Raw genomic sequence first — 115343 nt, forward strand, 5'->3', positions numbered from 1 at the left:
CTTCAGGAAGACAGGGAGCTCACGCTCCCCGCTCGCCTGGGAGGCGAGCATGCGCTGGCCTGGTGGCTGGTTTCGCTTGTGCGAAAGGCAAGTGGGGAGCGTGAGCTCCCTGTCCCTCCCCCAGCAAAGCCGAAAGCTCGTGCCCACTGGGGCCGCAGGTCCCCCGCCCGCCCCACAGGGTCGTGTGAAACGCTCTGAGGGGGAGTTCCCCGGGTTGCCGGCTTGCCGTTGCTCGGATCGCCCCCCCCCACAGCAAACGGAGTGCCGAACACTATTGGCATCCTGCATTCCCTTTTTTTCCATCGCGGCCACGCGGACGCACGCAACGGCAATGGCCACTCTAATCGCCCGCCCCCCAGCGGACAACGGATGGACCCCGGCCCACCCAACCGTCAACCTCACGTCAATCGTCAACGTGTACCTTGCCGAAGCATTCACCAAGCCTTCTAATAGGGGTGGCCGTTCTCGGGAAGTTTGCCGGCCCCGATTGGGCCGCGAAAACGCAAAAACCAAGACAAAGATTCCATAAAAGCCGAAGGATAAGGGGGCGTTCGAGACGCTTGGCCAGGCGACCCTCACGAGAGTGCGACTCGTAAGCATGCGGCACCTTGACAAGCTGGTTCTCCGCCCCCGAGTCCTCACCCAATTCAAGAATGCTTGAGGCGGCCTGCGTCAAGCTCGCCCCCGAATACCGGAGCGACCGGCCCCTCTCCTCTCCAGACCTGACTGACCGGGCTCACAAACGGCGGTCCGCCTCGAAGGAATTGCGAGTTCATGAACCCGATCGTCTTCGCCATGAGGCGGCCCTTGACCGTGATGGTGGCGGTCGTCGCCGTCGCCTTGGGGAGCGGGCTCGCCGTCATGCGGATGCCCATCGACATCTTCCCGAACCTGAATCTGCCCGTGGTCTACGTCTGCCAGCCCTATGGCGGTATGGACCCCGCCCAGATGGAGGGGCTCCTCACCAACTATTACGAATATCATTTTCTCTATATCGGCGGCATCCACCACGTCGAGTCGAAGAACATCCAGGGCATGGCCCTGATGAAACTCTATTTCCACCCGGGCACAAACATGGCCCAGGCGATGGCCGAGACAATCGGCTACGTGACGCGGTCGCGGGCGTTCATGCCCCCCGGCACCGTCTCCCCGTTCATCACCCGGTTCGACGCGGGGAGCGTGCCCGTCGGCTACCTCGTGCTCTCCAGCGCGACGAAGAGTATCGGCGAAATTCAGGACCAGGCCTTGTTCAAGGTCCGGCCGATGTTCGCCAGTCTTCCCGGCGTCTCGGCCCCGCCACCGTTCGGCGGCAGCCAGCGGACCGTCGTCGTCCGGGTCGACCCCGACCGGCTCCGCTCGTACAAGATGTCGCCCGACGAGGTGATCAAGGCACTCACGGCCGGGAACGCGATCAGCCCGTCGGGGAACCTCCGGATCGGCGACGAAATGCCCATCGTCCCGGTCAACTCGCTCGTCAAGCAGGTGGATGACCTCAAAACGATCCCGATCCGCCCCGGCGTGTCCCCGACCGTCTACCTCCGCGACGTGGCGACCGTGCAGGACTCGTCCGATATCCCGACCGGCTATGCACTCGTCAACGGCCGCCGCGCTGTTTATATTCTCGTAACGAAACGCGCTGATGCCTCAACAATTTCGGTTGTGAACAACGTCAAGGCCGCGATCCCGGCGATGCAGGCGGTCCTCCCCGACGACATCAAGGTCAGCTTCGAGTTCGACCAGTCGCCGACCGTCACGAACGCGATGACGAGCCTGGCCACCGAGGGGGGGCTCGGGGCGATTTTGACGGGCCTCATGGTGCTCGTCTTCCTGCGCGACTGGCGGAGCGTCATCGTCGTCGTCCTGAATATCCCGTTTGCACTCTGCGGAGCGATTGTCGCGCTCTGGCTGACCGGCCAGACCGTGAACTTGATGACGCTCGGCGGGCTCGCCCTGGCGATCGGGATCCTGGTCGACGAGGCAACCGTCGAGATCGAGAATATCCACGCCAAGATGGAGCAGACCGAGAACATCGCGCGGGCGGTCCGTCAGGGCAACCTCGACACGGCCGTCCCGCGGCTGCTCGCGATGCTCTGCATCCTCGCCGTCTTCATTCCGTCGTTCTTCATGCAAGGCGCGGCCCAGGCCCTGTTCGTCCCGCTCTCGCTGGCCGTCGGCTTCGCGATGGTCGCGTCGTACTTGCTCTCGAGCACCTTCGTTCCCGTGCTCTCGGTCTGGCTGCTCAAGCACCAACGGCGGCCCGAGGGACAAGCCTCAAGGCGTTCGTTCTTCGACCGGTTCCGCGATGGCTACGGCCGAGCCCTCAGGCCACTCGTGCGAATTCGTTGGCTTGTGGTTCCGGGCTATCTCGCGGCGGCCGGGCTAATCACCTACGGGGTCGGCCGGCAACTCGGCCTGGAGATTTTCCCGAGAGTCGACGCCGGCCGGTTCCAACTCCGAATCAAGGCGCCTGCCGGGACGCGGATCGAGAAGACCGAGACGATCGCCAAAGCGGCGCTGGAAGCGGTGCGAACCGACGTCGGCGACAAGGGGGTGGCGATCTCCGTCGGCTACGTCGGCCTCATCCCGTCGAGCTACCCGATCAACGCCATCTACCAGTGGACCGCCGGGCCCGAGGAGGCCCTGTTGAGGGTCGCCCTGCACCACGAGGCCGGCGTTGACGTCGAGGCCCTCAAGCGGCGGCTCCGCGATCGGTTGACACGCGAGATGCCGACCGTGCAGTTCTCGTTCGAGCCGGCCGACATCGTGAGCGACGTCATGAGCTTCGGCTCACCGACCCCCATCGAGGTTGCGATCAACGGCCCTAACTATGCGGATGACCGGGCGTTTGCGGCGAAGGTCCGAGACGAGCTCGCCAAGGTCCCCTCGCTCCGCGACCTCCAGTATGTCCAGGCCCTCGACTACCCGACCGTGAGTGTGGAGATCGACCGTGAGCGTGCCGGGCTGAGCGGGGTCACGGCCGAGGAGATCTCGCGCTCGCTCGTCACCGCCACCTCGTCGAGCCGCTTCCTCGTGCCCAACTACTGGCCCGACCCGAAGACCGGCATCGGCTATCAGGTGCAGGTGGAAATCCCGATCGCCATCATGGACTCCATGAAGCAAGTGGAGACCATCCCGATCCCGCGCCCGGGCGGGCCCTCGCTCCTGCTCCGCGACGTGGCCAAGGTCCAACGCGGGTCGATGCCGGGCGAATATGATCGCTACAACATGAAACGATCGATCAGCCTTACCGCGAACATCGTCGGCGAAGACCTCGGCAGGGCCGCGCGACGCGTTGCCGAAGCCATCGAACGGGCGGGGACTCCGCCCAAGGGGGTGAACGTCGAGATCCGCGGCCAGGTGGTTCCGATGCGTGAGATGCTCACCGGACTCTCGGTCGGACTCGCCATGTCCATCGTGGTGATCCTGCTGCTGCTGACCGCGAACTTCCAGTCGGTCCGGCTCGCCCTGGTCACCGTCTCGACGGCCCCCGCCGTGGTCGCCGGCGTCGTCGTCGCGTTGTGGCTCACGGGGACCACCATCAACATCGAGTCGTTCATGGGCGCGATCATGGCCATGGGCGTGGCGGTCGCGAACGCGATCCTCCTCGTCACGTTCGCCGAGCGGCACCGCCGTGAGGACGCCACAAAGGCGACCGACGCGGCCGTCCTCGGCGCCCAAGGGCGGCTGCGGCCGATCCTCATGACAAGCTGTGCGATGACCGCCGGAATGTTGCCCATGGCCCTCGGCTGGGGCGAAGGGGGCGAGCAGACCGCCCCCTTGGGCCGAGCCGTGATCGGCGGCCTCGTCGCCGCAACCATCGCCACCCTCCTCTTTCTCCCGGCTGTCTTCGCGCTCGTGCAAGCCTGGACCGGCCGCAACTCCGCGTCGTTGGATCCGGACGACCCGGAAAGCCCTTATTTTGACGAGCCGGAGGAACGCACTCTCACGGCCGCGGCCAATGGGAACGCCCGCGAATCTCACGAGGCCGAGTTTCACTCATGAGCAAAAAATCTTCACTAATTTCAAAACATATTCGCACATTGACCAAGCCGTCGCGATCTAGCCTCGCGACGCTCAGCTTGCTCGCGTTATTCCTTGCAGGTTGCGGCGAGTCGACCGCCAAGGCACCCGCGCACGCGGTGTCGGCCGCTGCTCCACCCATCGCCCGAGTCACGACGGTCACTCCCGAGCGGATGACCATCCGGCGGATCAGCGAGCAACCGGGCCAGATCGAGGCGGCCGAAGTCACGGCCATGTACGCGAAGCTCGCCGGTTATCTGGAGACCGTCTCGGCGGACATCGGGGACCGGGTCAAGAAGGGGCAGGTGATGGCCGAGCTCCGGGTGCCCGAAGTCGAGGCAGACCTCAAGCAGAAACGCGCACTGATTGATCAGGCCCAGGCCGAAAAGAGGCAGGCCGAGGCCACCGTCAGCGTCGCGCTGGCGCGGGTCCTCAGCGCCGAGGCGAAGGTCAGCGAGACCAAGGCAGGGATCCGAAGAGCCGAGGCCGACGTGGCCCGCTGGCAGGCGGAGTTTACGCGCGTGCAGCAGCTCGCCCACGAGCGGGCGCTTACGGGGAGCCTCGTGGACGAGACCCGGAGCAAGGTTGGCGCCGCCGAGGCGAGCCGCGACGAGGTCCAGGCCCAGGTCAAATCCAATGAGGCCCTCGTCGCCGAGGCGAAGGCCGAGCTCGACAAGACCCGCTCGGATGTCCTGGCGGCCGCCGCGCACGTCGAGGTCGCTCGCTTTGAGGCTGAGCGTGCCGCGGCCATGGCGAGTTATCAAAAGATCGAAGCCCCCTACGACGGCATTGTCACCCGCCAGAATGCCGATACCGGCCAGTTGACCACGCCGGGAACCACGGGCGAGCCACTGTTCGTCGTGGCCCGATCCGGCGTCGTCACCGTCTCCGTCGGGGTTCCCGAGACCGACGCCCCGTTCGTGAATGTCGGGGACCCCGCTCACGTTCGCCTCCTCGCACTCAACGACCGGACGTTCGACGGCAAGGTCACGCGAACCGCCTGGGCCCTCGAGCCGGCGACGCGCACCCTGCTCACCGAGATCGACCTTCCGGCCTCTGACGATGCGCTTCGACCCGGACTCTACGCCTATGTGACGGTGGTCGCGGAGGAGCACGAGAACGCCCTGACCCTGCCGGCGACCGCGATCGTCAAGGACGGCGGCAAAACCTTCTGCGTCACGGTCGCGGACGGGAGGGCGAAGCGGACCGAGATCAAGCTCGGGCTCACCGAAGGGAAGCGAACGGAAGTCGTCTCGGGCCTCCGCGAAGGCGAGCGAGTCGTCGAGGCCAACGCCGGCTCGCTGACCGACGGACAAGCCGTCGAGGCGAACGAGCCGCAAGCCGACACCGCGAAACCGAAGACCTGATCACGAAGCTCGGTTCAAGAAGGTCGTTCAAGACGAGCTCGAGCCCATTTCTTAACAACGGCCCGATCCAGGGCTAGGAAGCCTCTCGCGACTCGTTCCCACGGTCCCCCGTGGGAATGAAGTCTGGGACGCTGAGCGTCCTCGGCTTTCGCGGGCCAGACGACGCGGAGCGTCGGGGACGGCATTCCCACGGAGGACCGTGGGAACGAGGGGGATTCCTCGCTCTCTGGCGGGTCGTTGCTTCTTAAACCGTGCCTAACCCGCAAATTCAGACCCGCCTCTCTCCTCCTCGACGCAATCCGCTGATGCGGAACAACCCGCAAACACGAATAGAGGAGTAAGCATCGGTATCGCACGGCCAAGGAGGGCCCGATGAACCGCACGATCTCGACCAGGAAAATCAGGCTCATCGGATCGGCGGTTGTGTTGCTCATGCTCGGAGCAGCCGAGGCAAGGGCCGACGCCCCGAGCCGGCCGGCTGCCGATTCCCTTCCCCAGGCGCTACCCGACGCGCGTCGGCCCGAGCACACGGCGATCGCGATGCCCCCCGGGTCCGCGCTCGGGTCTCCGCTCGTGCCCGGGCAGGTGATCCAGCCGATCGACCTCCCGAGTGCGCTCCGGCTCGCGGGGGCCAATGACCTCGACATCGCCATCGCCCGCGAACGGGTCGCGCTCGCCATCGCCGAGTTACAGCAGGCGCAAGTCCAGTGGCTCCCGAGTCTCTACATCGGCCCGAACTGGATTCGGCACGACGGTCAGGCCCAGGTCGTCGAGGGGCAGGTCCGCACCATCAGCAAGAGCTCGCTCTTCCTCGGCGCGACCGCCGCGGCCGGTTCGAGTGTCAGCGGCCCGGTCCCCGCCGGCGGCCCCGCGCAGGTTTCCGGCCTGACCTCGATCCTCCGGTTCTCGGACGCCCTGTTCGAACCGCTCGCCGCCAAGCAAGTCGTCGGCGCCCGCCGCGCGGGGATTCAGGCGGCCACCAACGACGCCCTGCTCGGCGTCGCCGAAGCCTACATGGACGCACAACTCGCGGCCGGCCGGCTCGCGATCGCACGCGAGGCCGCAACCAACGCCGAGACCCTGTCGAACCTCACCGCGTCGTACGCGCGAACCGGGGCCGGGCTCGACGCCGACTATCGCCGGAGCCTCGCCGAGCGGAACCGTCAGCGCAAGAACGTCGAAGTCGCCGTGGGCGAAATCGAGCTGGCGTCGACCGAGCTCATCCGCCGCACCCGGCTCGATCCCAGGCTCGTCGTCGCCCCCGTCGAACCGCCGGAAACGATTCTCCGCCTCGTGCCCGAAAGCTGTTCGATTGATGACTTGATCACCACCGCACTCCGCAGCCGCCCCGAGCTGGCCGAGGTTCAGGCCCTCGTCCAGGCGACCTTGATCCGGCTCAAGCAGGCGAAGCTCAGGCCGTTCATCCCGAGCCTCGCCTTCCGCTATTCCGGCGGCGGGTTCGGCGGCGGAGCCAACAGTTTCTTCGGCGACTTCAACAGCCGTAGTGATGCCGACGTGAACCTCTATTGGGAACTCCAGAACCTGGGCTTTGCCGACCGGGCCATCGCCAAGCAAAGGGCCGCGCAGCAACGGACGGCGAACCTCGAGCTCCTGAAACTCCAGGACCGGATCGCCGCCGAGGTTGTCCGGGCCGAGAAGGAGCGGATCGCCTCCTCCCGGCAGATGGAAGAAGCCGGTCGAGCGCTCCCCGAGGCCCAGGAGTCGCTGGCGCTGAACCTTACCAATATCCGCCGCGGGGCCGGTCTCCCAGGCGCCTCCCGGCCAATTGAAGTGCTTCAGCCTGTCCAGGCCCTTGCCCAGGCCCGGGCCGACTACCTCGACGCCATCCTCGCCCAGAACCGGGCCCAGTTCCGGCTCTACCGAGCCCTGGGCCGCCCGCCGAGCTTTGACTCGGTCCCGCCCGCCTCTGTCCCTCGCTCCCCAACGGCTTCACGTCACGAACCGGGCTAAGAAATGGTCCTGGGCCACGACCCAGCGCCCGGTTGCGGGGGTTCACCGCAAGCCGGCATCTGATGCACAGCCTGTTCCTCAAGGAATGAGTCATCCCAATCGGAGAGTTTCGTCGGCAAATGACCACGAACGACATTCCCTGATTTGTGCTCAGGTGTCAATCAAGTTGCAAATTTGACACTTCAAAGGCTCATTCGCAAAATTTTACAGACGCCAATTCGGTGCGATCTACGAAGGAACTCACAGGATGACAAATGATGCAGTCATCCATAAAGTCGCGGAATGATTCCCGGTGAGGAGCTTCACAAGCATGGCACCTATGTCGATCGCTGTCAGGAAATTCGGCTCGCGTCACGCGAACCGGTCCCAAAAACCGGTTCGCCGCCAACGGACGATCGGGATCCTTGAACAGTGCGAGAATCGAACCCTCTTGACAACCGCGTTCGGCGTGACCACAGCCTCAGTGCTCATCCAGTTCGACCCGGCCACGGCCTCCGTCGTCAGCGCAAAGCAAATCACCAACATCGGTGCCGGCGAAACGATCCAGGGGATCGATTTCCGGCCGGCGACCCGTCAGCTCTACGCGCTCACCACGGATGCGAACCAGACGGGTCGGCTCTACACCATTAATACGACCTCGGCGATCGCCGGGCTCGAATCGACGATTAATGTACCCGTGACGGGAACCCACTTCGGCCTCGACTTTAATCCGGTCTCCGACCGCCTCCGGGTGGTCAGCGACTCCGATCTCAACCTGCGGATCGACGTCGCCACGGGTAATGCAACCACCGATGGCACACTCGCTTACAACGCAGGTGACCCGTCGGCCGGCCAGGACCCGAATGTGGTCGGATCGGCTTATACCAATAACTTCACGGGCACCACCGTGACGACGCTCTACCAGATCGATTTGAACCTCGACATCGTCGCGATCCAGAGTCCGCCGAACGACGGCACGCTGGCGACCGTGGGCGGGCTCGGCGTGGACGCGACGTCAGTGGTCGGCTTCGACGTTCTGACCACGGGAGAGAAGGCGAGTCCCACCAACCAGGCGATCGCCGCGTTGCAGGTCGGCGGAACCACCGGGTTGTACACGGTGAACCTGACAACGGGCGCGGCCACTCTCATCGGCCCGTACAGCGATGTAATGGTGGGCGAGCTCATCGGATTCGCCATCGAGCCCGCCAATCAGGCCATGGTGAATTCGCCCAACGCGTTCGGTATCGACGCCACCAACAACAATCTGATCCGGTTCAACACGCAAACGCCCGGAACGTTCTTGAGCAGCAAGCCGATCCTGGGGCTTCAACCGGGAGAGACGATCCTCGGGCTGGATGTCCAGCCGACGACCGGCGTGCTCTTCGGCCTGGGAAGCAAGAGCCGACTCTACACGATTGACCCGGGAACCGGGGTTGCCACCGCGGTCCAAGATCGCTTCGTGGTTTTTCCCCTGAGCCTGGGCGCCTCAACCATCCCCAATGGCATGCCATTCTCGCCAGCCCTGGATGGAACCGCGTTCGCGTTCAACTTCGATCCGACCGGCGGCAGCATCCGGGTCCTCAGCAACACGGGCCAGAATCTCGTGATCAGCCCGTTTTTCGGGTCTGCAACCGCGGTGGACGGACCACTCGCTTACGGGCCGGGTGACCCGAATTTCGGACAGATTCCCGGCGTCGGCGGCGCAGCGTACGTCAACAGCATCGGTGCCAACGCGTCCACAACCCTATACGTCATTGATTCTACGCACGACGTTCTTGCAATCCAGAACTCGGCGAATGGCGGCGGGCTGGCGACCGTCGGGCCGCTCGGCATTGATGTTTCGGCGGTCGTCGGGTTCGATATCCGCTCGATCAGCGGCCAGAACTTCGGTTATGCGACGCTTGCCGTCGGAGGCACCACCAGCCTCTACCGGATCAATTTGACCACGGGGGCCGCGACCTTGATCGCGCCGGTCGGCGTGCCGGTCAGCGCGTTGGCGATCGCCCCTGAAGGCTTCAGCTCGACGATCGTGATGTCGGTCGAAGGTCCGGTTGCAACCCTCACCAGCAGCGATTCCAACGACACCCTGGTGATCGACCAGACGGGTGGCCTGCTCCGGCACAACCAGTATGACCTCGGCGTGGCTGGATACAACAGCCCGTTCGACTTCGACACGAGCCTCCCCGGCGATCAGACTCTGAGCTCCACCGACCGCTCCGTCTCGGTGATCATCAACGGGGGTGGCGGCAATGACAAAATCAATCTCGGGAGTCTCTCCACCCCGCTCAGCAGCCTGGCCACGTCGTTCACGATCAACCTTGAAGACGGAGTCAGCAATCAACTGACACTCGACGACCGGGCCGACAATTTCGGTCGAAACATCGGCATCGGCCCCGTGCTCGCCTCGGGATCCGGGACCACGTCGCTGATCACGGGACTTGGCGCCCCCTTGAGGTTCATCAAAAAAGGCTATACTCCAACGACTCTGCACATCAACGGAGGATTGGGTAACGATCTGTTTCAGATCGCCGAGTCCTACGGTCTCTCCGCATTCCGAACGGTCCTCGACGGGGGAGGCGGTTTCGATACGCTGGCCGCCGACGCCCAGGGGGCATCGGTGCAGACAAGGCTGACCGGCCTCACCTTCCTTCCCTTCCAGACCTACAGCGTGCTCTTGGACTACGCGAACATCGAGCAGGTTAACGTGGTGAACGCGCGGGGCCGTGGCATCTACTCGCTGTCCCCTCCCCAGGTTGCGGTATCCGCCCTGGCGGGAACCGAGTTCACGAACCAGATCGTCGCTCAATTCAAGGATTTCATTCTCGGGGCCAAGGCCGCCGACTACCAGGTGACGATCCAGTGGGGCGATGGAACGTCCTCCCCCGGACTCGTTGTCCAAGACACGACCGACCCCACCCATTTCTCCGTCTACGGGAGCCATCGCTATTCGGCCTCAGGCCGATTCACCGTCACCTCGACAATCGTCGACACCGGCGGAAGCTCCACAATCAGCGGACAGCCGCGTGGGATCTTTTATGACGACATGCCTCGGCCGGTCTTCGACGCCGCCAGCACGAGTGTCGCCTGGCCTCCCGTCACGGTCACGACGACCTACCTGCCGGAAGATCCCGTCAGCACGACAACCCAGATCCTGGTGCTCGACCCGCCGATCGCGGTGGCCGGTCGACTCGACTCCGCCAGCGACACCGGCGCTTCCAATCAGGACGGCATCACCAACGACAACACGCCCACGTTCACCGGGACTTCGTCACCCGGGGCCCTGATCCAGATCTTCAACGGCACCGATCCGGCCACCCGCCAACCGATCGCCTCGGCCGTCGCCGACGCCCATGGTAACTGGCAGGCGACCGTCCTCAATCCGCTCGCGGACGGGCTCTATCAGAGCCTCGTGGTCGAAGCGGTCTCCGCCAATGGCCGGTCACATGCGACCAGTTCATTGGCCAGTCTCACGATCGACACGGTGGCCCCCACCGTGACGAATCTCGAGTTCCGCCGGATCAACGGACAGATCAACATCACGTTCCAGGACGACCGGAGCGGGCTCAATCAAGCCGGGATCACCAACCAGGCCAACTACGTCCTTGCCGGGATCGGCCCGGTGGCGGTCCGCAACCAACGGCTCCCGATCACACGAGCCACGACGACGCCACAGGGAAACCCAACCCATGCTCAAGTCGTGAATCTGGCGATCAATAACGGCCGACGACTCCGCGCCGGACGGTACACCTTCACCGCAAACGCCAGCGGAATCACCGACCTGGCCGGCAACGCGCTCAATGGCGAGTTCACCGGACGATTCCCGTCGGGCAACGCCCAGCCCGGCGGCAACTTCGTGGCCGGCCTTCGACCAATCCGAAGGATCGTCGCCGTCTCCGACGGAACCGGCGCAGCGACTCAAGCTGGCCACCGCCAGGCAGCCCTCAAGAAAAACGCCGGTAACGCCCATCCGGCCGGCCCGAACCAGCAGGTGGCCCACCTCGAAAATCGCCCGCACACCGCCGCCTCGTTCAAGGCCCAGGGGCGAAAAGTCGGACGATAACTGAGCGGAACCTCACGCTCGACGCCCCACGCGGATTTTACGCCGCTGAAGTCAGCATACCCTACGACGTAAGCCTTCGTTTCCAACCTGGGATTGCCACCCGCGATCAGCGCGGGCGGCAATCCCATTCTGACTCCCGCAAACATGAATCCTCGCCCGGCGCACAAGACCGTCACCTCCCTTGCGATCCAGACCCCAAGATTTCCCGCAAATGAAGTCCGAGTCTCTCGACACACGAATCCGGCGGGTGCGAATGCTCCAAGTGCAACGTGACTGATTCAGTTCGGATGTACAAGTCGCTGCCATTTCAATCACGAAATTTCCGAATTTTAAAGACACGATACGACTTTCCAATTAAGCTCATCATAAATAAGACTGTAGCAAGGATACCGGGATCTCATTCCCACGCTCTGCGTGGGAATGCCGTCCGCGACGCTCCGCGTCGTCTTCCCCGGCGGGTGGGGCCGCCAAGCGGCCAGAAGGGCATTCCCATGCCGAGCGTGGGAACGAGTTTCTCCCGCGAATTTCGGCCTCCGGGGCAGACAGACGGACCGGTTTCCTTGCGACAGGCTCTCATAAATGATTGGTCTACAAAAATTCCGCAATCGAGCCAAATCCCAAGGGAGGTTCACAACATGTCCCCCCTGTTGTGCGCGGGGCGAAAGTTCGTCCCACGAAACGCTCGCCAGCCCCGGAAGTCAGTGCGTCATCCTTGGCCGATCGACAGCCTGGAACTGTGCGAGACTCGAACCCTCCTCACGACCCTGTTCGGCGTGCCTACTGTCTCGGCGCTCATCGTCCCCCTCGACTCGTCCACTCCCGTGACGTCAAATGGACCGGGACCGGGACCGGGATCGGGGTCCGACTCCAGCTCAACCGTGGTCGGTTCGACCGCGACGTTGACGGCAAGCGTCCAGGGCGGCCCACTCGTGATCGACCAGGCCGGGGGCCTGCTTCGCCATAACCAGTTTGACCTGGGGGCGCCCGGCTACCACAGCGCGTTCGACTTTGACTCGACCCGCCTGGGCGATCAGACGTTGAGTTCCACGGATGGCGCTGTCTCGGTGATTATCAACGCAAGTTCAGGCGATGATCAAATCATTCTCGGCAGTGCATCGGCACCGCTCAGCAAGCTCGCCGCCGCGTTCACAATCCATGGCCGCGGGGGGAGCGATCACCTGATCCTCGATGATCGTGTCGACACGAGCGCCCGAACCATCACGGTCTCACCGCACCAAGTCACCGGCCTGGGCGGCACCGTTTCGTTCAGCCATGCTTACGACAGCGGCTTGGACCTTCAAGTGTTTGCCGGCATGGCTGACGACACCTTATTTTTAGTCCAGTCCTTCGATTTCAACGACGTCCCCACAAGTCTCGACGGCGGTGGTGGTGTCGACACGCTGAATGCCGACGCCCAGGGGACCGAGACCTCCGTGTCCGCGACGCAAATCAAGTTTGAACTCATACCGACCCCTGAACTTCAAGCGTTCATTAACCTGAATCACTTCGAGCAGGTCAACGTCGCGAATAATCGGGGCTATCCCATCGTTCCGACGACCCCGCTTCCGCCGCTCAACGCCTTCGCGGGCCACCCGTTCGTTGACGCGGTCGTGGCCCGATTCGAGGAGCGCGATCCAGGAGCCAAGGCAGCCGACTATCGGGTGACGATCCAATGGGGCGACGGAACATCGGCCGCCGGAGTCGTCCTCCAGGATGCGAACACCCCAAGGCTCTTTTCCGTGCTCGGGAGCCATCGCTACTCGGCCGCGGGCCAATTCACCGTCGCGACGACGATCGTCGACACGGGCGGTCACTCCGCTTCCACCTTCAGTGCCTGAGGTTTCACCGTCACGAATCACGGCCTGGCCGAGGCGACAAGCGCCCTCGCCCCCCTCATGGTAGACACGGTGGGCCCCACCGTGACCAATCTCGAGTTCCGTCGACTCCGCAGACAGATCAACATTTCCTTCCAGGACGACCGGAGCGGACTCGATCCCGCGCGTGTCATCGACCGAGCGAGCTACAGCTTCACCGGCCGCAACCGACTCTTCCCGATCACAGGCATCACGACGACACCTCAATTCCCATCAACGCACGCTCAAGTTTCAATTTCCATCACCAACAACGGCCGACGACTTCGAGCCGGTCGGTTCAGGTTCACCGCACGCTCGGGCGGAATCGAGGATCTCGCCGGCAACGCGCTCGATGGTGAGTTCACCGGACGATTCCCGTCGGGCAACGCCCAGCCCGGCGGCCACTTTGTGGCGGGACTTCAACCTCCTCGGAGGATTGTCGCAGTCTCTCTCCACTCGCCGCGGCTCCTTCGGGCGTCACTCTTTGGGGTTGAGCATCAGCCGATCATCCGTTGAAATCGATCCGGTCAGAACGCTGATTCCGAGATCGATGCTCCCGAAGTAGGTGCCCAGGATGACGTCTTCCCGTACGGACACACCGCTTTACGATGAGATTGGCGCCGCCTATGCGGCCATCGTAGATACCGCGCCCTACAACGCACTCTACGAGCGGCCGGCGATGCTCGCTCTGCTGCCTCCGGTTCAAGGGCGTGACGTGCTCGATGCCGGCTGTGGGTCGGGTTGGTACAGCGAGCAACTCCTCGCCCGCGGCGCTCGCGTGACCGCGATGGATGCGAGTTCCACCATCGCGGCCTACACCCAGGCGCGGGTGAAAGACCGGGCGGCCGTTCATGTGGCCGACCTCGCGGATCCGTTGGTATTCGCGGCCGATTCCCAGTTCGACCTGATCGTGGCGCCGCTGGTGCTGCACTACCTGCGCACCTGGGCGCCCACGTTCCGGGAGTTCCATCGCGTGCTCCGCCCCGGCGGGCACCTCGTCTTCTCGACGCATCACCCGAGCTCCGAGGCCGAGCGGCTCGGGATCACAACGTCCTACTTCGAGACCGAGCCGGTCGAGGAAACGTGGGATGACGTGGGCCAGGTCCGGTTCTACCGGCGGCCGCTCTCCGCCATTTTTGAAGCCCTCGCCGCCGCCAACTTTCTCACCGAGCAAGTCGTCGAGCCCCGCCCCTCGGCCGCCTTGCGCACCGCGAACCCCGCAGCCTACGAGCGGTTGCTCAAACGCGCGGCCTTCCTGCTCGTGCGTGCGCGGTCGGGCCCTGCTTGAGAAAAGAGGTCGAGGTCAACCTGATCGATCCACAGACAAGACTGCAAGACCATCATTTCTCAAACCGAGCTTTCTTGAACCGAGCTTCTCAAGCCGCAGAGGCCAGGCACTTCAACGGGGGAGGTTTAGAGGGGCCACAGTGACTAGGAACTTCAGCGAAAGAGTTTTGTTTGGCGTAAGGGTCGATGAGGATAGGCTTGTCGTTGCCCAAGGCCCTGTTCTGAGAACAGACCCTCCCCCTCGTTCGACTCGATGCCGGTGGGAGCGACACGCGCGGCTCGGGCTTCTGGAATCGGAAACGAAGGGGCGGCGAGAGTCGCCGGCGTTCAAGCGTGGTCCTCAAGAGACGGTCGCCGGGGCGGGCGGGACGATCGAGGGGGGGGCATCACCGGGGTCAGCGCGTGGCTGTATGGATCGCCGGGCGCGGCGGGGGTGCGAACCAGAGCGTGGGGAATCGGCGCGATGGCGTGGGACGGCCGCGGAGACGGCCCAGACGCGAGGCGGGGCGAGGTCGGTGAAGCACTTCGAGGGTCTCAAGCCAGCCCGAGCCGTCCAGGCCGATCCGGGCGAAGATCGATGCAGCATCGGCCGCGAGGCTCGCCTTGCCGTCGCGGGCAACTCGACTGGCGGCGTCGACGAGTCGCAGATAGCACGACAGCGTGAGGCCGGACATCAGGCCCACGCGTCCCGGCTCGGACTCGCGCCGGTCGTTCACCGGAGCCAGCCAGAGTCCCTCCTCCTGGGCCGGGTCGTCCGTCCGGGTCGACAGATCGTCGCGGAGCGTCGCCGATCTGTCCTGACTTCGGGCATGGTCAAGCCGCTCACGGAGCGAGGTGTGTTCCGAATCCTCGGGCGTCTCGGCGGCGCCGGCGGCGACCGGGTTCAGATCGATGTAGGCGGCAACAGCCAACAGCGCCTCATCGTCGTGGACGGCGACGCTGCGAAACCGGCCCTCCCAGAACGCACCGGTGCAACCGTCCTCACGATTGGCGAGCCGGGCCAGCGGCTCTTTCAGGCATTTCATGAACCAGCCCAGGTCTCCCAGCCGAGCTCGAGCCTGGTCGATCCAGGATGCATCGGCGGCAAACCGACGGACGCGTTCCTCGGCCACGGCTAACGCCTGCCCCTCGATGTCACGGAGTGGGAACAAGGTCAACCACCGCCGTGCGACCTCCTGGTCGGACCACGATCGGACCCGCGCCGAGTCAAGACGCAAGAGCAAGTGGAGGTGATTGTCCATTACCGCAAACCCACCGCAGTGGATCGCGAAGATCTCGACCAACTCGCGCAGTCGCGTGACGATCCAGGCTTTGCGATGGGCATGGTCGCCCCCGCAGAGCCGCGCCCGGCGGACACACCGCGAGATGCAATGATACCATGGCGTGACGGCTTCGTCGACGAGCTGCGAGCGTGGCGTGGACATGATTGCGGCCTCCTCATTTCAGGGGAATCTACGAGGCCAGTCGTCTTTTGTCCACCATGTTAATGAAAATCAACACCAAATGATCCAATGGATATTCCAGGTTCCCTGCTCTACCCTCTTTAGGTGCCTGGCCAACGATTCCCAATGGATATTCCAGGTTCCCTGCTCTACCCTCTTTAGGTGCCTGGCCAACGATTCCGTCCTAACATGCCAATAGATTAATGACTTCCATGAGGAACTTCTCACTCCAGCCGCTTGGATCGGCGATCCTCAATATTTCCGAAGCCTCTCCTGGGCCGCAACCAGCGACGTTTGGCTATGGGTTCAACGACCGCCGAAGCTCGTGGACGGTGGCGATGATCTGCTCCTCGATGCGTTCGCTCCATCGCGTGGGGTGGGTTCCCCACTTCATGGCTTCGCCCGCTTCATAGCCCCCTTCCTTCCAGACGCGCAGGCTCGGGATGTAGGTCATGACGTCGTTCGAGTAGCCGGAGACCCAGACGATCGGATCCTTGATCTCCTGTTTCAGCCGCAACGCGTAGTCGACCACCACCTCGCCGCCCAAGGTGACCCAGGTGAGCTGATCGCCAAGGCGCGTGACCTGCACGGGGTACGGGTAGTCGGTCGGGAGCGACCCGGTTTCGTTCAGACGGCTCAGGACCCGAGTGGCGTGGTCCGCGTCCAGCTTGGTGCCCGACTTGGTTTGCGCCTCGAGCTGCTCACGGGTGGGGAGCGTGTCATAGGCGAGCGGAATCTCGCGATAGGCCGCGCGGATCTTGCCGCTCAGCGGCTTGAACGAGGTTGTCAGGGCCGCTTCGACGGCGGTGGCGAGCGAACGGCCGTGGGCCTGGGCCAGTTCCATCGTGTTCCTGGGATACGGATTCTGATCGCCGCCGCACCCGTTCATGAACATAGAAATGACCCCAGGATGCGCCTCCTGGAGATACTGCTGGGCGTAGCCCGCATAGTCACCGCTGAACCTCTGGTGTCCCAGGGTGGTGCAGTGGCAACTGTATCCAAAAATGAAGGCGAGTTCTTTGCCCCCGGCATTATTGGCCGTTGCCACGCGGAGCACGGGGACGGAGAGATCGACCGGGCCTTCGGGATTGGGGGCGTTGTTATATCCCCCTTTGCCGTTGGGCCTCCGCCGGTTCATGGCAAAGCCGCAACGGGCATGGCAATAGTCGAGTTTCGCGGGCTCTAGCTTGGCCTTGGCTTCGCCGATCAGGCGGACGAGCGTGCTCTGAAGCTTGTTCGTATAAGCGGCGGCCGCGTCGTAGTACTTGGCGGGATCGGCCGTGGCGAAGCTGCGCTCGGTCCGCAATTCCGGGCCGCTGTGCGTGTGGGACGCATTCAGCACGAGGCGTTCGGGCGCGATGCCATGCTGCTTCTCCACTTGCTCGGCGACGAACAGCCGGACGTTGCGCGGGATACCGATGAGGTCCAAGGTGACGAGCGCCCACGGCGTACCGGCCTGGTCCTCAATAACCAACGCCTTCGCATACAAGTCGAGCTCCACCCCTTCCGCGGGCTTGGTCCGCGCCGCATAGCCCGCCATCCACATCTCGGTGTCCGGCGTGATCTTGGCACTCGCAGCGCCGGCTTTCCAGGAGGGAGGAGCCGCCCCTTGGGCCTGGACCGACGAACCCACGGGCATCGCGGCCAGGGTGGCCGCGAGAAGCGGAAGCCAGAGGCGGGGATGACTCAATGGCACAGGTAGCTCACAGTCTTGAGCAAGTGACGATTCAACGGGTTGAAATACGGGCGGGACCTTGGGGGTGGACGGCAAGCGGGGAGTGCGAGTTCTCTGAGCTCGGGTCCGCTCGCTTGCGAGACCTCGGAAGACAGGGAACGGACACTCCCCGCTCGCCTTTGGGAGGCGAGCGGGATTCCTCAGGCGGACTACTTTTTCAGGAGCCAGAGTTCCGAGAGCCGCGACCGGTAGCGCCAATTCAGGTTCTCGACCGGCCGCTCGAACGTCAGGCTGAGCTCGCCGTCCGCAAGGTGGCGTTTCGGAACGACGAACTCCTTGAACTCGCCGATCCCCTTGTTGTCGAGACAAGGCGCAACCCGCTCGCCGTCGATCGAAAGCAGGCACGTTCCCAGGCCGGTCGTACGAATCACGTAGTCGGCCTCGGGGTCGAGGTTGCGATAGCGCATCGCGAGCGGCCAGTTCATCACATCGATCCAGGCCGGCCGCTGGCGGCTGACCCCCTCGTCCCACCAGAGGACTTCCGGGATCGACGGTCGCCCCAGGCTCAACCCGAGCGTCGTCAAGTCGCCTTTCACGACATGAGGAGACTTGGCAACATTGCCGACATCATCATAAAAACTTCCAGGGCCAGGATGTTCCCAGGTCCGCAGTAATTCCAGGCGCGCGAGCTTCTCCGGTTCCGAGGGGAGATTGCGGATCGAGGCAAACTCATCCTCCAGCCACCAGCGGCTATTGAGCGGATGGTCGGCGAAGTCGAGGATGCAACCGCGCTCCGCGCCGCTCGCCTGGTGTTTCGACTCGCTCGTCTGGAGACCGATCGAGCGAAACAAGGCCTCGCACAACTCGTCGATCCGCTTGCGGAGCCGCGGCGCCACGGGATCGGTCTTCGTCCGCTGGAGGATCGTCAGCGCCCGGTCCATCGCCGCGTGCGCGCCCCGCGCGGGGGCGTCCGCCAGGGCGAGGTTCGCCTCCTCCTCCAGGGCCGACTCGTCAATCAAACGCTGGCGGATATAAGAATCGTAGACGGCGCGAACCAGGCACATCTGCCAGCGCCAGTTCTTCTCGAGCTGCGGCGACCGCTTCTCAAGCCCCTCCCAGAGCGTCCGCGTGCCCTCGACGCCACCATTGTCGCGGAGCGAGCCGATCCAATTCTGCTCCAGGGCGAGGATGCCGTCCGCGGCCAATTCCGCAATCTCAGGCGCGAAGAAGAACCGCGCGTACTCGATGAGGATCGCGCGCACCGGCGTTTCGGGGTCCCAGGCGAGCGTGCTCCAGATAATCTTATTCACGTCATCATGCACGCCGTCCGAGTACGAGAGGAATCCCACCGTGAGGGGCGCCATGGCATTGTGAATTTCCGCGAACTGGAGCGGCCGCGGGTTGATCGACTCCCGTCCGAGGGTGTGGGCCAAGGCGGGGTCCCACCAGGGGATCGGGTATTGGGCGCGGACGTTGTGGGTGAGGTCGGGATAGTGGCGGATCGGGTAGCGCGGATCGAGCCGCTTGCGGGTCGACGCGATGGAAGGGCTGCTCGGCCCGCAAACCATGCCGCCGAACCAGTCGGGCTTTTCCTTGTCGAGGTAGCGATAGACGTAGTCGACCCACTCGCCCTTGAAGCCTTGGAGCGACAGCCAAACCTTGGCTTTCGGGTGTGACCGGGCGAGTCGCACGGAAAGGTCTTTCATGAACGGGATCACGAGCTCCGGGTGGTTTTCCCCGGGGTCGCCACCGGGAACGAACACGGCGTCGAGGCGGGGACAGGCCTGATAGAGCGCCTCGTTTTCCTCGAGCGCTTTCGCCCGTTGCTCGGAGTCGGTCAGGTCGAACTCGGCCGGCACCCAGAGCCAGTAATCCTGGTCATAGCGCTGGCAGATCTCGCTCATTTGGACATTCATGACCTTGCGCGGGACCGTCATGAGCGAAGTCGAGGTCTCGTCCTGAAACGGGATGTTCTCGACGCAATTGGAGCCGAAGATCGCCAGTTCGCGAATGTAGCGTTCGAACTGCCGCACGTCCCAGGCATCCCACGAATTGGCGCGATTGCGGTAGCCGAGCTGGTGGCCGCGGATCGGGTAGGCGGGCGACGTGACGACCTTGGTTTTCGGGTCGAGCGACAAAGCGCCCTGGGTCATCTTCATCGTCCGCAGCAGCTTGCCCACCCCGAAGAGCACGCCACGCGCGTCGGCCCCCACGACCCAAACGATCGGTCGGCCGGCGTTTGCGCCGGCCTCGACTCCTTGACTGACGCCAAGGACGAAGCCTTCCGGCTTCAGGCCCGCCACGCTCTGGCGAATCTCAGCGGGGGCGTCCCGGCCCTCGGCCACCTCATCCAACCTCGAGGTGGCAACGATGACCGCTCCCGATTCCGTGGTCGTGGTCGGCCCGTCCGTCCGGACGGTCAAGTGGACACCGGTCCGGTTCTCTGCTTCTTCGACCAGCACGGTAACGGCCGTCTTCTCCGCCTCGGCCACCGCGCCTCGGCGCGTCACGATGGTGGCCTTGGAGAGGTCGAGCGGGCCGGCGTCCGGCATTGCGGATAGCGTCGCCAAGAGCAACGTGGCGTAAACAGCACTCATGGTAGGGGCCCAACTCCGGAAGGAAGGACGCGTCGGCTCGCAGGTGTTGCCAACGCCAAAGATACCGGTCCCCAGTCGCAAGCGATAGCAATCAGATTCGAACGTCGGGGCCATTGGGGCAAGACCTGGGGTTGCCTTTTGCGGTAGAATACGGCTTAACGTTTTTTTGGGAACAGTCCGTACCAGCCTGGATCTTGACCTTCGTCGAGTCGGTCCGCGGATCGGCGCAGCGGGTTCCCCGCGAGTTCAGACGCAGCCGGCAAAGGTTGTGGAGTCGGAAAGGCACCTCATGACGCCCCCTCAGAATCACGCCCTCCTGATCGGCGTCGAGACGTATTGCGACAACGAACTTCTTCCCGACGTCGCCTACGCCGAGGCCGACATCGCGGCGATGCGCAAGGCCCTGGTCCGGCTCGGTTACAAGGAAGAGAACGTCACCCTTTTGGTGGGCGAAGACGCGACCAAGATCGCCATCGAGGAACACGTTCGCGGCCTGGTCGAGACGCGGCTCCAGGCCGATGACACGCTCCTCTTCTTCTTCGTCGGGCACGGCCTCGCGGTCAAGCGGGCGAACTATCTCGCCTGCTGGGACACCCGCTACCAAGACCTTCGAGGCACCGGGATCGACCTGGCCGCCTTGATCCGCGAGTTTCGGCGGTCGCCCGGCACGCACATCCAAGCCTATCTGGATTGCACCCGCGGCGAGTTCGCGAATGCCCCTTCGATGTCCGCGCCCAGCTTGGAAAAAGCCCTCGAAACCGCGGAGCACTGGGCCTGCTTCACCGCGAGCGAGTTCGACCAGACGTCGCATGCCAGCGGCCGCCTCAAACACGGCATCTGGGCCCACCACCTGGTCCAGGCCCTATCCGGCGCGGCCCCGGAGATCCTGGTCGACAACCGGTTTCTCACCGCCGGCCATCTCCAAGATTACCTCACCAACAAGATCCCCCTGACGATCCGGGACACGCTCAAGACGCGTCAGATCCAGACGCCCTGGTACGCCGGAAGCCATGGCCGGGACTTCCTGATCGCCGACCTGTCGCCGGTCGTCAAACGAAAAGGGGCGGCGACCCCCGCGAAGACGAACCCGGCCAAGGAGTTCGTCCTGCGGAGCGAGGATCGAGTCACCGTCCGCAGCCTGAGCGGCTTCAAGTCAGGCGTGCATCGGATCCCCAAAGTGCTCGACCGCAGGGCCGAGGATTGGGGCTATGACGTCGCTCACGCCGACCTCGAAAACGACCTTGCCGAGACGCACAAAAGCATCCGCGCCAACATGAATTACACCCGGAAACAGATCGAGGTCTTCCCCCCCAAGGGGGGCTTCGGCTCGATCCGGACCCCCGACTTCCAGTACACGATCTCGGTCGCCCTCGACGGTGACCCGATCGAGGCGGTCTTCACCCGGGAAGTGTCCGACATCCGCCACCCCGACATCCTCCTCGATGAAGGGTTCACCGCGATCTTCGACGCCACCTTCAAATCCATCCGGCTCTCGTTCGAGGAACGCATCAAGGTCGAAGACTTGATCGATAAAGCCGAAGCGCAGCAACTTCCGATCGACTACCCTCACGACTGTTCCAGTTGCAGCTTCAAAGTCCCGGACCGCGGTCAGATCCACGTCAACGAAGACCACCTCTCCCTGACCTACCCGTCCGGAATGCCCCTCGAGCAGTTGACCACGGCGCTCGGCCAGGCCCTCCGAATGCTGCCCAGGGGCGACGACGCCAAGTCCTTGCCTCCCCCCGCACAAGGTCAGTTCGAATAGACAGGCCCAAGGAAAATGTCAGCCCCGGGTTCGCGGACGCCCTGCCCGTAATTCAACTCAACGATCGATTTCAATGTCTTTTCGAATGATGTCCGCAAACCGGGGCTGACACGCTTTACCTGCGCCCGAGCCCCGGTCGGCAGGACGTTGTTCGCCGACCGTTGAAAAGGCCAGTTTTACGAGGGAAAGGCGCAGGCCCTCAGCACAAGATCTTGCTGACTTCAGCCTCGTCAGATAACCCGGTTCAAAACTCCCGAGCCAGGCAAACCACCTGAGCCACGCCTCAATCCTACTCCGCGAAGCTGGCCAGGCCACCTCTGAACAGCGGTTTCCACCTGGGGTGGGCACGCGAAGGTGTCGACGGAGCGGGTGCGGTCGGTCATCGGCTCAAAGGCCTAAAAAGATTGTAAGCGAATGACCTCTGCCGGGAAGTTAACCTTTAGGAAGATCGCCCAGGATCATTTCGCCGACGATGTGAAGAGGCGAGACCATGACGAACGCACTGACACGTTTCCCGCTCCCCCCAAGTCCGATTCCAGCGAATTCCCTGACCAGCACTCGCGGTTCGGACCGGCAACTGGTGGATCGCTTCGTTGCTCGAAATGGCCATGCCGCGGAGTTGGCCTTTGGGGAGTTGGTCCGGCGTCATGGTCCGCTCGTCTTCGGCGTCTGCCGCAACATCCTCCAGAACCCGCAGGACGCGGAAGATGCGTTTCAGGCCACTTTCGTCATTCTGGCCCGCAAGGCGAGTTCGCTCCAGCGCCCGGATCGCCTTTCCTTCTGGCTCCACGGCGTGGCCACCCGCGTCGCGAAGAAGGCGAAATCACAGATCATTCGGCGGACTCGGCGCGAGCTCCAAGTGCCGACGATGAACGAGGTCGAGCCGATCGGCGATTGGGGCCGACACGACCTGCAGCTCAGCGAGCGTGAGGAGATCGCGACGCTCCACGAGGAAATCGCCCGACTGCCCGAGAAGTACCGACTCCCCGTGCTGCTCTGCGACCTCGAAGGCCTGACCCACGTCGCGGCGTCGCGGTATCTCCAGTGGCCCTCGGGGAGCCTCAGCGTCCGGCTAATGCGGGCGCGGAAACTGCTCCATGACCGCCTGACCCAGCGCGGGCTCGCCCCGTCGTCGCTGATTCTCGCCGCTTCGGCCCAGGTCGAGTTGGCCTCGTCGGCCGTCCGCCCGGCCCTGGCCGAGCAAACGGCCCGGGCGGTTCTTCGGGACTTGGACTTGCGCCGCCCTGGCTCGACCCTGGGAATGGGAGGGGGCTCGGCCTCCGTCGGTTCGTTCACGGGGCGCCTCCTGTCGGCCGTGGCGCAGACCAAGCTCATCTTGGTGCTGTCGATGGCCATGAGCCTCGGAGTCATCGCCATCGCGCTGAGGCCAAGCGACCACGGTGAACACTCCGCGGGGCGCCCGCCGCTTCAAACGGCCGGAACCCAGCCGGGGGAGTCGACTCGCAATCAGCCTGCTCCTCCCGCTGGAGCGACCATCGGCGCGGATACAGACCGCCAGAAAAACAAAATCAGTGTCAATATTAGCAATACTCTCATTGATATCACCAGAGAGGCGACCAGCCCGGTAGCCCCCCACAAAGTGTTGCCCGGCGAAGCGCTGGTGAACTATGCGGTTCTGGTCAAACAGACGAACCGCGACGCCCGTTCCCAGGTTCGCCTGGCCCTCTGGTGTGAGGCGAACGGTCTGGTTGCTGAGCGACTCAAACATCTGGTGCAGGCCGTCTTGACCGACCCCGATCAACCCGCGGCCCGCGGCCTTCTCGGCCAGATCTCGTTTCGAGGGCGTTGGCGTCGTCCGGAGGATCTTGGCCCACTGCTTGCCGAGGATACACGCCTCACAGTGGCCCGGGCAGCCTATGAGGACCGTCGGGCCGGGACAAGCCAGACCGCCGATGCGCAGTGGAGCTTGGCTCTCTGGTGCGAACAGAACGGCCTGTCCCTCGAGGCCAGGGCCCATCTCACGGCGGTCACGCGGTTGGACCCGACCCGGGAGGCAGCCTGGCGTCGGCTCGGATACCAGAAGTCGCGGGGCCGCTGGATGAGTCCCGCGCGGATCGCTTCGGAAACGAGCTTGCTCAAGGCCCGGAAATCGGCCGATCAGTCCTGGAAACCACGACTTGCCAAATGGAAGTCGGCACTCCAGGAGGACGCAAAACGCCCCGGGGCCGAGGCGGAATTGCTCCAAATCACCGATCCGTTCGCAGCGCGGTCGGTTTGGGCGACGTTTGCCGGGGAAGGATCGGACGGCCAGATCCTCACCGCCCGACTGCTCGGTCAGCTCGAGGGGAGTGAGGCCTCGCGTGGGCTGGCGGTTCTGGCGGTCTTTGGGGAATCGCCCGAGGTCCGCCGGATTGCCACCGAGGTCCTCGCGCGACGCGACCCGCGTGACGTTGTCAGCTTGCTGATTCATTTACTCATTGATCCTGTAAAGTACGAGACCCGCCCGGTCCAGTGGCAAGGCACGCCAGGAATCCTGTTTGTCGAGGGAGAACAATTCAACCTCCGACGACTCTATACGGCTCCCCCCCTCCCCGAGAATACAATCCGCCGATTGCTCGACCCGACAACACCCCCCGATTTCACCCTCCCCATCGCCGCCGTCCTCGGGGAAGACGCAGCTCGTCTGGCCTCGTTGCCGAGCTCGAGCCAGGTGTTCCGCAACAACGTCAGGTTTGTCCGCAATAGTGTTCGGCACTCCGTTTGCTGTGGGGGGGGGCGATCCGAGCAACGGCAAGCCGGCAACCCGGGGAACTCCCCCTCAGAGCGTTTCACACGACCCTGTGGGGCGGGCGGGGGACCTGCGGCCCCAGTGGGCACGAGCTTTCGGCTTTGCTGGGGGAGGGACAGGGAGCTCACGCTCCCCACTTGCCTTTCGCACAAGCGAAACCAGCCACCAGGCCAGCGCATGCTCGCCTCCCAGGCGAGCGGGGAGCGTGAGCTCCCTGTCTTCCTGAAGCGAGGAAGCCTGGCCGACACGGCCGCCCCGCAGAGGCGTGCGGGACGTTCTCGGTGACCTGGGGCGAGCCGACGACTCGGGTGAACTACAAACCACCGCGCAGCAGCGAACACCGCGGACTTGGGAGTCGAGCCGCGGGCACTACGTCTCTTCAGATTTTAATTTACTAATATGGTCCAAGAGTTCCTCAAGGCTCGCCCAGCCTGCGAAGTACAGACAGATCATCTCGTAAGACCGGAGCGTCGGCTTGCGGCCCGTCCACAGGCTGATCAGCAGACACGCGATGATCGCGCAGTACGCCTGGATCTCGATCCCCTTGGGATGCGTACTCAGCAGGTGGCGACAGCCGAGCACGTGCTTGAAAAATCTAAAGAAGAGTTCAATTGTCCACCTGTGTCGGTAGATGTCAGCGATCACCTCGGCGGGAACATCCAGGAGGTTCGTGGCGATCCGCAGCACGCCGTCGCTGGGAGGACCGGCCGTGCCCCCTTTGCGGCCCCCACGCTTGGTGTGGGGCGTCGTTTTCACCAGAATCACCCGCACCCGATGGGCCGGCCGCTCGTCGGGCTTCTTGGCGGCGCCGAGGTCCACGATGAAGTCGCGGAGGACGTCGGCAGCCGCGGCTGTCGCCGAGACCGGGCGCTCTTCGATGACCGCATTGAGGTTGCTGTTGTCGCGGATGCGGCAAACATAGCTGCTCCCCGCGGCCACGATGTCGTTCCAGAGGGTGAACTGGGCATACCAACGGTCCAGGACGTAGCAGTGGTCGGACTGCAAGGCGGCGCGGAGTCGGTTCTTCTCGTCGTTATGGCCACTGTTGGCAGCGGCGCTGACCTCGATCCGGGTGGGGACGTGGCGGTCGATGGCGAAGTGGGTGTGGAGTCGCCAGCCGCTGTGAGAGCCGCCGTTCTTGTCGTTCATGAAGGCGGCCTCGGCGATGGTCTTGAGCGTCTTGACCACGCTGCCATCGACGGCCGTCAGGGCATGGGCGAGGTGGCCGCCGCGCACGTCGCGGACGGGCTTCACTTCGGCGGCGAGGGACTCGATGATGCCGCGCAGCCGCTCGGGTTCGAAGACCTCGACGGCCTCGGAGAGCGACCCCAACGAGGCCCGGGCGCAGCCGAGCTTGCGCTGCACGTTGTTGAGTGTGCTCGCCTGTTGCAAGGAGCGCAAGGAACGGAGGACTGGGTTGAAGAGGAAGAGTAAGACGAGCATGCAATACTGATCGTAATGCAGGCTGCGATTACCGGACCTGTCGCGTTGGCAGCCGACATCGTGGAGTTGGTCGAGCAGCGGCAGTAACCGCTCGACGTACTTCAACCCCTGGATATCTCGGGGTTTCAGAGGTTTTGCTGAGCGTTTTGCCATTCCCAAGGCCCTGCCAAAATGACGGCAAGATGCACTTGAGTGGAGAAGGCGCAAATTCTGTGCCGAAAGTCCTTGCGAAATCCCCGTTTTCGGCCCTTGAGGGCAAGATTGGCCTGGGTGGAGATGTCGCAAATTTCGTGCCGAACACTATTGGTTTGTCCGCTTTAATCTCGCCGTTTCGGCCCAGGCGACACTCACCGCCCAGCAGCAACTGGCAAACGACATTCAGTCCATTGAAGATCACAACTCGACCATTCAGGCAAGTAACCAGCGAATCGAGACTCCTCTCCGCGTCTTGACCGGCCAGGATTTTGGAGACGACCGCGAATCCTGGCTGGCTTGGTGGACCAACGCGCAAGGCTACGCCTACATCCCGCCCCGTCCCTCCGCCCATCCCAAGCCGACGGTCGACCAGGAGATCCTGCTCCCTTACGTACCCCGATATCTACGGATCACGGGATGTAGTTGCTTTGGATCGGGGACGCCGGTGTGGACCCGCCAAGGGCAACGAGCGATCGATACGATCCGGGTGGGCGACGTCGTCCTCACGCAAGAGAGCGAAACCGGCACTCTGCGCTTTGATCCGGTCCTTGCCGTCTTCCACAACAAGCCGGCGCCCACACTTCAGATCCAGCTTGATGACGGGTGCGAGCCGCTCGTCGTGACCGGCATCCACCGGTTCTGGCTTGCCGGTAAAGGTTGGGTCATGGGCCGCGACCTGAGCCCTGGGGATCGAATCCGAACCCTCGGCGGCCAAGCCCGAGTGACGGCGGTCTCGCCTGGTTCGGTTCAGCCGGTCTTCAACCTCGAAGTCGGCGAACACCAGAACTTCTTCGCGGGCCAGGCCGGAGCGTTGGTGCATGATAATAGCCTGGTCGAACCGGTGTCCCACCCGTTCGACCAGCAAGAGGAAGGGTTGGCCGCCAGGCGAATTCGACCTTGACGTCACACCCTTCCCGCTTGAGGAATCGGCCATCGGCGGCCGCTCCGCGGTCACTGCCCGGTCGGGAAACCTCGGTCTTCATTCCGAGCGGAAGGCTGCTCAGAGGATTTCCGCGAGACTCCAGACCGTGCGAGCGGCACAGGATCGACAGGGAGGAAGAGCCTCCCCTTGAGCGAGCGCAATGCTCTGCTCTTCGGCCTTCGGTTCACAGTGACTGTCCGGGTTGCCGTGCCTCACGAATTCAAAACGGCCCGACACCGGGGCCTTCTCGCCCGTGTGATAAACGCTGCCGACCGCGACTGCCGTTGTCATCGTCGCCTCCTGATGGATTGACCACGGAACAACCTCGTCCCAAGCCTGCCTCGGTTCCTTCGATCGATTGTACGCAACGGCGATCCCAGACAACATCGGGCCATCCCTCACCAAGAATACTCGATGCGACGGGCGTGTCGCTCGCACTTCGTTCTCGCTTCAGGAAGCCAGAGCGCGATCAGCCGGCCGACCCGACGATCAACACTTTGTTAAGCAGCGTGACTAGGCCAACCAAGCCGAGTCGACGGCCGGCCCTCCCCCCGGAGAGGGCCGGGCGCACGGGCGACCCGGATCATCGATTTCCGCTCCAGAAAACCTGGCGACGAAATAATCAAAGAAAGGGAGGATTTCCCTGGGTTGACGCAGGCCAGGCACCGTGAAATTGACTCTGCCATCGGTTTTTTAATTAGGCTGTTGACAACCTCAAAAACGTGACCTACGCTCAGGGTGTCGGGATTCTGGACAGAGATTGCCGGCCGGCCTCTCCTCATTCTTGCAGATGAGGTCCCTGGAGATCATCTCGAACGCGGCGCAGCCTCACCGGTTTCGACGACGCACCAAGGAGCGACCTCAGCGATGACTCCCCGCGCTTTTCGGCGTGAATTGGGATCCCATTCTCCTCTCCAGATCTATCTGCACGACATCAACAACACGCCCCTGTTGTCGGCTGCGGAGGAGCGTGAGTTAGCCGAACGTGTTGCCCTGGGCGACCCTTATGCCCGCGACCACATGGTCAAGGCAAATCTTCGGCTCGTGGTGAACATCTCGCGGGGCTACCTGGGCAAGGGTCTCTGCCTGGAAGACCTGATCGAGGAAGGTAATCTTGGTCTGATGCGCGCCGTCGAGGGCTTCAACGGCGCGATGGACACCCGATTCAGCACTTACGCCAGCTACTGGATCAAGCAGTCGATCCGCCGCGCCGTGATGAACCACGGCAAACCGATTCGGCTCCCCGCCTACATGGTCAGCCTCTTGGCCAAGTGGAAACGCGTGTCGAACGTCCTGACCGAACGGTTGGGCCGGGTGCCGACGCCCGAGGAGATCGGCAAGGTCTTGCGGCTCTCGAAGAAGAAGGTGAACATCGTCGCCAAGGCGATTCGGATCAACAACCTGACACCCCACACGGAAACGACCGAAGAAGACGGCATCTCGCTCGACGACATGCTCACCGACGAGCGAAGCAAGGCCCCCGATGACCTCCTGATCGAGTCGGACGACCTGGAGCGGATCTTCCAGCGTCTCGAACAGCTCGACGACCGCGAGGCAACCGTCATCCGGATGCGGTTCGGCCTGGAACCGTACGCCGCCATGACCCTGCGTGAAGTGGGCGAGAACCTCGGCCTGACCCGCGAACGGGTCCGCCAGCTCGAGAGCCAGGCGCTCCTGAGACTGATGGGCTCCTTGAGCGAGACGCGCGACAAGGTTTACCGCTGACCGCATCAATGACCGCCCCGGCCGGATTCCGTTCCGGCCCTTGATTTCAAAACGATCGCCATCGGACTCGTCATCCCCCACCATGGTATGACGCGCCCGATGGCGTTCTCGTTTTCCACGCGCAGACCGAGTTCCTCTGTCCGTAACATGAGATTCCCACAACAATTTGGGGACTTGTTGACCGTTCTGGTGCCATGTTAAAGTTGGGGACGTTTCGCTCCCTTGACTCGCCCGAGCCGAGGCCTTTCAGGTTGCACCATGGTTGATCCTCAGACCTCTCGGTTTTGGCAAGCGGCGCTCCAGAGCCGGCTCATCGATGTTGCGGAGCTCACCGCCTGCTGGAAGGCTCTGCCTCCCGAGAAGCAAGTGGCCGACCAACTCGACCGCCGACTGGCGCGGCAAGCGGTGCAGGCGGGCCTGCTCACGCTCTGGCAAGCCCAGCAGTTGCTCGCGGGGCGGTCCACCGGGTTCAAGATCGACCGCTACGTCCTGCTCGACATGATCGGCCAGGGGGGATGGGCCGGGTCTACCTGGCCAAGGATTCGCGACTCAACCGCCGGGTGGCGTTGAAGATCCTCTCGCCCGAGCGGGTGAACAACCCGAGGGCGATCGCCCGGTTCCAGCGCGAGGCGCGGGTCGGGGCGCAGCTCCAGCACGAGAACCTCGTCCGGATCTACGACGAAGGAGAGTCGGACGGCAAGTGCTACCTCGTGATGGAGTTCATCGCGGGGAAAACCATCGGCTCAATGATCGCCGAGCACGGCCCGCTTCCCCCGAGCACCGCCGCGCGACTGACCCGGCAGATCGCCATGGGCCTGGAGCACGCGCACCAGAAAGGCCTGATCCACCGCGACGTCAACCCGTACAACATCATGGTGACCACCGACGGCACGGCCAAGCTCGCCGACCTCGGGCTGGCGATCGACCTGGCCGAACAGGTGCCGGTGACCCGTGACGGGGCGACCGTGGGCACCTTCGACTACATCTCGCCCGAGCAGGCGCGACACTCGCACTCGGTGGACACGCGGAGCGACATCTACTCGCTCGGCTGCACGCTCTACCACATGCTCGCCGGCCAGGTGCCGTACCCGAGCCCCAGCCTCCCCGAAAAACTGTTCGGCCACCAGGCCGCCGAGCCCGAATCGTTGACCGCACTCGTGCCCGAGATCCCCGAGGGACTCGCCGAGGTGGTCCGGATGATGATGCGGAAGCAGCCCGACGACCGCTTCGCCAATCCTCTCGAGGTCGCACGCGCCCTCGAGCCCTTCGTGGGTGAGCCCATCTCGCCCTCAGCACGCCCGGGCGACGGCCCCGAAATCCCCGGCGACGGCTCGACATTCAACGAGGCGACCCACTCCTCAACCCAGGTCACCACGGCCCGGCGCGAGACCTTGTCCTCGTCCTCCGCAGAGAAGCCGCCCCCCCGCCCGAAAACCCCACCCCCGGACTTCGACGCCCTGGTTCCGGACCTGCCTCCGACCGGGGACTACGTCACACAGGCCAACTTCCTGGAAGGACTCGTGGATTTCGGGGGTTCGAGCAAGCCCCGCGAGCCTCAGGTTCCGACTCCCACTCCTCCCCCTGCTCCCGCTCCCACCCCGGCGCCAGCGATCGTCGAGCCGCCGCCGCTCGATTTCACGCAGATCGGCCAGGAACGAACCAAGGGAGCGAGTGCGAAGGAGGACCTGTCCGGCCTCGGCCTGGCCTTGGACTTCGGACCTGAGCCCCCCCTCTCCCAGGTCGCGGCCAAGTCGAAACCGAAGCCTTCCACGCCCCCCTCGCCGCCGAAACCCGAACGGGAAACCACGGCGATCGCGACCAGCTCCCCGACCAGTCGGTCCGCGCCGGAGGCCAAATCACCCGCGCGCGCCCGGAACCGCCGCCTCGCCCTCGGCGCCGCCGCCTTGCTCTTGCCGATCGCCGTGGCCGGGGGCCTCTACGCCAGTGGAGTCCTCGGCAAGCCCTCCCCGCACACGCTTCCCCCAACGCATCCGCCCGCGACTGCGCCCGCGGACGACGACAAGTCAACGCCAGTCGCAACCCCCACCCCCACCGGAAAAGGGCCCGAGCTGGCCAAGAAGCAGGGGCCTGGGATCGCCGTCAAGGGATCCGACGGATCGGTGTTGATGGCAGACGACCTCAAAAGTGCCATGCAACGGGCGATCGGCAGTCGGGGGCATGTCCTGCTCAACAACCGCGAACCGCTCCGGCTCTCGGGAGCAGACGCCGCGATCACGATCAACGGCGGCCCGCTTTACATTCGCGCGGCGGAGGGAGTGCAGCCGGTCCTCGAAGTCGAGATCAAGGGGGCGAAGCCGTTCCTCACGACCGGGGTCGAGACGCCGCTCACCCTCGTCGGCGTGACGATCGTGGCGCACTATTCCGAGCCGGGCCGAGGGGAGGCTCCCCCGATCATCCAGGCGGCCGGCAAGGTCACGCTCGATCGCTCGGCGTTCAAGGCGACGGGCCAAGCAGTGGGCACGCGCGCGGTCAAGGCCGAGGGCATGGGCCTGACCGCGACGGGCTGCTGGTTCGACGGCTTCGACCAGGCGCTCGACGTCGCGGCCTTCAACGGCTCGCTGATCACGGTCCGGCAGTGCATCATGGTCAATGCCAAGGCCAAGGCCGGCGAACCGCCGAGCGGCTGGGCCCTCCGAGTCCGGGCCAAACCGGGCGGAAACGCCAACGAAAAACTCGGCCGCCGGCTCGTGCTCGACCACTGCACCATCCTGGGCAAGGGTCTGTTCGACCTCGTCGGCTTCTCGTCCCAGTTGCCGTACAAGGTCGAGGTCAAAGGATCCGCGGTCCTGGCCGATGCGGTCCTCGCCTGGGAACCGCAGCCGACAGGGCTTCCCCCGTCCAACGAGGCCCTCCAATGGCAGGGCCAGGACAACCTCTACGACATCCGCGGTAAAGCCTGGATCACCCTCTCCCCGCAAGGGACTCCCGAACTCGCCGGCGGACCGAGCGACCTCGACTCCTGGACGAAGCAGGTCGACGAGTCGGCCCCGCTCACTCCCCCCATCAAGTTCCGGACCGATCCCACCACCACCTCCGAATCCCCCTCCCCACGCGACTTCCTCGTCCTCGACTCCGAGCGCCCGGTCGGGGCCGAGCCGGACCGTGTGGGACCGCGACCGAAGCCCACGAAACCCTGAGCTGAACACTCGATCCGGATGCCGCTGATAGGTCTGGTGCAACTCGGGCTATGAGCGCCGGAGCCGCTCCGCCCTGACGTGGAGTGCTTTCGGGGGCGTCTTGTAGTATTTGAACATCGCGGGGCAGATCCAGCCCTCCATAGGGGGGTCGTCGAGCCGGTAGTAGTTTCCCAGCGAGTCGCCGCGGATCCAGGTCAATGTTTTCTGGGTTCCCGGGAACCGGTTCGCGGAAAAGAGGAGGCGGAATCCCTCCTTGGCGTCGGGGATATCCTTGGCGAGAACGTCGATCATTTCCGGAACCCCGGCCACGAATGGCTCGCGTTTCAACCCGACCGCGGGATCATCGAAGACCCACGTCCCGTTGAACCAGTACGGGGTGATGACCATGATCGAGTTGCTCGACGGGCCCGCGCGACCGGCGCCCCACGTCATGTAACCGTAGGTGCCAAGTCCCAGGACCAGGACCGCGAACGCCGCCCCCAGCAGAGTCCAGCGGGGTTTCCAGGCGAACGTCATCGATTCACCCATTTTTGTTCATTTTTTGAATTCGAGATAGTGGCCCCGACTTCAAGGTAAGGGCCAGGCTCAACTTCAGGTGTTACTGTATGACGCGCGAAGACCGGCCGACAAGGGAGCAGAACCGCCGGAGCGCGATGGCCGCCCGGTCCGAGTCGGCGGCGGTCGCGGTATCGACGCGCCGAGGCGGGAACATCGACTCCGGGGACCGGCCTCTGTAAGATTAACGGGAACGAGAGACTCGCCCCCCTCCGCTCCGCCCCCCGAAGACCTGGCAGGGCAATGCCGGACGTCGACGTGCCGGCCCCTTTTTTTTCTTGTGCTGGAACATCTCCTTTGAGGAGTCATGCCATGACCTTGCGTTCCCTGGCGGCATCCCTCGCAATCGCGCTATTCCTGGGGCTTGCGAGCGATGCGCCGGCCCAGACCCAATCGAAGGGGGATGACGCCCCAAGTGCGGGCAAGGCCGACGAGAACAAGAGTAATAGCAAGGCCGACGACAAAGCGAAGGCCGACGAGAAGGGGAAGACCGATGAGTCGAAGGTCAAGCTCGAGAAAGCGACCTTCGGCGGTGGCTGCTTCTGGTGCCTCGAGGCCGTCTACGAGCGGATCCCAGGGGTCAAAACGGTGGTCTCAGGCTATGCGGGGGGCACCGTGCCTCGGCCGACGTACGAGATGGTCAGCAGCGGCCTGACCGGGCACGCAGAAGTCGTCCAGCTCGCCTACGACCCCGAGGTCGTCTCCTACGAGAAGCTTCTCAAGGTCTTCTGGGCCTGCCACAACCCAACGACCCTGAACCAGCAAGGCCCCGACTTCGGCACGCAGTACCGCTCGATCATCCTCTACCACAACGAGGACCAGAAAAAGGCCGCACTGAAGTCGTACAAGGAACTCACCGCCGCCGGCGCCTTCGCCGACCCGATCGTGACCGAGCTCGAGCCGCTCAAAGCGTTCTACCCGGCCGAGCGCTATCACCAAGACTACTTCCGCAAGAACAGCCGCGCGGCCTACTGCCAGGCGGAGATCGTCCCCAAGCTCAGAAAACTCAAACTCATCAAGTAACGTCTCTTACGAAGTTCGAGCGGACTTCGACGTCATCATGGGTCCAACGACTCCCGGAGGGTCCGCTCTTGCGGACCAACTTCGATCTCCGCAGCGTTCGAGGTGTGGTCCACGATGATGACCCATGACGGCTGGTCCGCAATCGCGGACCCGACTCAGGCTTCAGAATTGAGCCACGAATGACACGATTCAAGACAAATCCGCTACAACAAATGACTGCCCTCTGAATGACTCGTGTCCTTCGTGGTGAAGGGCGGCATTTCATTCCCCCACTCTTTTTGTATTGGTATTCCCCCCCCTACCCCCCCTTAGCCATGGCTGGCACCGGCCTGAGTCGACCCCCTCGACCCAACAACGCCTCTCATCCACTCACCACCGCAATTCGATCCAACCATTCCCTCTCGTTGCCGCATTTCACCCAAACTCACGCAAAAATGACGCGTCGGGCGGGATTCCGAAGGGGAGGAACCAATAATCGGGGATGGGTCTCGAATGACCTTTAGTAACGAGCGGCCGGTCAGAAGAACACGGGGCCGAATCGCTGAGTGCTGAGTGACCCGAGAGTTGAAGATCCAGGTTCCACCGAATCATCAGGAGACATCGAGATGGTTTGCTCACTGGTCAAGAAGGGAGTGCTGGGTGCCGCGTTGGGCGCCGGGGCGTTGTTCCTGGTGTTCGGCATCTCGGCTCCTAGCTACGTGCGGACGGCCTTCCACAAGGCGCGTCACTCGGCCCAGAATCGAATTCCGACCCAGTTCCAGATCGATCGGGCGCGGGACGAAGTGGCCAATCTCGAGCCGGCGATCATCGAGAACCGGGAAACGCTGGCCCGGGCCGAGGTGGACGTCGAGCACCTCGAGAACGAGATTGCCTCGACCCAGGCCAACCTGGCCGTCGAGAAGCGGGAACTGCTGAGCCTGCGCGACAGCGTCAAGAACGGCGAGTATCGCCTGGCCGGCCACGTGAAGTATTCGCCCGAGGAGATCAAGGCCGAGTTGGCGAGCAAGCTGGACCGCTACAAGGCGATCAGCCAGGTGGTCGAGGAGAAGCAAGCCACCCTCAAGGCCCGGCAGAAGTCCGTGACTGCCGCCCGCCTCCAGATGACGAACCTGGTGACGGCGAAGCGGAACCTCCTGACCAAGCTCGAAGGGATCGAGGCCAAGCTGCGGATGATCGAGGCGACCCAGGGCAAGAACGAGTTCAACTTCGACGACAGTGCTCTCTCCCGCGCCAAAGAGACGATCTCCGACCTGGAGAAGCGGCTCGAGGTCAAGGCACGCGTCGCCGAGATTGAAGGCCGATTCACCGACGGTGCCCTGCCCGCCCTCGAACCGGGCCGCGACGTGGTCCGGGAAATCGACGCCGAGTTCGGCACCCCGGTCAAGGGAACCGAGGCGAAAACTGGGGACAAGAGCCTCTAAAGGATGGCTTTGTTCCACGGGCGGACCGGCCAATCACCCCTGGCTGGTCCGCCCTTTTCTCCTGGTCTTGAAGCCCCTTCGACCCCAACGGCCCACGAGACGGAGCCGAACCGGCCGAGGGCTTCATGACAAGACAAGCCAAGCCAACGGGGTGGATCGGGTTCAAAGCCGATCCGAACCAGACGTAGAGCAACGCAAGAGATCCGATTGAGCGGCGCTCGCATCCCAACGTAACATGGCGGAGTGTGATTCCCCCATGGCCAATCCGGGCGGCAAGTCAACCATGCTGGGACATTGGCGAATGGTCTTGCGGCAGGCGGAAGAAGCCGCACGAGCGGGGCGCTACGACGAGGCGCTGGTCTTGGCCAGCCGGCCCGACGTGGTCGACCACCACCATGCGGTTCGCCTGCGAACGAAGTTGGCCCTCGACCTGATCGCTCGGGCCTCACGACGAGGCGAATCCGACGACGTGGCCGGGGCAATCGAGGACCTCGATCTGGCCGAACGGCAAGGGGCCGCCCCCGACACCCTCGCCGCGGCCCGCCTCAGCCTGGCCGATCAGGTCTCGGCCGAGGTCCGTGGCGACCTCGACGCGGGCGAACCGGCCCGCGTCGTCGAACGCGTCGAACAGCTCGCCCGCCACAAAGTGAGCGGCCCGGCCTTGCGGCGGACTCGCGAGATCGCCGAGGCCTGGCAAACCGCCCTCGACGAAGCCCGCCGAGGTGAATTCGGCCGGGCCCACGACCAGCTTGACCGCGCCGAGCGGCTCGCGGCCGGCGCCGCGCAACGGGCCCTGGCCGACACCCGCCGCGACGTCGAGACGAGGCAGAAGGCCGCGACCCCCCGGGTCGAAGCCCTCTACACCGCCTTGGCGGCCGGCAAGTGGTCCGAGGTCCTCACCCTGGCCGAATCGGTCCTCGAAGCGATCCCGGAACATCCGGCGGCCCGTCAGGCGCGGACCCGGGCCTGGCAGCAGATCGGGGCACTCAGCCCGTCGGCCGCCTGGCCCGACCGCGGATCCCGGGTGCCCCAGGCGGCACTCGCCGCCGACCGGACCCCGGCCGAAGCCGCCGGCTCACCAGCCGAGGCCGCGCCGATTACCTGGCTCAACGCCACCTTGAGGGCCCCGTTCGTGCCTCAACCCCAGTCACAGCCCCAACAGCCACAGCCGGCGCGTCCCGCTCCTCGTGGTGGGGAGACCGGCCCCAAGGGGCGGTTCCTCGTCTGGGTGGACACCGTGGGCGGCTACCTCGTCTGCCTGGACGACGAGGTGATCCTGGGCCGCGCCGGACCGGACAGTCATGCCGACGTGCCCCTGATGGGAGACCTCTCGCGGAACCACGCCACCCTGGTCCGAGGCGGTGACAGCTACATCCTCCGCGCCCACCAGCCGACGTTCGTCAACGGCCGCGCGGTCGAGACCACCCCGCTCCGCGATGGCGACGTGATTCGGCTCGGCTCGACCGTGGAGCTGGAATTCCGCCAGCCCAGCCCGGTCAGCTCGACCGCCCGGTTATCGATCGTGAGCCGGCATCGCCTCCCCTTGGCGGTCGACGGTGTGCTCCTGATGGCCGAGACCTGCATCATCGACGGCTCGCCCCAGGCGCACATCCCGGCCCCAGGACTGGCCCAGCCGGTCGTGCTCTACCGCCAGGCGGGGGCACTCTGGTGCCGGGCGACCGGCGGATTCGAGGTCGACGGCCGGGCCTGTGCCGCCCGTGCCCCCTTGACGTTGCAGTCGAGTATCCTGGGCAATGGATTCTCGTTCAGCCTGGAAGCCCTTGGGACCAAGTCGGTCTAAGGAAGGCAGTGACGATGCGTTCTCTGATGAGCGGATTCGCATCGAAAGGGAAGTCGGTCGAGCCGGCGCCCCGAACCAACGCCTCCCGGACCCTCTTTCGACGACCTTGGAGTTGCCTTGCGATGAGCGCGACCTCCCGAGACCTCCCTGGCGCGGACATGGCCGAAACGGTCGTTTACGAGCCCAGCAACCAACCGGGTCACGATCGGCCCGTGGGGTCCCCCGAAATGACCAAGCCGAATCTCCAAGGGAATCACCGCTACACCTTCGGCTCGGGCGCCCGCCCGCTCGATGGCTACACCATCAAGCGTGCGATCGGCCGAGGAGGGTTCGGTGAGGTCTACTACGCCACGTCCGACTCGGGCAAGGAAGTCGCCCTCAAGCTGATCCTCCATAACCTGGAGGTCGAGCGCCGGGGGGTCGTGCAGTGCATGAACCTCAAGTGCCCGAACTTGCTGACGATCCACGACCTGAAGTCGAACGACGCGGGCGACTCGTTCGTGATCATGGAATACGTCGCCGGCCCGAGCCTGGCCAACGTGCTGGCGCAGTACCCGAACGGGATGCCGCCGGCCGAGGTCCGCGCCTGGCTCAAAGGGCTCGTCGATGGGGTCGCCTACCTCCACGACCACGGGATCGTCCATCGCGACCTAAAACCTGCCAACATGTTCATGGAAGAGGGTTTTGTCAAGATCGGTGACTACGGGCTGGCCAAGCTGATCAACGCCAGCCAGGACACCGGCCACTCCGAGAGCATCGGCACCTGCCACTACATGGCCCCCGAGATCGCGTCGGGCAAGTACCAGAAGCCGATCGACGTCTACGCGATCGGTGTGATCCTCTACGAGATGCTCACCGGCCGGGTGCCGTTCGAGGGGGAATCGGTCGGCGAGATCCTCATGAAGCACCTGACAGCGCGTCCCGACCTGAAGCCGCTCGCCGAGCCTTATCGGTCGATCGTGGGGCGGGCCCTGGCCAAAGACCCGGCCCAGCGCCCCGCGCGGCTCTACGACCTGCTCCCCTCTGAAGACGCCCCCAAGGCGCCGCCGGTCCGGTTCATCGGCGACGGCAAGGTCAGTCCCGCGTCCTTGCCCCCCGACTTGCTGATCGTCGACGAGGAGATTCACCGGATCGGCCCTGAGGAGCCGGTCTTCTACATCGGCCCCGACACCCGTCCCCCGCGCCGTCAACGACCGCCGCTCGAGCGACTCCGGGAAAACTGGGGAGCGATGCGCCGCCCGGCGCGGCCTGCCCCGCCGCCGGCTCCGCCCCGCGCCGCAAGGCCGGTGGCGGAAGCGAGGCGGCGTGCCCCCGCGCCCGCCCCGGCTCCTCTGGCACCGCCGCCGCCGCTGCCAGGCACCCGGATCCGCGTCGCCGAGCTGGCGACCTCGATGATCTGGGCCGCCGTGCTCGCCCTGGTCATGACCCTGGCCGTCGGCTTGTCGATCGGGATCGACGTCCCGCGTGAGCCCGAGCAGGGCGTTTACCTGTTCGCCCTCACGCTGTTGGGGACCTGGGGCGCCTTGATCGCGGGCAAGGGGATCGAGGGGCGAACCATCGACCTGGGCACGCGGCGGATGGGCAACGCCCTGTTCGGTGGCCTGCTCGGGGTCGCCGCCCTGGTGCTCACAGCCTGGCTCGGCCTGAATCCGGGGCGCGGCTTGCCGGACCCCGTTTCGACCGAGCTCGTCGCCTGGCTCGGGCCGATCCAGGGGTCCAACACGGCCCGCCTGCGGTTCCCCGTCTATTTCGGCCTGCTCGGCCTGATCACGGGGGGCTGGAACTCACTGACGCTCCGCGACCGCAAAGCGCGATTCCGCCTCTTCCCGATCATCCTGACCGGCTTGGCCGCCGCGGTCCTGTTCCCGATCTGGCCCCACTCCGCCGACCCCTCGAACATCGCCGCGGCGGTGTCGATCGCCGTCGTCACCCAACTGGTCAGCCCCTGGAACCAAGCGGCGGCCGCCTACGCTCGAGCCACCCGGAAACGTCGGTTCGCCTGATGTAAACATTCAGGGTTGATCGCATGAGCGAACCGGTACGGCAAGGGCAACCGGCCGTACGCTCGCTCGAAAATCAGGTCGACGGTTCTCCAATATTCCTGGTCGCGTCGCGAACCCACTGGTGTCCCGGCTACTTCGTCGTGGTCACGGCAAGGATCGGATTCCGATGAAATCACTCACGTTCCTGTTTCTGCTGGTGCTGGGAATGATCGAGTTGTGGGTCCTGGGCTCCCATTGCGTGTGCCGGGAGGAGCGACCCCAGCGCAACGCTTATGGCGTGACCCGGCAAGTCGCGTTGGCGACGCCCTCCGAGAGCTCCGAGCGTGAGCCGGCCGATGGCCTTCCCGTGCCGATCTACCCCGGAACGCGGGTCGACACGGCCGAGATCCAGCCCCCCCATGCGACCACCAAGCGCCTGAGCGAAGCCCCCACGGCGAGCCGACTCAGCACGCGAATCCAGGGCCAGACGACCGTCCTATCGATGGTCGAGCATCAGGTTGTTCGGGGACAGATCTCCGCCACCGAGACGCGAGCACGGAACGATGCGCGGGTCCAGCTTCAACATCAGGTGACCGCCTGGCTCGCATCCGACATCCCGGCGGCGTGGAAGCCCCCTGCCCCCTTGATCGATCGCCTGATCGTGCGGACCGAGCTCGAGCCGGTCGAAAAGGACTATGGGACGCTCTACAAGGCCACCCTGCACGTCGACTCCACGCCAGCACGTCGCGCCGAGCTGATCGCCGCCTACCAGCACGAGCTGGTCGTCCGCCGGATGGGGCTGATGGGTGGGGGACTCGCCGGAATCTTGACCTGCCTGGCCGCCCTGGCCGGCTACATTCGGGCCGACGAGGCGACCAAAGGCTACTACACCAACTGGCTCCGCGCGGCAGCCGCCGCGGGCGTCGGCGCTTCGGGCGTGCTCATCTACCAGGTGCTGACCTGACCCTTGATTCTTTCGTTGGCCCGGAGAAGGGACTGAACGATGGGATTCCTCTTTACCCTCATGATCGTGCTGGTCGGCATACCGGCCCTGGCTCTCGGATTGTTTCGAGGCGTGGCCCCGGAGCTTGCCCAGGGTGAGTGGCCCGAAGCCTGGCGCACGCTGACCCCACTCCGGATCATCGGACAATTCGGCGGGCTCCTCGCGCTGGTACTCCTCCTCTTCGCCGCCGCGTCGGTCGGCCCTCGAGAATCAAGCTTCTTTCTCTTCCTTGCGGCCTTGATCGTGATCGCGTTCTTCCTCTGGGCCTGGCAACGCGAGTTCCTCTTCCTGATGTCGCTGCGCGACGACGCTTTCCCGGGACAGTACGACAAGTTGATCTGGGCGTTCCTCCTGCTCATGATGGCCCCGGTCGGCCTCTGGTTCTTCCGCTCTTATCACCTGACCCACTGGCCCGAGCCCAAGTCCAAGCCCGAGACAGCCCACGGCCACACCGTGTCCGACCTCTTCTGAGCGAGGAACCGCATAGGCAACGCAACGGCGACCTGTTTAGAATAGACAGACGTTGCAGCGCCTTTCTTGTTCTCGATCCTTTCTCGTTCCGGGGCGAAGCCGACCGATGGCCACCACCGACGCCGAGGTCCTGCTAGTCCGGCAGGTGCGGGCTGGAGACGCCTCGGCCTGGCAGCAACTCATCGAGCGCTACGAAGGGCGACTGCTCGCCTTCGTCGATAGCCGACTCCGCGACCGCGGCGCCAGCGAAGACGTGGTGCAGGAGACGTTCGTCGGGTTCCTCACGAGCCTGCCGCACTACGACGAGAAGCGCGACATTGAGGCCTATCTCTTCTCCATCGCCGCGCACAAGCTGACCGACCACCTCCGCAAGCAAGGCCGGCGGCCGGTCGACCAGTTCGGCTCCGACGACCATGGACGACCGCTCGACGAAGTCCCCGGCGGCGGCCGCCCCGCCTCGAGCATCGCCCGGAGCGACGAGCGTCGCAAGGCCGAAGAGCGGCTCCTGACCGAGGCCCTCGGCCAGCTCGTCAAGGAGTGGCAAGCGCGGGCCGACTACGACCGGCTCCGCTGCCTCGAGCTCCTGGTCGTGAAGGGGTGGGCGAACAAGGACGTGGCGAAGTATCTCGAAATCACCGAACAGGCGGTCGCCAGCTACAAGTTCCAGACGGTCGGCCGGCTCAAGGAAATGGCCCGCCGCGCCGGCCTGAGTCTCGACGAGCTGGGCGGAGGTTGAGGACCCGAACTCCCATGGGCGAGATCCACCACACGGCGATCGACGACGAAACCCTCCGGTCCTACCTGGCCGAGACCCTGCCGGGCGAGGACATGGCGCGGGTTGAGAAATCCCTGCGCGACTCCGCCGAGCTCCGCGCCCGCCTCGAAGACGTCCGCCAAAACCGAGGCGACGCCGGCCTTCACACCCTGGGCGCCATCTGGCGCCGCGGCCGCCTGACCTGCCCGACCCGTCAGCAACTCGGCAGCTACCTGCTCGACGCCCTCGACCCTGATTTCGCCTCCTACCTGACATTCCACCTCGACATCGTCGCCTGCCCGTTCTGCCAGGCCAACCTCGCCGACCTGAAAGCCAAATCGGCCCAGCCCGCGGGCGCCTCCAAGAGCCGGCACCACCGGATCCTCCGCTCGAGCCAGCACCTCCTCGGCGAGGAAGGACGGAGCTAACGCCCCGTTCGAATCATCATCCCTTCGGATGTCTACTTCTCACTCGGCAGGCGCTCTCGTTTCCGCCTTGCCCGTGACCATTCTGAGTTAATGTCTTACTTTTGTCGCTATTTGTCGTCCCGACCACAAGGTTTTTGACCAGCGTTTTCCGGCCCGACGAGCATATCGTTCGATGGGAGCTTCTTGGGCGCTGAGAACTTCACGCCTGTTCCCGGAGTCCCGAGGTTCACCCGAATCCCTCTTCAATGCCGTTGACACATGCGTACTAAACAATATACGTCAAATTGGTTGTCCTTTGGGTGATCTGCAGAGAATCGCTGTCGGATCGAAGGCATCCCAAGTGCCCATGGTCGCTGCCAATATTGATGGCAATGGCTCGCGAGGCGTAGCCCGCGAGATTAGGTCGGAGCATCACTAACGGCTCATGGAGTTAGATACTTTCTCCTCAACTTCTCCGCATCGTGCGTGAAAGTTGAGGAGAAAGAATCCAATTTGCGATCCAAGCCTCGAGGGTGGCCGCAAATTGGAGCTCGCAACCATGCTGAGTTCGTTAAGATCCAGGAGGAACGCGACCGACGGGCCGTCAGGTGAATGCACGGCCTGAAAAGGAGCCTTCGACGAATTATTTAATTGAAGACGCCATGACGCTTGTCGTACAGTGCCGGGTCAGTCCGACTACCCCCCCGGGTCGGCTTCAACCCCACCACGTGACCCGGCGAGAATCGACCATGATGCGACAGGAATGGACGCGACGCGGCCTCTCGATCCGCTTCGACCTCGTGCTCTCCGCGTTCGCCCTCCTGACCGGGACCGGGGTCGCGGCGGGTGCGGAGGAGAGACCGCCGACGCGCGAGTTCGAAATCCGCAACGACCGGGCCTACCTCGGCGGCCAGCAAGTCCGACTGTGGGGGGTGCGGAGCGGGAATGCGCTCTATAGCTGGAACGTGACCGAGCGTCACGTGAATTGCCTCGACACGATGGTTGCCCACGGGATCAACACGATCGGGCTTTACATCCAGGGATCGAACGGCGGTTTCCCGAACCGCGAAGCGGGATACGACGGCTTCCACCGCGACGGCCGGCTCAAGCCCGACGTGGCCGCCCGTCTCGAATGGCTGGTCCGTGAGGCTGACAAGCGGGGGATGGTGATCATGGTCGGCCTGTTCTCGCCGAGCAAGGATCAGAATCTCTACGATGAGGCGGCCATCAAGCGGGCCGTGGAAGAGGCGGCGCGGTTCCTGAAGGAACGGCAACTCAAGAACGTGTTTGTTGACCTGGTGCATGAATACAACAATCCCGAGCGGATGGACCAGCCGCTCATGCGCGAACCCGACGGCGCGGCCAAGAAGGCGAAGCTGGCGCGCTGGTTCAAGGCGGTGGCCCCGGATATCGAGGTGGGTGTCTGTCCGGCGGAGAACACCGGGACGGAGGACGAGTTTCCGGGGATGGACGTGCGGATCATTCAGAAGTCGATGGAAATCCCGAGCAAGGGGTTTGTTGTGAACGTGGAGCTGACCCGGCACGATTACTACGAGAACGACGGTATCTTCAGCAAGAGCGACCTCGTGGAGATGCGGGCCGATTGGGAGCGCTACAAGGCGGCCCCCAACTCGGCGATGCTCTTCCACGCGGCATATATACAGGGGATCACCAACCGGAGCAACACCGCGCCCAACCCTGAGCGGGGAGGCTACGGCAAGAGCGCGACGGACCGCGGGGTCCGCGTCTTCTACGACTGGCTGCGCGACAATGTGGGACGCTGGGAATATCCCAACCATGTCCCGGCGAAGCCGTGAACCGTGACCGGCATCGTAGCCTTCAACGCCGTTACAGAGCCCACCGAGTCTGCTACCACGTCAGACGCCCTGATGAACCGGCCCCCCTCAGGGCGTCACAGCCGGGAACCAATCATGAAGGCGCAATATCGCAATGGATTCACGCTGATCGAGCTGATGGTGGTGATCGCCATCATCGCTGTGCTCATTTCATTGCTTCTGCCGGCGGTGCAGGCGGCCCGCGAAGCGGCACGTCGCTCCCAGTGCACGAATAACCTCAAGCAGCTTGGGCTAGCGGTCCACAACTATGAGCAAATATGGGGTGGACTTCCCCCCTCGGCCCTCGTGATTCGCCAGCCCGGAGGGGCGCTCTGGACGAGCGACTACGGACCATTCGCCCGCATCCTGCCCCACATCGAGCAGATGGCGATCGCCAACTCCTTCAACATGAACGCCGCCTATGGCGACCCCGGGAACATGACTGCCACGGCGCTGACCATCCAAACGTTTATCTGCCCCAGCGAGGTCCGTTCCGACCGCGAAAATAACGGGACGTTCGGGGTCGTCGGCCCGACCAACTACGGGTTCTGCCTCGGCGACTGGTTCGTCTTCGCCGGCCCCGACGGCGGTCCTCTCCCCCGCTGCGCCTTCGGTCCGAACATAAGTCGGAACTGGGCCGCCTTCACAGACGGCACGAGCAACACCCTCCTGATGTCCGAGGTGAAGAACTGGCAGGTGAACGTCCGCGACTGCGGGAAGCTTTCGCTGATCAACGACCCGAACAATGTTCCCGCCCCGACGGCCGATCCGGCCACCGTCGCACCCGAATATCAGGGGACGGGATGCGGAGTCAAGGTTGAGGGGCACTGCGAGTGGCCGGAGGTGGCGGTCCACCATATCGGCATGACGACCGCCTGGCCGCCGAACAAGAAGACCCCAGGCGGGCCGGGCTTCGCCACACCCGATGTTGACCTCAACAGCCAGCGCGAGCGCATCGGCGGCCCGACTTTCGCTGCCATCACCGCTCGAAGCTATCACCCCGCGGGCGTCAACGCATTGCTCGGCGACGGCAGCGTGAAGTTCGTCAAGGGCACCGTAAACGGCTGGATCTGGCGCGGGCTGGGGTCCGTCGCAGGCGGAGAGATCATCAGCGGGGATGCGTTTTGAATCCGAGGGTGATCATGCCGATGTACCGAAAACTCTTGCCCTTTTTGATGATCGTTGCGGGCTGTTCCGAAGGTGGCAAGCCGGAACCGCCCCACTACGACTCCGAACGCGCCCGAACCGTCCTGACCGAAACGCTCGATGCCTGGAAAAAGGGAGACACGAAGGCGCTGCCGAGGCGCAAACCGCCGATTCGATTCGTGGACGACGATCTTGTGCAGGGCATGCGGCTCATGGACTACGAGCTCGAACAACCCGATGCCCCGATTGCGCTCCACCAGGACGTTGAGGTGATCCTCTCACTACGCGACGCGCGAGGGAAGGCCGTCCACCGCGAGGCACGATACCAGGTCGCCACCGAACCGGCGCTTGCCGTGCTTCGTAGCGATCGCTGACATTCGACGACATGGAATCTCGGGTCGAGGCTCATGCGTATCCGAGCCCGCAAGCTGGCTCTCCCGGCCCTCCGAATCAACATCGGGTCCAATCAAGTCAACGTCGCCACGCACGGTGGATAACTTGACCTCGCACGCTGCGTAAGGCTTTGTGGTCGATTGCCCTGAAGTGCGCCCCTGGGTTTGGACCAACGGGAGGCCCCCCTTCGAGATGACCAGGTTATTTTTTCGCGGCTCCTAAGTCAGAATTTCACGATTCCACCTGCGCCAGGATTAGCAAGATATTTCACTCCATGGTTGGTATTGCCGACCAATACTGAATGCCGTTTGAGCCGGTGCGACTCCGACTCGGCCAGGACCAGCCGGGTTCGATAGATCGCCTTGTGGACGCCCAGGTGCTCACGAATTCGTCTACCTGCATGACACGTACCGGCTCATCGAAGACCGTGAGGTTCTGAACCCGGGACGACCGCGCCGCAGCGAGATAGGTCTCGAGGTCGTCCTCGACGTGCAGCCCGGTCGTCACGAACTCGCCGCCCTCGTCGCGTGCATGACGAGCACGTTGCGGCCGAACTGACGCCAATTGACGGTTCGCATCGGGGGGGACTCCGGGGTGGATGGTCCTGGGGTTAAGGGGGGCAGCCGGCAAGTCGGGAAATCTGGGCTGGCCGAGCCACCGCTCGTCGCTCGGCTCAATCACGTCAACGCACGCGCCGAACGCCCCCCTGTGAGTGAGAGCGATTCACCCTCGAGTTGCCGCTCGCCTCCACAACGACGGGCCGGGCGCAGAGTCGAACATCATATCTTTTGTTGACTTTTGCGTCATCGTTCGTCTCGGTTTAAAATCAGTGTCCTATGTTTAAGCAGGACGTCGAGTGGCAGTGTGGATTGAGGGAAGGAAAGGGAGGCGGGCCCGTTTGGCTCGCTCGGTCTGGATGTGCCGGCCGATGGCAGGAGGCAAACAGCGATGACGGACGCATGCCGGGTTGAGTCGGCTCCAACTCCTCCGGCTCCAGCCACCGAACAGGGCGGGCCACACGGCCCCGGCGCCTCGCCGCGTCTCCGACCGATCCTCGGCACCGTCGAGATCGGGGGACTCGGCCTCACCGGGCTTCTCCTGTGGCTCTTCGTCATGCCGGGCGCCAACGCCGAGTTGGGGCGGCACTCCCTGCTGATGTGGGTGCCCCTGGCCGCGACCGGGATCCTCATCAACCTGCAGGTCAAGCGCCTGGGTGAGCGGTGGCCCGACATGGCCGGCGGCACACCCAACTACACCTTCCGCCTGCTCCGAGATCGCCACCCCTGGCTCGCCCGCTACGCAACGGCCGCCGCTTTCCTGGGTTGGGCCTCCGTCCCCGCCCTCGCCTCCCTCATCCTGGCCGACATGTCGGCCACCAATCTGCTCGCGGCCGGACTCCCCGCCCCCTTGCTTGCGCTGAAGATTCTGTTCATCGCGATGGTCTTCGTCATCGCCTTCAGGGGCACGCGGACGTTGACCGTGCTGAACCTGTTCTTCACCTTGTCCGGCTTCGGGATGCTGCTGGCGCTGATGGTGCAGGGTCTGGGCTGGCTGGCCAAGGCTCCGGTCGGTCCGATTCCCATGCACCTGACCTGGCCCGACATCTCGTTCCGTGCCTGGGCCAAATGGTATTTACTTGGCACATATGCCGCCTATTCCGTCGAAACTGCGGCGTCCTTCGTCGCCGATAGCCGCCGCCCCCGCAACACGCTGAAGTACCTCGCCGTGATAGCCGCCTTCATCCCCCTGGTGCTCGTGGGCGGGTCGTGGGTCGTGCAGCGGATGACGGTGGAAACCCTGGGCGTCGGCGACCATATCGACCTGACCCTGACGGCAGTCGCCCGCCCGCTCTGGGGGGCGGCCACGCCGGTTTTGGTGACCTTTCTCATCACCACCGTCTGCCTCCAAAGTTGCACCACAGGCGTCTGCACCTCGCCACGGGTCTGGTATCAGCTCGCGCTCGACGGCGGGGCCGCACCGGTCTTCCGAGTCTTGGGCCGGGGCAACGTACCGGGACCGTCCCTCGCCTTGACCCTAGTCGTTGCGCTGATCGTCCTCTTGTGGCCCGACCGCACCACCGTCTTCGTGGGGTCGGCGACCAGCTGGTTCCTGAGCTACATCGCCTTGCACCTGGGCTTGTGCCTGGAGCGTGGTCGCGCTGGGATACACTGGACAAGTGGGGCGCTGGGTGGCCTCGTGGTGACCGAGCTGATGATCTTCTTGGTCGGCGGGCTGGCCTGGGGGTGGCGACCGTTCCTTGGCGGGCTGCTCGCGCCTGTTGGCGTCCTCGCGGCGGATGCGGCCATCGCCCGGTTCCCGTTCCCGGTCTTCACTCCGGCCTGGTGGCTCGAACGGTCTGGCCGCCCCTTCCGATTCGCCACCGACAGCGTCGCCCTCCATGTGATCGTGCTGCTGGTGCTGGTGACCTCCGGGACCGTAGCAGGCTGGTTTCTGGGTGCCAAGCTCGGTGCGTTCGATTCGGCGGTGAGCGGCAAGCTCTTCGCCATCCTGATCGGTCTGATGTGGACCGTCAGCATTGGGATCTCCTGCTGGACCACCCTCCCCCAGATCGCCCGCGCCATAGAGTCGAGGGAGCAAGCCGTCGCCACAAACGCACGCTTGCAAAAGGAGATCAGCGAACGCACACGGGCCGAGAACGCGTTGCGCGAGGTGAATGAAGGCCTGGAATCCCGAGTGGCGGAGCGGACGGCGGAATTGCGCCTCGTCAACGAGCAGTTACTGACTGAACTCGCCGAGCGAGCCCGCGTGGAGGGCGAACTGAAGGCGAGCGAGAAGCGGTTCCGATCGCTGAGCGCCTCGTCGCCGATCGGCATCTTCCTGACCGATGCCGATGGCCTGGGCATCTATGCCAACGAACGCTGCCTTTCGCTGGTGAAACTCTCGAACGAGGAGACTCTCGGCTTCGGCTGGACCAAGGCGATTCATCCCGACGACCGCGACGAGGTGTTTACGCAATGGATCGCGGCCTCGCAAGCCGGCCGCGATTTTTCGCACGAGTATCGGATCTTGACCGCGGACGGAGAGATCACCTGGGTCCATGCACGCGCCGCGGTACTCCCCTCCGACGACGGCGGCATTGCCGGCCATGTGGGCACGCTCGAGGATATCAGCGGGCGGAAGCTGGCGGAAAAAGAGTTGCGGCAGAGCGAGCTTCGATTCCAGATGCTGGCGCATGCGACCAATGATGCTGCCTGGGATCGAGACCTGGTCACGAATGGCCTCTGGATGAACGATTGCGTCCGAACCCTCTTCGGCTACCCGCAAGACGCGGTGGGACCCGACGGAAGCTGGTGGTCTGACCGCGTCCATCCGGAGGACCGGGAGCGGATCGAGACGAGCATTCAGGCGCTCCTGGATGGCGAAGGATCGTACTGGTCGGGCGAGTATCGCTTCCGCCACGAGGACGGATCGTACCTGGACGTCTTCGATCGGGGCTACGTCATTCGCGACGAGGCGATGAGGCCCGTGCGCATGATCGGCTCGATGATGGACATCAGCGAGCGGAAGCGGGCCGAGGCGGAAATCAGGAAGGCCCAGCAGACCGCCGTCGCCGCCAACCAGGCCAAGAGCGAGTTCCTGGCCAACATGAGCCACGAGATCCGCACCCCGATGAACGGTGTCCTCGGGATGCTCGACCTGACCCTGCGTTCCCGTCTCGAACCCCGCCAGCGCGAGTTCCTGGCCCTGGCCAAATCCTCCGCCGAGACGCTCCTGCGGCTCTTGAACGACATCCTCGACTTCTCGAAAATCGAGGCCGGTTTGCTCGAGTTGGAGTCGGTCCCGCTCAGCCTCCGCGAAACCATCGGCGACAACCTCAAGACCTTGGCCTTGCAGGCGGACAAGAAGGGCCTGGAACTTACCCACTCGGTCGCCCCCGACGTACCCGACGCGGTGCTGGGCGACCCAGGGCGGCTCAGCCAGATCTTCGTCAACCTGGTCGGTAACGCCATGAAGTTCACCGAGCGGGGCGAGGTTGCCGTCCGCGTCGATCTCGGGGCGCGCGCCGGGGATGCCATCGATCTTCACGTCACCGTCCGCGACACCGGCATCGGCATCCTGCCGGAGAAGCAGCCGCAAATCTTCGCCGCCTTCACCCAGGCCGACAGCTCGACAACGCGTCAGTTCGGCGGCACCGGCCTGGGACTGACGATCTGCGCGCACCTGGTGCAGTCGATGGGGGGCCGCCTCTGGCTGGAGAGTGTCGTCGGCCAGGGCAGCACGTTCCACTTCACCGCACGCCTGAGCCTGCAGGAGGTGGGGACGACCGACCCGGTGCCGCCGAGCCGCGTCAACCTGGACGGCCTGCCGGTCCTGGTGGTGGACGACAACGCAACCCACCGCCTCATCCTCGAGGAACTCGTCACGGCCTGGGGTATGAAACCGACGGCGGTCGACAGCGGACCGGCGGCCCTCGTGGCGATGAGGCACGCCCGAGAAGCCGATGAACCGTACTCCCTGGTCCTCCTCGACGTCCTGATGCCCGGAATGGATGGCTTCGAGGTCGCCGAGTGGATCCAGCGGGACGCGGAACTGGCCGGCACGGCCATCATGATGCTCTCGTCCGTCGACTACCGGGGCGACGTCGATCGCTGCCGGGCGGTGGGTGCCGCCGCCTTCCTCCGCAAACCGATCAAAGAGTCGGAGCTGCTCGACGCCATCCTGGCCGTCCTCGGCCTGGCGACCCCGGCGCGGGCCGGGTCGCCCTCGACTGACACGCCCCCCCTGCCCCCGCCCTCGGTCAGGCTCCGGATCCTGCTGGCGGAGGACATTCCGGTCAATCAACGGTTGGCGGTCACGCTCCTGGAGGACCGGGGCCATTCGGTCGTCGTGGCCAACGACGGCCAAGAGACCCTCGACCTCCTGGAACGGGAATCGTTCGACCTGATCCTCATGGACGTGCAGATGCCCCGGATGGACGGCTTCCAGGCCACCGCCGCCATCCGCGCCGACGAAGCCGGCACCGGACGCCGGATCCCAATCCTCGCCATGACCGCCCACGCCATGAAGGGCGACCGGGAACGCTGCCTGGCGACCGGGATGGACGGCTACATCTCCAAGCCGATCCGCGCCGAGCCGTTCCTCACCACCGTCGAGGGGTGGTTCCCTACGACGGACGGAGCGGAGCCAGAGCCGGAGCCGGAGCGAAACCGGGACCCCCGACTCGACGGCGCCGCGATGGTGTTCGATCTGCCGGGAGCCCTGGCGCGGGTCCGCGACAAACGGCCACTGCTGGGGAAGATGGCCGCGCTCTTCCTGACCGACTGCCCCGGGCTGCTCGACCAGATCCGCGCGGCGGTGGCCACGGGGAACGCCCCGTTGCTGGAGCGGGCGGCCCATCGGATGAAGGGCTCGGCCGCCAACCTGAGCGCCCCACGGGTCGTCGAGGTCGCCGGGCGACTCGAAGAGATCGGGCGCGAGAGCCTGTTCGCCGAAGCCGACGCCGCGTGCTCCGCACTGGAAGACGAGATCGTCCACCTCGGCCGCGCCCTGGAAACCCTGAACGAGGAGGATACCGCATGCGAGTCCTGATCGCCGATGACGATCTTGCCGCACTCCTATTACTGAAGAGCGTGCTCGAGGACTGGGGCTACGAGGTGGTGACCGCCCGGGACGGCACCCAAGCCTGGGACCTGCTCCGCCGGGCCGATTCCCCGCCGCTGGCCATCCTCGACTGGATCATGCCGGGCCTGGACGGCATCGACGTCTGCCGCAAGGTTCGCCAAAACGGCGAGGCACCGTACGTCTATCTCATCCTCCTCACCGGGAAAGTCAGGACCCAGGACGTCGTCCAGGGCATGGAGTCCGGAGCCGATGACTACGTGAGCAAACCCTTCGAGGAACAGGAGTTGAAGGTCCGCCTCCGCGCCGGCCGGCGGATCGTCGAATTGCACGAGGCGCTGCGGACCCAGGCCACCCGCGACCCGCTCACCGGCACCTGGAATCGGCGGACGATCCTCGAGATCCTCCACCGGGAGTCGGCCCGCGCGGAGCGTGACGGCACGTCGCTCGGCGTCATCATGGCAGATATCGACCACTTCAAACGCCTCAATGACACCCTCGGGCACGCCGCCGGCGATGCCGCGCTCTGCGAAGCGTCGAGGCGGATGGGCACCGCGCTCCGTCCGTATGACGCGCTCGGGCGGTACGGCGGCGAGGAGTTCCTCATCGTCCTGCCGGGATGCGACCGGGCGGAGGTCCTGGAGGCGGCGGAACGGGTCCGGAATGCCGTCGCCGAGGTCTCCGTGGCCCCCCCCTCGGGGATGCCTCCCGTCACGATCAGCCTCGGGGCGGCAACCAACGAGGGAGCAAGCCTCGACGCCGACACCTTGATCCGAACGGCGGACGAGGCCCTCTATCGTGCAAAGCGGGCCGGGAGGAACCGCGTGATGGCGACGTTGGACTCGAAAATCCAGATTTCGTCCGATTCCTGATTCCGACTTCGGCATGCCATTCGAGTCCAAAGCAGGGAGAACCGACACGAGCCAATCGAATCTCACTCGCCGCAAACACAACGAGATTTTTTCCACATAACACGTTCGCAAATCAATAAAATACTAAATCCAAATAACCTAATAAATCCGTTGAACGCCAACTCCGAGAACATTTGCAACGTCCATGAAACAAGTCCGACGGCCGAGCGAAATCAGGCAAACAAAACAGGAGGACCGATTTTTCTTATCGCCACAAATATAACCATAACTCACAAAGTAACTATTCGCAACTTACTCGTCACTCACGCCCCAATCCCCTAGAGATTTCTATGTTTGCAAGCAGTAAATTTTAAGATAGGAGTATCCTCAGTGCATCGGTTCAGTAAACTGACACGAGGCCGGACGGCAAGGGCAAAACGGAATAGCAACCTGGCCTCGCCTGAGGCCCCCCTCCGGCGGCCCAGAGCTCGAGCGAATCGCCAGAGCCATCGGGCCGGCCGTCCTAGAGAACGTGGCCTGCTCACAGCGTTCAGAGCGTTCTCCATAGCCGCCGCCGTTATTGTCTTCCTGGTTGGGCTCCTCGTCCTTCTCGGCGGTGCGTTCGATATCGTAGTCACGAGACGGCTTATCCGCGGCCAAGGCGCGATGACCCCGGTCACGGCGCTGGCCCTTATCCTCGGCGGTCTTTCGCTCCTGCTGGCCGTTAAGGAGCACTGGGGCTCAGGCGCGCACCGCCCATCACGGGCAATCGCTCTGGTCATTGCTTTGCTGGGCCTCCTCGAGCTCGGCGCGGGGCTGACCGGCCGGGACATCGGCATCGACGGGTGGCTCTTCGGATCCAGGTTGGGCACGGCGGCAGGCCACCCCGTCCCGAACCGGATGGCCCCGAGCACCGCCCTGACCATCGTGCTCATCGGTCTCGGCCTCACGTTCCTGGACCGGGAGACGGCGCACGGCCGGCGCCCCTCCCAGTACCTCACCCTCACGGCGGCCGCGATCGCCTTGTTCGCGATGATCGGGGCCGATCCGTTCTCAGCCGGCCCTTCCTTCAACCCGATGGCGATGGCGTTGCCGACGGCCCTCTCCTTCTCTCTCCTCTCGCTCGGCATCCTTGGCATCCGCCCGGACCGCGGGCTCATGGCGGTGATCAGCAGCCAAGGGGCGGGGGGGACCATGGCGCGCCGATTGTTGCCCGCGGCCGTGTTGCTGCCGGCGCTGCTCGGAGGGATCAGGTGGGCCGGGGAGCGGGCGGGCTTCGACATTTCCCAGTTCGGGCTCTCCGGCCTCGTCGCCTCCCACATCGTCCTCTTCGCCGGCTTCATCGGCTGGAACGCCAGCCTGCTCCACCACTTGGATTCGGATCGGTTGCGGACCGAGGACGAACTCCGCCTGGCACACGACGAGCTGGAGGTTCGGGTCTGGGAGCGGACTGCCGAGTTGGCCAGGGCCAACGGGGCTCTGCTGTCCGAGATCGCAGCCCGGAAGCGTGCGGACGCGGCCCTCGTCCGAGAGCAGGAGTTCCAGCGGGCCGTCCTCAATAACCTCAGCGACCGGATCGTCGCCTGCGACGCCGAGGGGGTCCTCTCCCTTTTCAATCGCGCCTCGGAAGAGTCCCACGGGCAACCCGCCGAGCGGCTCACCGCGGAGCGTTGGGCCGCACATTACGGACTCTTTCTGGCCGACAAGTCCCGGCTGCTTGAGCGCGAGGAAATCCCGCTCTACCGGGCGTGGCGGGGAGAGACCGTCCGTGACGCCGAGATCGTCCTCTCCCCCACCGACGAAACGACCCGGACCTTCTTGGCCAGCGGACAGCCATTCTTCGACGCCCACGGGACGATTCTGGGAGCGGTCGTGGTGATGTGCGACATCACCGAACGGAAACGGGCCGACGCAACCCTCCGCGAGAGCGAGGAGCGGTTCCGCTCGGTGTTCGAGCACGCCGCCATCGGGATGGCATTGATGACGGCGACGGGACGTTACCTCCGGGTGAACCGGGCCTTTTCCGAGATCACGGGGTACGCGGAGCAGGAACTCCAAGCGCTCGATCTTTTCGCCATCACGCACCCCGATGACCGGGAAGAAAGCCTGCGGTCCCTCCAGTCGATCCGCGAGGGGGCAGCCAACCGTTTCGTGGCCGTCAGGCGATTCCTCAGGAAGGGCGGAGGCGTCGTCTGGGTCCAGAACAGCGTCTCGTTCGTGAAGGACGGGCAGGGACGAACGGCGAACATCATCGCCCTCTGCGAGGACATTACCGAGCGCAAGCGGGCGGAGCAGGAAATCCGCCTCCTGAACGCGCAACTGGAACTCCGCCTGAGCAGACTCAACGCCTTGCGGCGGATCGACCTGGCGATTACCGCCAGTCACGACCTGGGCGAGATCCTCACCACCCTGGTCGAACAGGTCACGTCCCAGCTCCGGGTCGATGCCGCCGCGATTTTACTGCTGGACTCTCACGTCGAGACCCTGGGTTACGTCGCCGCGAGCGGGTTCGCAAGCGACAGGATCACCGGCACGAGCCTCCGTCGGGGCGAGGGCTACGCCGGACATGCCGCGCCGGGACACCACCTCGTCAACGTCCCCGACCTCCGCCAGAGCAGCCATGAGTTCGTCCTCACGCCGCTCCTGGAGGGCGAGGGATTCGTCGCCTACTACGCCGTGCCGCTGGTGGCCAACGGACTCGTCAAAGGGGTGCTGGAAGTCTTCCACCGCGCCCCGCTCGCCCCCGACTCCGAGTGGCTGGGATTCCTCGAGGCCCTTGCCGCGCAAGCGGCCATCGCCATCGACGGTGCCACGCTATTCGACGACCTCCAACGCACGCACAACGAACTGACCTTGGCTTACGACGCGACGATCGAAGGCTGGTCCCGCGCGATGGACCTCCGCGACAAGGAGACCGAAGGCCACACCCGCCGGGTGACGGTGATGGCGCTCCGCCTGGCCCGCCTGATGGGGATGAGCGAGGCCGATCTGGTGCATCTCCGCCGCGGGGCCCTCTTACACGACATCGGCAAAATGGGCATCCCCGACGAGGTCTTGCTGAAACCAGGCCCGCTCACGGACGAGGAGTGGCAAGTCATGCGCCGCCATCCCGGGTACGCTCACGAGTGGCTCGCGCCGATCCCCTACCTCGCGCCGGCCCTCGACATCCCTTACGCACACCACGAAAAGTGGGACGGCAGCGGCTACCCGCGCGGACTGAAAGGCGAACAGATCCCGCTCGCCGCGCGTGTCTTCGCCGTCGCGGACATCTGGGACGCACTCCGCTCGGACCGGCCTTACCGCGCAGGATGGCCGGAGGAGCGAGTCCTCGAGCACATCCAGTCGCTGTCGGGCACCCACCTCGACCCGGCCGTGGTGGACGCCTTCCTCGAGGTCCTTGCCTCGAGCCGGACCGAGGCTGTGGACGTCGCCCCGAACCCGGCCTAACACGCCACCCCCCCAAAGGGAGAATCGCCCAGTCCCTATCCTTCACCACAAACGAACATCAACGACGCCAAGATGACGGACCTGGGGATCGGTGATGCATCCGAGCTTGACCGAGTAGCCCCCGCTGTCCAGAATGGACGCCTGGAGGTGGTTTCGCATGCGGCGTTTGGCGGTCCTGCTGAGTCTGTTCGCGGCTCTCACCGGCACCCCGCTCCGGCAAGCGGAGGCTGCGGACGATTTCGCGCGCTCATTTTCTCAATGGTTCCAGCCGGCCACCCTCCAAACGCTCGACGGTGGGGTCGGCGATGATTCCGGCGTCGTCACCTTGACCCAGATGCACGGCGACTTCGCCGCGGACGCCTTGCTGGTGGCTGATCCGTTCATCTTGCCGCCTCTTTTAGGGATGCCGAGCGTCACGCCCGAAGAGGCCGAAGGCTTGAAAGAACGGGTCTGGTGGCCGCCCGCCCCGCCAAACATCCGCCACGCCTGGCTGCAAATCTTCTTGTTCTGAGTCGTTCGGAAACGGATTTTCGTCGTCGCGTGCCCGCCTTGCGGTACGTGCCGGCCGGATACCCCTGCGTCCCGAACGATCCGACTTGGAAGAGGAGATTCTCCATGCGTTCCGCACTTGCCGGTCGTCCCTCGCGTGCCTTCACACTCATTGAACTGCTGGTGGTGATCGCCATCATCGCCGTGCTCATTGGACTGCTCTTGCCTGCCGTCCAGGCGGCCCGCGAAGCCGCCCGCCGGATGCAATGCTCAAACAATCTGAAGCAGATGGGGCTGGCGATGCACAGCTACCACGCGACGTACGAAGCCTTCCCGCCCGGCTATATCACCGGCACCCAGACGCCGCAGCCGAATAGCCCCGAAACCGGCCCTGGTTGGGGCTGGGCAGCGATGCTGCTGAACAATCTGGAGCTGACGGCCGCCTATAGCGCGGCGAATTTCAGCCTGCCGATCACCGTGCCGGCTTCGCTGACCATTCGGACGATCAGCCTGTCGGTGTTTCTCTGCCCCAGTTCTACCGGCGGCAGTGGCCCGGTCATTCTCAAGGATGCGTCAGGCACCACGCTCGTCACCGATCTGTCGCCCGGCCAGTATGTGGCCTCGGCCGGTCAGCTCGAGGTGGAGGAGTTTCCAGCCCAGAATAACGGCCTGTTCTACCGCAACAGCCGCATCGGCGTTCGTGACATCACTGACGGCACGAGCACGACGATGATGGCGGGCGAACGGTCACGGAACGTCGCCGACGCCACCTGGGTGGGCGTGATCCCCTCTTCGCAGGTCTGCACCAACCCGAAATGGTCGATCCAGAAATGCGAAACGGCCAACGTGATGATCCTTGGTCATACCGGGCCGTCGCCCGATCAGCGATGGGTGGACGTGCCGAATTACAAAGGGGCGGGGGCCGATGATTTCTGGAGCCTCCATCCCGGCGGGTGCAATTTCCTCTTCGCCGATGGATCGGTGCGGTTCATCAAGGAATCGGTGAATCCCCGCATTTTCAGCTTCCTCTCGACGCGGGCGGGCGGCGAAGTCGTCAGTGCCGACCAGTTCTGATCGAAATCCCCCCCTCGGTGGTGCACCGCCGAGGGGGGGGGATTTCGCAAGCTGACCCACGAATTCCGCATTACCCATGAAATAATGCAATTTGACTGGTTTTTCCTTTTGCTATGCGGCTGGCTGGCGGCAACCGTTTCGGGTGCGGCCGGCTTCGGCGGTGCTTTGCTCCTGCTACCCGTGCTGACGTTGACGGTCGGTGCCAAGGCGTCCGTCCCGATCCTGACCGTGGCTCAGCTCCTGGGGAATCTGTCGCGGGCGGCCTTCGGCTGGCGAGAGATCCGCTGGCGGCCGGCTCTGCTCTTCAGTGCCGGGTCGGTGCCGGCGAGCGTCATCGGCTCGCGACTCTTCGTCGATCTGCCCCCATCCTTCCTCCTGCGGCTGATCGGCATGTTTCTGCTCGCCGTCATCGCCCTGCGGCATACCGAACTTGGCAGGCGACGCTTGCCAGAGCGGATGCTTGTCCCGGCCGGTGTCGCCACCGGCTTCCTGTCGGCCGTCGCCGGGAGTGCCGGGCCGCTCGGAGCGGCGGCGTTTCTGAGCCTGCACCTGTCGGCACAGGCGTATGTGGCGAGCGAGGCCGTCACGGCGGTGCTGATGCACCTGACCAAGAGCATCGTCTACGGCCGCTACGCGGCCTTGTCGGGGGGCGACGTGCTGCGTGGCCTCGCCCTGGGCGGCTCACTGGTGCTCGGCTCGTGGACCGGGCGGAAGCTTATCGACCGGCTGCCGGAACAGGAATTTGCATGGCTGGTGGAAGGTTTATTGGCGGTGTCGGCCGCATGGCTCCTGCTGGGTAGCACTTGACGGTTCACATCAGCCGGATGGTGTCGGCCGCGAGAATTCGGGCGTCGCCATATCGCCTGGCGAGAAATCCGCCCGCGGCGACCAAACGAGGTCCAGCGAGAGGCGTCCTCCCTCCCCTGGCCTTCGGCCCCGCAAGCCCAATGACTCGGGGAAGCGGAACGGTGAGGTGATTCACGATGAGTCGTTGCAACGCCTCCAAGGCTGGAACCGTTCTCGAGATTCCTGTGTAAAAAGCAAAAAAACCGGAGGCCCGTTCCGTCCAGAATCGTTCCACCGGCGTCATGATAGGTGAGAGCCTTGCTCGCGCCTTGGACGCGACGCCCTTGGGGAAGTGCGACGAGCCTGATGACCGAACTCTCCGACGTCGATCTCGTGGGGTGGTTTCTCAAGGGGGACCGACACGCTTTCACGGCCCTGGTGCGGCGCTGGGAGGGGTTCGTGCTACGGGTGGCGGCGCGGGTCACAGTCGACCGGAACGAGGCTGAGGAGGTCCGTCAGGCGGTCTTCCTCCGGCTTCTGGAGTCGCCCGCGGCCGTCCGACAGCCCGACCGATTCGCGGCCTGGCTGCACCGCACGACGGTCAACGAGGCGATCAGCGCGGTTCGACGGCGGACCCGGCGCGAGCGTCTCGCCGCCGGTCTCCGCGCTCGCTCGGTCGCGGTCGAGACGGTCAAGCCCTGCGACGTCGTCGTGGCTGCCGACGAGGCCGAGCAGCTTTCGACCGCGTTGGGCCGACTGGAGCCGGACGAGCGATCGCTGCTCGCACTCCGTTTCGACGAGGGACTCACGTTCTCCGAGATCGCCGCCGCGCTGGGTGAGCCCGCCAGCACGATCAAGACACGCACAGCCAGGCTGGTCGCTCGCCTCCGCGTGATGCTCGATGTCGACGCCCCGGCCGGATGAGGCACGATCATGGTGACTCCCCAAGACCAATTCGACCGCTTCGAGCCGGAGGAGCAAGCGCTCCACGCCCTCTTTCAGAGGACTGCTCCGGAGGTCACGCCGACCGACATCGAGGCTCTCTTCGCAAAATCCAAGACATCCCGGACCCGACCGCAACGCGTCTTCAGCAGGAGGCTAGTCATGACGATCCGCATCACCGTCGGGACGATCATCGCGGCGGGAGTCGCCGCCCTGATCTCACTTCTCGTCCCTTCCCAGACCACGGCGGCTCTCAACCTCGCCGATGTCCAGCGCGAGGTAAAAGCCACCCGAACCGTCACCTTCACATCGAATTTTGTCGTCAATGGCGAATCCAAACATGTTACTAAACACCTGATCTTGCCACCGGATCGCCTCCGCTTCGAAACCGAGAACGGCTACACCGTGATCGATTTCAAAACGCGGAAGGGGATGAGCGTTAACACGAAGGATAAAACGGTGGAGTTCTCCGATACCGGGCAGAACCCCTCACAAAAAAATCTCTATTCCTTGTTTCGTGATCTGACCAAGACGCTTGCCGAGCCGCTTCCCGCTCGTGAAATCGACGGCAAACATGCCCTCGGCTTTGTCGCAGCCCTCCACGGGCATGAGGTTTCCATCTGGGTGGACCCCGAAACTAGGTTGCCGATCCGTGTCGAGCAAACTCACAAGGAGGGTGGCTTCACAATGGAGACGGTCACGAAGGACATTGTCTTCGATCGCCCGCTCGACGACTCCCTGTTCCGATTGACTGCGCCGGCGGGTTACCGGGCCCCTCTCTCGAATACCCCGTTCAAAATCACGTTCCTCGCGGGGTCCAAACTGTTACCTGCGCCTGACGATCCGTCGCTAGCCGCGCCTCAGGTAACCCCCTTGTCTGGGATCGGCACGGCCCAGTTCGGCATGACGAAAGAGCAGATCCTCAAACTCCTCGGGAAACCCGACCGCGAGTTCATCCATGGGAGGTCGACCTATTTATCTTACAGCTCGCGCGGGTTCGAGCTCGCATTCCTCCCACCGGACCATCCGAGGCACGGCCTGAGCCACGTCGCCTGCCTCAACGAGCAGGCAGGCCCAATTCAACCGATCCGCAAGTTCAATGGCAAAACCGATAAGGGCATCGGCCTTGGCGCCAGCCAGGCTGACGTCATCAAGGCATACGGCCCGCCCGACGAAGCCGGTGCACCTCGGAAAAATGAGGTCCTCGGCGAGGAGCCTCACCCTACCGAGACCCCGATGGATCACGTGACAATCGATTACAAAGGGCTCGGGTTGAGCTTCGACTTCTTCAAAGACAAGGTCCATCGAATCTCGATCGACGCCCCCGGCCAGGCACCGGCCGCAAAGTAAAGAAGTGCGAGGGCACACGTCAGGGAGCACCACTCGCAAGCGCAAAAGCCTCCGCCAGAATGAGAATGCACGAACTGGCATCACAGTAGTACATGCCTATCTCGTTCACCTCTACCAACTTCGGACATTACTGTTGCCTGAATTAGCCGAATCTCGCGAATACTTTGAAATTTTTCTTGACGCCCCTAATTCGGCCATGTAGTGTCACCTTCACGATCTTATCTAAGAATCGCATCTCCGATTACAAACGTGTTCCGTAGAAGGCGACGCGACGGACCTCGCATAAGGCGAGTTCCGAAAATCTCCGGGTGATCGCGTGCGTGGCAAGCTCGCCTGGCACGCTTTTCCCCCTCATTTCCGGGTTTTGCATCATCTCTCAAGCGGTAGGGAGTCGCATCCATGGGCGATATGAGCTGTAGTTTCGAGACGCGATTACGCTGGTCTATTCCTCAGCCCAACCTCGGGACAGGTTCCCCAAATGATTCGAATCCAGGGCGATTGCGCAATCCTCGCAACATAAATCTCACGTCATCTTATTATAAATCAGCAAATTTCCGCGGGTTCAGTGGAGATGCCTGTCACTCCGAATCCGGCGTAATTCCGCTGGTCAGCTCTGAATTCGTACACGACCGAAGAGCGCCTGTCTCATAGCCCGATGACGGCGACTGCGCGGTGCGCCGGGCGTTCGTTCGGCATCATACAAATTTCGGCACGGTCGCGTGAGCGACTGCCTGGGCGGGCTCGTCTCGCGACCGCGCGGGAGTAGCCTCGGTCCCGACTGACTGTTTGAATATCAGGACCAGTGACGGCGACGGTTCGTCAAGACCGCGCGGCGGCTCATCGACGCACGATGGCCGGCCTGCGGCGCGTTGGCAAATGCGCGATGAAACTCCGTTAAGGCGACTTATCAAACGAGCCGCGTCGCGCCTCACACGGCATGCGATGGAGCCCCGGACGAAGGCATGCCCACTCGCAAAATAACTATTGATATTTATAATTAAATTTTTCCGACTGATGGTTCGCGTAGCCTCATTTCGATCAACACGAGTGCCCCGCAGGCATACAACCATGATCTTTAGCGTCCAACTCGACATAGGAAGCGTTCCCGTAGTTGCGGGAGGCGGCCCGTGGTCTGGGCATCGCTCGGGCCGCCTTTTCCCTAGTTTGCCCAATTGCCGACTTCGGAGTGAGCTCGATGAACCGTGGTACCCTAAAGGCGAATGTGTTCTCCGCGTTCTGTCTGGCCGCGTTCGCGGTCGCCTTGTCCGCCGCACCGACACAGGCCGGGCGGAGCGTCACCCTGGCCGAGGCGGGCAACGTCCAAGGCGCCGCTTGCAGCGGCCCCGCGACCACCATGAGCAACTGGTGCTCCATCGAATGCACATGGGGGTGCTTCAGCACCGGTTGCTCGGCGTGCGGCTGCCCGCAGTCGGCCGACATCGGCACTAGCGGCTCCTATTACCTTTACACAGCGCCCTGCGGCACGGCGGGTTGCGGCTCGAAGCCGAACTACATCGGCCCCTGCACCGGCTCGTAATGGGTGAGCGGGACAAGACGTCCGGCGAACCTGCCGCACCGCATCGCGGAGCCTCGGCGAAGCGGTCCCGTGTGGCGAAGTAGGCTGATCCGGGCCGCCCCCCGCTGGAATGCGGGGGCGGCTTCGTGTCACCCGATTGATTTCGACTTCCATTCGACTTATCACATGAGGAGGAAGGCGCCGTGCAGGTGAGATTTCCTGTTATCCTCGCGGCTTCGGAACCGCGCCGGCTCCGCGGGCGGCGAGCCGCCCTTGGGCCCCGAGCGGGCGTGATACTCCTGCTCCTTGGCGTGCTGCCGTCGCCGCCGCACGGGCCGGCCGGCCTGGCCTTCGCATCGATCCCCTCGCCGCGCGAAGAGGGAGACTTCAAATCGGGCAAAATCACACCGCTCGACAGCTTGCCGCCCGAGAAGAGGGCCGTTCGGCTGCCGAAGGGTCGAGAATTCCCCGACTACCTCAAGTTCGGGACGAGTTGGCAGGAGCCGATCCTCTGCGGGCCGAACGCGTTGTTCGTGCTCTTGCGGCTTCGCGGGCTCGATGTGACGCGTGACCAAGTGACGCGGCTCGTCCCGATCACGAAGACGGGGTCTTCCCTCGCCGACCTTTCGAAGGCCGCGAGCGCGTTGGGCTTGAGGCATGAGGTGAGGAAGGTGTCGCAAAGCGAGTTGTTCCGCCTCTCGCCGCCGTTCCTCGTGCATGAGGACATCCGCTCGACCGACCCCGAGGTGAGCGACTCGGGACACTTCTTCGTGGTCGTCCGATTCAACGACCACGGCCAGGTCGGGATCATCGACGGCGTCTCGGGGAACTACCAATTCGTCGAGAAGGCCCGATTCGACCGCTCGTTCTCGGGCTATGTCTTGATGCCGGAGATGAACTTCTTCGGCGTCCCGACGCAGTGGGCCTGGGGAATGATCTACGTGCTGGCCGCGGTCGTGGCGATCCAGTCGTGCGTACTGGCGTATCTCAAGCGGCCGGTCGCGGCCCGGCCCGAAGCAGCCGCCCCGTGTTGACGCCCACGCCCCAACGAGGAGGTCGGACTGTGGAGATGATCGAACCTGCGAGACGTCCGTGGGCCAGCGCCGAGCGTTGGTTCGCCGTCCTCACGGCGGCGGTGCTGGCCGTCGTCGGGGTCCGGAGCGCGTGGCACACGTTCGCCCCCGCCGCCAGCGCGAGCCAAGAGCAACGACGCCGGCTCGAGGTGGCCCACGTCCTGCGTCGCGAGCGGCCCCTGGACATCACGCCCCACGGCGCCTACCGCGAGATGCTCACCGACGAGGAGCTAGGGCCCGTCGTGGCCGCGGCCGACCCGTGCTGGACCGGCCCCGATGTCGGGCAATTCTGCCATTCGCTCCGGCTCTGGGGCGCGGAGGCCTCGTTCGACCACGCCTGGCAACTTTCCGGACGTCCCCGCCTGGTCCTCTATCCGCCCCGCGACCAGCTCAAGATCCTGCTCGAACAACCGGAATTCCGACGTGCGTTCGGCAACAATGCCGGGATTCGCACGCTCCTCAGCGGTGGCGAGGTCGGCGTCTCGGTCGTCACCAACCTGGACTCCGACGTCGCCTCCAAGCAAGGCCAATATCATGTCGATAAGCTGTTGCAGGTACTGGCGGAGATCGGCATGCCGGGGACAACGCGCGTCGTGCCGCAAGCGACGAACGAGGGGTCGCGCGACTGGACCGTCAACGATGTGCTCAACGAGTCGCTCTGGAAGTATTCGCCGTACCAGGAGGCCGAATTCACGACGAGCGCCTACTCGCGCTGGCTGAGTCCGCCGGCAACCTGGGAGAATCGGTTCGGCACACGCTACGACATGAACGACCTCGTCAATACGCTCCTGGACGGGCCGAGGGAGAGCCCGGCGTGCGTGGGGATGCACCTCCCCTACGCGCTCGTCTCGGCGCTCCGCGCGAACCAGCAGGGTCCGATCCTGTCCGACGCCAGCGTGAAGCGAATCGAGGCGCGGCTCCGGGAAATCGCCCGGACCCTGGTCGAGGTCCAGCAAGCCGACGGCTCGTGGGGCACGGAATGGAATGGCCATTTCGATCGCCGACCGAATGACGGCATGTGGTACCTCGACACCCCCCCCTTCCCCGAAGTGTACGCCACGGGCCATCACCTCGAGTGGATCGCCCTGGCCCCTCCCGAGCTGGGCCCGCCGCGAGAAGTCGTCCGCCGGGCGGTCGATTACCTCAAGACGGCGATCACATCCATGCCTCAACCGTTCTTCTACCATTCGGACGTCTATCCGCTCGGGAGCCACGCGGTCCGCGCGCTCTGCCTGATTCGGGGCGTCACTCCTGCGGAGATCCGCCAGCGTTATCCCGTTGTCCCGAACGGGGTCGACCCCCTCTCGGGCCCAACTGGTTCCTCAAACTCGCACAAGAGGGGTGGGGCATGATCCGCCGCATTCGTTGCTCAACGTCTTCGTCCGGCCGGGCCCTTGGGGCGCTCGCGGCCTTGGCCCTCGCGATCTCGTGGGTCTCGCCCGAGGCCCAGGCTGCCCCGCCGTCGGTGAGCGAACTCACGGCCGCGATCCGTCACAACCGTGAGGCCTTCTTCGCCCAGAAAAGCTACAAATTCCAATTCACGGTCAACTCGGAGATCCAGAATGGGGGGACCTTCGCCTACAAGTCGTTCAACGTGACCAATATCCGACGCGGGGCCGACCTCCATACGATTGTCCTCTACCCCAAGGGAACGCTCCGCGGCCAGGAGTCGTTGCCGGAGTATGTCAGGCACTTGATCTTCTATAAGAACGCGGCGATCGACACCAATGACTCGTTCATGGAGATCAGTCCGTCGATCTTCACACAACATTTCACCTATCACCAGTACACTGACTACCAACATATTGACGCCTATAAGGACTTGCCAGCCGCCGCGGGGAACCTCTCCCCCTTCGAGATCTCGCAGCCCTTCCTCCCCGAGACGGTCGAGAAGTCCCCGGGCTCGTACCGGGTGCGTGCGACGCCCGAGGTGATCGACGGGGCGTCGTGCTGGGTGCTCGAACGGCCGGGGGCCGACGAGATCTGGGTGGACCTGGACGGGTTGATCCACCAACGCCTCGTCTACTGGGGCAAGGGACAACCGCGGAGCGTCCTGTCGAAGAGCCTCGACTTCAAGACGGTGGCGGAGGGGCTGAAGCTGCCGATGAAGCTGGTGGTCGATCACTACACGAACCCGAGTAGCGACCCGAAGGAGAGCTGGGGCAAGATTGCCTACGAACTGACCATCGACCTGAAGAGTCACGAGTTCAACACCGCCAAAGATGAGGACTTTCTCATCAAACCCTCGGCCGGGTGCGCGGTCAACGACTACATCCGGCGGGTCCAGTACCGGATCCCGGCCGAAGGGGAGAAGCCGTTCGAGGTGGCGATGACGATCGCCAACCTCGAGAAGACGCCGCGGAGCTATTACTTCATCCTGGCGAACGGCCTGCTGTTCGGCCTGCTGCTGGTCGTCCTCACCGGCAAGCGGGTCCTGAAGGCCTACCGCCTCCGGGCGACGAGTCTCGGCGGGGAGCAGTCACCGGCCAACCCTTGATCGACGCGGCAGAGAGCGGACAAACCCTTGGCCTTTCGATTCGGACGTCACCATGAGCCAACGCCACGTTTTGATTGCGATGCTCTTGATCTTGGCCGCGGGGGTGGCCACCCGTTGCCAGGGCATGGCCGAACGGACACTCTCGTTTGATGAGGCGTTCTCGTGGCGGCTCGTCACCGCGAACCCCGCGCTGGAGATCGTCCAGAGGACCGCGGCGGACGTCCACCCGCCCCTCTATTACCTGCTGCTCAAGCTTTGGACGGGCCTGCTCGGGGACGGGCCGGTGGCGCTTCGTTCGCTCTCGGTCTGCCTTGCCGGCGCGAGCTTGGTGCTCGTTTACGGCTTGACGCGCGACATCTTCCGGTGGGCGAGCAAGGTCCCCGACGAGGATTCGGCCCGCGCCGCGGGAGTCGTCGCGATGCTGCTGACGGCGACTTCGGGCGCGCACATTCGCTGGAGCGGCGAGGCGCGAATGTACTCGCTGGCCTGCCTGTTGGGGCTGGCTTCCACGTGGCTTCTCGCCCGCGGGATCCTCGGCCCCGCCCGTTCTCGGCGTGGCTCCTCGGCCCTCTGGTCCCTCTACGCGCTCAGCGCCTGCCTCAGCATGTATACCCACAACTACATGCTCTTCGTCGTTGCGGCGCAGGGAGCCTGGCTCCTCCTGTTCGGCTTCGCCCCGGCCGCCGGAGGAGCGGACCCGGCCGTCTCGCCACGACGGCGGCAACTTGCCGGATTCGCGGCATTGGCCGTGGCGATCGCGGGGTACGCCCCGTGGGTCCCGGTCCTGCTGTGGCAAACGGACCAGGTCGGTCACGGTTACTGGTTCTCGCGGCCGTCGGCCTTCGAGATCTCACGGGGCTGGGCCGACCTCCTCGTCCCCCGAAACCAGTTGCAATGGGGCGACAACTGGGCCGCCGGCTGGCTCGCGGCCCTCTCCGGCGCGATCGTCGCCGGGCTCGCCATCGCCGGCCGCCGCGGCGGGGCCTTGATCGCCGCCCTGATCGCGGCCTCGATCCTCATCCCGGTCACGATCACCCTCTATTACGGGACGGCGATCGTGAACAATCAAACGAGCCGGTACTGGCTGGTCCCGTTCGTCTTCTTCCTCATCGGCGTATCGGTCCTGCTCTGTCGCGTACTCGCGGGGGCCGAGCGCTGGCTCTTCGTGGCCATCCTGGTCGCCAACAACGTCTACTGGTGGGCGGAGTTCACCCATCAAACCCGGCTCGACCTCATGGGAGGGGCCAAGGCGTTGGTGGAATACGTCCATACCCACGGCGACTCCGACGAGCCGATCGTCGTTCGCGAGCCGAGTGCTTATCTGAGGATCCTCTACTATTTGAGGAACGACCCGGGGCGGGAGCGCCTCCACTTCCTCCCGAAGGGCCCCCTCGCGCAGTACAACGGGGGGCCGGTCATCCTGGAGGGCGAGATCAAGGACGTCGACATCCTCGACCCCTGGGTCGACCGGAAAGTCTGGGCCGTCGACGGCTCGACGCTCGTCATGCTCCTGAACGAGGCCCACCTCCCCGAGCCGTGGGCTCCCGTCGGCCGGAGCGAAATCTTCCCCGAGCCGATCCTGACGAATGGGAAGTTGGCCTTGACCGAGAGCGTCTTCCGGAAGCCGGCACCCCGGCCCTGAGTCCACCCCACCGTGGCAGCCCGACCCCCGAAAGGAGCAACCGATTCGTGCGATCGAATGTAAGCTGGATCACCGCCGCGTCTGAGCTCTTGCTCCGATTGCGGTCAGGCGCGGACGGCTGGGGATACCGGCCCGGGGACCCGCCTGCCGTCGAACCGACCGTCCTCGCCGGGCTCGGTCTCCGCTGCACGGGCGCCTCGACGAACCACGCCGCCCACGGCGAGGCGCCCGCCCGCGCGGCACGTTGGGTCGCCCGGATGCAACGTCCCGACGGCTCCGTGCGGCTCTCCGCGGAACTGGTGGTGCCGCAATGGGCGACGTCGTACGCCCTCCTGTTGTGGGCCAATGTCGACGGATTCGCGTCACAGGGTACACTCGCCGCCCAATGGCTGGAACAATCCCGAGGCAAGTCCTTCCCCAAGATCCCGGGCCCGGTCGGGCACGACACTTCGCTCGTGGGTTGGCCTTGGGTCGAGGGGACCCACTCCTGGGTGGAACCGACGGCCATGGCGCTCGTCGCCCTGGCACGGATCGGCCCCAGCCGGTCCTCGCGCGTCACCGAAGGGGCACGCCTGCTCTCGGACCGGGCGCTCCCCACCGGGGGCTGGAACTACGGCAACAGCGTCGTGTTCCAAGCGGTCCTGCGCCCACAGCCCGGGCCGACCGGCCTGGTCCTCCTCGCGTTGGCGAGCCTCGGGGTTCAGGATCGATCGGTCGGGCCGGCACTCGAGTATCTTGAATCCGCCCTGCCCGGCGTTCGCTCGGCGCAATCTCTCTGCTGGGGAATCCTGGGGCTGTCCGCCTGGAACCGCCGCCCGGCTCAGGCCGCGGAATGGCTGCGCGATGCCTACGACGAACTCAAGGCGGACGCCACCGACGACCCATTCGGGCTCGCTCACATCGTCCTTGCGGCGTCCGAGCAGGCGCTCGACGTCCTCGGCCTGACCGTACGGAAGGAGGCGAGGACATCATGACCGAGGACCTGCGAATCCCGCCCACGCCCACGCCCACGCCCACGGGCCGAGCCAAGCTGACTCGCCGCCGCCTCGGCATCGCGGCGGGCGCCGCCCTGGCCGCGCCGATCGCGGCCAAACTCGCTTGGGACCAGGTCAGAGGATCCCGATCGGCCAAAGTGTTCGTGGCAAGCCTGCCAGGATACGAGACGGACATTCTCTCGGTGCTCCGTACCGCTCTCCAGGAGGTCGGGGTCTCGGCGGCCCTGGTGCGCGGGAAGTCCATCCTGCTGAAGCCGAACCTCATCGAACCCGCAACGCAGGACCAGGGCGTCCTCACTCACCCGGCCGTCATTCATGCCGCGGCGGAGGTGTTCCTCGGGTGGGGGGCGCGTACGGTCCTCGTCGGAGACGGGCCGGGCCATTGCCGCGATGCCCGCCTGGTCGCCGACGTCTGCGGGCTGAAGCCGATCCTCCGGGACCTGAAGGTCCCGTTCGTCGACCTCAACCACGGCCGGGTCGTGGCCCGGAGGAATGCGCTCGGGCTGACGACCCTGAGCCGCCTCTATCTCTCGGAAGCCGTCGCCGCCGCCGACATCGTCGTCTCCGTGGCGAAGTTGAAGACGCATCACTGGGCCGGCGTCACCCTCTCGATGAAAAACATGTTTGGAACCTTACCCGGCATATGCTACGGTTGGCCGAAGAACGTGCTCCATGAGGAGGGGATCAACCCCTCAATCCTTGATGTCATCGCGACCGTGAAGCCGAGCCTGGCGATCATCGACGGGATCGTCGGGATGGAAGGCGACGGCCCCATCATGGGGAAGCCGCGGCATGCGGGGGTCCTCGTCGTCGGAAACAACCTGGTCGCGGCCGATGCCACGGCGACCCGACTGATCGGGGGCAACCCCGAGGACGTCGAGCATCTTTCGAACGCGGCCGGATTGTTGGGGCCGATCCGGGAGGACCAGATCGACCAGCGGGGCGAGCCGATCGCGCGGCTCGCGACGCGATTCTTGCTCCCCGTGATCGGGGCCGCCACGCCGCGGTCGTCGCTCGGGGGCTGACCCGCCCGCTGGCCTTTTTCCACGAATGGGGGCGCGAGGTGGAGGACAGTCGACCGGCTCGTACTCGATCGGGGACCTGGAAGCCAACGAGGAATGATGCCAGGCCCGATTTCCAAGGGGCTCGAACAGGCCGGCACGCGCCTCGGCTCCTCATCGTTCAGGCTGAAACGGAAGGCATTCGGCAACGCTCTGGCGCCCCCACTTTTTCCATGATTCGACTCCGGGACTTTGCGAGGGTGAACCGGGCCTTCGGAAACCACACAAACTTTTTCAATTCAGCGAACTTTTATCCCACATTCTTTCCTTTTATCTACGCGTACAAATTGAACGCTCCGACCAACTTGCCGGAGCATCGATCGCGGCGTCGAAGCGTCACGGATCCCGTCGAGCGAGATGGGAATGGGCGGACAGCGGCGGAGTTATCCACACGGGAGCCATTGCGATGGAAGTCGAACTGTCGATTGTCATCCCCGCCTACAACGAGGCGAGACGGATACCCCGCTACCTGGAAGCGATCCGCTGCCATTATGCCTCGCTCTCGCTCGGGAGGTACGAAGCCATCGTCGTCGACGATGGGAGTCGCGATGGGACCGGCGACGTCGTCCGGCGGGCGGCTGCCGACTGGCCCCAACTCGTGCTGATCGAGCACCCGACCAATCGCGGAAAGGGGGCCGCCGTGCGGACCGGCATGCTCGCCGCTCGAGGTGCATTGGTCCTGTTCGCCGATGCGGACGGCGCGACGCCGATCTGCGAGGAGCGAAAGCTCCGGGGGGCGATCTCCGCCGGGGCCGACGTGGCCGTCGGCTCGCGCCGCGGCAACCCAGACCGGCCCGAGGCCAACCGTCCCTGGTATCGTGAACTCGCCGGGCGGACCTTCTCCAAGCTCGCTCGAAGCTACCTGACGCTTTCGATCGCCGATCCCCAGTGCGGCTTCAAGATGTTCGGCCGAGACCTGGTCTCGCCGCTCTTCGGCCCTTGCCGTGAGGACGGATACCTCTTCGACCTCTTCGTGCTCGGGGCGGCCACCCGGATGGGGTGCCGGATCGACGAGGTCCCGGTGACTTGGGTGGAGATCCCGGGCTCCAAGGTCAACCTGCTGCGGGACTCGTGGCGGATGCTGACCGGGCTGGAGCGGATCCGGAAGTCGCTCCAACGGGCCGCGTTCCCGGCCCGGCCAGTTGTCGCGGTCCCGTCGAACGAGAGCTCGAGGGGCATCGACAAGAACGTCCCCAATCCCGAGGCTCCGGTCGCGTCCGGCCTCCTCCCCGAGTCCTACGTCGGCTCGCCGATGCTCCCTCGTGCCTCCGCCTGAAATCGGCCTTGGTCCTCGCACGAGGGACCGCACCGCTCACGGCACGAGCCGGGGCGTCGATCGTTCCAATCCGCCGACCTGCTGGAGGCATAAATCGATGCTTGGATCCCTCACCCTGCTGTCCGCACTTGTGGCCTCCGGCTCCTATTCCGACTCCATCGAAGTCGACTTCTCCGCCCCGACCTACGATCGGACTCTCTTCCGGCCGAATGTGCGACGGTCCTTGGGGCGTTGGGAGGTGAAGGAGGGCAAGCTCCGGGCGGCAATCCCGAAAGGGGGCGGAGGCCGACCGCCCATCGGCTTCGTCGGGCTCTTCCGTCTCGAGGGCGACTTCGAGTTTGCCGCCGACTACCAGGCCGTCGCCCTTCCGAAGCCGAAGGCCGCGCCGACCAAGAAAGGGGGCGACGCCGTGAATTCGATCGAGCTCGTGATTTCGGGCGCCCCCGGGTGGTGCGTGGCCAGTCGCAAGTCGCTCTCGATCGGCGAGCGTGCCAGCTCCTATGGGGAGCTGGAGGGTCAGCGGAAATTCATCTCGGACAACCTTCCCGTGTCCGGCACCGTCGGCCGCCTCGAGGTCCGGAGGAAGGGCACCAACATCCAGTTCTACCATGCCGAGGCGGGCTCGAACCCGGTGTTGATCGGCACGGTCCCATTCGGGGATGGGCCCATCGACGAGGTCGGCCTGCAAGTTTACGCGATGAACACCGTCGACTCGTTGGACGTGCGCTTCTCGCGGGTGCACGTCGGAGCCGACCGGATCGTCCGGGGCTTGTTCGGTTCCTCCTCGACGTGGCGGAGGCTCTCCTGGGGCCTGCTCGCCCTCGTCGTCATCGCCATCCTCTACGCAGGGTGGCGGTCCGCGGGCCGCCGGAGGGCCACGGCCGCCTCCGGCTCACATCCCCGGAGGGGGGTCATCCGGGCCGGCCTCCTGGTCGTCGTGGCCTCGCAAGGGGTTGCCGTCGTCGCATCGCACCACATTTCCGCGGGCCCCTCCCCTCCCCAGCCCGGCGCCCGGCCTCTCCGGCCCGAGTTCCTGATCGAATCGGTGGGCCCGCGGCCCGATGACGGCGGTCGGCAGACCCTCGGCAAACGACCCTTTCTTTGTCCCAAGGGCATGGCGCTATGAGCACTCTCCCCAAAGCTCTCGGTTACTATTACCTGACGGGAATGGTCGTCGCCGGCGGGTTCCTCCTCGGTTCCGAGGTCCTGAAAAGCTCGCCGGTCCGCGGGAATACCTTCGCGTACAGCGGGGAGCCTTTCACCAACTGGGACGCCCAGTGGTATCAAAAGATCGCGGCCCAGGGATACGACTATAGCCGGACGTCCTTCTCGAGCGCGGTCTTCTTCCCGGCGTATCCGATGCTGGGACGCCTGGTGTCTCGTGCCACGGGTTTGAATGTCGATTACTCTCTGCTCCTGATCTCGAACGTTTGCTTGATCGCCTCGCTCTCCCTGATCCTGCGATACTTCCAGGTGCGCTACCCCGAGCACGATGCCCGCTTGGGGGGCTACGCCGTCATCGCGCTCACCACCCTACCGGCATCGCTCTTCTTTCGCGTCAACTACTCGGAATCGTTGTTCCTGCTCATCCTCGCGACGTTCCTACTCGCGATGGCGAAGCAATGCCATCCGGCGCTGATCGCCGGCCTGGTCGGCTTCGCGACCGCGGTCCGGCCGGTCGGGGTCGCGCTCATCCCCGCCCTGATCGTCCACGCCTGGCGAAGCGGCGGGAGGCCGGCTGCGCGAGTCGCGCGGCTCGCCTACCTGCTCCCCCTATCGATCTGGGGAATCGCCGCCTTCTCGGCCTACCTGTACTTGAGGTTCGGCGACCCGCTCGCCTTCGCCCGGGGCCAGGAGGCCTGGAGCTTGAGGCCCGACGAGTCACCGGGCCACCGCCTGTTCTGCCTGCTCACATTCGAGCCGCTCCGATCGATCTTCACCCCCTCGTCCGGAGCCTATTGGTACAACCACGAATACCACCATTCGCTGGTTTTCAACATGCGCGTCGTCGACATGCTCTACTTCGTCGGGTTCTCCGGCCTCGTGGCGGTCGGGGCCTGGAGACGCTGGCTCAATGGGCCCGAGATCCTGACGTCCGCCCTTCTCATTCTTATCCCTTACGTGACCAATGGCTATGGGAGGACGATGATCAGCACGGCCCGCTACTCATCGGTCATCATCCCTGCCTATGCGGTCATCGCCCATCTGCTCTACAAGGTCGAGCCACCGATCGTCTCCGCGCTCGTGGGGATCAGTTGCTTTTTCCTCGGGGCGTTCTCCGCATTGTTCGCGACCTGGCACGTCATCATCTGAATCGATCCGTCTCCCGGCTCGTCGAGCCTGCCGCGGCGGCCGTCCCCGAATGCCCGAAGAACCGACAGGACAATCTCGATGTGGCGTCGAAAATCGTCGGGAAATCCAACCTCGATCCCGGACTCCCCGGGCGGCCGCGAGCGGGGCCGAACCATGGCCCGCGAGTCGTCGCAATCCTCGTCCCCGGGTCGGGGGTTTACCCTGATCGAGCTGCTGGTCGTCATCGCCGTGATCGGGCTCCTGATCGCGCTGCTCCTCCCCGCCGTGCAGGCGGCGCGAGAGGCGGCGCGGCGGACGCAATGCACCGACAACCTGCGGCAGATCGGCGTGGCCCTGGCCAATTACACCGCCACGCTCGGAGTCCTCCCTTTCGGCGTGGGGGGGGCGGGGCCGCAAGGACGCGAGCCACGTTGGTCGGCACACTCGCAGCTCCTCCCCTACCTCGAACAGGCGGCGCTCTTCACCGCGCTGAACGTCTCGGGCGTGCCTTGGCTCCATGACCCGCAATACGGGCCCATGAATCGAACCGCCCTCTCGACCCGGGTCGCCGTGTTCCTCTGCCCGTCGGACCACGACCGGATCGACGACGGCAGGGCCGATTCTCTGATGGTCACCGCCCCGACGAGCTATCGAGGGTGCGCCGGCACGCTCCCCAGGAACCTGGCGGCCGACCTGCCGATCCCGGGCGGCACCGCGAAGAACGACGGCACGTTCTGGTACCAGAGCGCGGTGAGGCCGGCCGACTTCCGGGACGGGATGAGCAACACCGCCTCGTTCGGCGAGCGCTGCCTCGGCCGGACAGCCTCGGCCGACCCCCTGACGAACTACTTCCTCGCCGACAGCGCCACCGAGTCGTGCGCGACGGCGAGCCCGGCCAATTCCCTCAGCTTTGACACCCCCTATCACCTCTCGGGGAGCCGCTGGGCGGACGGAAACGCCCTCTACACACGCTACCATCACATCTTCACACCAATGAAACCGAGCTGCCTGCTGGGCGGCTCCGACGACTTCGACAGCCCGGTCGTGGTCACCGCGACGAGCCGGCATCCGGGCGGCCTGAATTTGCTGCTGGGGGACGCGTCGGTCCGCTTCGTCCGTAAGGAGATCGGCGCGGCCGTCTGGAAGGCCTTGGGGACCGTTGCCGGAGGCGAGGTGGTGGACGCGTCCCAGTTCTGAGCGCCATTCGGGCTCGGGGGACGTGTCCCAATTCGATCGAGAGCCATGATGAGCACCGCGACTCTTCCGGAACCGATGCCGCGCGACGCCGCCGAGTCCGAGCTTCCCGGACCCCGCCGAGCCGGGCCGGCCCTGAGAATCGCGGGGCTCCTGGTCCTCGGCCTCTACATCGTCGCGTTCCGGGTCCATACGCGTACCGAGCCGCCGGAGTGCGACCACGGCACCTACGCCGTGATCGGCCACGAACTCCTCCGCGGCCGCTCGTTGTATTCCGACCTCTGGGACATCAAACCGCCGACGATTTATGCGACCTACGCTGCCGCCGAGGTCCTCGTCGGGTATGGCAAGGGCGAGTTGCTCGCGCTGGGGGTCTTTGCGGCCCTGGTGACCCTGGTCGGCGTCGAGCGCGCGGGGGAGGCGCTCGGCCGAGGCGGGGGACTCTGGGCGGCGGCCTTCTGGGCGGTCGCTTGCAACGATCCCGACCTCCAGGCCAATCAGCCCAACTCCGAGGTCTTCATCAATGCCTTGATGGTCTGGGCGTTCGTCGCCCTGATGCGGATCTCCTCCGGGAACGGCGGCCAAACACTGGCGCTCGCGGCGGGCGTCCTCTTCGCGGTCGCCTCGACCTACAAGCAGGTCGTGGTCTTCGTGGCGTTCACGCTGGCCCTGGCCCACCTGGCGACGATGAGGCCGAAGCGAGTGGCGCTGATCCAGATCGTCGGGATGGCCCTGCCCGGGCTGCTCCTCTGGGTCGGCATGGGGGCCTACTTCGCCACCACCGGCCGGTACGACATCTACTGGCGGACGAACTTTCTCTTCAGCACGCGGTACTCGGGGAACCTCCTGGAAAACGTGGCGGCGGCGCTCATCCCGTCGGGGATCGACGCGCTGGCCTCGAAGGCGATCCTGATCCCCCTCGGCGTGCTGGCGATCGTCCCGTTCCTGACCCGGAGGAACGAGCAGACGCCGCGAGCCCTCGCCTTGATGGCGGCCTGGATCGCGGGGACCTTGGTGGCCGTGGCGGCCCCGGGCCGGTTCTGGCCGCACTACTATCAGCTCTGGCTCCCACCGCTGGCCGTCGGAGCCGGCTGGGGGGCGGCGGCGGTCGTCCAGCGACTGGGGAGCCGCGATCGAGTGCTCGCCTGGGCCCCCGGGCTCTTCATCCTGGCGAATTGCCTCTGGATCGAGCTCCCCCACGCCCAGCTCGACCCCGACCTGTGGTCACGCCGAAAATATGGCGATAGCTTTATCGCATCGGAACGGTTCGGCCGGGCCCTGGCCGGCCTCCTGAAGCCGAACGAGACGTTTTACCAGTGGGGGCCGCACCCCGAAGTCTACTTCGCGAGCGGTTCGAGCCCGCCCGTCGGCGTCCTCTGGGATGACCCGCTCTACGAAGGCCCGATGCAGGACGAGCTCTCGGCTCGGACCCTCGCCGACCTCGAGGCGCACCCTCCCGAGTTGATCGCCGTCTACACGACCAAGCGGAACGCGGGCCGGCGCCACCCCGTCCTCGATTGGATCGAGGCCCGATACCTGCGGGTGCCCGGCTCCCACTCGGCCAAGGAGGACCTCCCCGAGCTCTACGTCCGCCCCGACGGCTCGCTCGAGGCCCGCCTCAAGCCTTTGAATCGCGATGCGTTCCGAGACTCGGGTGGAGGTCCACGATGATGGGAATCGGACGAGAAGGCCGGAACTCGGCCCTCGCGATCGTCTCCGCAACGCTCGTGCTGGTCGCGTACGCCGCGATCTTCGACCTGCTCGACCGCTACGACTGGGACCAGGCCTTCGTCCGCTTCGCCTGCCTGGCGAGCCTGCTGGCGATGACCCTGGGCACGCGTCGGCGGCCCGACATGCCCCCGCATGAGGCGGGGGAAATCGCGGCCATCGTGGCGCCGGCGTTCGCGATACTCGCCCTTAATTGGGGGCTCTACAAGAGCCTGGAAGACCTCCACTCGCCGCCGGTCGTCGACATCGGCCAGACGACCCAGGAGGCCGCTCGCCTCGTCTTCCTCGACGGGAAGAACCCCTATGAGAGCCGGACGATCGCCGTGCTCGGCGACAACCCGTCGATGTGGGGGTTCAAATATGGTCCCACGATGATCCTCGGGTACGCGATCAGCGTCGTCAATCCGGCGAACGGGATCAAATCCACCAGCCTCGCGTACCTCGGCGCGACGGTCGTGCTCGTCTTCCTGCTGGGGAGGGGGCGCGGCGAAATGTCGGAGTCGACCGCGACCGCCTGGTTTTGCTGCACGCTCATGCTGCTGCCGAACCGGCTCTGGCACGAGCTGTTCCATCAGGGTTCGAATGACATCTTCCCGGTGATGCTGATCCTCGGGTCGATCCTGGCCGTCCGCGGCAAGGCCTGGGCGTGGGCGGGCCTGCTGGCGGGCCTGTCCCTCACCGCGAAAGTCTCGCCGGCGATCTTCTACCTCGTCCTGTTCGTCCGCCGCCGACCCGAGCCGCGGTTCGTCGTCGGGTTCGCCGCCGGCCTGGTGCCCCTGTTACCCTTTCTCGCGTGGGACGCCGGGGCCTTGTTCCGCAACGTCGTCCTGTTCCATTCGACTAAGGCGGCCGATTCGACGAGCCTCTATTCCATCACCCCCAAGGAGTTGCACTACGCCTTCACCGCGATTCAGCTCATGACGATCGCCCTGGTGATCGCCAAGAACTTCCACGCCCGGCTCGATCATCGCTCGCTCGTCTTCTGGTATCTCGTGCTCACGCTCCTCTGCGAGATGAGCTATCGAGAGGTCCACGGCAATCACCTGATCTGGTTCATGCCCTTCGCCGCGTTGCAATTCGGCTGGAATCGCCAGGCGTTCCTGCCCAACATCGCCTCGGCCCTGCGGTCGTTCGGCGATGAGTCCCCTGCTCCGGCCCCCCGCGCCGACCATGCGGCGAGTCGGCCAGAGGGAAGGGCATCGAACCGACAGAGCGCCGAGGGTGACCGCCCGCTCGAGAACTTCGACGACCAGCGCCTACCCGCCGGTTCGGGCGAACCCAGTGGCCGTGACGGGAACACTTCCAATACGCTCCTCTGACCCGACCATCATACGTCCCGCGCCGGAGCGGAGGCCATCCCACCCACGAGGTCGCCTCGATGAATTCCCCTTACCTCTCGATCGTTGTGCCCTGCTATAACGAAGAAGAAATGCTCGATGAGCTGTACCGTCGGCTCAAGGCGGTCTGCTTATTGCTGGGACGTTCTTATGAGATCGTCTTTGTCGACGACGGCTCGAAGGATCGGAGCTGGCCGATCTTGGAGTCGCTCGCGGCGGCCGACCCCTTCGTCGTGGCCGTTGCCCTTTCGCGCAACCACGGCCATCAGTTGGCCTTGACCGCTGGCCTGCAAACCTGCCAGGGCGAGCGGATCCTCATTATCGACGCCGACCTCCAGGACCCTCCCGAACTGCTGCCGGCGATGCTCGATCGTATGGATGCCGGTCTCGACGTCGTCTACGGCCAGCGCCGCCGACGCGATGGCGAGACCGCGTTCAAGCGAGGCACCGCAGCACTGTTCTATCGCCTGATCACGTGCCTCTCCGAAGTGCCGATTCCGCCCGACACGGGTGACTTTCGCCTCATGAGTCGCCGGGCCCTCAACGTTCTGCTCGCGATGCCGGAGCACCATCGCTTCATCCGCGGTATGGTCCCTTGGATCGGCTTCCCTCAGGCGGCGATGCCTTACGACCGCCAGTGCCGCTACGCGGGGGTCTCCAAATTCCCGCTCCGCAAGATGGTCAGGTTCGCCCTCGACGCGATCACGGCCTTCTCGACCAAACCGCTCATCTTGGCGAGTTGGTTCGGCATCGGCACGGCGCTGATCACACTCGCGCTGGCGGCCTACTCGCTCGCGTCATGGGTGGGAGGGAATCCGGTGAGCGAGTGGATGATCCTGATCATCGTCATCTCCTTATTCGGCAGCCTCCAGCTCCTAGTCCTGGGCATCTTGGGCGAATACCTGGGGCGGATGTACGAACAAACCAAGAATCGCCCCCTATTCATCATCAAGAACCTCCTGCGGTGGGAGCCTTCTCCGACGCTCGAAATCAGCACCGATTACAGCAACGTTGCAAGCGCGGAGTTCCCCGACGCGTTCGCCCAGCAGGGCGACCGGTAAACTTTAGCACAATCAGCCATATCTTCAATCGATCATGCAATTATCCCCAGATTATTCAAGACGTCGCGTTCGAGGATCTCCTCGATCACCTCGCCGGGGATCTGCGGGAGCGGGGTCCCCTGCACTTGCTCGTTCAAACGGCGAAGGCTCGCGATGGCCGTGCTCGGTTCCCACAACGGATAGTCGGAGCCGAATAGGAGCTTGTGGGTCACGCCCCACTCGAGGCAGACAATCATCGCTTCATACCCTTGCCAGGGGCGATGCCAGAGGCCGGAGATATCGGCATACACGTTCGCGTGCTTGCGGATCACCAGGGCCGTTTCCCGCTGCCAGGGGTGGCCGAGGTGGGCGATAATGACCCGGAGTTCCGGGAAGGCGATCGCCAGGTCGTCGACCAGGAGCGGGAGCGAGTACTTGAGCGGCCCTTGGCTGACCGGCGAGGCGCCCATGTGCATCATCACCGGCAGCCCGAGCTCCACAGCGCGGCGATAGAACGGGTGGAAGGCCGGGTCGGCCGGGTTGTAGACCGACATGATCGGATAGAGCTTGATGCCTCGAAAGCCGAACTCGTGGACCCCGCGTTCCATCTCGCGGATCGCGTCCGGCCGGCTCGGGTCGAGGGCCATGAACCCGATGTACTTCGCGGGATTGCGAGCGACCAGGCGTGCCACGTGCTCGTGCGGCGTGTGGACGCCCATCGCGTGCGCGGTGATCCCGAAGACGAGGACCTTGTCGAACGGCTCCATCGCCCGCTCGAAGTCCTCGGCCGAAACCTCGGGCCACGCCCCCAGGCCGCACTGCTCGTCCCAATCTCGAGTAAACTTCGCGCCGAAGTGGACCCGCTCGATGAAATGCGAATGATAGTCGATCCTCATCTCAACGGCCCCCCTTCTGCATCCGGATCCCTTCCTCGGGCCGGAACGCGAACTCTTCCCGGACCTCGTCCCTCAGCTCGACCCCCAGGCCGGGCGCCGACGGCGGATAGAGTTCCCCTTGCTCGATCCGCAACGGCTCGACGAATAAAGCATCGCGGAGCGGATACCCCCAGGTCGGATACTCGAGCACCTTGCAGTTCGGCAAGGTGAACGCAAGATGATAGTTCCCCGCCAGGACGATCGAGGACGACCAGGAATGAAACGCAACCTCGACCCCTTGGCTCTGGGCCAGGGTCGCGATCTTGCGACACTCGATGATCCCGCCGGCGTGAGCCACGTCGGGTTGGGCGATGTCGAGCGCCTCGGCGTCGAAGAAGTGGCGGAACTCGTGGATCGTTGTCGAGCTCTCACCCCCCGAAACCGGGATCGGGACATGCCGGCGCACGTGTGCGTACCCGGCGTAATCCGTCGCGGCGCACGGCTCCTCGAACCAGCGGAGGTTGAGCTCGCGGAGGGCCGACCCCGCGCGAACGGCCTGGGCGGCGGTCCAAGGTTCCGGGTTGTGCCCCTGGACCGCGTCGACCATCAGGTCCATCCCGTCGCCGATCACGTCGCGAACGCGGCGGACCTTCTCGAGGTCACGCGCCGGGTCCATCCCGATCCGGACCTTCACCGCCTTGAGCCCCTCCTCACGATAGCCGCGCATCTCGTCGACGAGCTCGTCCAGCGGCTTCTCCAGACCGCCGCTGGCGTACAGCGGCAGCCGAGCGTGGACCGCGCCTCCGAGCAATTCATGCACCGGCTTGCCGACTGCCTTGCCCGCGATGTCCCACAAGGCCATCTCGACGGCGCCGATGGTGCTGACCCCCGCGCCGACCCGGGCCCAGAACAAGGTCTTCGAGACCATCCGCTGATACAAGGCCGCGATGTTCCGCGGGTCTTCCCCGATCAGGAGCGGCTCCAAAGCCTCGACGATCCCCTTGACCGCGAGCGGGGCAAAGATGCCGACATAAGTCTCCCCCAGCCCGGTGATCCCCTCGTCGGTGTGCACCTGAATCAGGGCCGCATGCACCGTCGAGATCACGCCCCCCGACCAGCGGATCTCCCGCGCTGGCTTGCTGCTCAGCAGAACCGGCTCGACACGCGTAATTTTCACGCTTGGACTCCGCGTCGGCTAACTGATAGAATATCCAGGAATCGATGGCCGAGGCTAATCTCCGATCGGCCGCCATGTCAAGGGGGACTGACTCCCCTCGGGAGCGTCCAAACTCATGCCGAAGAGCAAGCCCCCCAAGGGCAAGGACTATCGCGTCCCGGCCGTCCGGCGCGCCTTCACGATCCTCGACAGCCTCAACCAGAGCTCCACGGGTCTGACGGTGCAAGAGGTGAGTCGGATCCACGCGATCCCGTACAGCACGGCGTTCTACCTGCTGGAGACGATGGAAGGCTGCGGCTACGCGAGCCGCGACGACGAGTCGAAGCGGTACAGCGTCGGCTATAAACTGCTCGCGATCCGGGAGAGCGGGGCGGCGAGACAGAACCTCAACCTCCGCTCGCTCGCGCTGCCGCTGATGGAGGAACTGACCGAGGTCACCGGCCTGACCTGTCATCTCGCCACGCTCGAGAAGGATGAGGCGGTCTATATCGAAAAGACGGAACCGGCGGGCTTCATCCGCTTGAACACCTGGGTGGGCAAGCGGAACAGCCTGCACTGCACGGCGGTCGGCAAGGCACTCCTCTTGCAACATAACCGGGAAGAGTTGCGCCTGCTCTTCGAAGCCGCCGGCCTGCCGCGTCGAACCGACCGGACGATCACGGATTTGCCCCTGTTCGCCGACGACTTGCTGGCTTCCTCCCGCCGCGGCTACGCCGTCGACGACGCCGAGGACGAACTCGAGGGCCGTTGCGTCGCCGCCCCGGTCCACGGCGACACGGGGAAGATCGTGGCCGCGATCGGCCTCTCGGGGACCTCCAACCAGATCGATCCCCAGCGGCGTGACGCCCTCGGCAAGCTCGTCCGGAACTACGCGAGGCAGATCTCCACCCGCCTCGGCTACGTCGAGGAAGGGGCTACGCGGCCAAGCTCCGAAGGGGCCTCGCCCCGAAGCTAGCCCGCAACTTGCAGCCCCAGAGGGGCGACCGTCAATAGCCAGGGGTAGTTTTGCGTAGGCTGTGAACGGCTGCTGCGCGATTCGACGGTTGTGCATCCGGCTGGGGCGGCGGGTCGGCCTGGCCGATCGATTCCACGGTTACCAGTGCGCACAGCGACAGAATACCCATCACGCGTATTGCACTCATCTCTTGCCCCTTTACTGAGTGGCTCCCGGGCTTTGCAAACCCTTGATCGTCAAACACGCCCAAGTTGCGTCGGCGATTTCGGTCCTGCCCCAGCACCAGGCCTGGACGAACGCCCCTCCGGCCGCCACGAGTGCGATGCCGCAGCCCGCGGACAGGAATTGGACAGCGCCGGTCAAGTCCCAAGCCGCCACGGCACCGAACCCAAGGACCGAGCCAAGAGCGACCAACGCGATCAGCAAGTTGAGCACGATGGCCTTGGGCGGCGACTTCCGTGCCCAACACGCTCCCAACAGGGAATCTCGCAACTTGAAGTACAAAAGAGCGCTGGCGAATTGCCAAGGTGGAACGACCACCAATAGCGCGAACGTAAGCCAGAGTGTTTTCATTCCGTGGGGTTGCCATCCATCAAGCGAGGCGACACCGGCGACCAACAGACTGCACACGATGGCGATGAGACAAAATGTTTGAGCCGCCAGTCGCAAGGAAAGTCGTGCGGCGGATTCGGGCGGCTTCCACCCGAACCTGCGTTCCAGATAGCAAGCGATTCGCTCGCTTGGCGGAAGAGTGGCTTCAAGTTCGCGGCCGAGTTCGGCAGAGTCTCCGAATCTCCGTGCGGCTTCGTTCATGGCGGTCACGCAGTCGTCTTCGCGGCTCAGCTCCTCCTCGACAGTCGATGCCAGATGAGCGAGAAGTTCCTCGCGGATTGTTCGCTTCCGCGACATGCTCGCTCGAATCGAGCGGACAGCGCTCTCAACAATCTTGTATTTCGATGCCATGACGTTCCTCACTTCCCGGCTCACCAAGTCCGGCTGGAGTCCTGCGTCTAAAAGGATCAGCGCCGCGACGCCATCACGGTCATGAAGCAAACCGAAGAACAGGTGGTCGACGTCGGCAACGAGATCCAGGTTCGACGCGTCGCCGACGGCGTACTCGACGACCTGCTTGGCGCGTGGTGTCAACGATCGTTCGCCTGTGGAAATGGCGACCGGGTCGCGACCGACGCGATTCTCTACCTCCAGGCGAACCATCGCGAGGTCGATGCCGTGTGACTTGAGGATTTTGGCGCCGACGCTGCTAGCGTCGTTGATCAACCCCAACAGAATGTGCTCTGTGCCGACGTGTTGATGCCCGAATCCCCGCGCTTCCTCGTCGGCCAACTTCATGACAGTTCGCGCCCGAGGCGTGAAGTTTTCAAACATGCTCGATTCTCCCGATTCGAGATCGCGATCAATGCAATCCGACTCAGTTCGTGAGTGCCTGCGCCCCCAGAATTCCTCCGAGGGTATTCACAAACGTTTTCCATTCTTCGCGACATTGGCGCAGCTTCTGTTGACCCTTCGCCGTGAGGTGATAAATGCGTCGACGAGCGCCACGCCTTGCATGGGGCTGATTCTCCCACACGGCCTTAACTTGCCCTGCGGCTTCAAGCCGGTAGAGCGCGGGATAAAGTGACCCTTCCTTGAGCAGGAGAAGACCACAACCGGCCTCTTCCAATCGCCGAAGGATTTCCAACCCGTGCGCTTCGCCGCGTTCCAGCGTCGCAAGAATCAGGGCTTCAAGATGGCCCCTGAGCTTATCCCCGTTGATTGCTTCCATACGATTATCCTAGACAGCCTAGGAATAGAATTCAAGGACAGCACCGGAAAAATAACGAAGGCCGCCAGGCTGGATTTCGGAGAGCTTCCCAGGCGAAGAGTGCTAAGCCTTCCAGTCGGCCGCGGCGTGGCCCAACACTTCGGCCCGATGCTTCGCCGACTCGGAAAAGAGCGATTTCAGCCCATCATGCTGGGTCAATTGCCGATCCACCGTCTTCCGGAAGATCGGGTCCTGGATCTCCCGCCGAGCCGTTTCCAGAATCCCCTTGGCGCGATCCAGCTCCGCGTCGAAATCCCCATCGCTTACCTCGACCCGTTCCAGGACCTCCTGGTAGGTTCTGTTCGCCGCGATATCGCGGTCCGCCGATGCGTTGAAAGCCTTCAGCCAGTCGGCGTCATGCATCGCGACCGACACAAGCTCGGTCGTGCCGGTTTCCCTTAGGGAGCCGTAGCTCTGGGAGGATTCCTCCTCGGCCCGTCGAACCCCGAAACCGTCCCATTCACGAGCCGAATCTTGACGGACGATGCGTGCAACTTGTGGTCCCTGCATTTTCGGATCGATGAAGAAATCGGGAATAATGTCGTAGGAATAAGCGATTTCGTTAAAGATTACATGAAATCCCAATAATATACTTGAGTCCGGCCCCGCCGCTGGTATGCATAATCATTTGCCACCAGCTATCTGACCGACCGCATGCCGGGGTCGTCGGGAGACCCGAGTTGCTATTCGATTTCGATGTCATCGTCGTCGGGGGCGGCGCGGGAGGTGCCACCTTCGCCTACGCGTGTGCACGGGCGGGGAAGTCGGTCCTGGTCCTGGAGCGGGGCGATCGGCAGACGGCCGGCGACCCGAGTTTCGACGAGAAGGCGGTTCTCATCGACAAGGGGCCGTACGACGACAGAGTGATCAAGCTCAACGGCCGGCCGAAGCGCCTGTATATGGGCGGCATCTTGGGCGGGGGAACGAGCGTGTACGGCGGTGCGCTGATCCGACCGAGCGAGCAGGACTTCCAGCCGGGGCGGTACTACGGCAAGAGGATCCCGAAGGCGATCTGGGACTGGCCGATCTCCTACGGGGACATGGAGCCGTACTATACCGAGGCCGAGCGGCTCTACGGCGTCACGGGCTGCGGGGAGGACGATTTTGGGCCGTTGCGCAAGCCGGCCCGGGGGTTCGTGGGGGAGCCCCTGCCCCTGCACTCGCTGAATCAAAGGCTCATCGCCACCAGCCGCCAGCACGGCCTGCATCCCTTCCGGCTGCCGATGGCGATCGATTCGTCGAAGTGCCTGCGCTGCGCCCTCTGCGCCGGCTTCGTCTGCCCCACCGGGGCGCGCGGCTCGGCGGCCCAACTGCTCGACTCTGCCCAGGACCAGGGTCTCGCACTTGAGGTCCAGACGCGGGTCGAGGTGGAGCGGCTGGCCCGGGAGCGCGGCACGGGGGCGACGGTGATCACGGTGCTGGACCGCACCACGGGTCGGCGACGTCAGTACCGTGCCCGCCGCTACGCGCTGGCGGCGGGGGCGTTCGGGTCGCCGCTGTTGCTGCTAAGGTCGGGGATGACGCACCCGCTGATCGGGCGGAATTACATGCTGCACCTGTGCGCGATCGTTGCGGGCGTCTACCCCAGGGCGACGAGCGGCGACTTGTCGTTCATCAAGCAGGTGGGCTTCTCGGACTACTATTTCGGCACGAAGGAGTATCCGCACAAGATGGGACTGGTGCAGTCGCTGGCGGTGCCCGGCCCGCTCATGGTGGCCAGGGCGTCGCCGTTCCTGCCCGCCGCGGTTCGGTTGTTCGTGCGGCAGAGGATGCTGCCGCTGGCGGGGATTATCGAGGACCTGCCCAACCCCGCCAACTGCGTGACCCTGGGGCCGGACGGGAGCGGGAAGATCACGCATCGGTACGGCAAGTATGACCTGACCCGGCGCAAGCACATGACCCCATACATCGCCCGGATCTTGCGGAAGTCGGGCGCGGTGTACTGCATCGCGCCGCGGTATTCGTCGCACGAGCACGTCGCCCACCAGTGCGGGACCCTGCGGTTCGGCACCGACCCCACCCACGCCGTCCTGGACCCGGACTGCCGGATGTTCGCAAACCCGGACATCTTCGCGGTGGACGGCAGCTCCCTGCCGACATCGCTGGGGGTCGGGCCCGGGCTGACAATCATGGCCAACGCGCTGCGGGTGGCGTCCAAGGTGGTGGCCGAGCTATGAACACTCCGGGGAGGCCACCCGACACCGGCGCGCGGCGACGCGCCTCAATCCAACGGGAGCAGTTCCGCCAGGCCCGGCGCATCCACGGCGGCCTGTGGGGTTTCTGCCTGGCGGTCCTGGGGGTGAAGCTCGCTCGAGTGCCGATCCCCTCGCGGCGACTGCGGCAGCGTCTGTTCCGAGACCTCTACGCGAGGATGTACCCGCCCGGGCTGGACGAGCAGGAGGCGGAGCGCCCGTTGGGGGACTACCCGACGTTCAACGCCCTGTTCACCCGGGGCGTGAAGCGCGGGCACCGGCCCATCCCCGCCGTCGGCTCGGACCTGCTGAGCCCGTGCGACGGCACGGTCCAGGACCTCGGCCGCGTGGAGGGGGGACGGCTCCTCACGGTCAAGGGGACCGCCTACTCCGTCGAATCTTTGCTCGCCGGCCTGGACGTGCGACCGTACGAGGGCGGCCAGTTTGCAATCATCTTCCTGTCGCCGATCGACTGTCATCGCGTCTTCAGCCCGTCGGACGGGCGGATCGATGAGGCCGTCCACGTCCCGGGGGCGAGACTGCTGGTCCACCCCCCGTGCCAGTCGCCCGAGTACCCGGTGTACACTTTGAACGAACGCATGATTCTGAGTCTCTCAACAGACTCGGGGTCGTGCGCAGTCGTCCTGGTCGCAGGTTGGGGGGTGGGGAAAATCACGCTGCCCCTGGCGCCGGGATTTCGGCCGGGTTCGAGGCGGGTCGAGTCATACCGGTGGCCGTCTCCCCCGCAGGTCGAGCGCGGGGGCTGGATCGCGACGTTCGAGTTGGGCTCGACGGTCGTGCTGATCGCGTCGTCGTCGCCCGAGGCGACTCCCCTGGTCTCCCCGAACGAGAGGGTCCGCTATGGACAGCCCGTCTTTCGGATCGATCCCCACGGCCGCCCCGTCTGACCGACGGGGGGAGGCCGGCGAGGTTCTCTGCGCGGCGGCCGGCCCCGAGCCGGCGGACCGGGGGGACGTCGTGTTCATCGCCGGCTTCGGAAGTGCGATCGCGGCGGACTTCGCGGCGTTTGTGGGCCGGGAGGCGCGGGTCGAGGTCGTGCCGGTGGACGACGAGGGGGGTCGCGGCCCGGCGAGCCTGGTCGTGTTCCTGCCCCCGAGCCTCGGCGAGCCCGGGCGGCGCAGGCTCGCGGAGTTGCTGGATGCCGCGGCTCGGCGGTCCGTCGGGTTCGTTGGGATCGTCGGCACCTTCCGGGTCCACCTCAACGACCCGGTGGCGGAGGAGACGGAGCGGCTCGCGCTAGCCCTGGTCCGGTCGAGCGGCATCGCGGCCCGCGTCGCCGTCTTCCGGCCGGGTCTCGTGCTCAGCCCGAATTCAGGCGTGAGCCGGTGGCTGGGGCGCCTCGGTCCGCTGTTCCCGCTGGCCCCGGGGCGGCTCCGCACCTGCTTCATCGAGGGGGAGGAGCTCTTCGCGGCGATCGAGGCCGAGCGGTCGGGGGACGCCCGGCCGGGCGGGACAGGCGAGGTGGGACCGGCCGGGCGGGCCATGGGGCATCGCCGGAGGGCCTACACGTACCTGGGCGCGAACCTCGCCTGGCGCGAGGTGCTGGAGCGCCACCGGGGGACCTCCGCCGGGCGGCGGGTGGCGACGGCGGTCGCGCGAGTCCTCTCGTGGCTTCTCGCCGGGCAACTGGTGGCGCTCGCCGTGGGCCTGCTGTCGAGGTGGTTCCCGGGGGCGAGGCCCTGGTCGGTCCGGACTCTGAAGCCGCGGTCGATGCGCGAGATCGTCTCGCTCTGCCACGATGGGAATATCGGGCGCGTCCGGGTTGTGGGGTACAACAACGGCGTCAACCACTTCGGGCATCGGTACCCGGGAAGGACGATCGTCTCGACCGTCTGCTGTCGTCGGGCGGTCCACGCCGGGCCGAGGGTGTTGAAGGCGGATTGCGGCGCAACAATCCGCGGGGCGAGGGAATATCTGGGCGGGCGCGGCGAGGAGCTGTTCGTCATGCCCAATTACTCCTTCGTGTCGGTCGGGACCTCGTTCTTCGTGCCGATCCACGGCTCGTCCGTGGATTACGCCACGGTCGCGGACACGGCCTGCCGGGTGGTCCTGTACGACCCGAATTCGGATCGGATCGTCTCGGCCGGGCGGGACGAGGGGGCGTTCCGGGAGAACGTTTACAACCTACGGTCCCGCATGGTGGTCCTGCGGCTCTACCTGCGGACCAAGCCGAAGTCGACTTACTACGTCCGGCGCGAGACGTGGAAGAACGCGGGGGCGGACGACCTGCTCGCGGCGCTCCGGGACCGGGACGCGGCAAACGTGGAGATCCGGCAGGCGCACGCGGCGAGCGACACGGTGACGATCTCGAAGTACTACAACGAGCCGTCCGGGCCGTCCGGGCCCGCGCAGGAGTCGCCGCGCGACGCGCTAGGGCGGCTGTGGGACCGGCTGGAGGAGAACCCGGTCACGTCGTTCCTGATGCACGCCCTGAGCCGGCACGTCGCCTGGCACACGGAACTGTTCCTCACGCCCGCCGAGTTCGAGCGGTTCTGGGCGACGCACGCCGAGGTCGCCCTGCGAAAGATCCAGCTCCGCTACATCCGGCGCGACGGCATGCCACACTCGCCGTTCCGAGACGAGGACTGCGTCTCGGCCGACCTGTTCCTGTTCCGGTTCGACAAGGCGGCCTTCGACGGCTACCTGGCGAAGAACCTCCCGAACGTCCGATGCAACCCCGGCAAACACAGCAACTAGGCCACAAATGCAATCGCTACCCTCTGCGATCGAGACGCTGGAGTCGATGCTGCGTGAGCAGGAGCCGAACCTGCTCAGGCTCTACCTGAACCCGCACGTCGCCCAGGCCTGCTTCTGCCTCGACCGCTACGTCCGCACGACGTGGGCGGACCCATCGGGCCGCGCCGCGGGCGGGGGTGAGGAGTTCCAGTCGTTCCTGGCGAACGGGCTCGATGAGGCACTCGGCGGCGCGATCAAGCTCGTAAGGTACAACCGGGGGGCGGTCGACGGCATCCGGGTCGGGCTCGTGCTCGACCCCGCTGACCGCCTGGTCGGGTTCGCCGACTGGGACCTGACGGATGGGCGACGCGTCGAGTTCTTGCCGGGAGTGCGCGTGATCGGTCGTCGCGGTTTTGGCGAGGTAGCCGAGCGGCTCCGATCGGGTGATTTCGATGGGGTGGTGATCGATCCGCTCGTGCTGGTCACCGGGGATGACGGCCTCCTGGACACGCACGCGGAGGCGATCGGGGAGCTCGTGCGTCGTCACAAGCCGGCCGTCGTCACGTGCGTCGATCGGGAGAGCCTGGCGCGCCTGCGGGGCGGGGCGCGGGGGGTCTTGCGCGAGGTCGTCCCCGACGTGGTCGTCTTTGACGAGTCGTTCGCCGGCCGCGCCGTCCCCTTCGGCGCCTTCACGGCCCGGCGGTCGATGTTCGCGGCCTGGAATCGAATGGGGAAGAGCACGTTCCATTCGACGACCTTCCAGCCGAATACGGTCTCGACCCGGCATTTCATGAACGTCATGGCGGCGACCGACCCGGGATTCTTCCGCCGTCATGCCGATGAACTGCTGGCGATTGCTGATAACCTCACCCGTCGGGGGGAAGCGTTCCGGCGTTATTACAACCCCTCGCTCTACCGGGTCATCCGGACCGCCGGGTTCGAGACGGCGGACGTACGGGCCGTCGGCAGCTCGGTCGTCGTCAACGGACGCCCCGTCCTCGATTTCGTGAGCGGCGTCGCGTGCAGCCTCCGCGGGCACAACCCATCGGGCTACGTGGAAGCTTTGACGTCTCCGGTGGGCGGCCTCGGTTCTCCCCAGGCCGAACTCCGGGATCGCCTCCGGGTCCTTACCGGCCTCGGGAACGTCCTGCCCGCGGTCAGCGGCGGCACCGCCGTCGAGAACGCGCTGAAGGCGGCCCTCGTCGCGCGGTTCCCCCGGCGGCACGTCCTGGCGCTGAGGGCCGGGTTCGGGGGGAAGACGCTGTTCTCACTGACGGGGACCGCCAACCCCTCTTACAAGGAACGCATCGGCCCCCTGTTCGCCGAGGTACACTACGTCGACCCCTTCGCCCCTGACGCCCGCGTTCAAATCGACACTCTCCTGGATAGGCATGATTGCGCAGCAGTTCAGATCGAGCTCATCCAGTCGGTGGGCGGGGTCAGGCGCATCCCGGAGCCCCTGGTGCGCCACCTCGACGAGGGACGGAAACGCCGGGGCTACCTGCTGATCGTGGACGAGGTGCAGACGGGCCTTTACCGGACCGGGCCGTTCAGCCAATCGCGCGTGTTCGGCCTGACGCCGGACGTGATGCTCCTGGGCAAGGGGACGTCGGACATGATGGTGCCCTTCTCCCTGACGCTCTACTCGGACGAGGTGGCCGAATCGCTCGCGGACCGTGGTGCGGGGCTGGTGGAAACGATCCGGGGGCATTACGGGTATGAGTTGGGATACCGGACCGTGCTCAACGCGCTCCGGGCGGCCGAGGAACTGGGGCTCGCCGGGCGGGTGGCCGAGGCCGGGTCGAGGTTCGAGCAGGCGCTCCGGGCCGGGCTGGCCCCGCTCAAGGGCGTGAGCGACGTGCGGGTCTTCGGGCTGCTCATCGCCATCGAGCTGGACGCGCGAGGGGGGCCGCGCCGTTGGCTGCGCAAGCGGCTCGGCGCGTCGTACCTGCTGGCCATGCTCCGGCACGAGCGATCCCCCGTATTGGCCGGCTTTTGTCAGTACGAGCCGAATACATTGAAGTTCACCCCGCCGTTGAACGTCAGCCCCGAAGACATCGACCGGGCCTGCGAGACGATCATCGACGTCCTGGGACGTCCGCTCCCCGAGTGATCGTCGCGGGGCTCGCTCACCTGTTGAGACCATCCCCAATCCGAAAGGCAGACCATGAGCACAGGGACCGCCCGGCCGTTGAGCTTGCTTCACGTTGACTTCGAGGGCCTCTACACCCGGCACCTCGGCCGGCATTCGCAGGCGGGCATCAACATCAACCATCTGCTCGCGCTCTCCATGCTTTGGTTCGGCGTCTACGCCTTTCTCACTCAGGGGGCGCGGCTCGTCGGCGTCCCATCGCCGTGGGGAGTGCCGGTGGGGCTGGCCGCGGCCTACTTGCTCGTCATCGGCATGCACTCGCCGCCCCGAGTGATCCTCGCGACGGCGGCGTTCCTCGGTTTGCTCGTGGGGAGCGTCGTGGCGCTGCCGACGGTGCCGGGGTGGGCGGCCCCGCTGTTCCTCCTGCTGGCCCCGATCGGCTACAAAGTCCAGGCCTGGGGGCACAAGGTCTGGACGATCGCCGCGGACATGTCCGACTTCAACCGGCGCTTCCCGCCGGGGCGCGACCTGAACCTCATCCTGCTGTTCTACGAGGTACCGGTCTGCCTGAACTACCTGGTGTTCCGCCCGAGGGACTGGAGGCGGTGAGCGGTCGCGCGACCGGCGCCGCCCGTCGACGGTCTCATCGCTTGCGGCCGAGCACGGCCACGATGTTGTGCGAATCCTGGACCGGGAAGACCAGGCGGTCGAGGGCCCAACGCTTGACCGACCCGGCGCGGTGCAGCCCGAGGCTCTCGATCAGGGGCGTCAGCCAGCCGCCGCGATAGCCGAACTCCATGAAGGTGTCGAAGTCCTCGAACGTCAGGGGCGGCTGGAAGGTCTCGGTCCGGATCACGTCGAGGCCCTGGGCGCCCATGACCTCGGCGACTTCGCGCTCGTCGGTCGGGTTCAGAACCGTGTCGTCCACCTGGCGCGAGCCGGCGCCGCTGAGCCAGCGGAGGAGTTTTGAATCCCCCTTCGCCTGCAAGGCCGGATAGGCCGCCCTCGTGCCGCCGACCAGCGACCAGTAGCCGCCGGGCCGGAGCTTGCGCGCGATTTGGGGTGCCAGCACGCGCATCGATACGAAGCCGGTGACGAAATGTGTGCAGACGCAGTCAAACTCCCGGCCCGGGAAAAAGGCGTCCAGGTTCGAGGCATCGCCGACCACCGCCTCCAGGCCCTTGATCCGCCGGTGCGCGACCTCCAGCATGTTCTCGGCAAGGTCGATCCCGAAGGGAACAATCGGGCTGCCGGACGCGAGCCGAAGCTTCTCGAGGAAGAGGCCTGTCCCCATGCCGACGTCGAGGACACGCAGATCCCCGCCGTCCAGCAGGCCTTCCTCCTTCATCTGGGCGATGCCGCGGTCGAGGGACCGCCCGATCACGCCCTGCGGATCGAGGTCGTAGTGGGTCGCGACGACGTCGTTGTAGGCATGGTGGACCTCGGTCGTGCTCATGGTGTGTCGTGGCCTCGGATAGGGAGAAGTCGGGTGGTCTGGGGAAACGAATTCGAAGGGTCGCGTTGAAGATCAGACCGCGACCGCGACGACGGGGGGGGCACCGGGACGTCGGATGGCGTCGCCGTCGCGTGCGCGAGTTCCGAGGCGGCAGGCTCGTCGGTCGCGAGTGGCCAGGATTCCAGCCGGACCTCGCTGCCACGAACCGACACGAACGGGCAGGGTGGCTGCTCGGTCCACGTGCCGCTGTTGGCGTAGAGCACATCGCCCACCTGGTCGATGCCGGGCAGGTGGGTGTGGCCGCAGGTCACGTGGCGGAAGCCCTTCGACGCCGCGTAAGCGACGGCCCCGTCGCGGATCGAGACGCTGCTGCGCTGCCACTTCTTGGAGACCCGCCGGAGGTAGCGCGCGGTTTGGTGAGGCGCCCACTTCTGGACGTAGTAGAACAGACCGCAGGCGATCTCCGTCAGCCAGCCGTAGTCGTTGACGAAGCGGTCGAACTGGTCACCGTGGAGGGCGAGCAGATGGAGCCGGTCGTTTCGGAAGACGTACTCGTCGAGGACCTGGACGCCGACGATGTGCCCGACGACGTCGGCGGGGCCGTCGTGGTTGCCGCGGACCCAGACCAGGCGGAGGTCGTCGCGGTCGGAGTTGCGGCGGAGGATCTTGAGGCAGGCGAAGTGCCGCTTCGAGAGCCGGTTGAAGTTGAGGTCGTCGAAGATGTCGCCGTTGATGACCAGCACGCCGGTGTTCTCGACCGCCCACTCGAGGAACTGCTCCAGGAGCACGGCCTGGCAGACGTCGCTGCCGAGATGCAGGTCGCTAATGACCAGGCAGTCGTAGCGCATCGGTGTCGCTCCCAACCTCTCACCGGGCCTGCAGTCGGGTGTGGCGGTCGTGACAGTCGCGTACCTCGACCATCCTCCTCGCCCCCGAGCCGGAGGCCGGAGTCCCGCCCTGCCCGCGATCCAGACGCGGGCACGCGGTGGGAGTATGACCGTCGATCGCCCGGATTCCAAGCGACTTGGTGATTACTCATGAAAGATTCACGACCTCTTCTTGTTACGGGGCATCTCCGACCCGGAACGCCGCGTCCGAACCACGTTTGACGAGGGTTCAGCGTCATCGACCGGTCGGTCCATGCCCCCAGCCGCGGTTGGGAAATCCTCGCGAAGGATTGCCCCCGTCCTTCCGGCGAGAATTGCGGAAAGAGCCCGGCGGCTACGGCCGCCGGGCCTCGGAAGCAGGGGGCCCTATCCGAGCGTGGAGTCGATGACGGCGAGCGACCTGCGGCCTGCGATGAAGTTCACGCTCGTCAGGCCCAGCATGCTGCGCAACTTCTCGGCCGGCACGTTCTTGATCGGCCCCGGACCGGCGGCCTGGCCTGGAGCCGGCTGAGGGAAGGCGGTCGATCGCGCCGTGTGGAAGGTGACGTTCCCCTCAACCTTCTGGAGGATCTGGTGGATGTGGCCGTTCAGCACGGTGACCGAGCCGAAGCGCTTCAGGTAGCTCAGCGCCTGCTGACCGTCCTCGGTGCCCCAGCCCCACTCGGGGTAGATCATCCAGAGGGGGACGTGGGCGTACACCACGATCGGCGTGCTGCTGGTGAGCCCCGCCAGGTCATTCCTGAGCCAGTCCAGTTGCTCCTTGCCCAAGACCCCGAGGCCCCCGGCCTTGAGGCCCAGACTCATGACGTTGACGAGACCGACGAAATGCACTCCCTGATGGTTGAAGCTCTGCCAGCCGGTGCCCATGGTCCCCCGGCCGAAACGCCTCAGGTACTGTTTCCCGTCGTCCGTGAAGACATCGTGTTCGCCGGGGACGTAGACGACCTGGCCGGCCCTGGCGCCCTTGAGGACCTCAGCGACGATGTCGAACTCTCCGGGCTTCGAGAGATGGGTCAGGTCGCCGGTGTGGATCAGGAGGTCCGGTGCCCGTGGCAGCGTGTTGATCTTGGCGACCGTCTCCTGGAGCGTGGCGGTCACGTCCTTGTTTGTCTCCTTGGAGAACCCGATGTGGCTGTCGCTGATTTGGACGAACGTGAAATCGCCCCTCCCCTTCCGGTCGGGTCCCGCGCCGAACGCGCGGGACGAGAGGACGCCGCCGCTGACCGCCCAGACGAGGCCCGTGCCGGCCCAGGCCATGCATTCGAGGAACCCGCGACGGTCCACGCCGTCGCCCTCGTGATCTTGGTCGTTTTCATAGGGCATGGATATGAATCCTGAGTGGTTGCTAAGAGTGAAGGTTTGAACTTGACATGGGCGCCGTCATCGCTTCTCGACGATGACCTGGCCCGACATCTTGGGATGGATGGTGCACACGTAGATATACGTGCCCGGATCGGCGAAGACATGCGAGTATTGGTCGTCGGTATCCAGAGCCTCCGAGTTGAGGATCTTGGGCTTGCCGGTGCTCGTCACCGTGTGCGGCATGTCGTCGTGATTGGTCCAGGTCACCTTTGTGCCGGCCGGGATGGTTAGAGTGCCTGGGGCATATTTGAAATTGTCGATTGAGATTTGCTTTGGTTCAGCACTCACCGGCTTGCCGGCACTCTCACCCGGAGGTGCATTGGCCGCCGTGTCACCACCGACGGGGATTGTCCCCCCGGCACTTCCGCCACAACCTGGAAGCATCACGCCCATCGGGCCCATCAGCGGGATGAGCACCAGCATCCTCCGCATCAAACTCGTCATCATGAGTCTCCTCATCTCGGCCGAGACAATCTTGAGTGTCTCGATTCCTTGAACTCAGTACACCAGGTTCGCAACTCAAGAGGGGTTCGAGGGGGTGACGTGTCAGTCACCTCTGAGCAATGACGGGGCCTCCCTGCGGACGTCCTTCATGACCTCGCGTACGCCACCGATCCATCCGACCTGGGCGTCGTTGAACTCGGGGGCGAAGCTGGCAATGTGCGTCGCCCCGGGGTTACCGTCCTTGGCCCAGTAGTTGAAGCGGTACTGCGAGGGGTCGAGTCCCATCGAGGGGAGCAGGCCCCCCGGGACGTTCACCGCGATCACCTGGCCCCGGATCAGGACCGAACCCCTCGGCAAGTTCGTGGATTTGTTGGTCGTCAAGTCGGTCACGGAGGCAGTTGGCGCCTGGCCGGGCGTGAGGGTGACCACGACGACGGCGTCGAACCGGATGTCCGGGCGGTCGGGGAACGGTCCGGGGGACAGCTTGCCATTGCGGTCGATTCCGAAGACGTATGTCGCCTGAACCTTCGGGTCGATCGCCCCCTGGTTGACGCCGAAGAACTCGAAATTGCCATTCGGGAGCCGCTCGCCGGCCGCGGCCACGGCGTTCAACTGGGCCAGCTGTGGCCCGACGTAATGCTCGTAGAAATGAGGGGTCTTCACCACGATGCCGTTGTGGCCGAAGTCCTCGCCGCTCACTGTCACCTTGCCGAATAGCCCGTTGTTCTCATCGTTGATGCCCGCGGCGAAGAAGAGGGAGTTGGTGGCTGCGCCCCCGTGGCCATTGCCGAACGTGAGTCCCCAGAGGCCCTTGGTGTCGCCCTCCCGGACCCCGCCGTTGAGGATCAGGGGGTGGCCCTGGGCGTCGCTGAGCTGGCCGAGGAACGCGCCGGTCTTCAGGTCGAACGCGTTGACCTTGCTGTCGCCGAAGTTGCCGACGAGCAGGGCGTTGCTGAACTGCCCGAAGTTGTCCGGGGCGACGGCGATCCCGTGCGGCGAATTGAGCAACCCCTGCGAGGCGAACCGCGTGATGAACTGGCCGCTGAGGGTGAACTCGTCGATGAAGCCGTTGCCCACGCCCGCGACGTCGTCGTGCCTGGCGTCGTCCTGCTTGGCGTAGGTGACGAACAGCGTGCCGTTGACGTTCTTGAGCCCGAACGGGGCGAACCCGGCCGGGATGCCCGGGTCGGTGAACTGGTCCTGGGAGAAGCTGTGGAGCTGGAACTTCTTGTCGATGACGTCGACGGTGCCGTTGTGGAAGTCGCTCGCGTAGAGGTAATTCGCCCCGTTGACGGTACCCGCGGTGAGGGTCTTGAAGACCGCCCCGCTCTGGGACAGGTCGGCCGCGATCACGCCCTCGTGCCTGTCCACCGTGGGGTTAAAGCCGACGATGGTGCCGTCCTCGGTCGAGAAGATCACGGTCGCCGGCGCCCTCTTGCCGCCGTGGCTGATGACAAAGTCACTGGTGGTGTTGAAGACGTTGCCGTTGGGGGCGGCGGGGGGCGTGACGCCCGGGGGCGTGGGAATGGTGATCGGTGCGCCGACGATGTGCCCAGAGGCGTCGTACAGCGTCGCCACGCCTGCGTGGTTGTCCGCCACGCGGAACTGGCCGTCGGGGGTCTGCGAGAGGCCCCAGGGGTTCTGAAGGTTCGGGTCGGTCGTGGGGGCGAGACCGGGGACGTTGGAGACGAGGTTGGTCTGCTGGTAGGCGCTGCCCGGGAGCGGCTTGAAGAAGTTCTGGTCGATGAACTGGGCCACCGATCGGCCCTGAGCGTCACCGGCCGTGACATCGAACCGGAAATGATTCCCGCTCCAGACGACGCTATTCTCCGCCTCGGTCGCCGCGGCCGAGAAGCTAGAGAACGAATGCGTTTCGCCCTTCAAATCCTCGGATGTCAGACGGAAGCTGATGTTGTCGGTACCGAAGAAGTTGTCAAGTGTCGCCGCAGCCGCGCCGCTGATGCCGCCGTGCGCGGAGACCCACGACGGGTGGTTCGCCGTGTTGTTCAGCGGCAGCCAGTTCGGGTCGGCGACGGTGTCGGGATTGCCGTCCTGGCCGGCGAGTTGGATGGCCGTGACCGGGCGCCACCGGTTGTACGTATACTTGGCATCGAAGAAGGCGATCGTCTCGTCGGCCAGCGCGACGTTCAACTCGGCGAACAGCCGCGCGTTCTGATCCAGCGTGTTGTTCTGAGACAGGGCGGCGCTCTCTGCGATCTCGTTCCAGTAGCCGGCGATCTGGGGGGTGCCGGCCTTGCCCTCCCAGAACCGGGCCACGTCGGTCTGCTGGGCCGTGCGGACGGTGCTGTCCACGCGTCCGAAGTCTTTCACCTCGTTGAAGGCGGCCGTGTACTTGGGACTGGTCAACGCCGGGGGTGGGCCCGGCCGGAACTGGGAGCCGCTGTTCAGGGCGAAGGGCGTGACATCGGGCCATTGCGGCGTCTGGGCCGGCGCGAAGGCGGTCGGCGTCGGTCGCCAATCCCCCGGGTTGGTTCCCGGCGTGTCGTTCACCACGGCGTTCGCGCCATCTGTGGCGCGCCAGATCAGGGTCTGCTCAGCGACGAATCGCCCCACGGCGATGCCGTCGGTCTTGGCCCGGCCGTCAGGGACATTTGCCAGGGACGCCTGATACGTCGCCTGGAACAATGCCGCGTCGGTCGGGAAGAGGGCAGACGCGGTGAAGAGCCCCGCCGCAGCGGCCGCCGCCACGGGCGACGCATCGGCCGGTGCATCCACCTGAACGTGAAAGACGCTGGACGTATGGTCGATGCCGTTCACCGCGTCGTAGATCGCTGACTGCACGATCGCCAGGTCGCGGGTCAGGAAGCCGATCGTCGGTTTCTCGTTCCGGATGGCGGTCAGGACCGCCTGGTTCCATTGGATGACCACGTCGGCCGAGAGCAGGCAGCGCTCGTCGAGCGACTCGATGCTCGGGCGGCGGGCCCGCGATCGGCGATTTCTGACCCGAGACGATCGGTACTCCCGAGTGCGTGAGCCGGTCCAGAGTGGAAATAACATGAGATGCTCCGTTCACGTCAATCGTGGACCCGCTCGTCACGGGGACTCCCCGTGAGAACTGCGAGCGGTTCCCGTCCAAGGACAAAGGGGTTGGCCGAGGAAGGAGCCGCGGTCGATGCCACCGGACCGGTCGCATCGCGGGCTCCTTGCGCAGACCGACGGGGTCGCATCGTGGCGCGGGCCACGGTGGTCTTCCCGTCCTTCGAGCAAGCACCGCCGGACCTCTGACGTCCCGACGCTTGCCGGACACGAGTCGGGCTCAAGCTCCCGACGCCAACAACCTAGACCGCCCCGACCCGGAGATTATTCCCGCGGGCTTCGGATACCCGGGAATTTGCCGCGAGCGAGGCGGTGACGGATCGACTGAGCCCTATTTCTGGCGAAGGCTTGGGAGTAAAACAGCAAGATGCGCGGTCATATATTACTGAGGGGTCAACGAAGAGGTGGAATCGCCGTTGCAAAGAGCCGAGGAGCGAGAGCGGTTTGAACAAGCCCTCCTACCGCACCTGGACGCCGCGTACAACCTGGCGCGCTGGCTGACCCACGACGACCATGATGCGGAGGACCTGGTGCAAGCGGCCTATCTGCGCGCCCTGAAATTCTTCGGCGGATTCCACGGGGCGAACGCCCGCGCCTGGCTGCTCACGATCGTGCGCAATGCCTGTTACACCTGGCTCGAACAGAAGCGGGCGCGCGGCCCCGCGACGGCTTATGATGAGGAAATCCACAGCGTCGAATCCGACACCATGGCCCCCGAACAATCTCTCCTGCGCGAGGAAGCCCAGCAGTCGGTCCGACGAGCTCTGGAAGAATTGCCCGTGGAGCTCCGCGAGGTGGTGGTCCTGCGCGAGCTGGAAGGTCTATCTTACAAGGAGATCGCTGCCATCGCCGAGATTCCCCTGGGTACGGTCATGTCCCGCCTGGCCCGTGCCCGCGAGCGGCTGCATCAACGACTCGGCGACTGCGGGGACTGGGAGCCTTAACTTGGATTGCCGAGAGACCCGAGCACTCATCCACGGCTACGCCGACGGCGAGCTCGACCTGGTGACGAGCCTGGAGATCGAGCGTCACCTTCCGGAGTGCCCAGACTGTGCGAACGCCCTGGCGGGCCTGCAGGCAGTACGGGCCGCGATCAAGAGCAGCGTCCCTTACTATCAGGCACCTCCCGGTCTGGCGGGGCGCGTGCGGTCGTCCGTGCGCAGGGCAACCCGTGCGGACCGAACCCCGCGCCTGGGTCCCGGTCCGCTGATCGCCTTGGCGGCCTCGCTGGCGTTGATGACGGCCGTGGGCTGGGGGTTGGCACACATCCTGCGTGTCCCCGGCGACGATGCGTTCCTGACGCGGGAGCTGGTCGCGAGCCACGTCCGCTCGCAGATGCTCCCCTCGCACCGGTTCGACGTGGTGTCCTCCGACCCGCACACGGTCAAGCCGTGGTTCGAGGGGAAGCTCGACTTCGCGCCCCCGGCGAAGGACCTGACGGACCAGGGCTTCCCCCTCGTCGGGGGGCGACTCGACTACCTCCACGGCCGGCCCGTGGCGGCGATCGTCTACCAGCGCCGCCGGCACACCATCAACCTGTTCGTCTGGCCGTCGTCACCGGCCGACGATGCGGCGCCGGCGAAGGCATCACGGCAAGGGTTCCACATGCTGAGATGGACGAACTCGGGGATGACGTTCTGGGCCGTCTCCGACCTCAACGAGGGCGAACTGCAAGAGTTCGTTCGCCTCATCCAGGGCTAATACAGGGCCGGCCGGGCAGAATGACCGATTGTGGCGAATCCTGCCGTCGGTGTGTCTCACGGTGCAGAGGACGCACTTTTGGATGACCGGACGCCGAGCGCATTTGGCCCCTCAGCCGTTTGCTACCGCCCGGCCGTGACTGATTGCCCTTTGAGCCACTGCCGCTCGAACTCGGCCGGTGCCAGGTAGCCCAGCGACGAATGGACCCGCTTCCGGTTGTACACGTCGTCCAAGAAGCGGCCCACTCGGCCATACGCATTTCCACTACCGAGAATCGGCGTAACCTTGCTTATGGGACAGTCTCTTAGAAAGCCACTGGCTCGATTCGAACCAGTTCGCCCCGCTCCGCCGACTCGGCACAGGCGAGGGCCAACCGGAGGGTATCGAGGGCCTCGCCCGGCTCGGGGGCGTCGGCGCGGGGGAGACCACGGACCAGGTCGGCGAAACAGGCGAGCTCGCGGGCAAAGGCAGAGCCAAGGACGTCCGGCTCCTGGCGCAGCACGACCTCGGGGGGCTCGCCCGGCCGATAGCAGAGCAAGGTCGCCGGGTCGTCATGCGCGGTGCGGCCCGCGTCGGAGCCGCTCATGTCGTGCATGGCGAACTCCTGCAGGTTCATCCCGTAGTCGAACGACCCGAGCGTGCAGACCGCCTTGGCGGTGAAGACCATCGGGTCGCCCCGGAGCAAGTAGCTCCCCTCGACCAAGGCGCGCAAGCCCGACGGCCAGAGCAGGGTCGTATACGCGTGGTTCAAGCCGCCGTCACCGTCGCGCGGACCCGCGCAGAAGACTTGCTCCGGCATGCCGAACGTCCAGCGGAGGAAGTCGAGGTCGTGGATCTGCAAGTCGAGCACGACGCCCCCCATCCGGCTGGGGCGGTGCCTCCAGCCGTCCTCCCCCTGGACTGAAATCAGGAGGGAGAGCATCCGCCGCATCGTGATCGCCAGGCAAGGCCCCAGCGCCTCTGAGCGCAGCAAGTCGCGGAGCCGAACGTACTCCGGCCAGAACCGCAGGACGTGACCGACCATCAGCCGGACCCCGGCGGCTCGACACGCATCCACCATCGCCAGCGCATCGTCCCAGGTCAACGCGATCGGCTTCTCGCAGAGGACGTGCTTCCCCCGCGCCGCGGCCCGCTCGACATAAGGCCGGTGCAAGTCGTTGGGCACGCAGACGTCCACGCCCGCGACCTCGGGGTCGTCGAGCATGGCGTCATAGCTGTTGTAGAGCCGAGCCCCCATCTCGTGGGCAAGCGCCTCCGCCCGCTCTGGGTTGCGGCCTCGGCAGACGGCCAGCTCGACCCCCGGGCAGTCCCGCAGCGCCCGGGCATGGAGCCGGCCAATATCACCCAGACCCACCAACCCGATCCGGATCGTCTCACTCATGGGGATTGATTCGCTCCGTTGGCTCGTAACGCCCAAGGATCCGGTCCATCGCCGCCGAGGTCTGATCGAGAACCAGGTCGCCATGCCGCTCGGTCGGGAACTGCTCGGCGATCCAGCAGCCTTCAAAGCCGGCCACCTTCGCGGCTTGAGCCAGCGCGACCCAATCGACGTCGCCCGCCAGCAACGGGACGAAGCCGTGGATGGTTCCCACCTGCCTTCGGAAGTCCTTCAGGTGGATCTCCTTCACGCGCGGGCCGAGGATCCGCATCCATTGCTCGGCGAACCCGAAGAGCGTGACGTTGCCCGTGTCGAGCAAGACCCCACACCGCGGGCTTCCCACCTCATCGACGAGCCGCCTCATCTCGAGCGGGCTGAGCAGGAACATGTTCCAGATCGGCTCCACCAGCAAGTTGACCCCCGCCTGCTCGGCGTCCGGGGCGAGCGCGCGGAGCGCGGCGAGGGTGCGGTCCCAGGCATGCTCGTAATCGACCTGGTCGGTCTTCGCGTCCCACGGCTTCCCGACATAGCCGGGGATGACCAGCACCCCACGCGCCCCCAGCTCGGCCGCGATGGCGAGGGCCCGCCGAACGACGGCGACTCCCTGGGTTCGGATCGCCGCATCGTCACTCGTAAATGAATACTGCAAAGGGGCGATCTCGAGGCTCGGCAGGTCGATCCCTTCGTCGGCCGCCCTTGAGGCAATCTCGCGGACTTGCGCGACCTCGGTCTCGAGGTGAAGCAATCCCCCTTCGAGCTCGAGGTAGGGCTGAACGGCCTCGAAGCCGGCCCGCCGCGCTCTCCGGTAAACCCGGCTGTAGTCCTCCATCGTGCGTAGAAACGAGGTCCCAGCCAGGAAGTCTCCCGAGTCAGCGAATGCCCGAATGACGATCCCTTTCTTCCATGGTTGGATCATGTCTGGATTATTCTCCGACTCGAAGGGTCGTGGGGGTGGGAGAGTCACCTTGCCGGTTGCCGCCCACTCGACCCCGCGCTGAAAGGTGGCGACGAAACCGGGGGTGCCGACCGACCGCAAGTCGTGGCCGAGGGCCGTCGTGAAGACGCGTCCGTTGCGATAGGGGAGCGTCCACATAATCGGCTCGTCCTTGCCCGAGCCACAGATGGGCGACGGCCCCTTCGAGCAGTTGTTGGGGTCGTCATGCGCGGTGGCGAGGACGGTGATTCCAGGCTGCATCGTCAGGCGCTGGTTGATCTCGTCATGCTGGAGGAACGAGCGGGGCAGACCCTGCAAGATCGGGTGTTCCGACTCCTTCAGGTCGACGTCGAAGGTGTGGTAGGGAGCGTGGGTCGCCCCTTGCCGCCAGGCGCCCCCGATCAGTTTCTCATATTCGGGCCACTGGGGATGTGAGCTCAGGGCGGCATGGAACGCCACCACCCCCTTGCCGCGATCGAGCACGCTCAGGAGGGCGCGCCGGGTGCTGTCCGGCCACTCCGGGCCGAAGACACCGGCATGATTGGTGAAGTTGAGGACGATCGCGTCATACCCTTCGAACGTCTTCTCGTCGCAACCAACCGGCTCCTCGTTCACCCGGACCTCGAACCGCCCCGTCGCCTCGAGCGTGGCGCGGAGCGACTCGGTGATCTTCCGCCAGTCGTGCATGTTATAGCCGGTGAGGATCAGGACTTGCAGCTTCTTCGGGTCCCGCCCCGGCGTCTCCGCCTCGGTCGGGCCGGCGAGCGTCGTCAGCAGGAACGCCGCCAGAAGCACCGCGAGGAATCGCTTCATCGTCACCTCGTCATAAAGTGTCTTGTCGGGTGGGCACGTCCCACCATGCCTTTTGACCAACGACTTGACAGGCGTGGGGGACCCGCTGGAGTCAAACCCCAAGACCAGGCGGCCTTGCCATCAGAATACGGATGTTATATCAGCCCCCCAAGCGATTCCACCCCCCTCCGCGATTCGCGGTCGCCTCTGCCTTGGACGGTGGGCACGGCCCACCCGATAAAAATTAGACCCGAGGGGAGAGGAGAGGGCGAACTCTTGACATCTCAGCCCGATGATGCCATATCACATAGCCGACGCCATCGTAGGCTTCAGCCGTGTCGCACGCACGAAGGGAAAGGGCCATCCTGATGAGACCCGCCGTGAATCGCAGAGAGTTCCTCGGCAGCGTCGGCGGGGGCTTGGCGGCCGTCGCCGCGGGATCGTCGGCCGCCGCGGAGCCTGCCGACGCCGCAGGCAGGCCGATCCGGTTCGGCCTGATCGGGTGCGGTAACCGGGGCCCGCACGACGCCGCAGGGCTGATCACCCAGGCCGGGGGGCAGCTCGTCGCGCTCGCCGACCTCTTCGAGGACAAGGTCACGAAGATCAGGCCGACCCTCGACGGCGTCCTCAAGGCGAAGGGGCTGCCCCCGGTCGCGGCCGACCGGCTCTACCACGGCCCACAGTCCGCGCTCCGGCTAGCGGAGAGCGACCTCGACGCCGTCCTGATCGCGATCACCCCTTACTACTACCCGGCCGTGCTCGAGATGATCGCCGGGACCGGCCGGCACATTTACTGCGAGAAGCCGGTCGCCGTCGACGTCCCGGGTTGCTTGCGGGTGATCGACCTGGCGAAGCGGTTCGAGGGCAAGATCGTCTTCCACGTCGGGATGCAAGTTCCCTGGGCTTCGGCCATGCAGGAGATGGCCAGGCGGATCCACGCGGGGGCGATCGGCGAGATCGTGACCGCGCAGTCGTTCTTCTACTTCAGCGGCGGCGGGCTCGTGGCCCCGCCCAACGTCGGCCCCGACGAGGCCCGGATCAGACGCTGGACGGGTGACCGCGTGCTCTCCGGCGACATCATTGTCGAGCAGAACGTGCACGGCATCGACAAGATCAACTGGATCCTCAAGGGGCACCCGATCGCGGCGTTCGCCAAGGGCGGACGCAAGGCACGGACCGACTTCGGCGACGTCTGGGATCACTACGTCGGCGCCTTGACCTACCCCAACGACGTCGTGGTCAACTTCCAGTCGACCCAGTTCCCCCCCAGCCTCGGCGACGCGGGCGAGCGGTTCTTCGGGACCCGCGGAGTCTCCGAATCGCACTACAGCGGCGGGGTCAAAATCTTCGGCGCGTCCCCGTGGGACTCCGGGGCCAATGAGATCATCACCGACGCCGAGGCCAACAAGTACAAGGCATTCATTGAGGACATCCGCACGGGGAACCTCCGCAACGAGGCCTTCCGGGGCGCGGAGAGCGCACTGAGCGCGATCCTGGTGCGCACGGCTGCCTACCAAGGGCGTGAAGTCACCTGGGACGCAATGCTCAAATCGGGCGAGGCGTTGAATGCCGGGTTCGACCTGAAGCAGTTCGAGACCCGCTCATGACAATGTCTCTCACGGGAAAAGTCGCGATCGTCACCGGCGCAGGCAGTCATCGCGGTATTGGCCGGGCGATCGCGCTCGGCCTGGCGCGCGAGGGCGCCGACGTGGCGGTCACGGAATGGGCCGGCGAGGGGGTCGCCGACGAGATCGAAGGGCTCGGCCGGCGATCCTTGGCCGCCGCCATCGACGTCGCCGACGCGCCGGCCGTTCGCCAGTTCGTCGACGCCGTCGCCCGCAAGTTCGGGCACATCGATATCCTGGTCAACAACGCCGGGTTCTGCGAGTTCGTCCCGTTCCTCGACCTGACCGAGGAGCTCTGGGATCGGACCCTGGCGGTGAACCTGAAGGGGTTCTTCCTGTTCGGCCAATGCGTCGCCCAGCAGATGGTCCGCCAAGGACTCGGCGGTAAGATCTTGAACATCTCCTCACAGGCTGCTGAGGTGGCGGGCGAGGAGAAGGTTCACTATTGCGTCTCCAAGGCCGGCGTCAAAATGCTCACCCAGGGGATGGCCCTGGAACTCGCGCGGCACCGGATCCAGGTCAACGCCATTGCCCCGGGCACTATCGACACCGAGATCGTCCGCCAACCCCACATCCAGGCCCTGGTCGAACGCGAGCGTCAACACTCCACCATCCCGCTCGGCCGCATGGGAACCGCCGCGGACCTCGTCGGCGCCGCCCTCTTCCTCTGCTCGCCCGCGTCGGATTACGTCACCGGCGCCACCCTGCTCGTCGACGGCGGCATCCTCAGCGGCTCCCTCCTTCCCGAAGAATTCCGCTCCGCCAACTTCCCCCAAAAAAATGATGGTGGCCTCCCCTAACCCAGAGCAAGCCCCCTCCCTTTCCCCCCCCCCCCCGCCGGGGCCATTCATCACGGTTCCGATAGCCTGGCTCGACGAGCTCTGTTATCGTCGATGCAAGCATCGACAAACAACCTTGGCGAGCTCTGTTTATGACCTTGGCGATCGAGACGCATCAGTTATCCCGATTCTTCAATAACTCCTGTGCCGTCAACGGTATCGAATTATCCGTCGAACGCGGAACTTTTTACGGGTTTCTCGGGCCCAACGGCGCGGGAAAATCGACAACCATCAAGATGTTGACGGGCTTGCTCGCCCCTTCCGGCGGGCAAATTCAGGTGCTGGGCCGGAACATGCTCGACCCGCGCGAGGCGCTGGACGCGAAGCGGCACATGGGGGTCATCCCCGAAGATCTGGCCCTGTTTGACAACCTCACAGCGCGTGAGTACCTCACCTTCGTCGGCCGGATCCACCTGATGCCTCGGGACACGATCCGCAGCCGGAGCGAGGAATTGCTCTCGCTCCTGGACCTCCAGAACGAGGAAAAGAAGCTCACGCTGGAATACTCCCACGGCATGAAGAAGAAGCTGGCGATGGCCGCCGCGCTCCTGCCGAACCCCGACTTGCTGTTCCTCGACGAGCCGTTCGAAGGGGTCGACGCCGTGACCTCGCGCGTGATCCGCGACTTGCTCGCGGGGTTTGTCGCCCGCGGCTCGACCGTCTTCCTGACCTCGCACGTCCTGGAAATCGTCGAGCGCCTTTGCACCCACGTCGGGATCATCGTCAAAGGAGACCTGGTCGAGCAGGCGTCGCTGGAGACGATCCGCCAGGGGGCCTCGCTCGAAGAGTCGTTTCTCCAGAAGGCGGGGGCCGATCACGAAGCCAGTCGCAACAAGCTCAACTGGCTCGAGGAGGCCGCGTCGTGAACTGGCAACACTTGCAGGCCGTGGTCTGGCTCCGCTGGCGGTTGCTGATGAATGAGTACCGCCGCGCCGGCGCTCTCAATGCTGTGGTGATGATGATTGTGCTGGTCGGGGCATTGGCCACGGCCATTCCCGCAGTCATCACGTGCTTCATCGTTGGTACATATTTAATCCCCAAGGCGACGCCGACTCAGTTGCTGTATGCGTGGGACGGGGTGCTCCTCGGCTTTCTGCTCACCTGGGGGATCGGTGTCTTGATGGAGTTGCAGCGCAGCGACCCCTTGTCACTGTCAAAGCTCCTCCACTTGCCGATCTCGGCCAACGGGGCGTTTCTGATCAATTATCTCAGCTCACTGCTACGTCTGAGCCTGATCGTCTGCGCTCCGCTCATGCTCGGATTCAGCCTGGCGCTCATCTCGGTCAAAGGCGTCTCGCTCCTGCCCGTCCTGCCGTTGTTGGCCGCGTTCCTGCTGATGGTCACCGCCCTGACTTACCAGTTCCAAGGGTGGCTGGCCTCGCTGATGAGCAACCCGCGCCGCCGCCGAACGATCATCATGACCGCGACCATGCTCTTCGTTCTGATCGTTCAGTTGCCGAACCTGATCAACTTGCTCTCCCCCTGGGGCGTCCAACGGCACGCCAACCAATCCGCAGCATTGTCGAAGGAATTAGGGAAGCTGGAGCACTCGTTTAAGGCGAAGGAGTTCGACGCGCCGGAATACCTGGCTCGCCAGCAGGAAGTCATCCAGAATCACAAGCTTGGCACCGAGCAAGCCAACCGCGAAACCATGAAACTGTGGGAGAAGTGGGCTCGTCTTGTGAACACAATCTTGCCGATCGGCTGGCTTCCGCTGGGCGTGATGGCCGCGGCCGAGGGCCGATTCCTACCGTCGATCTTGGGGCTGCTGGGAATGACCCTGATCGGACTCGCCAGCCTCTGGCGGGCTTACGGCACCACGATCGCGCTCTATCAAGGCCAGCCGACCAACCGAAAAGGCCGGCCGGCGCCCGAACCAGCGGTCGCACCGACGGCAGCAATGGCGAACGGCCAGACGCAACGGGCCTCGCTGCTCGAAACCCGCATTCCCGGCTTGTCGGAACCGGTCTCGGCGATCGCACTCGGGGGCTTTCGCTCACTCCTGCGGTCGCCCGAAGCGAAAATGACGTTGCTGACCCCCTTGATCACAGGCGTCATCTTCGGCTCCATGCTCTGGAATCAACGGCACGTGACTCCGGAGCCGTTTCGACCGCTGATCGCCATCGTGGGAATGCTCTTCGTGCTCCTCGGCGTGCTCCAGTTGGCCGGGAACCAATTCGGCTTCGACCGCGACGGTTTTCGCGTCTTCGTGCTCAGCGCGGCACCTCGGCGGGACATCCTCCTTGGCAAGAATCTGGCGTTCGCCCCAATCACCCTGGGAATGAGCGCGCTCCTGCTGGCGGCCGTACAAGTGCTTTGCCCCATGCGGCTCGACCACTTCTTGGCCATCATCCCCCAGTTCATCTCCATGTTCCTGCTCTTTTGCGTCTTCACGAACTTGATGTCGATCTACACGCCGATCTACATCGCCGCGGGTTCGCTGAAGCCCTCGAATCCGAAGTTGAGTACGATCCTCTTGCAACTGGTCATGTTCATGCTCCTCTTTCCGCTCACCCAGGCGCCAACCCTCTTGCCGCTGGGCGCCGAGGCGTTGTCGAAATTCCTCGGTTGGACGGAGAATGCACCCGTCTTCCTGGCCTTGGCGCTGGCGGAATGCGCGGTGGTCGTCTTGTTTTACCGCGTCTCGCTGGGGTGGCTCGGGCGCTGGTTCCAAGCCCGAGAGCAGATCATCCTGGAGACCGTGACCAACCGGGCGCCTTGAGACACCCCAAAGGGAAGGGGAGGGAGGGAAGGAACCGATCTCCGTTAGCGAAGGGAAACCGACCGATGGGGGGAGTCTATCCTGGGTGCCACGCGGTTCCGTACTCTGTCACGCGACACGAAGTTTGCTCGCGAAATCGCGACACGAGTTTGATTCACAGTGACCAGATATTCACTATGGCCGGCCAGTGACGTCCAACGCCATGACCCGCTCGGGAGTGACCTCCCTGGCGGGTTTATGGCGAAGTTCGCGGCCCGAGGCGTCGGAGAACACCCATTCGTTGGTTTCCGGATCGAACGTCACGTAGAGGTCCTGCCCCTGGAACCTCTCCCCGACGTAGTAGGCCCGGTTGTAAATCGAGACGTACCCATTCTTGTTCACGCGTCGGACGCCCACGTAACCCGAGAGGTGGGTGGTGACGCGGTTCCAAACCCAAAGGTCGGGCTCCGACGGTTCCGAATAGGGCCGGCCCGAGTGCACGAGGCCCGGGTAATAGGCAAGGCGGCTCAGGCGCTCGCGGTAAGGGTAGACCTCGCGGTGCAGCCGATCCATCGCTTCCAGACGGGCTTGCAACTCCGTCGGCGATTGGCACGTTCCCGGCTCGCACCAGCGGTTGCCGGTCCCCTGCGATCGTTCCACGACGCCGTTCTCCTGGGGACGGCTCGGCGTGTTCCAGATCATGTCGACCCCCAGGCCGATCAGCCAGAACCCAAGTTCGGTCGGGAAATCCCCCTTTGAGCCCCAGGGCGAGCCGTTGTCGACCCGCATGTTCCCGGGCAAGCCCCACCGCGAAAAGGCACACCGCAATTGCCCCCGGACGCCTTCGGGTGGGACTTGATTCCATCTCCCTTGGGGGGAAAACCGCGGTCCGGAACACCGCGCCACTGCATTCATCAACGAGTCGAAGCCAACTCACTAAATCGCCTGTTGCGATTTTTATCAATTCCTTGGCGTCCATCTGCCAGGTCTGGTGCGGCACGGTCGCCCTGGCGGGGTTGTCCTTCGCCGGACGGCCCGCGGAGGCGGGGGCGAGGTCGGCCCGGAGGAGCCATCGTTGGAGGGTTCGCGCCGAGGGGACCGGTTCGTTCCACGTCTCATTCAGGAGGTGAATCCAGATCAACTCGGCCCCCCAAGCGGGGTGGTCGCGGCGGTATTGCAAGGCGGCGTTTCGCAGGTCCGAGGCCGACACCTCGGTGTCCGGTGTTCGGCGGTAATCCGGTTCGAGGCCCTCGACACCTCGTTCCCGGAATCGACGGATCAGACGCCGCACCGTCGGGCGTGACAGCGACAGTGCCTCGGCGATTTGACCGGGGGTCTGACCTTGCTCCCAGAGTCGGGTCACAATGCGCCGAACCGGAACAGGGATGGGGCGTGGCATGGTGCAACCTCGAGTTAGGATCGCCATGAGTACGGCCCCATCATACTGTACCGATGTGGACTCCGGATCAAACTCGTGTCGCGATTTCGCGAGCAAACTTCGTGTCGCGTGACATACTCGGAACCCGTGCGGGAACGCCTCGGCTCGTGGCGCACGGGTTCCGCGTAGCCCCCGGAAGGCATTCCTCATCGGCAATGGAGGGCGTCTCTTTTCTTCGCCAGCCGAAGGAGAGGGACGTCTCCTGCTGTCGGACAGGTTCCTGAAATCAAATGGGCGAGCGGTCCGCGAACAATCGCGCGGGTCGTGGTGTCATCAGCGAGAGCGGTCGGTCGCCTCACCTCGTTTCAAGAGCTTGAGCGTTGGAGGAGGATGCGGATGTTGATCCCTGCGGGAACAGATTCCGACAAGGAGGCCGTCGCGGCGCTCGCGCGCCGGCATGGCCTCACGCCGATCGGCGAGATCGAGCTGAACGACCTCGGCCTCGACTTCCGCGCGGCGTTCACCACCGACGAGGACGACACGGACTGGGTGCTCCGGATCCCTCGCCGCCCCGACGTCTGGCCGCGGGCCGAAAACGAGGCCCGGGTCCTGGCGCTCCTCAAGGGCCGGCTCCCGGTCGAGGTCCCCGACTGGCGAATCGTCACGCCGGAGCTGATCGCCTACCCGCGTCTGGCCGGCACGACCGCCGTGACCGTCGATCCGGCGACCAAGGAGCCCACCTGGAACATCGACAAGGACAACCCGGCCTTCGTGGCGAGCTTCGCCCGCACCCTCGCCGCGCTCCACGGCATCGATCCTGCCGAGGCCGCCGCGGCCGGCTTGCCGGTCTCGTCACCGGAGGAGGCCCGACGAGCCTTCGCCGCGGATCTTGACCGGGTGAAGCGCGAGATCGGCATCGGCGACAGCCTCTGGCACCGCTGGCGGACTTGGCTCGATGACGACGCGTCCTGGCCCCCGTTCACAACCCTGGTCCACGGCGACCTCCATGTCGGCCACGTCCTGGTCAACGAGACGTCCCACGCGACGGGCGTGCTGGACTGGACCGAAGCCGAGGTGAGTGACCCCGCCATCGACTTCATCTTCCATCTCATGGGGTTCGGCGAGCCCGGCCTCGAGCGTCTGCTCAACGAATACGAAGCGGCCGGCGGACGGACATGGCCGGGTATACGTCGCCACATCGGCGAAAGGCTCGCCGCCTTCCCCATCAAGTACGCCCTGTTCGCGCTCCTGAGCGGAGCGGACGAGCATCTCGCCGCGGTCCGGACCCAGCTCGGAGTCGACGGCGGATCGGCATGATCCTGATCCGCGATCGCAGCGGAGGTCTTTGCCGGCGATCCGCCGGTCGGTCGTCTCAGAGCTTCTTGAACAACGCCAACGCCTGATCCTCGAAGATCTGCTGCCATTCCGGCGCCAGGATGCAGTCACTATCTTCCTGAGCTCCACCCACGTTCTTGAGCTGTTCCGCGGTCGGCGCGTAATAGATATACCCATTGGTATAGCCCGCCACGAACGCAAGGTCGTGGGGCGCCTTCTTCTTGAGATTGAGCCCGATCTGCACGGTCAATTCCCCTGGAAACGTGACCAGGACGAAATCGCCAACCCTCAGCCCCACCATCTCGACGTCGATCGTTCGGCTTCCCGCGGCCACGTTGTCCGCCTGATGTTTCCGTAGCAAGGCCAGGTTCGTTTGCATTCGGGTGAGTTGCTCCATGACATAGATATTGTCAACATACGCCTTCATATTGCCGCGATTCTCGGCGTCGAGCTTGGTCAAGTCGTCCCGCTTCATCATCTTTTCGAGCAAGTAGCGGTGGGAGCTGTAGGAGGGAAACTCGCTGGACAGGTTGTACTTCACAGCCAACGGGATAAACGTCTTCAGATTCAGGCTTGTGCCTTGGAGGGACTGAAGCCTATTTTGCTGCTCGGCCTCCATCGAGCGGATGCGCTGGGCCACATCGGCTCGGGGCAGCCTGACAGTCTCATGGATGACTCGAAGGCGATCGTCGGCTTTGCACGGCACCTTCTTCAATGCCTGCAAGGTGCTCAGGCCCAACATGTTCCCGAGCGGTTCCGCATTCCGCGGACTGTTGACATCTTTATACGCAATCGGGTTGATGTCGCCGCCGCACCCCTGCAAGAACAGAGCGATCGTTCCCTCGCTCAAGTTGTCCTCGATCACTTGGGACGCAAAGCCGGTGAGATCGGCGGTATTTCCGCCGCTCGGAACCCCTTGGATCGGATGGCAGGCGAAGTTGTAGACGACCGCCAAGGTCCGCCCGTCGGTGCGATTGAGCCGGAGGATGCCGATTTCCGGATCCACCGGGCCAACCTGGGCGACCTCCTCATCCGGCGGCAGCGAGTACGCATGCCGGACGTCGATCTCCTTGCCGTTTTTGAGCTTGAGCCTGCGGTTCTCCATGATCCGATTCTCATGGCCAGCGCCGGCACCGACGTTGACCGGGACCAGGTTCTCCATCGCTTCCCGCACCGCCTGAAACGTCCGCTGGTCGACATCCGCGCAGACGACTCCATGACAGTGGCTGGCGTTGACCAGGACGCTCTCGGGCTTAATGTTGAGTTCCGTCTCGAGCCGCCCACGCACCTTGGCGAGATAGTCGTTCTTGATGTGCCCGATCTCGCCGATCGCCACGGCGTCGACGGTGATCATCACGGCCGTGGTGGTGTCATCCTTCAAGACCAGGGCTTTGACATACAACGGGTCATTGACCGGTCCGGCCTCCCGATTCGTGATGTCCACTTTCGCAACGCCCGCCCTGAGCGGCCCGGCAACCGCCGCGCCGGCTGGGAGAAAGCTGATGCCCCCCAGCATCGCCATGGAGATGGCCCACGGAAGCTTGGAGCAAGCTTGCCGCCTGCGAACGCGGAGAAGCCCCGTGATGCCAAACGTCCGAGCAGGACTTGAATTCATCATTGGTTTTTCCATTGCTCCAAACGGCCAGGTGATGTTTGGTCAGAAACACAAGGCCCCGAGATTGTAACGGGCCATGCAGTCTCGCACGAGCGTCAGCCGGTGAGCCTTCTCCTGGTTCGTCGGACGGTGGATTCAAGCGATCGGGGGAGTCCGAACCGTCACGGACTTGCCGATTTTCCCCCCCTTCGAAACCGAAACGGGGCGGGCGACCGAGGTGCGGATCGACCTGATCGGTCAATCGCTCTCTCGAACGCCACGCCCCGTCTCAAAGCGAGGAAGGGTTCCACGGACTGGGGGCGAGCGGGGTGGGAACGTTCGGCAGACCATCCGATACGACCCGACTCCCCGGCGCGAGCGCCGACGGAAACCGGGGGAAACCCGAGCGTTGGGGCCGGAACGGACCACGCGCCTCGAAGGGCGCGCACTCGAAGACCGGCCCACCGCGGGTCCGACACGCGGCCAGACCCCTCTCCAGGAAACAAACGGTGCGTTGTCAGTCGATCGGGGCGGCGCAGTGACCGCACGGAGGAACGCGGATTGAACGCTTCTTGCCTCATCGAAGGGCGGATCGGCAAGCTCGGTGGTCCAGGCAACGTCGAGAGCATCGAGTGCGATACCCTGATCCCCCGACGGCTCGACTGGGCCGAGCTCATGATCCAGCAACTCCGAAGACGCGGGAACGCTCGCTCCCGTGACCTCCACGAAATCATCAAAACCGTCTTCAACCTCGGCAACGACCTCGTCATTCTCATGAGAGGCCGGCGCCTCCTGACAGGCACCCTCGTCCACGTAGGTCTCATCTTGGTGCAACTCAAAGTCGGGTGAACGATCGGGTTCCGACAGAACGACTTCCTCCGGCGACGGTTGAGGACAAGCCTCGAGGTCGGGCGCAGAAAGGGCGACGTCGGTGACCGTGATCGACTCATCCTGGATCAACTCGTCGCAAGCGGCCGGCTCATCGAAGGTCGCAGAGCAACCCTCGAGTTCCGGACGGATCTCGGCGGCGAGTTCTCGAGGGACGGGCACCTCCAAAACCTCCTCGAATGAGCCAACAGGTTCCGACCAAGCAACCTCCTCCGACGACGACGGACAAAGCAAAGCTTCGGCGTCGGGCGACGAAGAAAGGGCGGCGTCGGAAATCGGCTCATCCTGGGAGCACTCGTCGTCGTAAGCCTCCGGCTCATCGAGGTTCGCGACGCAGTCCTCGAGTTCCGGACTGATCTCGACGGCGAATTCTTGAGGCCCAAGCTCCTCAGGCGGCAACACCGATTCCTCCTCCGGCGACGGGCAAAGCAAAGCTTCGGCGTCGGACGAAGAAAGGTCGGCGTTGTCGTTGATCGGCTCAGCGTCAACGAATTCGTCGTGAGTTGCCGGCGCATCGAAGATCGCAGGGCGATTCTCGAATTCCGAACGGACCTCATCAACGGCGAATTCTTGGGGAACAAGCTCCTCCACGTCCTCGGACGCCGACTGGGAAGCCGACGCAAGAGGAGGGGTGGATTCGCTTTCAGACAGGGCAAGGGCGGGTTCGGGTTGCATCTCCGTGTTCGTGCTCGGGCCTTCGACCCGGACGAACTTCCCTGGGCCGACCTGAATCCAGGTCGCGGACGCCGCGGCCGGTTCGACGACCGGTCCCCCCTTCGCCTTCCGCCCCCGACCCTTTCCCCGCTTGGTTTTCACCGCGACGGGATTGGGGTCGTTGCCTCCATCCGGTTCGGCCGCGATCTCGGAGGGCGAAGCAGCCGCCACGACCGGCTCGGCCTGAGATCGGAGACCGATCTCAGACTCGGACGGTTCGAGGAGACTTTCGACGTCGGAGACCTGCTGGGACCCTGGCTCGGGCAAGGCCGGCGCGGGATCGCGCGGACCTTGCGCGGGGGCGAGGATCCAGACCATCAGGATGAAGTAAGGGGGCACCAACCAAACCGAGACCGTAATGGCCAAGGCCAGGCTGGTCAAAACCATCAGGACGATCACCACCACCGGCCAGGCCCACGCGCGAACGCGGGACCCGAACCGAGGCTCGGTCGTCGCAGACAGGTTTGGGCTCGAGGATTGATCGTCGTGCCGCACGCGGAGCCGCTCCGGTCGGTCGGGCCACCAGGGAATTGGCGCCACCGCCAACCCGCCCACCGTGTGTATCGGAAGCTCCGCGCGAGCATCTTGGTGTTTTCCCGACGAACCGGGAGAGTCGAAACGTCAGAACTTCGGGCAGGGAAAGGGAGGAAAAATATTCCGAAAGGCCAAAGGGAAGCGGTCAAGAGTGACTTTTCCGCCTGCTCTCTTCTTGAGAGCCAAAGAACGTTCGCCCCTCCAGAGCCGCAAGACACAAACAAGTCTTCTCACGTCAATGACTTCACGGATGGGGCGCCCGCTGGAGGAGTCGGTCGGCCCCTTGGGCGCGGAGTTGCTCGGCGACCTGACGGCCCAGGCCATCGGGATCGTCGCGAGGGCCGGTCGCGGAGACGAAAATCCGTTCGAGGCCGTCGGGGTCGAAGACGGCGACGTCAAGGGCCATCAGGCCGTCGTCGGTGTCGCGGGCCCAGGCGGCCAGGGGGATCATGCAGCCCCCTTCGAGCTCGGCCAGGGTCCGGCGTTCGGCGATCACGGCGCGGCGGGTGCTGGGATCATTCAGGGGGGCGAGCAGCGTCTGGGTTGTCGCATCCGAGGCGCGGCATTCGATGCCGAGCGCCCCCTGCCCCACCGCCGGCAGGAACAGAGGAGGGCCAAGCCGTTGCGTGACCTGCCCCGCAAGTCCGAGCCGGCGCAGGCCGGCCTCGGCCAGGACCACGCCGTCGAGTGAACCACTCAAGGCCTGGTTCAAGCGGGTCTCGACGTTGCCTCGAATGCCGACAACCTGCAAGTCGGGCCGAGCGTGGAGGAGCTGGGCGCGGCGACGGAGCGAGCCGGTGCCAATCGTGGCCCCGGCCGGCAGCGCATCCAGGGTCCGGTGGACCGGGGCGATCAGGGCATCGGCCGCGTCCTCGCGCACCGGAACGGCCCCCAGGATCAGTTCCTCGGAACCTTGCGTCGGGAGATCCTTGAGGCTGTGGACCGCGATCTCGACGGTCGAGTCGAGCAAGGCCCGCTGAATTTCTTTGGTGAAGAGGCCGATTCCGCCGATCGCGGCCAGCGGGGAGTTGCGGTCGCGATCGCCTTGGGTCTTGATCTCGACGAGCTCGACGAGCAAGCCGGGATGGAGCGCGCGGAGCCGGGCGGACACCCACTCCGATTGCCAGCGGGCGAGCTGGCTCCCTCGGGTCCCAATTCGGATCGTGCCCGGACTCGGCCGAGCGCTCACAGTCGTATCGTCAATCGCCGTCATTTCAAAGGGATCCCTTCCGCTCGACCGATCACCAAGGCCACGACGCGTGCGGCCCCGGCGCGCTTCAACGCACGCGCCGCTGCGCCGCAGGTGGCGCCTGTCGTCAGGATATCATCGACCAGGAGCACGGTTCGACCCCCCAGCCCACGCGCCGCGCGACGGCGGACCTCGAAGGCGTCCCGCATCACCTTGGCCCGCTCTTTTCGGCCGGCAAAGGCGAGGTGGGGCGTCGACCGCACCCGGCGCAACGGGTGGGCCAGGCGGAGCGAGAGCCGTTTCGAGACCCCGCGCGCCAGCGCATCGGCCTGGTTATACCCGCGCTGCCACTGCCGCTTCCAATGGAGGGGAACCGGCACGACCCACGAATCCAGGGGCATTTGCTGGATCTCGGCGCGGGCGTCAACCAGCACCTGGGCGAGCCAGGGAGCGAGCCAGGCGTTCCGCTCGCGCTTTAAGAGGAGACAGAGGTCGCGGATCGTCCCCTCGTACGGTCCCAGGGCCATCGCCGCGTCGAACCCGAGGGACCGCCCACGGCACTCAGCGCAGCCCCCGACCCGGTTTGACCAGGGGCCCATTGGCATGGCACACCGCGCGCAGACCAAGCCCGAAGCGTTCAGGAGATCGTTCCGGCACGACGGGCAAAACGGGGAGTCCGCCCCTGGCTCTTCACAGATCGGGCAGACCCAGGGGAAAACCAGGGCTTCCATCGCCCGGCACCCCTCGACCATCCAGCGTTGAAGCTGTTGTCGCATGGCGAACACAGAGATCGTCAAGGCCCCCGCTGGCCGGTCCTCAGATAGGGCTCGAGCCGCTCCCGCAACTGATTTCGAGCCCGCGCCAGGAGCGACTTGATGGCGGCCTCGGACCGCCCCATCACCTCGGCGATCTCGGCGTAGCTCATCTCCTCGAACTTGTTGAGCAGGACCGCCACTTTCTGGTCCTCTCCCAGACCGTCGAGCGCCTCGCGGACGACATCCGAGAGCTCGACCTTGCGAAGCTGGGCCGAGGCGGTCGCTTCACGCCCCGGGACACGGTCGACCACGGGCCGGTTCTCCTGCGAACCCAGGCCCGCGTTACCGGTCGCGGCCGAAGGATTGCGGCCTTTTTCGCGGAGATGGTTCAACGCCAGGTTGTTGGCGATCGTGAACAGCCAGGTCGAGAATTTCGCACGCGGCCGATACCCCTTGCGGGCGCGATAGACCCGCAGGAAGACTTCCTGTGTCAGGTCCTCCGCCTCCTCACCGCGGCCGATCACGTGGACCATGATCCCGACCAGCCGGTGCTGGTAGCGTTCGACCAGCACCTCGAAGGCCCCCTGGACGTCGTCGCGCACCTGCAACATCAGCCGGACGTCGGGGTCACGAGCCTCCAACTGCTGTTCGAGGGTATCAGTGCTCACAACCCCATACCTCCCTCGATCGATCGCCTACGCCATAGCCGGACATCCGGTCGAACCGTCGTCTCATCGTACCAGAGGCGAGCGATCAAAGCCGATCAGGAAATCGCCACCACCGGACGATCTTCGAATCTTC

At 64.9% G+C, this 115343-nt stretch carries 85 protein-coding genes and 1 pseudogene (1 of these 86 cut by a window edge); 59 read left to right on the plus strand and 27 right to left on the minus strand.

Annotated elements, in window-relative coordinates:
• The first annotated feature begins 774 nt into the window (after nt 1-774).
• The 7 genes from BUS42_RS25210 (at nt 775) to BUS42_RS25240 (ending at nt 14538) form a co-directional block, all read left to right on the plus strand.
• The gene (locus BUS42_RS25210) at nt 775-4002 is read left to right on the plus strand and encodes an efflux RND transporter permease subunit (RefSeq protein ID WP_074311657.1); all 3228 of its coding nucleotides are present in this window, start codon (nt 775-777) and stop codon (nt 4000-4002) included.
• Nucleotides 3999-5387, plus strand: coding sequence for an efflux RND transporter periplasmic adaptor subunit (locus BUS42_RS25215; RefSeq protein WP_083670623.1), 1389 nt, complete (start codon nt 3999-4001; stop codon nt 5385-5387). Before BUS42_RS25210 ends, BUS42_RS25215 begins: the two co-directional genes overlap by 4 nt.
• Before the next feature lie 372 nt (nt 5388-5759).
• Nucleotides 5760-7358 (plus strand): TolC family protein, encoded by a 1599-nt coding sequence (locus BUS42_RS25220; RefSeq protein ID WP_074311661.1) that lies wholly within the window; start codon nt 5760-5762, stop codon nt 7356-7358.
• A gap of 310 nt (nt 7359-7668) precedes the next feature.
• Nucleotides 7669-11397, plus strand: coding sequence for a DUF4394 domain-containing protein (locus BUS42_RS25225; protein ID WP_074311663.1), 3729 nt, complete (start codon nt 7669-7671; stop codon nt 11395-11397).
• A gap of 635 nt (nt 11398-12032) precedes the next feature.
• Entirely contained in the window at nt 12033-13235 is a 1203-nt protein-coding gene (locus BUS42_RS25230; protein ID WP_074311665.1) for a hypothetical protein, read from the plus strand.
• Between the two features lie 81 nt (nt 13236-13316).
• A complete protein-coding gene (locus BUS42_RS25235; protein ID WP_143206500.1) occupies nt 13317-13766 on the plus strand; it encodes a hypothetical protein in 450 nt (149 codons plus the stop codon).
• 58 nt (nt 13767-13824) lie between these two features.
• A complete protein-coding gene (locus tag BUS42_RS25240) occupies nt 13825-14538 on the plus strand; it encodes a class I SAM-dependent methyltransferase (protein ID WP_074311669.1) in 714 nt (237 codons plus the stop codon).
• Between the two features lie 394 nt (nt 14539-14932).
• Here BUS42_RS25240 and BUS42_RS25245 read toward each other — a convergent pair whose 3' ends face one another.
• The 3 genes from BUS42_RS25245 to BUS42_RS25255 form a co-directional block, all read right to left on the minus strand.
• Nucleotides 14933-15961, minus strand: coding sequence for a transposase (locus BUS42_RS25245; RefSeq protein WP_074311671.1), 1029 nt, complete (start codon nt 15959-15961; stop codon nt 14933-14935).
• Nucleotides 15962-16277: 316 nt separating this feature from the next.
• Nucleotides 16278-17669: a neutral/alkaline non-lysosomal ceramidase N-terminal domain-containing protein gene (locus BUS42_RS25250; protein ID WP_216821084.1), complete on the minus strand. Its 1392-nt coding sequence runs from the start codon at nt 17667-17669 to the stop codon at nt 16278-16280.
• Nucleotides 17670-17863: 194 nt separating this feature from the next.
• Nucleotides 17864-20251 (minus strand): beta-N-acetylhexosaminidase family protein, encoded by a 2388-nt coding sequence (locus BUS42_RS25255; protein ID WP_074311673.1) that lies wholly within the window; start codon nt 20249-20251, stop codon nt 17864-17866.
• A 289-nt stretch (nt 20252-20540) separates the two neighbouring features.
• Here BUS42_RS25255 and BUS42_RS25260 point away from each other — a divergent pair, with 289 nt between their 5' ends.
• Together BUS42_RS25260 and BUS42_RS25265 are read left to right on the plus strand one after the other, a co-directional pair.
• Nucleotides 20541-22016 (plus strand): caspase family protein, encoded by a 1476-nt coding sequence (locus tag BUS42_RS25260; protein WP_074311674.1) that lies wholly within the window; start codon nt 20541-20543, stop codon nt 22014-22016.
• A gap of 490 nt (nt 22017-22506) precedes the next feature.
• A complete protein-coding gene (locus tag BUS42_RS25265) occupies nt 22507-25050 on the plus strand; it encodes a sigma-70 family RNA polymerase sigma factor (protein WP_074311676.1) in 2544 nt (847 codons plus the stop codon).
• 84 nt (nt 25051-25134) lie between these two features.
• On the opposite strand, the gene BUS42_RS25270 is transcribed toward BUS42_RS25265, so the two are convergent.
• A complete protein-coding gene (locus BUS42_RS25270; protein ID WP_074304436.1) occupies nt 25135-26361 on the minus strand; it encodes an IS4 family transposase in 1227 nt (408 codons plus the stop codon).
• Between the two features lie 295 nt (nt 26362-26656).
• Between BUS42_RS25270 and BUS42_RS25275 the strand changes: the two genes are divergently transcribed.
• Nucleotides 26657-27304 (plus strand): polymorphic toxin-type HINT domain-containing protein, encoded by a 648-nt coding sequence (locus BUS42_RS25275; RefSeq protein ID WP_074311678.1) that lies wholly within the window; start codon nt 26657-26659, stop codon nt 27302-27304.
• A gap of 99 nt (nt 27305-27403) precedes the next feature.
• On the opposite strand, the gene BUS42_RS25280 is transcribed toward BUS42_RS25275, so the two are convergent.
• Entirely contained in the window at nt 27404-27616 is a 213-nt protein-coding gene (locus tag BUS42_RS25280; protein ID WP_143206501.1) for a hypothetical protein, read from the minus strand.
• Between the two features lie 576 nt (nt 27617-28192).
• On the opposite strand from BUS42_RS25280, the gene BUS42_RS25285 reads away from it, so the two are divergent.
• From BUS42_RS25285 to BUS42_RS25290, 3 genes are all read left to right on the plus strand, one after another.
• On the plus strand, nt 28193-29050 hold the full coding sequence (locus BUS42_RS25285) for a sigma-70 family RNA polymerase sigma factor (RefSeq protein WP_074311682.1): 858 nt from the start codon (nt 28193-28195) through the stop codon (nt 29048-29050).
• A 258-nt stretch (nt 29051-29308) separates the two neighbouring features.
• Nucleotides 29309-29620 (plus strand): hypothetical protein, encoded by a 312-nt coding sequence (locus BUS42_RS45355; protein WP_254053781.1) that lies wholly within the window; start codon nt 29309-29311, stop codon nt 29618-29620.
• Complete coding sequence (locus BUS42_RS25290; protein WP_254053782.1) at nt 29566-32208, plus strand: serine/threonine-protein kinase; 2643 nt, start codon at nt 29566-29568, stop codon at nt 32206-32208. Before BUS42_RS45355 ends, BUS42_RS25290 begins: the two co-directional genes overlap by 55 nt.
• Nucleotides 32209-32256: 48 nt before the next feature.
• Here the strand turns inward: BUS42_RS25290 and BUS42_RS25295 are convergent, their stop codons facing one another.
• On the minus strand, nt 32257-32736 hold the full coding sequence (locus BUS42_RS25295; RefSeq protein ID WP_216821085.1) for a DUF6717 family protein: 480 nt from the start codon (nt 32734-32736) through the stop codon (nt 32257-32259).
• A gap of 339 nt (nt 32737-33075) precedes the next feature.
• On the opposite strand from BUS42_RS25295, the gene msrA reads away from it, so the two are divergent.
• The 11 genes from msrA (at nt 33076) to BUS42_RS25350 (ending at nt 44980) form a co-directional block, all read left to right on the plus strand.
• Entirely contained in the window at nt 33076-33786 is a 711-nt protein-coding gene (msrA, locus tag BUS42_RS25300; RefSeq protein WP_074311684.1) for a peptide-methionine (S)-S-oxide reductase MsrA, read from the plus strand.
• Between the two features lie 605 nt (nt 33787-34391).
• Nucleotides 34392-35207, plus strand: a complete 816-nt coding sequence (locus tag BUS42_RS25305; RefSeq protein WP_074311686.1) for a hypothetical protein — start codon at nt 34392-34394, stop codon at nt 35205-35207.
• Between the two features lie 256 nt (nt 35208-35463).
• Nucleotides 35464-37008, plus strand: coding sequence for an FHA domain-containing protein (locus BUS42_RS25310; RefSeq protein ID WP_074311688.1), 1545 nt, complete (start codon nt 35464-35466; stop codon nt 37006-37008).
• Nucleotides 37009-37130: 122 nt separating this feature from the next.
• Entirely contained in the window at nt 37131-39011 is a 1881-nt protein-coding gene (locus BUS42_RS25315) for a serine/threonine-protein kinase (protein WP_159452293.1), read from the plus strand.
• Nucleotides 39012-39177: 166 nt separating this feature from the next.
• On the plus strand, nt 39178-39954 hold the full coding sequence (locus BUS42_RS25320; protein ID WP_074311692.1) for a hypothetical protein: 777 nt from the start codon (nt 39178-39180) through the stop codon (nt 39952-39954).
• A gap of 39 nt (nt 39955-39993) precedes the next feature.
• Nucleotides 39994-40464, plus strand: a complete 471-nt coding sequence (locus tag BUS42_RS25325; protein ID WP_074311694.1) for a hypothetical protein — start codon at nt 39994-39996, stop codon at nt 40462-40464.
• Between the two features lie 106 nt (nt 40465-40570).
• Nucleotides 40571-41200 carry an RNA polymerase sigma factor gene (locus BUS42_RS25330; RefSeq protein ID WP_074311696.1) on the plus strand — a complete coding sequence of 210 codons (630 nt, stop codon included), beginning with the start codon at nt 40571-40573 and terminating at the stop codon, nt 41198-41200.
• A gap of 14 nt (nt 41201-41214) precedes the next feature.
• Nucleotides 41215-41646 (plus strand): hypothetical protein, encoded by a 432-nt coding sequence (locus BUS42_RS25335; protein WP_074311698.1) that lies wholly within the window; start codon nt 41215-41217, stop codon nt 41644-41646.
• A gap of 728 nt (nt 41647-42374) precedes the next feature.
• Nucleotides 42375-43442, plus strand: coding sequence for a hypothetical protein (locus BUS42_RS25340; RefSeq protein ID WP_143206502.1), 1068 nt, complete (start codon nt 42375-42377; stop codon nt 43440-43442).
• A 114-nt stretch (nt 43443-43556) separates the two neighbouring features.
• The gene (locus tag BUS42_RS25345) at nt 43557-44588 is read left to right on the plus strand and encodes a DUF1559 domain-containing protein (protein WP_074311699.1); all 1032 of its coding nucleotides are present in this window, start codon (nt 43557-43559) and stop codon (nt 44586-44588) included.
• Nucleotides 44589-44602: 14 nt separating this feature from the next.
• Nucleotides 44603-44980, plus strand: coding sequence for a hypothetical protein (locus tag BUS42_RS25350; RefSeq protein ID WP_074311701.1), 378 nt, complete (start codon nt 44603-44605; stop codon nt 44978-44980).
• Nucleotides 44981-45266: 286 nt separating this feature from the next.
• Here BUS42_RS25350 and BUS42_RS25355 read toward each other — a convergent pair whose 3' ends face one another.
• Nucleotides 45267-45563 (minus strand): hypothetical protein, encoded by a 297-nt coding sequence (locus BUS42_RS25355; protein ID WP_143206503.1) that lies wholly within the window; start codon nt 45561-45563, stop codon nt 45267-45269.
• Between the two features lie 384 nt (nt 45564-45947).
• Here BUS42_RS25355 and BUS42_RS25360 point away from each other — a divergent pair, with 384 nt between their 5' ends.
• The 22 genes from BUS42_RS25360 (at nt 45948) to BUS42_RS25470 (ending at nt 77190) form a co-directional block, all read left to right on the plus strand.
• A complete protein-coding gene (locus BUS42_RS25360) occupies nt 45948-50549 on the plus strand; it encodes a response regulator (RefSeq protein ID WP_074311705.1) in 4602 nt (1533 codons plus the stop codon).
• On the plus strand, nt 50537-51451 hold the full coding sequence (locus tag BUS42_RS25365; protein ID WP_074311707.1) for a GGDEF domain-containing response regulator: 915 nt from the start codon (nt 50537-50539) through the stop codon (nt 51449-51451). Before BUS42_RS25360 ends, BUS42_RS25365 begins: the two co-directional genes overlap by 13 nt.
• 645 nt (nt 51452-52096) lie before the next feature.
• Complete coding sequence (locus BUS42_RS25370; protein WP_074311709.1) at nt 52097-54877, plus strand: PAS domain S-box protein; 2781 nt, start codon at nt 52097-52099, stop codon at nt 54875-54877.
• Between the two features lie 157 nt (nt 54878-55034).
• Nucleotides 55035-55388 carry a hypothetical protein gene (locus BUS42_RS25375; RefSeq protein ID WP_074311711.1) on the plus strand — a complete coding sequence of 118 codons (354 nt, stop codon included), beginning with the start codon at nt 55035-55037 and terminating at the stop codon, nt 55386-55388.
• Entirely contained in the window at nt 55331-56440 is a 1110-nt protein-coding gene (locus tag BUS42_RS25380) for a DUF1559 domain-containing protein (RefSeq protein ID WP_254053783.1), read from the plus strand. Before BUS42_RS25375 ends, BUS42_RS25380 begins: the two co-directional genes overlap by 58 nt.
• Nucleotides 56441-56524: 84 nt before the next feature.
• Entirely contained in the window at nt 56525-57247 is a 723-nt protein-coding gene (locus BUS42_RS25385; protein ID WP_074311715.1) for a sulfite exporter TauE/SafE family protein, read from the plus strand.
• A 345-nt stretch (nt 57248-57592) separates the two neighbouring features.
• A complete protein-coding gene (locus BUS42_RS25395; protein WP_074311717.1) occupies nt 57593-58150 on the plus strand; it encodes an RNA polymerase sigma factor in 558 nt (185 codons plus the stop codon).
• A 9-nt stretch (nt 58151-58159) separates the two neighbouring features.
• Nucleotides 58160-59518 (plus strand): LolA family protein, encoded by a 1359-nt coding sequence (locus tag BUS42_RS45360; RefSeq protein ID WP_254053784.1) that lies wholly within the window; start codon nt 58160-58162, stop codon nt 59516-59518.
• A gap of 1195 nt (nt 59519-60713) precedes the next feature.
• Nucleotides 60714-61055, plus strand: coding sequence for a hypothetical protein (locus BUS42_RS43065; protein ID WP_143206504.1), 342 nt, complete (start codon nt 60714-60716; stop codon nt 61053-61055).
• Between the two features lie 188 nt (nt 61056-61243).
• Nucleotides 61244-62068 carry a cysteine peptidase family C39 domain-containing protein gene (locus BUS42_RS25410; RefSeq protein ID WP_254053785.1) on the plus strand — a complete coding sequence of 275 codons (825 nt, stop codon included), beginning with the start codon at nt 61244-61246 and terminating at the stop codon, nt 62066-62068.
• 35 nt (nt 62069-62103) lie between these two features.
• Nucleotides 62104-63459, plus strand: coding sequence for a hypothetical protein (locus tag BUS42_RS25415; protein WP_254053786.1), 1356 nt, complete (start codon nt 62104-62106; stop codon nt 63457-63459).
• A complete protein-coding gene (locus BUS42_RS25420) occupies nt 63456-64604 on the plus strand; it encodes a hypothetical protein (RefSeq protein WP_074311724.1) in 1149 nt (382 codons plus the stop codon). Before BUS42_RS25415 ends, BUS42_RS25420 begins: the two co-directional genes overlap by 4 nt.
• Before the next feature lie 52 nt (nt 64605-64656).
• Nucleotides 64657-66246, plus strand: a complete 1590-nt coding sequence (locus tag BUS42_RS25425; protein WP_074311726.1) for a glycosyltransferase family 39 protein — start codon at nt 64657-64659, stop codon at nt 66244-66246.
• A gap of 47 nt (nt 66247-66293) precedes the next feature.
• Complete coding sequence (locus BUS42_RS25430; RefSeq protein ID WP_074311728.1) at nt 66294-67220, plus strand: prenyltransferase/squalene oxidase repeat-containing protein; 927 nt, start codon at nt 66294-66296, stop codon at nt 67218-67220.
• Complete coding sequence (locus BUS42_RS25435; RefSeq protein WP_074311730.1) at nt 67217-68266, plus strand: DUF362 domain-containing protein; 1050 nt, start codon at nt 67217-67219, stop codon at nt 68264-68266. Before BUS42_RS25430 ends, BUS42_RS25435 begins: the two co-directional genes overlap by 4 nt.
• A gap of 442 nt (nt 68267-68708) precedes the next feature.
• Nucleotides 68709-69578 carry a dolichyl-phosphate beta-glucosyltransferase gene (locus BUS42_RS25440; RefSeq protein WP_074311732.1) on the plus strand — a complete coding sequence of 290 codons (870 nt, stop codon included), beginning with the start codon at nt 68709-68711 and terminating at the stop codon, nt 69576-69578.
• Nucleotides 69579-69675: 97 nt separating this feature from the next.
• Entirely contained in the window at nt 69676-70704 is a 1029-nt protein-coding gene (locus BUS42_RS25445; protein ID WP_074311733.1) for a hypothetical protein, read from the plus strand.
• Nucleotides 70701-71891, plus strand: a complete 1191-nt coding sequence (locus tag BUS42_RS25450) for a mannosyltransferase family protein (protein ID WP_074311735.1) — start codon at nt 70701-70703, stop codon at nt 71889-71891. The genes BUS42_RS25445 and BUS42_RS25450 overlap by 4 nt, the downstream gene beginning before the upstream one ends.
• Before the next feature lie 78 nt (nt 71892-71969).
• Complete coding sequence (locus tag BUS42_RS25455) at nt 71970-73067, plus strand: DUF1559 domain-containing protein (RefSeq protein ID WP_074311737.1); 1098 nt, start codon at nt 71970-71972, stop codon at nt 73065-73067.
• A 45-nt stretch (nt 73068-73112) separates the two neighbouring features.
• The gene (locus tag BUS42_RS25460) at nt 73113-74735 is read left to right on the plus strand and encodes a hypothetical protein (RefSeq protein ID WP_254053787.1); all 1623 of its coding nucleotides are present in this window, start codon (nt 73113-73115) and stop codon (nt 74733-74735) included.
• Complete coding sequence (locus BUS42_RS25465) at nt 74732-76111, plus strand: glycosyltransferase family 87 protein (protein ID WP_074311739.1); 1380 nt, start codon at nt 74732-74734, stop codon at nt 76109-76111. Before BUS42_RS25460 ends, BUS42_RS25465 begins: the two co-directional genes overlap by 4 nt.
• A gap of 59 nt (nt 76112-76170) precedes the next feature.
• The gene (locus tag BUS42_RS25470; protein WP_074311741.1) at nt 76171-77190 is read left to right on the plus strand and encodes a glycosyltransferase family 2 protein; all 1020 of its coding nucleotides are present in this window, start codon (nt 76171-76173) and stop codon (nt 77188-77190) included.
• A gap of 32 nt (nt 77191-77222) precedes the next feature.
• Here BUS42_RS25470 and BUS42_RS25475 read toward each other — a convergent pair whose 3' ends face one another.
• The gene (locus tag BUS42_RS25475; protein WP_074311743.1) at nt 77223-78065 is read right to left on the minus strand and encodes an amidohydrolase family protein; all 843 of its coding nucleotides are present in this window, start codon (nt 78063-78065) and stop codon (nt 77223-77225) included.
• A 1-nt stretch (nt 78066) separates the two neighbouring features.
• Entirely contained in the window at nt 78067-79221 is a 1155-nt protein-coding gene (locus BUS42_RS25480; RefSeq protein ID WP_074311744.1) for a mandelate racemase/muconate lactonizing enzyme family protein, read from the minus strand.
• Between the two features lie 115 nt (nt 79222-79336).
• On the opposite strand from BUS42_RS25480, the gene BUS42_RS25485 reads away from it, so the two are divergent.
• On the plus strand, nt 79337-80176 hold the full coding sequence (locus BUS42_RS25485) for an IclR family transcriptional regulator (protein ID WP_074311746.1): 840 nt from the start codon (nt 79337-79339) through the stop codon (nt 80174-80176).
• Between the two features lie 198 nt (nt 80177-80374).
• Here BUS42_RS25485 and BUS42_RS25490 read toward each other — a convergent pair whose 3' ends face one another.
• The 3 genes from BUS42_RS25490 to BUS42_RS25500 all read right to left on the minus strand — a co-directional run bounded on the left by BUS42_RS25490 (nt 80375) and on the right by BUS42_RS25500 (nt 82508).
• The gene (locus BUS42_RS25490; protein ID WP_074311748.1) at nt 80375-81562 is read right to left on the minus strand and encodes a Clp protease N-terminal domain-containing protein; all 1188 of its coding nucleotides are present in this window, start codon (nt 81560-81562) and stop codon (nt 80375-80377) included.
• 43 nt (nt 81563-81605) lie between these two features.
• Nucleotides 81606-81959 (minus strand): PadR family transcriptional regulator, encoded by a 354-nt coding sequence (locus tag BUS42_RS25495; RefSeq protein WP_074311750.1) that lies wholly within the window; start codon nt 81957-81959, stop codon nt 81606-81608.
• A gap of 102 nt (nt 81960-82061) precedes the next feature.
• Nucleotides 82062-82508, minus strand: a complete 447-nt coding sequence (locus tag BUS42_RS25500; protein ID WP_074311752.1) for a hypothetical protein — start codon at nt 82506-82508, stop codon at nt 82062-82064.
• 170 nt (nt 82509-82678) lie between these two features.
• Between BUS42_RS25500 and BUS42_RS25505 the strand changes: the two genes are divergently transcribed.
• The 5 genes from BUS42_RS25505 to BUS42_RS25525 are packed head-to-tail and all read left to right on the plus strand — an operon-like array spanning nt 82679 to nt 89588.
• Nucleotides 82679-84175 (plus strand): FAD-dependent oxidoreductase, encoded by a 1497-nt coding sequence (locus BUS42_RS25505; protein ID WP_074311754.1) that lies wholly within the window; start codon nt 82679-82681, stop codon nt 84173-84175.
• Nucleotides 84172-85098, plus strand: a complete 927-nt coding sequence (asd, locus tag BUS42_RS25510; protein WP_074311756.1) for an archaetidylserine decarboxylase — start codon at nt 84172-84174, stop codon at nt 85096-85098. The genes BUS42_RS25505 and asd overlap by 4 nt, the downstream gene beginning before the upstream one ends.
• A complete protein-coding gene (locus BUS42_RS25515; RefSeq protein ID WP_074311758.1) occupies nt 85052-86908 on the plus strand; it encodes a hypothetical protein in 1857 nt (618 codons plus the stop codon). Before asd ends, BUS42_RS25515 begins: the two co-directional genes overlap by 47 nt.
• A 7-nt stretch (nt 86909-86915) precedes the next feature.
• Entirely contained in the window at nt 86916-89000 is a 2085-nt protein-coding gene (locus BUS42_RS25520) for an aminotransferase class III-fold pyridoxal phosphate-dependent enzyme (protein ID WP_074311760.1), read from the plus strand.
• A gap of 54 nt (nt 89001-89054) precedes the next feature.
• Nucleotides 89055-89588 carry a hypothetical protein gene (locus BUS42_RS25525; protein WP_074311762.1) on the plus strand — a complete coding sequence of 178 codons (534 nt, stop codon included), beginning with the start codon at nt 89055-89057 and terminating at the stop codon, nt 89586-89588.
• Between the two features lie 34 nt (nt 89589-89622).
• On the opposite strand, the gene BUS42_RS25530 is transcribed toward BUS42_RS25525, so the two are convergent.
• The 5 genes from BUS42_RS25530 to BUS42_RS43070 all read right to left on the minus strand — a co-directional run bounded on the left by BUS42_RS25530 (nt 89623) and on the right by BUS42_RS43070 (nt 96146).
• Nucleotides 89623-90435 carry a class I SAM-dependent methyltransferase gene (locus BUS42_RS25530; protein ID WP_074311764.1) on the minus strand — a complete coding sequence of 271 codons (813 nt, stop codon included), beginning with the start codon at nt 90433-90435 and terminating at the stop codon, nt 89623-89625.
• Nucleotides 90432-91283: a UDP-2,3-diacylglucosamine diphosphatase gene (locus tag BUS42_RS25535; RefSeq protein ID WP_254053788.1), complete on the minus strand. Its 852-nt coding sequence runs from the start codon at nt 91281-91283 to the stop codon at nt 90432-90434. Before BUS42_RS25535 ends, BUS42_RS25530 begins: the two co-directional genes overlap by 4 nt.
• Nucleotides 91284-91688: 405 nt before the next feature.
• Nucleotides 91689-92645: a metallophosphoesterase family protein gene (locus tag BUS42_RS25540; RefSeq protein ID WP_074311766.1), complete on the minus strand. Its 957-nt coding sequence runs from the start codon at nt 92643-92645 to the stop codon at nt 91689-91691.
• Between the two features lie 57 nt (nt 92646-92702).
• Complete coding sequence (locus BUS42_RS25545) at nt 92703-93131, minus strand: cupredoxin domain-containing protein (protein WP_216821086.1); 429 nt, start codon at nt 93129-93131, stop codon at nt 92703-92705.
• 99 nt (nt 93132-93230) lie between these two features.
• Nucleotides 93231-96146, minus strand: a complete 2916-nt coding sequence (locus tag BUS42_RS43070) for a TIGR03118 family protein (RefSeq protein WP_074311768.1) — start codon at nt 96144-96146, stop codon at nt 93231-93233.
• 455 nt (nt 96147-96601) lie between these two features.
• Between BUS42_RS43070 and BUS42_RS25555 the strand changes: the two genes are divergently transcribed.
• Nucleotides 96602-97129 (plus strand): sigma-70 family RNA polymerase sigma factor, encoded by a 528-nt coding sequence (locus BUS42_RS25555; RefSeq protein WP_074315313.1) that lies wholly within the window; start codon nt 96602-96604, stop codon nt 97127-97129.
• A 1-nt stretch (nt 97130) separates the two neighbouring features.
• Nucleotides 97131-97886 carry an anti-sigma factor family protein gene (locus tag BUS42_RS25560; RefSeq protein ID WP_074311770.1) on the plus strand — a complete coding sequence of 252 codons (756 nt, stop codon included), beginning with the start codon at nt 97131-97133 and terminating at the stop codon, nt 97884-97886.
• A 304-nt stretch (nt 97887-98190) separates the two neighbouring features.
• Here BUS42_RS25560 and BUS42_RS25565 read toward each other — a convergent pair whose 3' ends face one another.
• Both BUS42_RS25565 and BUS42_RS45365 read right to left on the minus strand, forming a co-directional pair.
• Nucleotides 98191-99267: a Gfo/Idh/MocA family protein gene (locus tag BUS42_RS25565; RefSeq protein ID WP_074311772.1), complete on the minus strand. Its 1077-nt coding sequence runs from the start codon at nt 99265-99267 to the stop codon at nt 98191-98193.
• Complete coding sequence (locus BUS42_RS45365; protein ID WP_254053789.1) at nt 99260-101011, minus strand: TIM barrel protein; 1752 nt, start codon at nt 101009-101011, stop codon at nt 99260-99262. The genes BUS42_RS25565 and BUS42_RS45365 overlap by 8 nt, the downstream gene beginning before the upstream one ends.
• Before the next feature lie 347 nt (nt 101012-101358).
• Here BUS42_RS45365 and BUS42_RS25580 point away from each other — a divergent pair, with 347 nt between their 5' ends.
• The 4 genes from BUS42_RS25580 (at nt 101359) to BUS42_RS25595 (ending at nt 106176) form a co-directional block, all read left to right on the plus strand.
• Nucleotides 101359-102597 (plus strand): Gfo/Idh/MocA family protein, encoded by a 1239-nt coding sequence (locus BUS42_RS25580; protein WP_074311774.1) that lies wholly within the window; start codon nt 101359-101361, stop codon nt 102595-102597.
• Nucleotides 102594-103415 (plus strand): SDR family NAD(P)-dependent oxidoreductase, encoded by an 822-nt coding sequence (locus BUS42_RS25585; protein WP_254053790.1) that lies wholly within the window; start codon nt 102594-102596, stop codon nt 103413-103415. The genes BUS42_RS25580 and BUS42_RS25585 overlap by 4 nt, the downstream gene beginning before the upstream one ends.
• Nucleotides 103416-103546: 131 nt before the next feature.
• Nucleotides 103547-104320 (plus strand): ABC transporter ATP-binding protein, encoded by a 774-nt coding sequence (locus tag BUS42_RS25590; RefSeq protein ID WP_074311777.1) that lies wholly within the window; start codon nt 103547-103549, stop codon nt 104318-104320.
• Nucleotides 104317-106176: an ABC-2 transporter permease gene (locus BUS42_RS25595; protein WP_074311779.1), complete on the plus strand. Its 1860-nt coding sequence runs from the start codon at nt 104317-104319 to the stop codon at nt 106174-106176. Before BUS42_RS25590 ends, BUS42_RS25595 begins: the two co-directional genes overlap by 4 nt.
• A gap of 174 nt (nt 106177-106350) precedes the next feature.
• On the opposite strand, the gene BUS42_RS45370 is transcribed toward BUS42_RS25595, so the two are convergent.
• On the minus strand, nt 106351-106944 hold the full coding sequence (locus BUS42_RS45370) for a hypothetical protein (protein WP_254053243.1): 594 nt from the start codon (nt 106942-106944) through the stop codon (nt 106351-106353).
• A gap of 289 nt (nt 106945-107233) precedes the next feature.
• A pseudogene (locus BUS42_RS46665) lies at nt 107234-107743 on the minus strand (helix-turn-helix domain-containing protein); the annotation flags it as partial.
• A gap of 186 nt (nt 107744-107929) precedes the next feature.
• Here BUS42_RS46665 and BUS42_RS25605 point away from each other — a divergent pair.
• The gene (locus BUS42_RS25605; RefSeq protein WP_074311783.1) at nt 107930-108850 is read left to right on the plus strand and encodes a macrolide 2'-phosphotransferase; all 921 of its coding nucleotides are present in this window, start codon (nt 107930-107932) and stop codon (nt 108848-108850) included.
• A 55-nt stretch (nt 108851-108905) separates the two neighbouring features.
• Here the strand turns inward: BUS42_RS25605 and BUS42_RS25610 are convergent, their stop codons facing one another.
• From BUS42_RS25610 to rlmN, 6 genes are all read right to left on the minus strand, one after another.
• Nucleotides 108906-110486, minus strand: coding sequence for a hypothetical protein (locus BUS42_RS25610; protein WP_254053791.1), 1581 nt, complete (start codon nt 110484-110486; stop codon nt 108906-108908).
• Nucleotides 110487-110720: 234 nt separating this feature from the next.
• Entirely contained in the window at nt 110721-112559 is a 1839-nt protein-coding gene (locus tag BUS42_RS25615; RefSeq protein WP_143206506.1) for a hypothetical protein, read from the minus strand.
• 283 nt (nt 112560-112842) lie between these two features.
• Nucleotides 112843-113811 (minus strand): hydroxymethylbilane synthase, encoded by a 969-nt coding sequence (hemC, locus tag BUS42_RS25620; protein ID WP_074311787.1) that lies wholly within the window; start codon nt 113809-113811, stop codon nt 112843-112845.
• Nucleotides 113808-114563, minus strand: a complete 756-nt coding sequence (locus tag BUS42_RS25625; RefSeq protein ID WP_254053792.1) for a ComF family protein — start codon at nt 114561-114563, stop codon at nt 113808-113810. The genes hemC and BUS42_RS25625 overlap by 4 nt, the downstream gene beginning before the upstream one ends.
• A 17-nt stretch (nt 114564-114580) precedes the next feature.
• Nucleotides 114581-115210, minus strand: coding sequence for an RNA polymerase sigma factor (locus tag BUS42_RS25630; protein ID WP_074311789.1), 630 nt, complete (start codon nt 115208-115210; stop codon nt 114581-114583).
• Nucleotides 115211-115305: 95 nt separating this feature from the next.
• Nucleotides 115306-115343 carry the 3' portion of a dual-specificity RNA methyltransferase RlmN gene (gene rlmN, locus BUS42_RS25635; RefSeq protein ID WP_074311791.1) on the minus strand. Its footprint extends 1015 nt past the window's final position, so only the last 38 of its 1053 coding nucleotides appear in the window; its start codon lies beyond the right edge, outside the window; it ends in the stop codon at nt 115306-115308.

Origin of the sequence: Singulisphaera sp. GP187 (assembly GCF_900129635.1) — a bacterium.
Classification (GTDB): domain Bacteria; phylum Planctomycetota; class Planctomycetia; order Isosphaerales; family Isosphaeraceae; genus Singulisphaera.

What these genes read in the sequence shown, in the direction of transcription:
- BUS42_RS25545 (WP_216821086.1), bottom strand. Translation starts at nt 93,131, where the DNA reads ATGATGACGAGTTTGATGCGGAGGATGCTGGTGCTCATCCCGCTGATG.
- BUS42_RS25580 (WP_074311774.1), top strand. Translation starts at nt 101,359, where the DNA reads ATGAGACCCGCCGTGAATCGCAGAGAGTTCCTCGGCAGCGTCGGCGGG.
- BUS42_RS25345 (WP_074311699.1), top strand. Translation starts at nt 43,557, where the DNA reads ATGAAGGCGCAATATCGCAATGGATTCACGCTGATCGAGCTGATGGTG.
- BUS42_RS25240 (WP_074311669.1), top strand. Translation starts at nt 13,825, where the DNA reads ATGACGTCTTCCCGTACGGACACACCGCTTTACGATGAGATTGGCGCC.
- BUS42_RS25455 (WP_074311737.1), top strand. Translation starts at nt 71,970, where the DNA reads ATGTGGCGTCGAAAATCGTCGGGAAATCCAACCTCGATCCCGGACTCC.
- BUS42_RS25305 (WP_074311686.1), top strand. Translation starts at nt 34,392, where the DNA reads ATGGTTTGCTCACTGGTCAAGAAGGGAGTGCTGGGTGCCGCGTTGGGC.
- BUS42_RS25385 (WP_074311715.1), top strand. Translation starts at nt 56,525, where the DNA reads ATGCAATTTGACTGGTTTTTCCTTTTGCTATGCGGCTGGCTGGCGGCA.
- BUS42_RS43070 (WP_074311768.1), bottom strand. Translation starts at nt 96,146, where the DNA reads ATGTTATTTCCACTCTGGACCGGCTCACGCACTCGGGAGTACCGATCG.
- BUS42_RS25495 (WP_074311750.1), bottom strand. Translation starts at nt 81,959, where the DNA reads ATGGAAGCAATCAACGGGGATAAGCTCAGGGGCCATCTTGAAGCCCTG.
- BUS42_RS45370 (WP_254053243.1), bottom strand. Translation starts at nt 106,944, where the DNA reads ATGCGGGTCGACAACGGCTCGCCCTGGGGCTCAAAGGGGGATTTCCCG.
- BUS42_RS25445 (WP_074311733.1), top strand. Translation starts at nt 69,676, where the DNA reads ATGCTTGGATCCCTCACCCTGCTGTCCGCACTTGTGGCCTCCGGCTCC.
- BUS42_RS25245 (WP_074311671.1), bottom strand. Translation starts at nt 15,961, where the DNA reads ATGTCCACGCCACGCTCGCAGCTCGTCGACGAAGCCGTCACGCCATGG.
- msrA (WP_074311684.1), top strand. Translation starts at nt 33,076, where the DNA reads ATGACCTTGCGTTCCCTGGCGGCATCCCTCGCAATCGCGCTATTCCTG.
- BUS42_RS25610 (WP_254053791.1), bottom strand. Translation starts at nt 110,486, where the DNA reads ATGATGAATTCAAGTCCTGCTCGGACGTTTGGCATCACGGGGCTTCTC.
- BUS42_RS25215 (WP_083670623.1), top strand. Translation starts at nt 3,999, where the DNA reads ATGAGCAAAAAATCTTCACTAATTTCAAAACATATTCGCACATTGACC.
- BUS42_RS25270 (WP_074304436.1), bottom strand. Translation starts at nt 26,361, where the DNA reads ATGGCAAAACGCTCAGCAAAACCTCTGAAACCCCGAGATATCCAGGGG.
- BUS42_RS25295 (WP_216821085.1), bottom strand. Translation starts at nt 32,736, where the DNA reads ATGGGTGAATCGATGACGTTCGCCTGGAAACCCCGCTGGACTCTGCTG.
- BUS42_RS25465 (WP_074311739.1), top strand. Translation starts at nt 74,732, where the DNA reads ATGATGGGAATCGGACGAGAAGGCCGGAACTCGGCCCTCGCGATCGTC.
- BUS42_RS25255 (WP_074311673.1), bottom strand. Translation starts at nt 20,251, where the DNA reads ATGAGTGCTGTTTACGCCACGTTGCTCTTGGCGACGCTATCCGCAATG.
- BUS42_RS25565 (WP_074311772.1), bottom strand. Translation starts at nt 99,267, where the DNA reads ATGAGTGAGACGATCCGGATCGGGTTGGTGGGTCTGGGTGATATTGGC.
- BUS42_RS25220 (WP_074311661.1), top strand. Translation starts at nt 5,760, where the DNA reads ATGAACCGCACGATCTCGACCAGGAAAATCAGGCTCATCGGATCGGCG.
- BUS42_RS25460 (WP_254053787.1), top strand. Translation starts at nt 73,113, where the DNA reads ATGATGAGCACCGCGACTCTTCCGGAACCGATGCCGCGCGACGCCGCC.
- BUS42_RS25230 (WP_074311665.1), top strand. Translation starts at nt 12,033, where the DNA reads ATGTCCCCCCTGTTGTGCGCGGGGCGAAAGTTCGTCCCACGAAACGCT.
- BUS42_RS25395 (WP_074311717.1), top strand. Translation starts at nt 57,593, where the DNA reads ATGACCGAACTCTCCGACGTCGATCTCGTGGGGTGGTTTCTCAAGGGG.
- BUS42_RS25375 (WP_074311711.1), top strand. Translation starts at nt 55,035, where the DNA reads ATGCGGCGTTTGGCGGTCCTGCTGAGTCTGTTCGCGGCTCTCACCGGC.
- BUS42_RS25335 (WP_074311698.1), top strand. Translation starts at nt 41,215, where the DNA reads ATGGGCGAGATCCACCACACGGCGATCGACGACGAAACCCTCCGGTCC.
- BUS42_RS25475 (WP_074311743.1), bottom strand. Translation starts at nt 78,065, where the DNA reads ATGAGGATCGACTATCATTCGCATTTCATCGAGCGGGTCCACTTCGGC.
- BUS42_RS25360 (WP_074311705.1), top strand. Translation starts at nt 45,948, where the DNA reads ATGACGGACGCATGCCGGGTTGAGTCGGCTCCAACTCCTCCGGCTCCA.
- hemC (WP_074311787.1), bottom strand. Translation starts at nt 113,811, where the DNA reads ATGACGGCGATTGACGATACGACTGTGAGCGCTCGGCCGAGTCCGGGC.
- BUS42_RS43065 (WP_143206504.1), top strand. Translation starts at nt 60,714, where the DNA reads ATGAACCGTGGTACCCTAAAGGCGAATGTGTTCTCCGCGTTCTGTCTG.
- BUS42_RS25500 (WP_074311752.1), bottom strand. Translation starts at nt 82,508, where the DNA reads ATGCAGGGACCACAAGTTGCACGCATCGTCCGTCAAGATTCGGCTCGT.
- BUS42_RS25590 (WP_074311777.1), top strand. Translation starts at nt 103,547, where the DNA reads ATGACCTTGGCGATCGAGACGCATCAGTTATCCCGATTCTTCAATAAC.
- BUS42_RS25210 (WP_074311657.1), top strand. Translation starts at nt 775, where the DNA reads ATGAACCCGATCGTCTTCGCCATGAGGCGGCCCTTGACCGTGATGGTG.
- BUS42_RS25420 (WP_074311724.1), top strand. Translation starts at nt 63,456, where the DNA reads ATGATCCGCCGCATTCGTTGCTCAACGTCTTCGTCCGGCCGGGCCCTT.
- BUS42_RS25535 (WP_254053788.1), bottom strand. Translation starts at nt 91,283, where the DNA reads ATGCGCTACGACTGCCTGGTCATTAGCGACCTGCATCTCGGCAGCGAC.
- BUS42_RS25470 (WP_074311741.1), top strand. Translation starts at nt 76,171, where the DNA reads ATGAATTCCCCTTACCTCTCGATCGTTGTGCCCTGCTATAACGAAGAA.
- BUS42_RS25625 (WP_254053792.1), bottom strand. Translation starts at nt 114,563, where the DNA reads ATGCGACAACAGCTTCAACGCTGGATGGTCGAGGGGTGCCGGGCGATG.
- BUS42_RS25265 (WP_074311676.1), top strand. Translation starts at nt 22,507, where the DNA reads ATGACGAACGCACTGACACGTTTCCCGCTCCCCCCAAGTCCGATTCCA.
- BUS42_RS25225 (WP_074311663.1), top strand. Translation starts at nt 7,669, where the DNA reads ATGGCACCTATGTCGATCGCTGTCAGGAAATTCGGCTCGCGTCACGCG.
- BUS42_RS25520 (WP_074311760.1), top strand. Translation starts at nt 86,916, where the DNA reads ATGCAATCGCTACCCTCTGCGATCGAGACGCTGGAGTCGATGCTGCGT.
- BUS42_RS45355 (WP_254053781.1), top strand. Translation starts at nt 29,309, where the DNA reads ATGGTTGATCCTCAGACCTCTCGGTTTTGGCAAGCGGCGCTCCAGAGC.
- BUS42_RS25425 (WP_074311726.1), top strand. Translation starts at nt 64,657, where the DNA reads ATGAGCCAACGCCACGTTTTGATTGCGATGCTCTTGATCTTGGCCGCG.
- BUS42_RS25515 (WP_074311758.1), top strand. Translation starts at nt 85,052, where the DNA reads ATGGACAGCCCGTCTTTCGGATCGATCCCCACGGCCGCCCCGTCTGAC.
- BUS42_RS25260 (WP_074311674.1), top strand. Translation starts at nt 20,541, where the DNA reads ATGACGCCCCCTCAGAATCACGCCCTCCTGATCGGCGTCGAGACGTAT.
- BUS42_RS25540 (WP_074311766.1), bottom strand. Translation starts at nt 92,645, where the DNA reads ATGCCCTATGAAAACGACCAAGATCACGAGGGCGACGGCGTGGACCGT.
- BUS42_RS25585 (WP_254053790.1), top strand. Translation starts at nt 102,594, where the DNA reads ATGACAATGTCTCTCACGGGAAAAGTCGCGATCGTCACCGGCGCAGGC.
- BUS42_RS25285 (WP_074311682.1), top strand. Translation starts at nt 28,193, where the DNA reads ATGACTCCCCGCGCTTTTCGGCGTGAATTGGGATCCCATTCTCCTCTC.
- BUS42_RS25325 (WP_074311694.1), top strand. Translation starts at nt 39,994, where the DNA reads ATGGGATTCCTCTTTACCCTCATGATCGTGCTGGTCGGCATACCGGCC.
- BUS42_RS25290 (WP_254053782.1), top strand. Translation starts at nt 29,566, where the DNA reads ATGGGCCGGGTCTACCTGGCCAAGGATTCGCGACTCAACCGCCGGGTG.
- BUS42_RS25605 (WP_074311783.1), top strand. Translation starts at nt 107,930, where the DNA reads ATGTTGATCCCTGCGGGAACAGATTCCGACAAGGAGGCCGTCGCGGCG.
- BUS42_RS25310 (WP_074311688.1), top strand. Translation starts at nt 35,464, where the DNA reads ATGGCCAATCCGGGCGGCAAGTCAACCATGCTGGGACATTGGCGAATG.
- BUS42_RS45365 (WP_254053789.1), bottom strand. Translation starts at nt 101,011, where the DNA reads ATGAAGCGATTCCTCGCGGTGCTTCTGGCGGCGTTCCTGCTGACGACG.
- BUS42_RS25435 (WP_074311730.1), top strand. Translation starts at nt 67,217, where the DNA reads ATGACCGAGGACCTGCGAATCCCGCCCACGCCCACGCCCACGCCCACG.
- BUS42_RS25280 (WP_143206501.1), bottom strand. Translation starts at nt 27,616, where the DNA reads ATGACAACGGCAGTCGCGGTCGGCAGCGTTTATCACACGGGCGAGAAG.
- BUS42_RS25525 (WP_074311762.1), top strand. Translation starts at nt 89,055, where the DNA reads ATGAGCACAGGGACCGCCCGGCCGTTGAGCTTGCTTCACGTTGACTTC.
- BUS42_RS25370 (WP_074311709.1), top strand. Translation starts at nt 52,097, where the DNA reads ATGACCCCGGTCACGGCGCTGGCCCTTATCCTCGGCGGTCTTTCGCTC.
- asd (WP_074311756.1), top strand. Translation starts at nt 84,172, where the DNA reads ATGAACACTCCGGGGAGGCCACCCGACACCGGCGCGCGGCGACGCGCC.
- BUS42_RS45360 (WP_254053784.1), top strand. Translation starts at nt 58,160, where the DNA reads ATGGTGACTCCCCAAGACCAATTCGACCGCTTCGAGCCGGAGGAGCAA.
- BUS42_RS25415 (WP_254053786.1), top strand. Translation starts at nt 62,104, where the DNA reads ATGATCGAACCTGCGAGACGTCCGTGGGCCAGCGCCGAGCGTTGGTTC.
- BUS42_RS25315 (WP_159452293.1), top strand. Translation starts at nt 37,131, where the DNA reads ATGAGCGCGACCTCCCGAGACCTCCCTGGCGCGGACATGGCCGAAACG.
- BUS42_RS25485 (WP_074311746.1), top strand. Translation starts at nt 79,337, where the DNA reads ATGCCGAAGAGCAAGCCCCCCAAGGGCAAGGACTATCGCGTCCCGGCC.
- BUS42_RS25350 (WP_074311701.1), top strand. Translation starts at nt 44,603, where the DNA reads ATGCCGATGTACCGAAAACTCTTGCCCTTTTTGATGATCGTTGCGGGC.
- BUS42_RS25330 (WP_074311696.1), top strand. Translation starts at nt 40,571, where the DNA reads ATGGCCACCACCGACGCCGAGGTCCTGCTAGTCCGGCAGGTGCGGGCT.
- BUS42_RS25365 (WP_074311707.1), top strand. Translation starts at nt 50,537, where the DNA reads ATGCGAGTCCTGATCGCCGATGACGATCTTGCCGCACTCCTATTACTG.
- BUS42_RS25450 (WP_074311735.1), top strand. Translation starts at nt 70,701, where the DNA reads ATGAGCACTCTCCCCAAAGCTCTCGGTTACTATTACCTGACGGGAATG.
- BUS42_RS25440 (WP_074311732.1), top strand. Translation starts at nt 68,709, where the DNA reads ATGGAAGTCGAACTGTCGATTGTCATCCCCGCCTACAACGAGGCGAGA.
- BUS42_RS25320 (WP_074311692.1), top strand. Translation starts at nt 39,178, where the DNA reads ATGAAATCACTCACGTTCCTGTTTCTGCTGGTGCTGGGAATGATCGAG.
- BUS42_RS25340 (WP_143206502.1), top strand. Translation starts at nt 42,375, where the DNA reads ATGATGCGACAGGAATGGACGCGACGCGGCCTCTCGATCCGCTTCGAC.
- BUS42_RS25490 (WP_074311748.1), bottom strand. Translation starts at nt 81,562, where the DNA reads ATGTTTGAAAACTTCACGCCTCGGGCGCGAACTGTCATGAAGTTGGCC.
- BUS42_RS25530 (WP_074311764.1), bottom strand. Translation starts at nt 90,435, where the DNA reads ATGAGCACGACCGAGGTCCACCATGCCTACAACGACGTCGTCGCGACC.